Origin of the sequence: Pseudonocardia sp. EV170527-09 (genome assembly GCF_008369905.1) — a bacterium.
Lineage (GTDB): Bacteria > Actinomycetota > Actinomycetes > Mycobacteriales > Pseudonocardiaceae > Pseudonocardia.
The window spans coordinates 1-114,498 of the sequence record NZ_VRMC01000003.1 but is presented as its reverse complement, the minus strand read 5'-3'; the positions used below and the strand labels follow the sequence as shown (position 1 = coordinate 114,498).

Genomic DNA, 114,498 nt, shown 5'->3' with positions numbered 1-114,498 from the left:
GAGCTATTTACACCGCGTCCACCGCCGATGCCGCTGCAGCCGCGCTGGATGATCTCGATGACGAGTGGGGGCGAGCCTATCCGGCGATGATACGTTTGTGGCGTAACGCCTGGACCGAGTTCGTGCCGTTCCTCGACTACGACATCGAGGTCCGGAGGGTGATCTGTACGACGAACGCGATCGAATCGTTGAACGCCCGCTACCGGCGAGCGGTCCGAGCGCGAGGGCATTTCCCCAGCGAGCAGGCCGCGATGAAATGTCTGTACCTTGTCACCCGCAGCCTCGACCCGACCGGACGAGGCCACACCCGATGGATGATGCGCTGGAAGCCAGTCCTCAACGCCTTCGCCATCACTTTCGGTGACCGCTGGCCGGGCGCCGAGCACTACTGACAACATCGCCGGAACCACCGTTCTCGTTACAGACCCTGAGGGCCCCCACGAGGGCTGAGGGCGCGGCGCTCATCGCGGGCAGGCCCCGTGGTGAGCGCCGCGTCGGCCGGGCGGTGCCGGCCCGGACCGAGACAGCCGGCCCGGACCGGTGCAGTCAGCCCGGACCGACCCAGCTGGTCGGAGCGACGAAGCCGGGCGGGCCGCCCCACGACACCGGCCGGGCCCGCGGCGCGGCGGTGGCGGGGGCGGGCCGCCGAGCGGCCAGGACGGCGGCGACCAGCGCCGCCAGCTCGGCGTCGTCCGGTCGCCCGCGCAGGACGTGGACCGCCACCGGCGCCGGCCCCGGGGAGCCGGTGCCCGCGGTCGCGCGGCCGCTCACGTGGGCGGGTTCCCGTGCTTGCGGAACGGCAGGTCGGCACGCTTGGCACGCAGCACGGCCAGCGCGTCGACCAGGGCGGCCCGGGTGTCGGCGGGATCGATGACGTCGTCGACCAGGCCGGCCTCGGCGGCGTAGTAGGGGTGCATGAGCTCCTGGCGGTACTGCTTGATCCGCTGCAGGCGGGTCGCCTCCGGGTCCGGCGAGCCGGCGATCTCCCGCCGGAAGACGACGTTCGCGGCGGCCTCGGCCCCCATCACCGCGATCTCGTTGGTCGGCCACGCGAGCGAGATGTCGGCGCCGATGGAGCGGGAGTCCATGACGATGTAGGCACCGCCGTAGGCCTTGCGCAGGATCAGCTGCACCCGGGGCACCGTGGCGTTGCAGTAGGCGTACAGGAGCTTCGCACCGTGCCGGATGATCCCGCGGTGCTCCTGGTCGCCGCCCGGGAGGAAGCCAGGCACGTCGACCAGCGTGACCAGTGGGATGCTGAACGAGTCGCAGGTGGACACGAAGCGGGCCGCCTTCTCCGAGGCCGCGATGTCCAGCACGCCCGCGAGCGACGCCGGCTGGTTCGCCACGATCCCGACGGTGTGCCCGTCGAGCCGGGCCAACCCGCAGACGATGTTCGGCGCCCAGTCCGCGTGCACCTCGAACAGGTCGCCGTCGTCCACGATCTCAGCGACGACCGCACGCATGTCGTAGGCGCGCGTCGTGTCGGCGGGGACGAGGTCCAGCAGGGACGAGGTGGGCCGGTCGGCGGGATCACCGCTCTCGACCCGTGGTGGGGCCTCCCGGTTGTTGGAGGGCAGCAGCGAGACCAGATGTCGGACGTCGGCGAAGCAGGAGGCCTCGTCGTCGTGGACGAAGCCGGCGGAACCCGACCGCGTCGCGTGTACGTGCGCGCCGCCGAGCCCCTCGTGGTCGATGTCCTCACCGGTGACCGCGGACACGACGTCCGGTCCGGTGATGTACATCTGCGCGACGTCGCGGACCATGAACACGTAGTCGGTGAGTGCGGGGGAGTAGGCGGCGCCACCGGCGCACGGCCCGAGCATCACGCTGATCTGCGGGATCACCCCGGACGACCGGACGTTGCGGCGGAAGATCCCGCCGTAGCCCGCGAGCGCCGTGACCCCCTCCTGGATGCGGGCCCCGGCCCCGTCGCTGAGCGCGATCAGCGGTGCCCCGGCCGCCTCGGCCATGTCCATGACCTTGTGGATCTTACTGGCGTGGGCCTCACCGAGCGAGCCGCCGAAGATGCGGAAGTCGTGGGCGTAGACGAAGACCGTCCGTCCGTCGATCCGCCCCCAGCCGGTGACGACGCCGTCGGAGTGCGGCCGGCGGTCCTCGAGCCCGAACCCGTGGGCGCGGTGCCGGCGGAAGCGTTCGATCTCCCGGAACGAACCGGGGTCGAGCAGCAGCTCGAGCCGTTCGTGCACGGTGAGCTTCCCGCGGGCGTGCTGGGCCGCGGTCGCCTGCGCCGACGGGCCGCTGCGGGCCTGCTCACGCAGCTCGGCGAGCTCACCGACCCGCGACCGCAGGTCGGGCTCGGTGGAGTCCCCGGTCGTGCCGACGCCGTCCCTGGTCGTGGTCATGTCCATCCCTCCGTCGGTCGGCTCCGCTCACTTCACGTGGTCGGCGACGACCTGCGGGGGGCCACGACCCCATCTCGAACATCCCGAGCGCATAGGCCTTCGAGATCAGCGCCGGACGGTTCTTGACCTTCATGCGGCGCAGCAGGGAGGTGACGTGGTACTCCACCCCGCCGCGGCTGAGGAACAGCGTCGAGGCGAGCTGGACGGTGGAGGCCCCCGATGCCACCCCTTCGAGGATCTTGGCGTCCATGTCGGACAGGATCCGGCGCGGTCGCGGGACCTGCGCGCCGCGCTCGGCGTGCGGCGCGAGGACGGCGATGACCCCCTCGATCCGGCCCGCCCCGCGGGCGAACGGGGTCGCGGTCAGCTCGCCCTGGAGCTGCCCCTCGGGGGACTGCAGCGTGACCGTGGTGTCCTTCAACCGGGACTGCTGACCGTCGAGCAGCCGCTGCAGCCGACCGTGCACCGCGGTCCGCACGCTCGGGTCGAGCAGGTCACAGAACGCCGAACCGCAGAGGTCCTCGTGCAGCTGCTGACGGAACCGCCGGAACATCTCCTGATTCGCCGCGACGATCCGCAGCGATCGGTCCAGGGACACCATGCAGGACTGGTGCGCCCCGGGGCCGCGTGACTGTGACGAGCGTGTCCCTGTCGTCGACTGGTTCATGTCGCTCCCCTGCGAATCGGGATCCCGGCGTGTTCGGGAGGATCAACTCTTTACGCCGAACGGCTTCCACCGACGTTATGAACCGTTGCGCGGAAGCGTCAACGCGCAGTGGCCGCAAGCGCTTAACACTGTGGCTGCGTGGTCACTCGGCCGGGTGGCGAGGTGGGGCGGTGTGTGAGCGGCATCACTACGGTGTGGAGGGTCGGATCCTGGGGGATTCCCCAGTGCGGTGTGCGGCATCATCGGGGCACGTGCGTGGCAGGTGCCGGCTCGGACCGTGCCGTGGTGAGGCCCAGGCAGTGCCGTGGTCATGCCATGGTCATCCCGTGGTCATGGCGAGCATCGTCGCAGCTCAGGGTCGGTCGAGGAGGCGGACGAAGCCGTTCGCGGCGAGTTCGGCCAGCCATCCCGTCATGCGGTCGCGGACGACCCAGGGATCGGCCTGCCAGGCACGGGCCAGCTCCAGGGCGGCATCGCCGAGGACCCACTGGGCTCGGCTGAGGCTGACCCACATCGCCGTCTGTGCGGCGGTGCAGAGGAGCGTGTCGGGACTTCCCGCGCGCCGGATTTCCATCCACCCGTTGCTCAGCACACTGACCGTCATTCCGGGGGCGGGCCCGATCCGTCGATTCCGTGTCTCACGCGACATGGCACGGCAATTCGTCACCGAGTTCGGGCGCGACGTACATCAGAATGTCATCCACGGCGCGACCGCTGTTCATGACGACCAGTGTCGGGGACATCATGTGCGGATATCACCAGTATCCGACTCCTGTCGGGTGACGACGGTGCGCCGGCGTTCAGCCCGGGCCGAGGTCGCCGCGGCCACCGATTCCGAGCTTGCGGTAGGCGCTGGTGAGGCGCTTCTCCACGGCGTGCCGGCTGACTCTGAGCTGCTGCGCGATCTGCTGGTTGGAGGCCCCGGCCCGGACCATGGCCACGGCCTCCTGCTCGCCCGCGGTGAGCCGGTCGGCCCCGGTCCCCATGGCCCGTGACGAGCCGGCACGAGCCGCGACGGCGGCGCCGAGCGGCGCCTCGGCAGACGCTGCCGGTGCGCCTGTCGCGGGACGCGGGGCGAGCACCGGGCGGGGGACGGGGCGGCGCGGGACCGGCCCCCCGCCGGCAGCCGTGGGCCGGGCGACGGTGTCGGGACAGTGTTCGAGCGCGACCGCGGCCCGGTCGGCCTCGGCGCCGTCCTCGGAGCCCGCGAGTACCGCTGACGCCGAGCGCAGGAGGCGCAGGCGCTCCGGCCCCTCGGCGAGCTCGGCACAGACCCGCAGCGCACGGCCGAGTGCGGCCGGTGCCCCCCAGCTCGTGGCGAGCGAGAGCTCGGTCTCGGCGAGGTCGCGGGCGGTGCCGACCTCGCCCAGCCGGGCGGCCAGCAGGGCGGCCCGGCCACGCCACGGGAACAACGCAGGATTGCGCCAGCCCAGGTGGTCCAGATGACGGCCGGCGTCGAGCAGGCACTCCAGCGCCAGTGGGAGGTCCCCGGCGGCCGACGCCGCACCGCTGCGGCACAGCCGGTGCATCGCGCGCTCGGGCAGTCGTGGACGTGCGAGGTCGGTGTCGGTGTCGGTGCCCCGGATCCGGACCTCCTTCACCACGGCGGTGGCCGTCAGGGCCACCGCGAGCGGGGTGACCGGCGCGTCCGGGTCTCGGGGGGCGAGACGGACCTCGCGGCCGCGCGCGAGTGCGAGCAGGGCGTGCAGATCCGCGGAACGGCCGGCGCCCGACGCCGCGCCCTGCTGCACGGCGAGCCGGTGCGCCAGCGACCCCGCCCGGTCCGCCGCCACCAGGGCGAGTCCCAGGAGCTCGGTCAGCGCGCCGGTCGGATCCAGCTCGTGGGCCGGGACGGTCCGCAGCAGCCGCGCCCCGAGCCCCGCCACGGAGGCGGCCGGCACCCGCCCGGAGAGTGCGGCGCCGTGCAACAGGACGGTGATCAGCTCCTGCCCCGCCGAGGTGGACAGCTCCGCGTCCGGATCGGCGAGCACCTCCTGCAGCCTGGCACAGCCGGCCTCCAGTCCCTCGGGCGTCTGCTCGTCGAGCCGGTGCCGACGGGTCCGGATGCGCAGGGCGAGCGGCCGGTCGCCGGCGGTGGCCGGGTCGGCGTCGGCCTGCCGGATCGCGTCGCGGACCTCGGCGGGCGCGGTGACGACGGCCCCCACCGGGAGGGCGGCGATGGCCCGGGCCCTGGTGCGCGGCCCGTCGAGGAGGGGAAGGGCCTGGGCGACGTGCCGGGTGGCGATCGTCGGGGCGTGCCCGGACTCGGCAGCGGCCAGGTCGGCCAGGACCGATCCCCGCTCGGCGGGGGACAGGTCCCCGTCGAGCAGTACCCGCCTCAGGTGGTCGGCGGCGCTCCGGCCCCCGCCGACCGGGTCCTCGGCGAGGCACAGTGACGCGGCCGTCCGCAGGGTGTGCACCGCCCACCGCTCCAACGGCGTCGTGCAGGCCAGCAGATGTCCGGCCACCTCCGCCGGGGGTCGTCCGACCTCGTGCAGGAGGCGGGCTGCCTCGGCGTGCACGGTGCACCGGTCGGTGGGGCCGAGGGCGACGTCGGCGACCGCCGGATGGCTCGGGCCGGGTGGGTCGCGGTCGAGCAGCAGCCCGACGTCGACCAGGCGCGCCCGCGCCGTCCGGGCCGCCGCCGCATCGAGACCGGACAGCCGGCGGATCGTCCCCGCGTCGCCGTCCTCGTCGAGCACGACCACGGAGCGCAGGTAGCGGAGGGCCTCGTCGTCCAGGTCGCGCACGGCCCGGGCGAACCGCTCCAGCAGGGCCGGGGGGCGGAGTTCGCCGACCGGCGTCCGCGCTGCGGTGTCGTCCCCGGACGAAGCGGCCTCGGACAGCAGCTGGGTGAGCACCATCGGGTTGCCGAGGCTGGCCGCGTGGAACATGCCCGCTGTCCCCGGCGCCGACCCGGCCCCGATCCGCTCCTCGACCAGGGCGGTGGTGGCCCGCTCCGACAGGGGGTGGAGCCGGACGTCACGAGCGGTCGCCAGCAGCCTGCGGACCGATCGGCGGTCGGCCCCCCGGTCCCCGGCGAGCACCGAGCACACGAGGGCGACGGGGCGCTCGTGGGAGGACAGGGCGAGCTCGACGAGCCAGTCCAGGGACGGGTCGTCGGCCCACTGGAGATCGTCGACCAGCACCACCAGGGGACTGCCGGGGGCCGTCGTACGGTCCAGGAACCCGACGGGGTCGGCCAGGGCGTCGTCGTCGACACCGACCGGGAGGTCGTCGTGGACACGGCCCCCCGGCAGCAACGGATCGACCAGCTGGTGCACCACCCCGCAGGCGAACTCGCGCTCGGCCGGGGCGGCACACGCCCGCAGCACCTGCATCCCGGTGCTCCCGGCGGTCGCCGCGACGGCCCCGAGCGTGGCCGTCCGGCCGGAGCCGATCCCTCCGCTCACCACGGCGGTCCCGCCGAGCCCGTCCCGTGCTCCGGCCAGGAGTGACCCGAGCCGCTCGAGCTCGCGCTCACGACCGTGCACGCGACACCTCCGGTGTCGATCCCACGGGGGGCAGCTCGCGCAGTGTCGCGGTGACCAGTGCGATCGGCGCGGGAGCCCCCCACCGGAGTGCCAGCCGGTGCTCGTCGAGTGCCAGCCTGCGGGCCGTGGTGTGGGAGCCGAGCCCGGCCAGCAGGCGAGCGGCCGTCGAGCGCCACGGTGCGATCGCGGGGTTGACCCGGCCCCGGTCGAGGAGCAGGCGACCGCACGCCATCAGCTCGTCGACCGCGTCCTGGGGGGAGCCGGAGAGCATGTGCACGATCCCCCGGACGTAGGTGAGCAACGCGACCCCCGCACGGTCGGTGTCCGAGGTGCTCCCGGCGAGGGCGACCGAGGTCGCCGTGGCCAGGTCTCCGTCGACGACGTGCAGCAGCGCCTCGACCGCGTCGAGCAGCGGATCGCAGCCCGGCTTCCGGACGGCGGCGGGGCCGCGCCGGGCGGCACGCAGGTCGCGGCGCGCACCCTCCCAGGCCCCGGCGCGCAGCTCGATCAGGGCCGAGACACCCAGCACCAGCGTGGGCACGCGCCCGGCCCCGGCCAGATCCAGGACGAGGCGGCGCATGCCGGCGCGCGCCTCGTCGTGGTGGCCGGAGGCCTGCAGGGTCATCGCGGCCGTCACCCGGGGGACGATCGGACGGTCCGCGTCCGGGCCCCCGACGACGGCCGCGGCCTCCCGGGCGAGCGCGAGCGCCCGTCGGCGGTCCCGTCCCCGCAGCAGCAGCGAGTACGCCCCGGCGCCGCCGGTGCCCTCGGGTGGCGGGCCGTGGTCGTCTCCCGCTCCGTCGAAGCCGAGCTGCCGGACCTGGGCGGCGGACGGTCGGCAGTGCGCGGCCGCGCCGGCGAGTGCTCGGCGCGCGGCCCCGGTGTCGCCCTCGGCCAGCAGCAGGTCGATCGCGGAACGTGTGGTGCGGGGACGGGGGGCGTCCCCGTGGTCCGGCGCCGGGTCGTCGTGCGGCTCCGGGTCCGGGCCCGAGGCGGCGAGCCGGGAGAGCAGCCGGCGCGCGGCAGCCGGGTCGTGGTGTGCGCGCGCCGCGGCGAGCGTCGTCGTCAGCGGGCCGCGCAGAGCCGCCGGCACGGTCTCGTCGAACGCGCGTTCGGCAACGGCTGCCGCCTCGGCGTGTCTGCCGGCGGCGAGCAGCTCGCGGGCGCCCCGGTGCAGCAGACCGGCGACCCAGGGCTCACCCTGGACCGGCGCCGCCAGCAGCACCCGGGCGATGTCGGACTCGGGCAGCGCGGCCCGGCGGGCCGCACGTGCCGCCCGCGTGAAGAGGGCACGTCGCTCGGCGAGGGGCACGCGGCTCAGCACGACGTCCGCGGCGACCTCGTCCAGGACCGGCGGGTGGGTCCCGGCCAGGAGCCCGGTCGCGGCGAGCCGGGGACCGAGGTCTCCGCCGTGTCCGGTGGCCGGGCCGATGCGTCCGGCCAGCGCCGCGAGCGGACGACCGCACACCGCGATGCCGGTCAGCGTGTCGCGCAGGTCGTCGGGGAGGCCGTCGACGACCGCGTTCGCGTGGTCCTGCCGGGCCCTGTCGACGACGCGGGCCAGCCGGGCCGGGTTCCCGTCGCCGTCCCAGCGGTCGAGAACCCTCGACAGGACGGCCGGCACGCCGCCGGTCGCGCGCCGCAGCCGCACGGCGGTGGCGCGGTCCGGGACGTGGCCCAGCCGGTCGGCGACCGTGTCACGGACCTCGGCGAGGGTCAGTCGTGCGGTCCGGACGACCGTGTCCTCCGGCCGCCCCGGCGCCATGGCCCACGACGAGCCCCCGTGGGTGCCGGTGTCGGACACGAGGACCCCGAACGAGGCGTGGTGCCGTCGTCGGAGCAGCATCTGCAGCCACTCCTGGCTCAGGGGGTCGGCCCACTGCAGGTCGTCGACCACGAGGAGCAGCGGCCGTCGACGCGCGGACTCCAGGACCGTGCGGCAGTACCGGTGCAGCGCCGCATGGTCGATCCGGCCCGACGCGGTGGGCGGGAGCGGCTCGCCGGGGCGGGGCCCGCACGCCGCGATCAGGCGGGACGTCGTCGACAGCGGACGGTCGTGGCGGCCCTCGACGGCGCGCGCGGCCAGTACGCGCACACCTCGTTCCCCGGCCCTGTCCGCTGCCCACCGCAGCAACGTGGACCGCCCCGTACCGGGCTCGCCCAGGACGACGGCGAAGGTCGGAGTACCGCCCGCGACCCGGCGCACCGTCTCCAGGAGCGCGGCGTGCGGCCTGCGCCGGTCCGGACCCGCGGTCACGCCGCGCCGCCACGGTCGGCGGCGACCAACGGGGCGAGCCCGGTGCGGTCGGTGACGTCGAGCTTCCGGAACGCGCTCGTCAGGTGCACCTCGACGGTGCGGACCGTGACGAACAGCGCCCGGGCGATCTCCCGGTTGCGGGCACCCCCGGCGGCCAGGCGCACCACCCGCCGCTCGGCGGAGGTGAGGGGGTCCAGCGGAGAACCCGTCGGCCGCCGCATCCGGCCGCCCGCGCGGTGCAGGGCCGCTCGCGCCCGGGAGGCCTCCCGCGTCGCCCCGCAGCGGGCGGCCAGGGTCGCGGCCTCGCGCAGCTGACGGCGTGCCTCGATCACGTGACCCGAGGCGAGCAGGCCGGTACCCCATCGGAGACGGGCCTCCACCAGCTCCAACCGGGCGGGTGAGTCGTCGAGCACCGCCACCGCCTCGGCCAGCAGATCCAGACCGTCCGGACCGGGGGTCGTCGCGCCGCGGGCGGTGAGTGCGAGCCCGCGGGCCCTGGGGGTGCCCCACCGCGCGGCCAGCGCCGCGCCGTGCTCGACGACCGGGGCCGCGTCGTCGGGTCTCCCGAGATCGGCGAGGAGCAGGGCGGCACGCGCCCACCAGGGCGCGAACACGGCGTTGGCGATGCCGTCCTCGTCGAGGGCGGCGCCGCACCGCCGGTACAGCGCCAGTGCCCTGGTGTGCCGGCCGCGGGCCGCCGCGACGTCGCCCCGGGCGAGCAGCAGGTCGTGGTGCTCCCAGGTGAGGTCCTCGTCCCACCGGTGCTGCCGTGCGTCCAGGACCTCCGTCGCCCGGTCGACCGCGCCCCGACGCAGGTGCACCCCGGCCAGGACGATCGCCGGGGTTCCGGTGCCGCAGTCCCGACCCGCCCGGCGGGCGGTCTCCACCGCCTCGCACGCAGCGGCCTCCGCCGCGGCCAGCTCCCCCGTGGCGAGGCGGGCCTCGGCCAGCCCGCTCGTGGCCAGGGTCCGCGTCCAGGGCGAGACCTCGTGCCCGGGGCGCCGCAGCACGCCCTCCAGCAGGACGACGGACTCCTCGCAGCGGTCGGCCAGGCGCAGGACCCGCGCACAGGCCAGCCCCGTCCAGCCGGCGAGCTCGGTGTGCTCGCGGGGTGCCGCCCGACGAGCCAGCTCGACGGTCCGCGCGGGATCGCGTCCGGCGAGGAGCAGGGCGGTGGCGAGCATCGCGAGCTTGTGCCGGCCGGCTTCGGTGTCGCCCTCGGGGACGTCGGTCCGGTACGCCCGCTCGATCGTGCGGGCGACCGTCCGCCGCCGGTCCAGGCCGACGACGAGCAGCACTGCCTCGGCCGAGGTGCGCAGGTCCGCTGGTCGTGGTCGGACCTGCGGCTCGTCGTCCACGGCGTCGCGGTGGTCGAGCTCCTCCAGCGCCGACCGGAGGACCGCGGCCGCGTCCCCGGGGCGCCGGGCCGGCAGCGAGGCCATCGCGAGCTGCACGGCGACCTGCATCCGACGGGCCGGGTCCACCGCCGCCGCGTGCGCGACGCGCAGGTGCTCGACCGCGCCGGTCGGGTCGGACACGGCGAGCGCGGAGGCCAGGCGCGACCGCAGGGCGACGTCGGCCGGCCGCGCGTCCACCACCGGGGCGAGATACCGCGCGAGGTCGGCGAACGCGGACCGGTCGGCCGCGCGGTCGGCGGCCTCCCGGAGCACGGTCAGCATCCACGGCTCGGCGGGGTCGGGCAGCTGCAGCAGCAGCTCCGCGATGCGCTCGGCCGGTGCGCCCGCGTCGTTCAGCACGCGTGCGGCGCGCCGCCGGAGCCGTCCCAGCTCGTGGTCGGGGATCCGGTCCAGGACCGCTGTACGCAGGCGGTCGTCGCAGAGGTCCGTGCCGTCGGGGGTGAGCACCCCGATCCGGGCGAGGGCACGCACGGCGCCGGCGGTCGGGCCGGGGCCGACCCCCGCGACGGCGGCGAGCGTCCCGATGGTGGACGGCCCCGCTACCGCGAGCGCCGCCGTGAGACGTCCGACGCACGGACCTCCGGAGCGCAGGTGCCAGTCGACCGTCTCGTCGGTCCGGCGGCGGGAGCTCCTCGGCGGCTCCGCCACCGGAGGCAGGGGGAGCGGTGTCGCGGTCCCGGCCCGCTCCGCGGGGCGCAGGACCAGCGTCTCGGTCGACGGGGCACGCAGGGGCCAGAGCCGTTCGGGGAGGACACCGTCGACGTCGGTGCGCGCGGCGAGGACGAGTCCGATCGGGAGGCTGTGCATCCGGCGCAGGAGGAACCCCAGGAAGGCCAGCGACCCGGCATCGCAGCAGTGGACGTCGTCGACGACCAGCAGGAGGGGACTGCGCGCGACGAGGCTCGTGGTGAACCGGTGGAGAGCGCGCAGCCGGCGGTGGAGCTTGTCCGGTGTCGCGGTGGGTCGGAGCTCGTCGAGGACCGTCGCGACGTCGTCGGCGTGACGCGCGGCCGGACCCAGCAGGTGTCGTACCGTTCCGAACGGGGTGGTTTCGGGGTCCTGTCGGCCGGTGGCGTACAGCGGCCGGACGTCGTGGTCGTGGTGCCGGCGCAGGGTGTCGAGCAGAACCGTCTTGCCGGTCCCGGGTGCGCCGGTCAGCAGCCGGGCGCTCGGCCTGCCGGCGGCGGCGGTCGCGGGTGCCGCGGTGAGCCAGGCCCATTCCGTGGCCCGCCAGGACAGGTGGGCCGGCGGTCCTTCCCGCACCGTCACCGTCCTCCTCTCCCGGTACCGCCCGGTCGACTCCGTGCCGTCGGCGGCCTGCGCCGGGGCGTCCCGGGTGTGGTCGGTGGGGGCGCCTCGCCGGGCACCCCCATCGAGGTGGGAAGACTCGGCCGCGAGCTCACCGATGACGGTACGAAGATCGAATCGAGGGCGTCAACGACCTGGCCCCGTAAGCGCTTAACATTGTGGACCGCTCGGCAGCCCGTGAGGGAGGTGTGGTTCGGTGTGTGGTCTCGGTCACTTCGGTGTGTGTGTCACGAGGCCGGCGGCCAGGAGGCCGTCCAGCCAGTCGTTCATCCGGTCGCGCACGTTCCACGGCTGGCAGCCCCACGCGTCGGCGAGGCGGATCGCGGCGTCGCCGACGTGCCAGCCGTTCTCGGCCAGGCAGAGCCACATCGCGGTCTCCTCGAGGTTGCACAGCAGCGCACCACCACCGGGGTGGTGCAGCTCCATCCAGCCGTTGTCCAACACGCGGGCGTCGACACCGGGCACGGGTCGGACGGTCACGCCGCCCACCCTGACCGACGGCCGCCATGGATGTCACGCCGGTTCCGAGGACGAGGGCGCCACGGCTGCCCATCGGTCGCGTGCCGAGGACGACGGGATGGAGGAGGCTGGGCGTCGGCACGACCGACGAACGGGGGAGACGCGATGACCGACCTCGGGTCCGGGCCCGACGCGGTCTTCACACCCGCCGACCGGACGTTGCTCGCCCTGTTCGACACCGCGGTCGACCGGCTCCTCGCCCCCCGCACCGACGACGGCCGCGGCAGCCTGCTGGTGGTCGCCGGCCCGGTCGGGAGCGGGCGGACCGTCGCGTTGGGGGACTGCACCGTGCGTGCCGGTGGGCGTGGGGCGGTCACCCTGACCGCGCGGTGCCACCCCGTCGACCGGCAGGTCCCCGGCGCGGTCGTGCGGAACCTGCTCGGTCCCCGGGGTGCGGGAACCGGTGTCGCGGGCACGGCCGGGCGACCGAGGGCGGAGCTCGCGGACCTGCTGACCGGCCGGCCGGGAGTGCTCGTCGTCGACGACGCCGAGCACTGCGACGACCTGTCGGCTGGCTGGTTGGCCGATCTCGTCGACCCCGGCGCACGGCTTCCGGTCGTCGTGCTCCTCGGGGTCCTCGGGAACGGTGCGTCGGGCCTGCCCGACCCACTGGCGGCACGGGCGGAGGTGGTGCACGTCCTCGAGCCCCTGGAACCCGCCCGGGTGGACGCGGTCGTGCGCGCCCGCTGGGGCCGGGAGGTCGGCGACGGTGTGCTCGCCGCGGTCCGGGAGGTCACCGGGGGAACCCGCTGCTGCTGGCCGGGCTGCTGGACCTCCCGGACCCGCCCGACCCCGCGCAGGTGCGACGAGCCGGTTCGCCCCGTCTGCGGCTGCGGCTCGACGATGCGCTGCGCCGGTCGTCCCGGGGCGTCGGGGAGCTGCTGGCGACGGTGGCGGTCCTGGGGGAGTACGCCACCCCGCAACGGTGCGCCGCGCTGGTCCCCACGGCCGGGGCGGACCTCGCCGCTGCCCGCCGTGACGCGGTGGCCGCCGGACTGCTGGTGGACGACGCCGCCCCGCGGCTGCGGCACCCGCTGGTCGGCTCCGCGGCCCTGGCGGTCCTGGATCCGCAGGAGCGCCGCCGCCTGCGCCTCGACGCGGCCGCGCTGCTCGCCGAGGCGGACGAGCCGTCGGCGGCCGCCGACGTGCTGCACGACGTCGCGGGGACGCTGCCCGACGACATGGTCGGGGTCCTGTGCGACGCGGCCGAGCGGTCGCTCCGGCAGGACGCGCCGGACACCGCGGCCCGGCACCTGCAGCGCGCGCTCCTCGCCCATCCGACCGCTGCGCGCCGGGCGGAGGTGCTCGCGCGGCTCGCCGTCGTGGAGCGCGGCCTGCACCCCGGACGGGCCCGTCTCCGTGCGGTTCAGGCGGTCCCGTTGCTGCAGGGACTGCGCGAGCGCGCCGCGGCGCTGTGCGACGCCGGTGCGCTGGGACTGCATCTCGACCCCGCTCCGTCGGTCGCCCTGCTGCGCCGCACCGCGGCCGAGGTCGCAGGGGTCGAGGACCCCGACGACGAACTGCGCGACCTCGGGCTGCGACTGCAGGCCCGGGTCCACCAGCTCGACGGTCTCCAGGCGGCCGGGGTGGCCCGCAACGTCGCGCGTCTGCGCGAGCTCACCCGCGGCGGGGAGCCGCCCCTCGGCACGGCCGGTGAACGGGAGCGGATGGCGGTCCTGGTCCACTCCGCCGCGGTGGCCGGGGCACTCCCGGCGGCGCAGGTCGCCGAGCTCGCCCGGCGGATCCTCGACGCCGACCCCACCGCGACCGCGCACGTGCACACCCCGACCGCCGCCGTGATCCCCTGCCTGTGCATGTCCGATGCCACCTCCGGGCTCCCGGCCGTACTCACGACCGCGTCGGCGACCGCGGGCATCGCCCCGGTCACCGCCGCCGTGCTGCAGGCCGAGTACGCCGCGGTGCTGGTGTGCGGCAACCGGCCGGACGAGGGCGGGGAACTGAGCCGGACGGCCTACCGGGAGCTCGCGGCCCGTGCCCCCGGGACCGCACTCGCCGCGACCTTGCTCGTCCCGCTGTTCACCGCGGTGCACGACCCGGACCTGGCCCGTCGGGTCGTCGCGGACACCGATGCGCTGCCCGAGGTGCCCGACGACGTCGTTGCCGGGACGGCCATGCTGCGGGCCCAGGTCGCGGTGGCCGACGGTCTCCCGGCGGACGCACTGCGCCTGAGTCTGGAGGCCGGACGCGAGTTCGACCGGATCGGCTGGATCGACGCGCCCCAGCCCTGGCGGAGCTGGGCGATCGAGCTCCGACGCAGGGTCGGTGACGTCGGGGGCGCCCGTGAGCTCAGCGCGCGTGAGCTCGCGCTCGCCAGGGCGTGGGGGGCACCTGCTCGGCTGGGCCGCGCCCTGAGGACGGCCGGGGAGCTGGACTCCGGCACCGCCGCCGTCGCGTTGCTGCGGGAGGCCGTCGAGGTGCTTCGGCAGAGCTCGGACCGGGCGGAGGGCCGACGGGCCGCCCTGGCGTTGCGCCGCCGGACGGCCGGGCCGGTACCGGTCCCCCCCGAGGACGCCTGTGGTCCGTCACGGCTGGCCGGACGACCGGCGGACCGCCGGCACGGTCTCACCCCGAGGGAGTACCGGACGGCGGAGCTGGCCGCGGGCGGGCGTACGAACCCCGAGATCGCCACGGCGCTCGGAACCAGCGTCCGGGGCGTCGAGAAGCACCTCACACGGATCTACCGCAAGCTCGGTGTGGCCGGTCGGCCGGCACTGGGCCGGATGTGGGAGGAGGGGTCCGATCTCCACCGCTGACGGTCCGGACCCCGGACGACTGCTGGATCGTGACGCCGAGCTCGCCGCGGTCCGGGCCGCGGTCGACGCCGTCGCCGCCGGGCACCCACGGACGGTGGTCGTCGTCGGGCCGGCCGGGTCCGGTCGCACGACGCTGCTCGAGGTGACCGCCGGGCTCGCCGCGGCCCGCGGGCTGCCCGTACGGCGTCTCGGCGGGCCCGGCCCCCTCCCCGGCGGACCGCTCGTCGTCCTCGTCGACGACCTCGACGACGCCGGTGCGGAGGTCGGCCTGCGTGCGGCAGGACTGGCACGGGGGTCGGCGGGCCCGGCGCCGGTCCTGCTCGTCGCCGCGCTGCGCGGCACGGGCTCGGGCCGCAGCACGCCCGGGGCGGTGACCGCCGACGACGTGGCGGCCTGCCTCGGCCCGGCGCCCCCGGCGGCGCGGCCCGCGATCGACGCGCTCCTGACCGCTGCCGGTGCCCGGCTGCTGCCGCTGCTGCCACTGCGGTCGGCGTCGACGCGGGCGGTGCTGGACGCCGCGGACTGGCCGGTCGACGCGGTCGAGGCCGCGTGCGCGGCGACCGCGGGACTGCCCGGATGGCTGGCCGCGCTGGGCGCCGAGCTCGCCGCCGACGGCGCGGACCGGACCGGCAGCGCCGTGCAGCCCGCTCTCGTGCGCGCGGCGGACGAGCGGGTCACCGCGGACCGGCTGCCGGCCGTGTTGCGGCGCCTCGGCCCCGAGGCGACCGCGCTGGTGCGCGCCGTCGCCGTGCTCGGGACCGGAGCCGGGCGGGACACCGTCGCGGCGCTGGCCGAGCTGGACGACATCGCCGGGGAGGCGGCATCGGCCCGGTCGGCCGCGTTCGGGGTCCTGGGGGTCGACGGTGTCCGGTTCCTGCTCCCGCAGGCCGCCACCGTCGTCCTCGCCACCACCGACCCCGCGACCCTGCGGTCCACCCGCGCGCGGGCTGCGCGGATCCTCGACGCCGGCGGTGCCGCCCCGGAGACCGTCGCCGACCAGCTCCTCGGTGCGGGCCCGCCGACCGACGCCGCGGCGGTCGCGGTCCTCCGGACGTCCGGGACGGCGCTGCTCGCCGGCGGGCAGCCGGGCCGGGCGGCGCTGCATCTCGGGCACGCGCTGACCGGGCCGGTCCCCGCGAGCGACCGCGCCGCCCTGCTCACCGATCTCGCCGTCGCCGAGCGCAGCGCCGACCCCCGCCGTGCGCTGTCCCACCTGGACGCCGCGCTGGCGGTGCTGGCGGACCCGGTCGAGCGAGCACGGACCACGCTGCGGCTCGTCCCCCTGCTGGCCGGCGCCGGGACCGGTGCGCTGCTCCGCCGGATCGACGCGGCCCGGGACGGGTTGCCCGCCGCCGACCCGCCGTCCGACCTGCGGATGCGGCTGGCGGCCCTGGAAGCGCACGTCGCGGCGGGGGACCTGCGCCACCTCGGCCGCATCCACTCCTGGTCGGCGGGCACGGAGCGCGCCCGCAACGCATCCGGCCCGGGCGCCCGGGCGGTCCGGGGAGCCCACGCGCTCTGCTCCGCGTGGGCTGTGCGCGCGACCGCCGCCACCACGGAGCGGCGGCTCGCCGCCGCGCTCGGCGAGACCGACGAGTCCTTCCTGCGGCCCCTGCGGGTCGCTGCGCTGGGCGTGGTGGAGCGGACCGGTGGCGATGCGTCCCGGCACGCCGAGGACGAGCGTGTCCTGAGGAGCGCCCGGCGCCGGGACCGGCCCGTCGTGCGGGCGCTGCTCCGCGCGGAGCGCGCTCTGGAACGCCTGCGCTCCGGCCACGTGCTCGACGCCCTGGCCGACGCGTTGCAGGCGCTGGAGGACCGCGGTGACGACATGGACCACGTCGTCGGCCCCGTCCGGTACGTCGTGGGCATCGCGCTGATCGAGGCAGGCCGCCCGCAGGAGGCCGTCCGACGGCTGCGTCCCGGCCCCGACGAGCCGGACCGCTGGTCGTGGCGGCACAGCTGGGTCCTCACCGCGCGGGCCGCCGCGTCCGAGGCGTCGGGCCGGCCGGAGGAGGCGCTGCGGCTGCTCGACGACGTCGAGCGGCGGATGCGTGCGGCCGGGGCGCTGAACCCGGCACCGCTGGACTGGCGGGAGCGGCTGTCGCTGCTCGCCCTCGGCGCGGGCGACACCACGCGCGCCGCAGAGCTGGCCCGCGAGCAGCTGGGTCTGGCCCGCCGCTGGCGGGCCTCCGGTGCGCTGGGGTCCGCACTGCGTACGTCCGGGCTGGTGACCCCCGGCCGGGCCGGCACGACACTGCTCCGGCGGGCCCACGACGAGCTGGCGGGCTCCCCACGAACCCTGGAGCGGATCCGGTGCGGTCTCGATCTCGCCGAGCGTCTCGGGCCGGGCGACCCCGACGCGACCCGTCTCGCCACCGAGGCACTGGCGCTCGCCGAGGCACGTGGCGCCCGGCTGCAGGCCGACCGTGCCCACGTGCTGCTCCCGGCCGGCGAGGAGCATCGCGTGGGCGCGGGTCGCCGGAACGGAGGTCTCACCGCCGCCGAGCGCGAGATCGCCCGGCTGGCCGCCTCGGGGATGACGAACCCCGAGATCGCGGGCGCGCTGCACCTGACCCGACGGACCGTGGAGCTCCACCTCACCCGGGCCTACCGCAAGCTCGGCATCTGCGGGCGACACGAGCTGGGGGACGCCCTCGGTGGTGCGGTGACCGACGCGCGCCCGCCCCGGGCGCCGTGACGGCCGACCCCGCAGCCGACGGCTGCCGCGACGGAGATCGACTACCATTCCCGTGGTCACGCTGAGCGAGACAGGAGCACCTGGATGAGGGAACGCCCCGGTCCCACGCCGCTGGTCGGCCGTGACCGTGAGGCGTCCTGGCTCCGCAGTGCCTCCGGCGCCGCGGCGGACGGTTCCGGGGCGGCCCGGCTGCTGCTCGGCGCCCCGGGGCTGGGCAAGACCGCACTGCTCACCGAGCTGTGCGACGCGACCTCCGGCCCGGTGCGGGTACTGCGCGCCGCGGCGACGCGTGGCCGCGCCGAGTCCGGGTTCGGCGTGGTCCGGGAACTGCTCGGCCCCGACGCCGCCGCCAGGGCCGCCACCCTTCCCGGCGGGGCCCGTTGGGCGCAGGCCGCTCTCGCCGACCCCGGGACCGACCGCACCGACGGCGGCAGTGCGGTCGGGGCGGTTCCCGAGCTGCACGGGGCCCTGCACGCCCTGTACTGGCTGACCGTCGACCTCACCGGCGACGGTCCGCTGCTCCTGGTTGTCGACGACCTGCAGTGGTCCGACGACGAGTCGCTCGCGTTCCTGGGCTTCCTGCTCCGGCGTCTGTCCGGGCTGCCGCTGGGAGTGGTCCTGGCCGCACGGCCCGGCCCCGGCGGGGGCCCGGGCGAGCGGCTGACCGGAATCGCCGCGGCGGCCGGCGACGCGGTGCGCACGCTGGCCCCGCTGGACCGCGACGACGTCCGTCGGCTGGCCGCCCTGCGTGCCGGTGCGCCGCCCGACGAGTCCCGCCTGGACACCCTGGTCCGGGTCTCCGGCGGCAACCCGCTGCTCGTCGAGCAGCTCGTCCCGGACGGCGGCGGCGAGATCGTGCTCCCCGCCGAGGCCTCCGAGGAGGTCGTGGACGACCTGGTGGAGCATCAGGTCCGGCTCGGTGGCGCGGCGCCCACGGCGGTCGCGCTCGCCGTCGTCGGCGAGGCCGGGGAGGATCTCCTCGCCGCCGTCGCCCGGGTCCCGACCGCCACGGTCCGGGAGTCGCTCGCGGCGTTGGCCGCGTGCGGGCTGACCCTGCCGGGGCGGGCGGCGTTCCGGCACGACCGGCTCCGGGGCGCGGTCCTGCGTCGCTGCGCGGGCCCGGGGGAGCTCGACACGCTGCGTCGGCGCGCCGGACGGGTGCTCTCGGACGCCGGGAGCCCCGCCGAGCTCGTCGCCGGCATCCTCGAACCGCTCCCGGCGCCGCCCGAGCCCTGGATGGTCGACGTGTTCGCCGAGGCCGCCGACTCCGCCGCCCGGCGCGGCGCGCCCGGCACCGAGGCCCGCCTCCTCGACCTGGTGGTCCGGGCCCGGCCCGACGACGTCGAGGTCCGGCTGCGGTTGGCCGCCACGATCGGCCAGCGCGACCCGGACCGCGCGCTGGACCACCTGCAGCACGCACTGGACGTCGCGCACGACATGGCCGGACGGGCACGGGCGGCGGCCGCCTTCGCGATGACCGCCCTGGCCGTGCAGCGTGCCCCCGAGGGCGTGGAGCTCCTGGAACGGGTCCTCACCGAGCTCGACGGTGACACCACGCCGGCCGCGGCCGAGCTCCGCACGCACCTCGAGGCTGCGTTGCTCGTGGTGGGGCTCGACGAGAAGCGGACGGTCGCCCCGACCATGGCGCGGATGCGCGCCATGTCGGTCCCGGAGGGACGCACGCCCGCCGAACGCCAGAAGCTGGCCATGATGACCGTCGCCACGGCGATGCAGGGCGGTCCTGCCGTCGCCGCCGTCGACGGGGCCCGCCGGGTCCTGCTCGCCGACGACGGCGGGCTGGGTGGCTGGGCGGCGCTGGCGTCGTCGCTGGTCCTGCGCCTCGGCGACGAGACGGCGGAGTCCGACGCCGTGCTCGACCGGCTCGTGGTGGCTGCCCGCGACCGCGCGTCGGCGTGGACCTACGCCCTGGTGACCGGGACCCGGTCGACGAACCGGCTCGCGACCGGCGACCTGCTGGAAGCCGAGCTCGACGCGCTGGCCGCGCTGGAGATCACCAGCCGGGAGACCTGGTCGGACAACGCCGTCGTCCCCACGATCGCGCTGGCGAGCGTCCGGGTCCACCGGGGCGACCCGGCGGGTGCGGAGGAGCTGCTCGACGGCATCTCCCGCCCGCGCACCGAGGACTTCGCGTGGGAGTACCACGACCTGCTGATGGTCCGGGCCGGGGCGCGCGCCGTCGCCGGCGACACCGAGGGGGCGCTGCGGACCTACGAGCGCTGCGGCCGCAGCCTGGCCGAGGCGGGCATCGCCAACCCGGTGTTCGCGCCCTGGTGGGCGGAGGCCGCGATGCTGCTGGGTGACCTGGGCCGGCACCGGGAGGCCGCCGCTGCCGCCGAGCACGGCGCGGAGCTGGCGGACCGCTGGGGCACCCCACGCGGGGCGGGCCTCGCCCTGCTCGCGGCCGCCGCGGCCGACCCCGCTCGCGCCCACCCGTTGCTGGCGGAGGCCGTGGACGCCCTGGAACGCAGCCCCGCCCGGCTCGACCAGGCTCGTGCCCGTCGCCGCCTCGGGACGGAGCTGCTGCGCCAGGGCCGGGTACGGGCCGCCCGGAGCCAGCTGCGTACCGCCGCCCAGCTCGCTGCGCGCTGCGGCGCGGTCCACGAGGCCGGGACCGCCCGCGACCTGCTCGTCGCCGCCGGTGGGCGGATGCGCCGCCCCCGCGGGTCCCCGCTCGACTCGCTGACGGCCGCCGAGCACCGTGTGGTCCGCCTCGCCGCCGAGGGCCTGCGCAACCGGGAGATCGCCGAGGCACTGTTCGTGACCCTGCGCACGGTCGAGGTGCACCTCACCGGCGCCTACCGCAAGCTCGGCGTCGCGGACCGCTCCGCGCTCACCGCCCTGGTCGGTGCGGCCACCGCGGGCGAGGGCGTCGCACCGGCGTCGGGAAGCGCCACCGGATGACGGAACCGGTCGAGCGCTCCGCGGCGCTGGCCGCGCTGGACGGCTTCGTCGAACGAGCCGCCCGGGGCGAGGCTCCCCTCTGCATCGTGACCGGCCTCCCCGGCACCGGCCGTTCGCTGCTGGCGCGGCGCACGGCAGAGCGGGCCGTGGACCGCGGGGTTCGGGTGCTGCGCGCCCGTGCGCTGCCGCCCGCGGCGGGCCGGGAGCCGGGGGCTGCGGCCGATCTCGTGGCCGATCTCGTGGCCGATCTCGTGGCCGACCTCGTCGACGACCTGCCGGGGGCCGGGCCGGCCCGGTCGGGTGTCGCCCACCCGAGCGACGCGGTCCTGCACGACCGGTGCCGGGTCGTGCTCGCCGCCGCGGCGTCGCGTCCGGTGCTCGTCGTGGTGGACGACCTCCTGCGGGCGGACCCCCGGAGCCGGGCGTGGCTGCAGATGCTGCTGCGGCGCAGGCACTCCGCCCCGATCGCCGGGCTCGTCGTGCTCGACGGGGCACAGGACCCGTCCGGATGGGACGTGCATCCCGCCGGCCCCGGCGACCTGCTGGTGCGCACCGCGCCGCTCACCCTGGGCGGCGTCCGCGCGGTCCTGGCCGCGGCCGGCGTCGCGCCCGACCGGCGCACCACCGTGCTGGCCCGGCGCGCCACCGGCGGCAATCCCGCGGTGCTGGACGCCGCGCTGGCCAGGCTCGGCAGCGGAGCCGGGAACGCAGAGGCGCTGTGCCGCGCGGCGGCCGATGCCCGCCGGGAGCAGGTCGGCTCGGTGCTCGACGGGCTGCCCGGCGACCTGTCGGCACCGCTGCTGGCGCTCGCCGTCTGCGGGGGTGAGCTCGAACCGGTCTCGGCCCGCCTCGGCGGGCCGGGGCCGGGCACCGCCGGCCGGGTCCGGAACCGGCTGCGCGCCACCGGCCTGGTCACCGGGGCCCGGCTGGTGCCGGACGGCCGGGTCGTCGTCGAGGAGGTCCTCGCACGGGTCGGCGCACCGGAGCGGCGCGCGTTGTTCCGCGAGGCGATCGAGCTCGCCGTACGCTGCGGCCTGCCCGACGACGCCGTCGCCCGCATCGCCCGCTCCGCGCCGACACTGCAGCACCCCCCGCTGGGCGAGCTGCTGCTGGGGGTCGCGCGGCGGCGGCGGGCCGCCGGGCGTGCGGCGGAGGCGGTCGGGCTCGTCGAACGAGCCTTGGGCGAACCGGTCCCACCCCGGACCCGCACGGACCTGACCCAGGAGCTCGCCCGAGCCCGCGAGCGCACCGATCCCGCGACGGCCGCGCGGCTGCTGGCCCGCTGCGCGGTCGTGCCGGTCCTTCCCGGTGGGCCCGTGGACCTCGACCCGGTCGTGGTCGACACGCTGCTGTGCCGCGGTGAGGTGCGGGCGGTGCGCAACGTGGTCGCCGCCGTCCGCCGGTCGGCGGCCCCCGGCGGCGACCGGCCCGCCGTCCTCGTGCCGGCCCGGATGGCCGACGAGCTCGGCTACGACCTCACGCCCGCACTCGGCGAGGAGGCCCCGGCGTCCGGGGCGACGGCGGTCCCGGACGGGGTGGCCGCGTGGAGCCTCACCCTGCGCGCCCAGGCGCGGGACCGTGCCGTCGCGCTCGCCCGTGCGGCGCTCGCCGCGACCGGCGGGGACGCCGTCGCGGTGACCCCGCGTGTCCTGGCGGCGGCCACCCTCGCCGCGGCCGGGCACCGGTCGGAGGCCCTCGACGCGACCGCGCACCTGCTGCTCGGTCTGACCCGCCGCGGCCGGGTCCCCGCCGCGGTCTGGGCGGTGTCGAGCCTGATGCAGCTGTCCGCGGGCCGGCGCGACGCCGCTCGGCGCGACCTCGACAGCGCCTGGTCGTCACCCGAAGCGGACGGGACCCCCCTCGTCGCGGCGGCCGCCGTCCTGCTGCACCTCGCCGACGACAGCCCGGACGCCGCCCTGGCCGTGCTGGCCCGACCGGCCGAGCCCGACATCGACCGGCCCGGGTCCGCGTTGCTGCGGTACGCCGCCGGGCTCGCCCGGCACCGCTGCGGTGACCCGTCCGGCGCACTCGCCGAGTACCTCGCCTGCGGCCGGCTGCTGCTCGACCGCGGCCGGGTCAACCCGGTCCTGGCACCGTGGCGCTCCGGCGCGGCCCGGGTCCTGGCGGCGCGCGGTGACCACGACGGCGCCGACCGGCTCCTGACCGATGAGCTGCGGCTGGCACGCCGCTGGGGGACGCCCGCCCCGGTCGCCGCCGCATGCCGACACACCGACCGAGCTCCCGTGCCCCATCCCGCCGGCACTCCCCGTTCCGATGCGTGACGCCGTGGACGCCGCGGTCGAGCGACTCCTGGCCGGTGCGATGCAGGGCCGAGGCGGCGCCGTCGTGGTCCGGGGCGGTGTCGGCTCCGGCCGCACCACCGTGCTCGACGACGCCGCCGCAGCGGCGGCCGCTCGGGGGATGCAGGTGCTGCGTGCCACGGCAGCACCGGCCGAGACCGGTTTCGACCACGGGGTGACCCACCAGCTCGTCGACCCGCTGTTGCTCGGCGCCCGGGGCTGGCACCTCGCCGCGCCGCCGGCCGGGCTGCTCCCGGGCCGCGACCCGGCCGTGGAGTACGGAGCCGGGGCCCGTGACCGGACGCTGTGGCGGTTCGTCGAGGCGCTGGCCGGCCGGGTGCCGCTGGCCGTGCTGGTCGACGACCTGCAGTGGTCGGATCCGGCATCGCTGCGCTGGTTGACCCGGCTCGCGGACCGGTCCGCCGGGCAGCCGATCGCCGTCGTCGGGACGGTACTGGCCGGGCAGGCCACGACCGGTGGTCCTGCCGACGACGGGGCCGTGCTGCGTGGTCTCCTCGCCGTCTGCGGATCGGTCCACCTGCACCCGCTGGACGTGGCGGCGACGACCGCCCTGGTGCGCGAGCGGTGTGGCCCCGGCGCCACCTCGGCCTTCCTCGACGCGGTCGGCGACGTCTGCCACGGGGTCCCGTCGGTCCTACACGCCGTGCTCGACGAGGTCCGCGGCCTCCGCCCGGACGACGAGGCCGTCGCGGCGGTCCGTGCCGCCCGGCCCTCCGCACTGCGCGAGCGGCTGCGTCGGGCGGCTCGCCTGCTCCCCGGCCCGGCCCGGACGTACCTGCAGGCCGTCGCGGTCCTCGACGGTGCCGGACCGGGCTCGCCGGCCGACCGGCTGTCCGGGCTCGACCCGGTGGACCGGGCTGCCGCCGTCGCCCGGCTCGTGGGGGACGGGCTCCTGGTGGGGGATCCGCCGCGCGTCCTGCATCCGCTGCTCGGGGAGGTCGCCGCCGACCCGGACGGGTGGGAGGACCTGCACCTGCGCGCCGCCCGGCTCCGTCTGGAGCTGGGCCACGGCTCGGAGGAGATCGCCGCCCACCTGCTCGCCGTCGCCGCGCCCCTGCAGCGGTGGGGGATCGAGATCCTGCGCGCCGCCGCCCGCAGGGCGGCCACCCTCGACCCCGGCTCGTCGCGCGCGGTCCGCTACCTCCGCCGTGCCCTGCTCGACGACGACTCGACCGGCCGGGACCGGGGTGCGCTGCTCGTCGAGCTCGCCGCCGCCGAGTACACCGAGGAGTCGTCGACCGCGGTCCGTCACGTGGGCCAGGCGGTACGGTTGCTCGACTCCCCGCGCGACCGGGCACGCGCCCTCGCCGTGCTCGACCCGGCGCTGCTGCGTGACGCCCCCGAGCCGCTGCGTGCCGCCGTGCGGGACCTCGCTTCCGCGTCCCCGCCCGGTTTGCCCACGGCGCACGGCGCGCAGGCACTCGACGACGACGCCTGCGAGCTGCGGCTGCGCATCCTGACCCGCACGCTGCGCCTCGACGAGGACGAACCCGGTGGGATCGCCGCCGTCGCGGGGATGCTGGACGAGGCTCTCGACGCCACCGATCCGCTCCTGAGCACCGCCGCCGGCCGGGAGCTGCTCGCGGTGGTGCTGCACGGTGCGGCGGTGGCCGGCACCGGGTCCGCCGCGGCGGTCGGCGACGTCGCCTCCCGGGTCCTGAAGGTCGCCTCACCACAGGAGCTGCGCTCCCCGGCCGGGGTGGCCGCGGGGGACGGACACCGCGGGCTGCTGATCACCGCACTGGTCGCGGCCGGTGGGGCCGGAGCACTGACCGTCTGGCTCGCCGAGCGCCCCGGTGCCGATCCCCGCGACCGGGCCGAGGCCGAGCTGGTACGACTCGCCTGCGGTGCGCCGTCCGAGCAGCCGGCCGCGGCGCGTCCGTACCCGGACGGGCGCCCGGTCGCGTTCACCGTCGCCCTGGCCTGCGCCGCCGCGTCCGCCGAGGCCCGGCTCGACGACCGGGACCCGGACCGGGCCGGACTCGCCGCCCACATCCGGCGCCGACTCGTCCGGGCCACGGCCGCTCTCGCCGAGGACGCCCCCGCGCTCGCCCTCGAATGCGTGCTGGACGCCGGACGGCACCTGGACCATCTCGGATGGTGCAACCCCGCCCTGTTCCAGTGGCGCGGCTGGGCCGCGGAGCTGCTCGCCGGTCGCGGTGACCGGGCCGCGGCTCTCCGCCAGGTGGACGAGGAGCTGGACCGGGCGCTGGCCTGGGGCGCTCCCGGGCCCGTGCAGCGGGCACGACGGGTCCGCGACCGGGTCCTCGGGACCGTCACCGACGATCCCGTCGTGCACGACCGACCGGGTACGGGGCTCTCGCCGGTCGAGCCGGTGCCGCCCCTGCCGGTGCCCCCCGCCGAGCAGCCCCGCCCGGATCCGGCTGCGTCCACCCGCGCGCGGACCGCGGATCCGGCGGGCACGACCGGGTCCGGCGTGGCAGGGGCCGACCGGCTCACCGCCGCCGAGCTGCGCGTCGTCGAGCTCGCCGCGGCAGGCGACGGGAACCAGCAGATCGCCGCGCGCCTCGGCCTCAGCCGCCGCGCCGTGGAGAAGCGGCTGACCAGCGCCTACCGCCGGCTGGGCATCAGCGGCCGGGCGGAGCTGCGGTCCCGCCGGTGAAGCCGGCGGCCGCCTGCCCCGGCCGCCCTCACCTCGTCGCGGTCACTGCTCCAGCGCGGCCAGGTCCTTGCGTGCCCGCTCCAGCTCGGCCTCCAGCTCCGCGACCCGCGCGGCCTTCGCCGCCCGGGCCCCCTCGATGAGCTCGTCGACCGGACCGGACAGGTCGGCGTGCAGCGCCGCGGCGGCCGCGGACACCGCCGACGCGGTCACCGGCAGCCCCCGCGCCACCCAGGTGCTGCCCTGCTTCAGCTCCGCCTGCCAGTCGCCGTCGGCGGAACCGCTGACGGTCAGGGTCATGGTCACGACCCGGGTGGTGCGGGCCGTCGAGCCCGGTGGCCGCCCCCGCCTCCGCTTCGGCGGCTCGGGCGTCGCGGCCCCCGCGGCCCCCGTGGTGTCCGCGGTGTCTGCGATGTCCGCGGACGGGGTCTCCCCGCCGGTCGTCAGCTCGTCGTCCACGTGCGTCCTCGTCCCTCTCCACTCGGCTGCACGGCCAGCTACAAGGGTGATTCACGAACGCCCGTTCGCCGGTAGCGACCCGCCGGATTGGTCCGTGTGGGTGTCGACGTCCGGCGTTCGGTGACGGTCCGGTGCGGCGGAGGTCACCCACAGAGGTTCCGCGTGCGTGCGGTCCGGCTGCCAGCATCGTGAGCATGCGCATCGACCATCTCGACCACCTCGTGCTGACCGTCGCCGACGTCGACGCCACCGTCGCCTTCTACACCCGCGTGCTCGGCATGGAGGCCGTCGAGTTCGGCGGTGGGCGCCGCGCACTCGCCTTCGGCCCCAGCAAGATCAACCTGCACCGGGCGGGGCACGAGTTCGAGCCGAAGGCCGACCGGCCCACCCCGGGCAGCGCCGACCTGTGCCTGATCACCCTCGACCCGATCGAGCAGGTCCGGCGTGAGCTGGCCGAGGCCGGCGTCGCCGTCGAGGAGGGGCCGGTCGAGCGGACCGGGGCACGGGGCCCGCTGCTCAGTGTCTACCTGCGGGACCCCGACGGGAACCTGGTCGAGATCAGCAACGAGCTCTGAGCTGCTGCACGCCTCCGCCCGGCCCTAACCTGGACCGCTGTGACATCCCGGCTCGTGCGCACCGTCCGCTTCCACGCCACGGGTGGCCCGGAGGTGCTGCGGATCGAGCACCTGCCGCTGCGCGACCCGGGCCCGGGGGAGGTGCGGATCCGGGTGCACGCGGTCGGGCTCAACCGCTCCGAGGTGAACTTCCGCCGCGGCACCTACCTCGACGCCCCGGTGCTGCCCGCGGGGCTGGGGAGCGAGTGCTCGGGGACCGTGCTCGACACCGGCCCGGGGGTGACGGGCTGGGCACCCGGCGACGAGGTGTGCGTCATCCCGGCGTCGTCGCAGAACGCGCACCCGGTCTACGCCGACGAGGCCGTCGTGCCGGTCCGGTCGCTGCTGGCCCGCCCACCCGGTCTCGACGACGACGGCGCCGCCGCCCTGTGGATGCCGCTGCTGACCGTGTGGGGCATGACCCGCCACGCCACCCGGCTGCGGGAGGGCGACCGGCTCGTCGTCACGGCCGCGGCGAACAGCGTCGGGGCCGCGGCGCTGCAGGTCGCGCGGCACCTCGGGGTGCACGCCGTCGCCGTCGTGCCCGACGACCGGCACGCCGACGTCCTGTGCGCCGCCGGTGCTGCGGAGGTGCTGACCGGCACGCCCGGCCCCGACGACCTGCGGGCGGCGCTGGGCGGCGGCGCCGACCTGGTCCTCGACGCCGAGGGCGGTCCCGGCGTCGCGCGGCTGGTGCGGGCATGTGCGCCGGGCGGCGCGGTGATCGTGCACGGCGGGCTGTCCGGGGAGCCGACACCGCTGCCCGCGGCCGGGTACGCGCCGGTCTGGCTGCGCCGCTTCCACGTCCGCGAGGTCACCGGTGACGCGGCGACGCTGGCCCGCGCCGAGGCGTTCGCCCGCGCCGGGCTGGCCGCGGGCACGCTCGTGCCGCTGGTCGAGCGGGTCTTCGACCTCGACGACGGCGTCGCGGCCGTCGCCGCGGCGCACGAGCACCTGGAGTCGCCGGACCGTGCCCCCGGCAAGCCGGTCCTGCGGACCGGTCAGCGGAACAGGTAGGCGCCCAGCAGGGCGTTCCCGAGGCCGGCGACCAGGCCGAGCGCGCCGAGCGCGATCGCGACGACGGCGGTGCGCCCCGCTCCGCGCCGGCGGGCCGCGACGCCCATCCACGTCGCGACCGCCCCACCGGCCCAGCCGAGCACGGCCAGCAGCAGGGCGCCGATCGCGGCGAGCGCGCCCAGGAACGCGGCCTGCCGGGCGAGGCGGTCGGCCTCGGCGGCGATGTGCGGCACGGGGCGGCCTCCTCGACGTCGGGGTCCCGACCGTAGCGGGACATGGGCACGGTCACGGTCGTTCGCATTGCTCACGAGATGGGTTGCGTGATGCAATGTTCAACAGGTCCGAAACGTCCATGATCTCTCCGGGGTCCGTTCCCGGGGAAAGGCGATGACATGTCCCGAACATCCGGTGCGGCGCACGCCCCCAGCCCGTTCCGTCAGCCCAAGGCCGTCTGGGCGGTGGCCTTCGCCTGTGTCATCTCGTTCATGGGGATCGGGCTGGTCGACCCGGATCCTGCCGTCGCTGTCCGGGCAGCTGCACGCCTCGCACGCCGAGGTCGAGCTGCTGTTCACCAGCTACCTCGTCGTCACGGCGATCGCGATGCTGGTGACCGGCTGGGTGTCGTCCCGGATCGGCGCGAAGAAGACCCTGATCACCGGCCTGGCGCTGATCGTGGTGTTCGCCGCGCTGGCCGGGGCGTCGTCGGGGATCTGGGGCATCGTCGGCTTCCGCGCCGGCTGGGGCCTGGGCAACGCGCTGTTCATCGCGACCTCGCTCGCGGTGATCGTCGGCTCGGCCTCGGGCGGGTTCGCCGGCGCGATCGTGCTCTACGAGACCGCGCTCGGCGTCGGCATCGCCACCGGGCCGCTGCTCGGCGGGCTGCTCGGCACCGTGTCCTGGCGGGGCCCGTTCTTCGGTGTCTCGGTGCTGATGCTGATCGCGCTCGTCGCGACCGTCGTGCTGCTGGAGCCGACGCCGGTCCCGACCCGCAAGGCGACGCTCTCCGAGCCGCTGACCGCGCTGCGCCACCGCGCGCTCGCCACGACCAGCGGGGTCGGGCTGCTCTACAACTGGGGCTTCTTCACCCTGCTCGGCTACGCGCCGTTCCTGATGGGTGGGCTCGACCCGATCTCGCTCGGCGCGGTGTTCTTCGGCTGGGGCCTGTTCGTCGCGGTCTTCGCGGTGTTCGGTGCGCCCTGGCTCAAGGACCGCTTCGGCACCGCGCGCACCCTCTACGGCGCGCTCGTCGGCATCGCGGTCCTGCTCGCGGCGATCGGGCTGTTCGACACCGTGCCCGCCGTGGTGATCGTCGCGGTGGTCCTGTCCGGCATCGTGGTCGGTGTCAACAACACCCTGGTCACGACGGCGGTCATGTCGATCTCGCCGGTGCCCCGCCCGACCGCGTCGGCCACCTACGGGTTCGTCCGGTTCATCGGTGGCGGCCTCGCCCCGTTCGCCGCGGGTCTGATGGCCGCGGCCGTCGGTGCCTCGGTGCCGTTCCTGATCGCCGCCGTGGTCGTGCTGGTGGGCGTGGCGCTGCTGGCGACGATCCGCCGCGATCTCGACGCCGCCGACGCCGAGGCCGAGCAGCCCGGCCCGTTGCACGAGCGGGCCGATGCCGAGGCCGCCGTCCGCGAGGTCCCCGGACTGCCGACCGAGGCCGTGATCGCCGAGGACGCGCTGCAGCACGACCGGCGCTGAGCAGGCTCCGCCCCGAGCGGCCCCCGCCCGGACCGTCCGGACGGGGCCGCCGCGACGGGTGCGCCTCGGCGGGTGCGCCCGGCCGGTGGCTCAGCCGGTGACGAGGGCGGCGAAGCGGTCCAGGTCGACGTTGCCGCCGGAGATCGTGACGCCGATCCGCGCCCCCGCCCACCGCTGCGGGTCCGCGGCGACGGCGGCCCGGACCCCCGCGAACGCCAGCGCCCCGGTCGGCTCGACGAGCACCTTGTAGCGCGACGCGAACAGCGCCATCGACTCGACCAGCGCGGCGTCGGGCACCGTCACGATGTCGGTGACGAGCCGCGAGATCACCGGGAACGTGTGGTCGCCGAGGTGGGTGGTGGCGGCGCCGTCGGCGAGGGTGCGGGGCTGCGGGATGCGCACGACGTGTCCGGCGCGCAGGGACTGCAGGCCGTCGTCGCCGGCCTCGGGCTCGACGCCGTACACCCGGGCGTCGGGGGACAGGGCCTGGGCCGCGAGCAGCGACCCGGACAGCAGCCCGCCCCCGCCGAGGCAGACGAACAGCGCGTCGAGCGGACCGTGGTCGGTCAGCAGCTCGAGCACCGCGGTGCCCTGACCGGCGATGACGTGCGGGTGGTCGTAGGGCGGGACGAGGGTGAGCCCGCGCTCGGCGGACAGCGCGGTCGCGATGGCGTCGCGGTCCTCGGTCCAGCGGTCATAGCCGATCACCTCGGCGCCGTAGCCGCGGGTGGCGGCGAGCTTCGTGGCGGGGGCGTCGTGCGGCATCACGATGGTCGCGGGCACCTCCAGCAGCTGTGCGGCCAGCGCGACGGCCTGGGCGTGGTTGCCCGAGGAGAACGCGACCACCCCCGCCCGCCGCTCGGCCGCCGTCAGCCGGGACAGCGTGTGGAACGCCCCGCGGAACTTGAAGCTCCCGGTGCGCTGCAGGTTCTCCGCCTTCACGAACAGCTGCGCGCCGAGCTCGGCGTCGGTGAGCCGGGAGGTCAGAACGGGGGTGCGGTGGGCGTGCCCGCGCAGGATCGCCGCGGCGGCACCGACGTCGTCGGGGGTGGGGAGAGCAATCACCGGACCACCTTCCGCCGCCCGGCGGAGCAGGTTCAAGCCCGTTCGGGTTCATTCACGTTCGGGTGTAACGACCGACACGTCCGGATCGCTGCTACCTGCGTGGCTCCCCCCACGTCCCCCGGAAGGACACCCCCGATGCGCCTCCGTTCCCTGTCCGCCGCCGCGCTCCTCGCGACCGTGGCCGCCCTCCCGCTCGCCGGCACGGCCTTCGCCCAGGACCGCGACTGCAAGGACTTCGCGAGCCAGGCCGACGCCCAGGCGGCCCTGACCCCGGGCGACCCCGAGAACCTCGACGCGAACGACAACGGCGTGGCCTGCGAGGACCACGACTACGGCGCCGCGTCCCCGGCCACGGCCGCGTCCGACGACTCCACCCAGGTCACCGCGACGCCGGTCGGTGGCGTCGAGGCCGGTGGCGGCCCGGCCGACGTGCTGCCGCTGGCGCTCGGTGCCGTCGCCGCCGGTGGTATCGGCGCGGTCGCGGTGCGCCGCGTCGCCGTCGGTCGCCGCGGCTGATCCCGGCACGTGCCCGGCCCCGCCCTCCCGGTGCCCGGCCCCGCCGCACCGTCCGGTGCGCGGGCCGGGCTCGGCGCCGTGGCCGGGGACCGGTCCGGGACGGTGCGGCGCGGGAGCCCGGACCGGGAGCGACGGGCGCGCCGCCGGGCCGGAGCACTGCGCCGGGCGACACGGGTGCTGGCGCCGCTCGGTGTCCTGACCGCCACGCTGCTGCTCGCCGACCCCGCGGGCGCACCCGAGCCCGGGGCGACGGCCGTCGCGTCGGTCCCGGTGACCGCTCCGGGGCCCGCGCCGGGCGCGTTGCTGCCGCCGGGGCCCGCGCCGCTGGTGCGCTCGGAGCCGGTCCGGCTCCGGGTCGACCGGCTCGGGCTCGACACCGTGCCACGGCCGATGGGGCTGACCGCGGACCGGTCGATGGAGGTCCCCGCGGACGCGGGCACCGTCGGCTGGTACACCGGAGCGCCGACCCCCGGCGAGGTCGGACCCGCCGTGCTCACCGCGCACGTCGACTGGAAGGGGCTCCCCGGAGCCTTCGCCGACCTGGACACCCTGGAGCCCGGCGACGAGATCCGCGTCGACCGCGCCGACGGGACGTCGGTGGTGTTCGCGGTGCGCCGGGTCGGGCGCTTCCCCAAGGCGGAGTTCCCGACCGCCGAGGTCTACGGCGACCTGGGCCACGCGGGCCTGCGGCTCATCACCTGCGGCGGGGTGTTCGACCGGTCGGCCCGCAGCTACCTCGACAACGTCGTGGTGTTCGCCGACCAGGTCCGCTGAGCGGCCCGACCGTCCACGCCCTGCGGAGCGCGGTCCGTCGCCCCGCGCTCGTCGAGATGCAGCTCAGCGGGCTGTGGAGATCGACAACTCCCGCTGAGCTGCGTCTCGGCGACCGGGCCGTCCGGAACCGGGGCGCCGCGCTCACCTGCGGCGTCCGGTGCCCCGTCCCGGTGTCGCGGTGCGCGGGTCCTCCGGCCAGGCGTGCTTCGGGTAGCGCCCGCGGAGCTCGGCCCGGACCTGCGGGTAGGCGTTGTCCCAGAACGAGTCCAGGTCGGCGGTGACCGCGGTCGGCCGCCCGGCGGGGGAGAGCAGGTGCAGCACCACCGGCACCCGCCCGTCGGCGACGGCGGGGGAGCCGGTCCACCCGAACACCTCCTGCACCTTCACCGGCAGCGCCGGGGCCGCGCCGGAGTAGTCCAGCGCGATCCGGGACCCGGTGGGGACGGTGAGCCGCTCCGGGGCCAGCTCGTCGATCCGCCCGGCGAGCCCGCCCACGGACGCGGCGACGTGCCGGCGCAGCGCGGGCCCGGCGTCGACCCGTGCCAGGTCCGAGCGTCGCCGGGCGGTGGCGAGCGGGCCCGCCAGCCACCCGGCGGGATCGGCGGCGGAGTCGAGGAGCGCCTCCTCGGACACGTCCGGCCACGGTGCGCCCAGCACCCGGTGCAGGAAGCCCAGCCGCTCGCGCAGCGACACCGCGCCCGCCGTCCAGCGCAGCAGCCCGGTGCCCTCGGCCCGCAGTCCGGCGACGAGCGCCTCGCGGACGGCACCGGGGTCGGGGGAGCGGTCGGGCTTCTCCGACAGCACGATCGCGCCGAGCCGGTCGACGGTGCGGGCACGGACGTCGCCGTCGCTCCAGACGACCTCCGAGCCGGTGACCCGCAGCGGTGCTGCGGCCCGCAGCGCGGTCGCGGCATCGGTCGCCGCGGCGAGGCGGACCCGGCCGTGGGTCTGCCCGGGACGCCGGTCGGCGACGGCGACGGCGAGCCACTCGGCGTCGCGCAGGGGACCGGGTGGGACCTCGACGGCGGTGCCACCGGCCATCAGGAACACCCCGGCCGCGGTGTCGCGGCGCCGGGCGAGCCGTTCCGGATGGGCGAGCCCGGTGACCAGCGCGACGAGCTCGGTGCCCGCAGCGCCCTCGGCGCGATCGGTCCGTCCCCGGGCACGCGCCGACGCGTCGCCGGCAGCGCCGGAGTGGGCCCCGGTGCCCGGCGACCCCGCGCCCGGCGACCCCGCGCCCGGCGACGCGGCGGCTGCGGGTGACGAGGTGGCCGCGGGTGTGGCGGCGCGGGCGCGGCGCAGTGCGCCGGTCAGGCGGTCCCGGTCCCCGCGCCACCGCCCGGCGCCGGGGGCGTCGCCGGAGCGCAGCCGGGCCAGTGCGGCGGTCAGGTCGTCCGCGGGGCCCGCGAGGGTGTCGTCGTCGAGGACCGCGACGATCCCGGCGACCTCCCGCGGGTCCCCTCCGGCGGCGACGCCGTCGAGCAGCGCTCTGGCGAGGCGTGGGTGCAGGCCCAGTGCGGAGATCCGCCGTCCCCGGTCGGTGACCGCGCCGTCGGGGCCGATCGCGCCGAGCGCGGTCAGCACCCCGCGTCCGGCGGCCAGCGGACCGGGCGGCGGGACGTCCCACCAGCGCAGACCGCTGCCGTCGGGGGTGCCCCAGACGGCGAGGTCCAGCGCGAGCGCGGTGAGGTCGGCGGTGCGGATCTCGGGGTCCGGGGCGTCGGCGAGCACTTCGCCCTCGGGCCAGCAGCGGTAGGCGAAGCCGGGTGCCTCCCGCCCGGCGCGGCCCGCGCGCTGGGTCGCGACCGCGCGCGAGACCCGGCGGGTCACGAGGCCGGACAACCCGCGCCGGTGGTCGGTGTGCGGGACCCGGACCAGCCCGGAGTCGACGACGGCCCGCACCCCGGGCACGGTCAGGCTGGACTCGGCGACGGCGGTGGCGAGCACGATCCGCCGCCGTGGCCCGTCGCGCAGCGCCGCGTCCTGCTCGGCGGCGGACAGCCTGCCGTGCAACGCGAGGACGTCGGCGTCGGGTCCGAGCTCGCGCAGCGCGGACGCGGTCCGCCCGATCTCCGCGACGCCCGGCAGGAACGCCAGCACGCTGCCGTGCTCGAGCGCCCGCACACACGTCCGGGCCACGGTGTTCTCGATCCGCTCGGTCCCGCCACGGCCGGCCCGGGCGGGCGGGACGTGGGTGACCGCGACGTCGTGGCTGCGGGCGGCGACCTCCAGCACCGGCGCGGGCCGGTCGTCGTCGCCCAGCAGGACGGCCGGGCGGGCCGCGTCGAGGGTCGCGGAGGTGGCCAGCAGCCGCAGGTCGGGACGGAGCCCGTCGCGGGCGTCGAGCAGCAGGGTGAGCAGCAGGTCCGCGTCGAGGTGGCGTTCGTGCACCTCGTCGAGGACCACGGTGGACACCCCGGCCAGCTCCGGGTCCCCGGCCAGCCGGCGCAGCAGCAACCCGGAGGTGACGACCTCGACCCGGGCGCCGGGCCCGATGCGGGCGTCGCCGCGGACGCGGTAGCCGACCGGCCCGCCGACCTCGGTCCCGAGCAGCGACGACATCCGGGCCGCGGCGGCGCGGGCGGCGACCCGGCGCGGCTCGGCGACCAGCACCGTGCCCTCCGGCGCCGGGGCGGCCCCGTCGAGCCCGGCCAGCGCGAGCGGCACGAGGGTGGTCTTGCCGGTGCCGGGCGGGGCGACGAGCACGACGCCGCCGCGGTCGTCCAGCGCCGCGCGCAGGTCGTCGAGGACGGCGCGGACCGGCAGGTCGGGGAGTGGGGACATCACCCCCGAGTATGGGTCAGGCCAGCCCGCTGTAGGACAGCACCATGATCACGACGACCGCGGCGGCGAGCCCGGTGGTGATCAGCAGCAGCGCCCAGCCCGGCAGCACGGTCCGGTCGAGCACCGGGGCCGCGGGACGGTGGGTGGCGGCGGTGGCGGGCATCGTTGCTCCTGGGGCTCGGCTGCGTCATACGGACGAACCTGATGTCGCACCCGGACCACGAATCGTTAACCGTGGTCCCCGAAACCGATGACGGCTACGGTCGGGAGCGACATCGACGACGATGTCAGGCCCAGCTCCCGGAGGTGCGATGAGCTCGCCCACCACGACCCGACCGGCATCTGACGCGGCCCGCGTGGCACAGGCCGCCCGGGAGGTGGTCGAGGCCCACGACCCGCGGTCGGTGCCACGCGAGGAGCTGTTCGGCGCCCTCTACGACGCCGGCCTCGCCTGGGTGCACCACCCCGAGGGGCTCGGCGGGCTCGGTCTGTCCCGCGGGCTGCAGCCGGTGGTCGACCAGATCGTCACCGACGCCGGTGGCGAGCGGATGTTCGCGGTCAACCCGATCGGCTACGGCATGGGCGCGCCGACCGTCGTCGAGTACGGCGCGGACCGCGAGCAGGTCGCGGCGTGGCTCCGGCCGATGGCCACCGGCGAGGAGATCTGGTGCCAGCTGTTCAGCGAGCCCGGCGCCGGCTCCGACGTCGCGGGTCTGGCCACCTCCGCGGTCCGCGACGGCGACGAGTGGGTCGTCAACGGGCAGAAGGTCTGGACGACCCTGGCCCACGTCGCGCGGTGGGGGATGCTCGTCGCCCGCACCGATCCCGAGCAGCCCAAGCACCGCGGACTGACCTACTTCGTGATCGACATGGCGCAGCCGGGTGTCGACGTGCGCCCGCTGCGCCAGATGACCGGGCAGGCCGAGTTCAACGAGGTCCACCTGTCCGACGTGCGGGTCCTCGACGCGCACCGGCTCGGTGAGGTCGGCGCCGGCTGGAAGGTCGCGATCACCACCCTGATGAACGAGCGCACCGCCATCGGCGGGGTCACCGGGCGGCGCGGCAGCGGCGTCATCGGTGAGGCGCTCGGCCTGTGGCGGGCCCACCCCGACCGGCACACCCCGGTGCTGCGCGACCGGCTCGCGGCCCTGTGGACCCGCGCCGAGACCCACCGCCTCACCCTCGCCCGCGCGCGGCGCACCGCGAGCGCCGGACAGCCCGGCCCGGAGGGCTCGGTGTCCAAGCTGGTCGGCGCCGAGCTGAACCAGGACGTCTACGAGTTCTGCATGGACCTGCTCGGTCCGGACGCGCTGCTCTACGACGACTGGTCGATGGACCGCACCCGGGTGCACACCGACCCGAACTCCACGGTGCAGCAGCGCTTCCTGCGCTCGCGCGCGAACACCATCGAGGGCGGCACCTCGGAGGTCATGCGCAACATCCTCGGCGAACGCGTCCTCGGCCTGCCCGGCGAGCCCCGGTCGGACTCCGACCGCCCCTGGAAGGAGGTCCCCCGTGGCTGAGCAGGAACTCCGGGAGTTCGACGTCACCGACGAGCAGCGCGAGCTGCGCACGGCGCTGCACCGCTTCGCCGAGCGCCAGCACGACGAGGCCACCCTGCGCCGGCTCGTCGACACCGCCGACGGGTTCGACCGGGCACTCTGGAGCCGCCTGGGCACCGAGCTCGGCGCGCTGTCGCTGGCCGTCCCCGAGGACCTCGGCGGTGCCGGCGGGACCTGCGTGGACCAGGCCGTCGCGGCCGAGGAGCTCGGTGCGGCCCTGGTGACCGGACCACTGCTGGGCACCGTGGCACTCGCGGTCCCGGCGCTGGTCGCTGCCCCGGCGGGCGCCGAGCGTGACGCGCTGCTCGCCGCACTGGCCGACGGCTCGCGCACCGCGGCGCTGGTCGCCCGGCTCACCACCCCCTACGACGGCGCGTCCGCGGCCGGCGTCACCGCCGACGGTGACCGGTTCTCCGGCACGGTCTCCCACGTCCCGGACGCGGGCGCCGCGGACGTGCTGGTCGTTGCGGCAGCGGGGGTCGACGGCCCGGTGCTGGCCGTGGTCGACGCGAGCGCCGACGGGGTGCGAGTGCAACGGCGCGGCTCGTTCGACGTGACCCGCCCGGTCGCCCGGGTCGTCCTCGACGGCGCGACCGGCTCCGTGCTCGCCACCGGCGCGGACGCCGACGGCGCCCTGCGGCACGCCTTCCGCACCGCGGGGGCGCTGCTCGCCGCCGAACAGGCGGGCATCGCCCGCCGGCTGCTCGACCTGACCGTCGCCTACGCGAGGGAACGGCTGCAGTTCGGCAGGCCCATCGGGTCGTTCCAGGCGGTCAAGCACCGGTGCGCGGACATGCTCGTCGCCGTCGAGCAGGCCCGGACCGCGGCGCTGCACGCGGCCTGGGCGGTCGACGACCCGCGCATCGACGACGCCGACCTCGCGGTGTCGATCGCGCAGGCCACCTGTTCGGAGACGGCGTACCGGGTCGCCGCGGACGCGGTGCAGCTGCACGGCGGGATCGGGTTCACCTGGGAGCACGTCGCGCACCTGTACTACAAGCGCGCCGTCGCCGACGCGGCCCTGCTCGGGTCCGCCGAGGCCCACCGCGAGCGCATCGCCGCGCTGGTGCTCGACACCCTCGGCGACGACGTCCGCGAGCCCCGGGTGGCGACCGGCTGAGCGCCGGGGCCGGGTCAGACCTTGTTCAGACCCGGCTCCCGGTCCGGCACCACGAACGACGCCGCGGTGCGCACCGTGGCGCTCGGCTCGCTGACCCGGGACACGGTGCGGAAGTCCGCGCGCATCTGTGCGGGGGTGAAGGTCGCCAGCACGTAGCCGCGCCGGTCGAGCGACCACACCGAGCTGCCGCCACCGGACTTCGCGTCGCCGTCACCGTCGCCGCCGGAGGTCACCGAGGTGGTGACGAGCTCGGTGCCGGCGACCGTGTCGTCGTCGCCGGGGATCTCGTTGGCGTGGTGCACGTGCTCGTCCCCGGTGAGGACGACGGCGTTGCGCACGCCCGCCTCGGTCCAGCCGCGGACCACCCGTTCCCGGGAGCCGGTGAACTCCCCCCAGGTGCCGGACTTGCCGCCCCGACGCGGGGCGAAGAACACCTGTTGGGCCAGCACGTCCCAGCCGGCCGCGGAGTCCCGCAGGCCCCGCAGCAGCCAGCGTTCCTGGTCGGCGCCGAGCATCGAGCCACGCATCCGGTACTGGCGGGTGTCCAGGACGTGGAAGGTGGCGAGCGAGCCCCAGGACAGCCGCCGGTAGAGCTGGATGTCCGGGCCGTCGGGCACCGAGGCCCGGCGCAGCGGCATGTGCTCGTAGTAGGCCTGGGCCGCGGCCCGGCGCCGGTCGGTCGTCGCGCCGTCCCAGTCGTTGACGACCTCGTGGTCGTCCCACACGACCACCCACGGGGCGACGGCGTGCGCGGCGCGCAGGTCCTCGTCGGAGCGCTGGTGGGCGTGGGTACGCCGGTACCCGGCGAGGGTCGTCGGCTCCGGCGGTCCCGGGTCGCGGACCTCGCCCCGGTCGGTCTCGTAGAAGTAGTCGCCCAGGTGCAGGACGAGGTCGGGGGCGTCGGCGGCCAGCCCGCGGTAGGCGGTGAAGTGGCCCGCCCCGAACTTCGCGCACGACGCCGTCGCGATGGTCAGCGACGCCGCCGCGGCACCTGCGGCGGGCGCGGTACGGGTGCGGGCGGCGGGGGAGAGGTGTCCGCCGGTGCGGAACCGGTAGAAGTACTCGCGTCCCGGGGCGAGCCCCGCGGGCTCGGCGTGCACGCTGTGCGCGAGCTCGGGGGTGGCGGTCTCGGTGCCGCGCGACACGACCCGGGCGAAGCGCTCGTCCTCGGCGACCTCCCACTCGACCTCGACGGCCCGGTCGGGCATGCCGCCGCGGCCGTCCTCGGCGTCGGGCTCGGGGGCGAGGCGGGTCCACAGCACCATGCCGTCGGGCGACGGGTCGCCCGAGGCCACGCCGAGGGTGAACGGATCGGGCGTCGTCGCCTGTCGCAGCGCGCCGGCGAACCAGCGGGGCACGGCGGCGGGCTCGCCGCCGGTGGTGGCGGGCGCCAGTCCTGCGACCGCGGCGCCGAGGGTGCCGAGCAGCACGCTGCGGCGTGGCAGTGCGGTCACACGTCCTCCTGTGCGTGGTGGTCGGGAAGAACCGTCCATGTTCCGCCCCGGCGACCCCGACGACGGTGTGCACGCGCCGGGGCCGGTCTCACCGGACGAGTGAATCACCGCGCGCGCCCGGGCGCGGGCGTTCGGCCGGAACCGGCCGGGTGTGCCCCGCCCCACGGCACACGCGCACCGACGACCGAGTCTCAGTGCGCTGGATCACATCCGGTCTCACGTCGAACCTCCGCCCGGTGGATCACGAAGACAGTTCATCGGGATCGCGCGGTATCGAGGCTCGCGACCGCGGCGCCGTCGACGTCGCGGTGGGGATCGTGCCGCGTTTCCGGGGAGCAGTGTGCACCGCGGGTTCGCACGATCATGAGAAGTGACGATGTACGCGTCGGAATCGGTCAGCGACTCTGTGGTACGGCGATGAGACGGGGGACGTCGCATGCACGCTCGAACGGAACCGGGACGATGGTCGCCGACGGAACGTCCATCGTCATGTCCATCGTGACTGTCGACGAGTGCGACACCGCATTCGTCGTGGACCGGACCCGGATCGGGTCGAACTCGTTCCTGGACGACAGGATCCTCTGCACCGCGGACTCCCGGGTCGGCGACGTGCCCCTGATCGGCCGCGACGCCTTCCCGACCACGGGCGAGGACGTCCCGCCCGGCGCCCTCTGCCGAACGGAGAGTTCGCACGATGACCGGCACTCTCGCCGACCCCACCACCTCGACCACCCGTGAGCACTGGAGCCGGGTGCTGCTGACCGGCGGTGCCACCCCGAACCCGGCCTGGACGACCACGCCCCGGCCCGGGACCGCCGTGCACACCGAGCCGGTCCCGCGGGACGCGGTCGCCGCCGTCGCCGCGGGGTGCGGCGTCGAGCCCGGCGCCGTGCTGCTCGCTGCGCACGCCGCCGTCCTCGCGGCCCTGTCCGGCGACGCGGAGGTGGTCGCCGGGGTCCCGCCCCGTCCCGGTACGACGCCGCTGCCGGTGTGCCTGGACACGGCTCGCAGCTGGTCCGCTCTCGTCCTCGCGGCCGCCGAGGCACTGGCCGGGCTGCGCGCCCACTCCGACTCGGACCTGGGACGCCTCGCCGCCGAGCTCGGGACGGCGATGCCCTCGTTCGGCACCGTGCTCGATCCCGGCACGGACCTGCGCGGCACCGAGATCGCCCCCGGTGCGCTCGGCCGCACCGGCGACCGCGGTCCCGACACGGGCACCACCCTCGGCGACGGCCGGGCCGCGGGGCTGCACGTCTCGCTGTCCGGGTCGACGCTGCGCCTGACCTACCGTCTCGACCTGCTCGACGAGGGTGCGGCCGCCCGGATCGCCGGCTACCACGCCACGGCCGTGGCGCTCGCCGCCGCCGACCCCGGCGCGCCGGTGCGCCCGTCGGTGCTGGTCGAGCCGGCCGAACGCGAGGCCTGGCCTCGGTGACCTCGCCGGCCGGCCCCGTGACCTGCCCGTCGGTCGAGCCCGGTGCCCGGCGTGAAGGTCCACGTCCCCGACACCGTCACCCATGTCCTCGACCTGCCCGCTGGTTCGGTGGCCCCGGCCGCGCCCACGCACCCCACCGGTGCGGTGAGGGCCCGGACGGAGGTGCGAGTCACGCTCCGTCCCTCTGGCGCCGGGAAGAATGCCATGAACGGGCGTGTTGATCTCCACTGTGCGGGGGACGGGTGTGCGGCTGGTGAGCCGGCGGGTGATCGACCTGTGTCGTCGTCCCACCACGGGGTGTCGGCGCTGACCGCCGCCCACGCCCGTTCCGCATCTCCTGGGGGATCCCCGTGTCGTTCGTCGTCCGTGCCGCGCGCGCCTGGCAGCGCCCGCGTGTGTTCGCTCTGCTCACCGTCGCCGGGCTCGTGCTCGGCGCCCTGCTCGGGCTGACCGCCCGGGGCACCGGCTCGGAGGGGCTGGCGTCCACGCTGGACACCGTCGGCGGCCTGTTCACCGGGCTGCTCCAGTTCACCGTCGCGCCTCTGGTGTTCCTCGCGATCGTCGTCGGCATCGTCAGCCTGCGCGACCTCGGCGGCGGCCGCACCGCCGCCCGGCTCGGCGGCCGCACCGTCGCGTGGTTCGCCGGGACCTCCCTGGTCGCGGTGCTGATCGGCATTGCGATCGGCCTCGTCGGGCGGCCCGGGCAGGGCGTCACGATCGCCGCCGACCCGGCCGACGTCGAGGCGGTGGGCCGGAAGACGGCGGGATCGTGGGAGGCGCTGCTGTCGAACCTCGTCCCGGCCAACCCGGTCGCCGCGTTCGCCGCGGACGACGTGCTGCAGATCGTCGTCGCGGCGCTGCTGGTCGGCGCCGCCGCCTACGCACTGGGGGAGAAGGCCGAGCCGTTCGTCGCGTTCTCCCGCTCCGCCCTCGACATCGTCCTGACGATCATCCGCTGGATCGTCGTGCTCGCCCCGATCGGCGTGCTCGGCCTGATCGGCACCGCGTTCGCCACCTACGGCAGCGGTGTCGTCGCGTCACTGGCCGGTCTGATCGGCACCGTCTACCTCGGCTGCGCGATCGTCCTGTTCGGCGTCTACCCGCTGCTGCTGAAGGTCGTGGCCGGCATCGGCCCGCGCCGCTTCTTCGGCATCACCTGGCCGGTGCTGCAGTTCGCCTTCGTGTCCCGCTCGTCCGGGGCCGCGCTGCCGATGTCCCGGCAGGCCGCGATCGACCTGGGCGTGGACCGCAACTACGCCGGGTTCGCTGTCCCGCTGGCCACCACCACCAAGATGGACGGCTGTGCCGCCGTGTACCCGGCGCTCGCGACGATCTTCATCGCGCACGTCTCCGGGGTGCAGCTCGCGGCCTGGCAGTACCTGGTGATCGTCGCCGTCGCCGTGTTCGGGGCGCTGGCCACCGCCGGGACGACCGGCTGGTTCACCATGCTGACCCTGACCCTCGCCGCAGTCGGCATGCCACCCGCGGTGATCGCCGCCGGGATCGCGGTCGTGATCGGCATCGACCCGATCCTGGACATGATGCGCACCGCGACCAACGTCGCCGGGCAGATCACCGTGCCGACGCTCGTCGCAGCGCAGGAGGGCATCCTCGACCGCGGGGACACGACCGGCCCGGTCGACGCCGAGCCCGCCGAGCAGGACACGGCGAGCGCGCCACAGGAGGACGCGTCCGGCGCCGGACGCCCCACCTCGGTCTGACCGCCACCCCGGGGCCGGACCGCGTCCGTCGCACGGGCGGCGGGCCGTGGCGCGTCCCGGCCCTGGTCAGCGGGCTGCGTCGACGATGAAGGCGTGCGCGACCATCGTGCCGACCGGCCCCGTGAGCTGCCGGCCGACGTCCGCGCCCAGCTCGCCGAGGGTCCGCTCCCGCACGTCCCACCCCGCCGCGCGCAGCACCGACGCCGGCGCGGGGCGGCGCCGGGTGTCCCACAGCTGCGCGAGGTCGCTGCCCATCGACGGGGCCATCGCCCGGACCTCGTCGGTCTGCAGGTACTCGTCGGCGATGGCCAGGTCCACCGCCTCCAGTGCGACCCGGCTGCCCGGCGCGGACAGCTCGTCGACCCGGGCGAGCAGGTCCGCCTCCGCCTCCGGCGGCAGGTAGGGCAGCAGGCCCTCCACCAGCCACGCGGTGGGCCGGCCGGGGTCGAAACCGGACCCGCGCAGTGCGTCCGGCCAGTCGTCGCGCAGGTCGCAGGGCACGGCGACCTGTCGCGCCCGGGGAGCGGTGGCGCCGAGGACCCGCTGCTTGTGGGCCAGCACCTCGGGCTGGTCGATCTCGTACACCGTCGTGCCGTCCGGCCAGGCCAGCCGGTAGGAGCGCGCGTCGAGCCCGGCCGCCGGGACGACGACCTGCCGCACCCCGTCCGAGGCCGCCGCCAGCAGCGCCGCGTCGAGCACCCGGGTGCGGATCGCCATCATGTCGACCAGCGCCCGCCAGCCGACGCCGCCGTCGTCGGCACCGCGGGGGAGCGGGACCCCCGGCCCGGCGGCGTCGACGAGGGCGCGCGCGTACGGGTCGACCACCAGCGGGTCGGGGCGCTCGGCCTCGGCGGCGCGGGCCGCGGCGACGGCCAGCGCGGTCGCGCCGACGCTGCGGGTGACGTCCCACCCACCGGCGACGCTGTTGCCACCGGACGGGACGTTGCCGTGCGGTACTCCGGACATCGATCCTCCCCAGGACATGAGCAATGCTCACGATAATGGTGCGCCATGCAGGGCAGCGGCACACCGGGGCATGACCGGGATCACCCGTCCGGATCACGGGAACCCGGTGGGCGGCGCCCGGCGTTGATCCCCCGTGCATCTCCCGGCGCCCCGCAAGGTCTCTGTCGCCGTCGTCGCCGTCGTCCTGCGCGGGGCGGTCGTCGCCTGCGTGCTGGCGGCGCTGGTCGTGGTCGAACTGACCTCGCGCAGCGGCGTGGCCTGGCGTCTGACGACCTTCACCTGCCAGGTCAACCTGCTCGCCGCGGCCTTCTACCTCTGGACCCTGCTGGGCCGCCGGCACGACGCGCGGCCCGCGGTCCGTGGTGCGGTCGTGGTCTACCTGCTGGTCGCCGGCCTGGTCTGGCTGCTGTTCCTGTCCGGGCGCTCGACGGGCTTCACCCCGGCCAACGTGCTGTTGCACATCGTCGTGCCGGTGCTGGCGCTGGCCGACTGGGTCCTCGTCCGGCCCGCCCGCGGCGGGCTGCGCTGGTGGCACCCGCCGGTGTGGCTGCTGTTCCCGGCCGCGTACCTCGGGCTGGCGCTGGCCGTGCTCAACGGCGCCGGCCGGCGCGCGCCGTACTACTTCCTCGACCCGGACGCGGTCGGGGCGGGCGGGCTGGCCTGGAACGTCCTCAGGCTGGCGGCCGGATTCCTGGTCCTGGGCTACCTGGTCCTGCTGGCCGGGCGGACCGGGTCCCGCGTCCCCGGGCGGGCGGCCGGCGAGGTCGTCCCCGGGCGGGCGTGAGCGGCGTCGCACGGATCCGTGACAGTCAACACTGACTGTTTCCTGCTACCGTCGCAGTCGAGTCGACGGCCCCGACCCGGGTGCCGTCCACCGTCGCGAAGGAGCGAACACCGTGCGAGACGCAGTCATCGTCGAGGCCGTACGCAGCCCGGTCGGCAAGCGCAAGGGCGGTCTGGCGGACGTCCACCCCACGGACCTGTCCGCGCACGTCCTGCGCAGCCTGGTCGAGCGCTCGGGCGTGGACCCGGCGCAGATCGAGGACGTCCTGTGGGGCTGCGTCTCCCAGACGGGGGAGCAGACCTTCGACATCGCCCGCAACGCCGCGCTGGCCGCCGGGTTCCCCGAGACCGTCACCGGCGTGACCGTCGACCGCCAGTGCGGGTCCAGCCAGCAGTCGGTGCACTTCGCGGCCGCGGGCCTGATCGCCGGGCAGTACGACGTGGCCGTCGCCGGCGGTGTCGAGTCCATGACGCGGGTGCCGATGGGTTCCTCGCTGCAGGGTCAGGACCCGTTCGGCAGCGACTTCGCCGCCCGCTACGGGGTCGCCCCGAACCAGGGCGTCGGCGCGGAGATGATCGCCGAGAAGTGGGGCTTCTCCCGCACCCAGCTCGACGAGTTCGCGCTGCTGTCGCACGAGCGCGCCGCCGCCGCGCAGGACGACGGCCGGTTCGACGGTCAGCTCGCCCCGCTGGCCGGCGTCACCGCCGACGAGAGGGTCCGCCGCGGCGGGACCGTCGAGGGCCTCGCCCAGCTCAAGACGGTGTTCAAGGACGCCGACCAGGGCGGCGTCATCCACGCGGGCAACTCCTCGCAGATCTCCGACGGCTCCGCCGCGCTGCTCATGACCACCAGCGAGAAGGCCCGCGAGCTCGGCCTGACCCCGATCGCCCGCGTGCACACGGCGGTCCTCGCCGGCGCCGACCCGGTCATCATGCTGACCGCCCCGATCCCCGCGACGGAGAAGGCGCTGAAGCGCTCCGGTCTGTCGCTGGACGAGATCGGCGCGTTCGAGGTCAACGAGGCGTTCGCGCCGGTGCCGCTGGCCTGGCTGGCCGACATCGCGGGCACCACCGACACCGCGTCCGGTGTCGGCGAGCGGCTCAACCCCAACGGCGGCGCGATCGCGCTGGGCCACCCCCTCGGCGGCTCCGGCGCGCGGATCATGACCACCCTGGTCCACCACATGCGCGACAACGGCATCCGCTACGGCCTGCAGACCATGTGCGAGGGCGGCGGCCAGGCCAACGCCACCATCCTCGAACTCCTCTGACACCCGCTCCCCACCCGGAAGGAAACAGACAGAACATGGACATCAACGGTTCCGTCGCCGTCGTCACCGGCGGTGCGTCCGGCCTGGGCCTGGCCACCACGGAGAAGTTCGTGGAGCTCGGCGCCAAGGTCCTGATCATCGACCTGCCGTCGTCACAGGGCGAGGCCGTCGCCGACAAGCTGGGGGACAACGTCCGCTTCGTCGCCGCCGACGTCACGAACGAGGAGCAGGTCTCGGCCGCCCTCGACGCCGCCGAGGAGCTCGGCACCGTCCGCGTCGCGGTCAACTGCGCCGGCATCGGCAACGGCATCAAGACCTTCGGCAAGACCGGCCCGTTCCCGCTGGCCGACTTCACCAAGGTCATCAACGTCAACCTGATCGGCACGTTCAACGTGATCCGGCTGGCGGCCGAGCGCATCGCCAAGTCCGACCACGTCGACGGCGACCGCGGCGTCATCATCAACACCGCCTCGGTGGCGGCGTTCGAGGGCCAGATCGGCCAGGCCGCCTACTCGGCGTCCAAGGGCGGCATCGTCGGCATGACCCTGCCGATCGCCCGTGACCTGGCGAGCATCGGCATCCGGGTCAACACCATCGCCCCCGGCCTGTTCGAGACGCCGCTGCTCGCCGGCCTGCCCGAGGACGTCAAGACCTCGCTGGGCAAGCAGGTGCCGCACCCGTCGCGGCTGGGGCAGCCCGCGGAGTACGGCAAGCTCGCCGCCCACATCGTGGAGAACCCGATGCTCAACGGCGAGACGATCCGTCTCGACGGCGCGATCCGCATGCAGCCCCGCTAGTCCCCCTGCCGGTACCCCCCAGAGAGGAGGCGGCGCCGTGAAGCGCACGCTCTACGAGTCCGACCACGAGGACTTCCGCGAGGCCTTCCGGGCCTTCGTCGAGAAGGAGATCGCCCCGCACGAGGCGCAGTGGGAGCGCGACGGCGTCGTCTCCCGGGAGCTGTTCACCACCGCCGGCGCCAACGGGTTCCTGGGCATGGACGCGCCCGAGGAGTTCGGCGGCGGCGGTGTGCGGGACTTCCGGTTCAACGCGATCGTCTCCGAGGAGGTGCTGCGCGTCGGTGCGGCCGGTTCCGGGCTGGGCCTGACCCTGCACAACGACATCGTGCTGCCCTACCTGCTCGCCTACACCACCGACGAGCAGAAGCAGCGGTGGCTGCCGGGCGTCGTGGCGGGGGAGAAGATCCTCGCCATCGCGATGACCGAGCCGGGCATCGGCTCGGACCTGGCGTCGATGTCGACGACCGCCATCCGCGACGGCGACCACTACGTCGTCAACGGCGCGAAGACCTTCATCACCAACGGGATCAACGCCGACCTCGTCGTCGTCGCGGTGAAGACCGACCCGTCGCAGAAGCACAAGGGCATGAGCCTGCTGGTGCTCGAGCGCGGGATGGAGGGCTTCGAGCGCGGCCGCAACCTCGACAAGCTGGGCATGCACGCCCAGGACACCGCCGAGCTGTCCTTCACCGACGTGAAGGTGCCGGTGGAGAACCTGCTCGGGCCCGAGGAGGGCAAGGGCTTCGTCCAGCTGGTCGAGAAGCTGCCCCAGGAACGTCTGTCGATCGCCGTCGCCGGGGTGGCCGCGGCCCGGACGGTGCTGACGAACACCCTGGAGTACGTCAAGGAGCGCAAGGCGTTCGGGTCCCCGGTCGGCTCGTTCCAGAACTCGAAGTTCGCGCTGGCCGAGATGGACACCGAGATCGACCTCGCCGAGCACTACGTCGACGACTGCGTGCGGGCGCTGAACGCGGGCGAGCTGACCGCCGTCGACGCGTCGAAGGCGAAGTACTGGTGCACCGAGCTGCAGGGTCGGGTCGCCGACCGCTGCCTGCAGCTGCACGGCGGCTACGGCTACATGAGCGAGTACCCGGTCTCCAAGGCCTACGCCGACGCCCGCATCACCCGGATCTACGGCGGCACCACCGAGATCATGAAGGAGGTGATCGGCCGGGGTCTGGGACTCTGAGCCGATGACCGACAGGCGATCATGAGCACATCATGAACACCGAACACCCTCCGGCGGTCAGGAGCCGGGCGCAGCGGTCGGAGGACAGCCGCGCCCGGATCCTGGACGCCGCCGTGGCCTGCCTCATCGACGGCGGCTACTCGGGCTCCACGACCCTGACCATCCAGTCGGCCGCCGACGTGTCGCGCGGCCGGCTGCTGCACCACTTCCCCAGCCGGGACCGGTTGCTGGTCGCGGCCGCGCAGCATCTGGCGGTGAAGCGCGTCGCCGACACCGAGGAACGCGTGCGACGGGTGGTCGAGGCCGACCCGGTCGGCTCGTTCGAGCGGGCCGACCGGGTCATCGAGCTGTTGTGGGAGAGCTTCTCCGAGCCGCACTTCTGGGCGGCGGTGGAGCTCTGGACCGCGGCCCGGTCCAACGCGGAGATCGCCGAGGCGCTGCGCCCCGAGGAGAAGCGCCTCGGTGCGGCGATCCGGGCGTCGATGGCCCGCATGTTCGGCGACGAGCTCGCCGGCCGCCCGCGGTTCAAGCAGCTGCGCGACCTGCTGCTCACCTCGATGCGCGGCACGTCGCTGACCTACACCTTCGACCCGCGCGACCCGGGCAGCGACCCGATGCTGCCCCAGTGGAAGGACCTGGCGCGGGTGCTGCTCGGGCCGTGACCCGGCCCCTCCGGTGCCGGAGTTCTCAGGTGCCGTAGCTCAGCCCGAACGGCGGCGTCGCACCCTCGGGAACGACGGGCGGCGCCGGCGGCCGCACCGCGACCCGGTCGCGGCCCGCGTGCTTCGCCTCGTAGAGCGCGGCGTCCGCGGCGGCCAGCAGCCCGTCGAGGTCCGTGCCGTGGTCCGGCGTCGTCGCGACGCCGACCGACACCGACAGCCCGGTGACCCGGCCCGCGGTGGCCGTGTCGACCTCCAGCGCGCGCACGCCCCGACGGATCCGCTCGGCGACCTCACGGGCCCGGTCGTCCAGGGTGTCGTCGGCGCGCATCCCGCCGAGCGTGACCACGAACTCCTCGCCGCCGAACCGGCCGGCCAGGTCCTCGTCGCGCACCTCGGTGGTGAGGACGTCGGCCACGGCCTGGAGCACGTCGTCGCCCGCCAGGTGGCCGTACCGGTCGTTGACCGCCTTGAAGTGGTCGAGGTCGAGGATCAGCACCGCGCCGGCGCGGTCGGTGCGCGTGTCGCGCTCCAGCATCTGGCGGCTGCGCCAGCGCCATGCCGCCGGGTTGAGGAGCCCGGTCTTGGCGTCGGTGTCGACCTGTGCCTCGAGCTGACGCACCAGGGTCGTCTGTTCGACGACGAGCAGCGGCAGCACCGCGAGCAGCGCGAACCAGGGGGAGGTGTTGGCGAGCACGACGGCGACCAGCCCGCCGATCGACAGCGTCGCCAGCTCCAACCCGATGTCACCGCCCCACAGGATCGCGAGGAACCGCGACCCCGGTGCGGTCAGCCGCAGCACCGACACGACCAGCAGCGTGTTCACCGTCGTGTAGGCGATCAGCGCGCCCAGCACCAGCGCCGCGTTCTGCGGGGTCGCCGGCGCCCCGCCCCAGCCGCCGACCAGCACGAGCAGTCCCGCGACGGTGTGCACGGCGAGCAGGACGGTGGCGGCGCTGTAGACCTGGCGGTGCGGCGGCGTGCCGCTCGGGCGCACCACCCGCAGGTACAGGTGGACGTAGATGACGGCGACGACGGCCGTCGCGAGCACCGGCGGCAGCAGCAGCGCGGCCGCGAAGGTCCAGACCGAGGTCATGTTGATGTAGCGGGTCTCGGCGATCCGTCGCCGCAGGCGTTCGGCGTTGACCGACAGCTCGGTGTGCACCGCGGCCACCAGCATCAGCAGCCCGCAGAGCAGCGCGTCGGTCCGCGTCGGCGCGGCGCCGGTCAGCACGCCTGCGACGACGGCGGCCACCGCCGCGGACTCGACGGCCAGGACCAGCAGCAGCGGGCGCACCGGCAGGCCGAGCAGCGACCGGGCGTCCGGCACACGACGGCGACGCCGTGCCGGGCGCGGTGCCACCGGGCCAGAGGTCACGTCGCCTGCCTGTTCGTCGGGTGCGTTCAGGGGTATCGGGTCGAGGCTACGCGGGAGTAAGGCAAGCGGTTGCCGTACGTGTCGCAGCGGCCCGAGTCCGCGCCGAGCGGCCCGGAACCGACGACGAACGCCTCAGGATTGCGTTAAACCGTGACGGAGCGTTGTCCATCGCTTACTCTGGACCTGTCATCACTCGATCGTGGAGCGTGCCGTGCGTCCTGACGTGCGGAACGTAACGGCGTCCGTTCCGGGGCGGTGAGAAGTACTCCGGTCGAGGGGAGAGTGCTCGTGCGCAACTGGGACTGGTGAACCGTCATCGGCGCCGCGCGGGACGCTCGGTCGTCCCGCGCGGCGCCGCCGTTCGTGGTCGCCGGCCGTGTCGGGCCGGAGTGCCTGTCCCTGTCTCTGTCGTCAGAACCGGTGACGCACGGGCGGGGCATGCGACACCCTCGTCCGGCGGTGTGTGCGTGCCGGCGCCCCATAGTCTGAACGGGTGACACGTTCGTCACTCCACTGCCCCGACCAGCGCAGACGAGCCGTTGCGGCCGGGTTCCGACGATCACCCCCTAGGCGGGACGTCCACCTTCGTGTTGCAGTTAGCCTCGCCTTATCTGAGGCGTGCCGAAGCAACGAAAGGACCGTGATGGCGAACCCCGCGAACGCGAACCCCCACTCCGCCCCGGAGGTACTCGACGTAGTGGGGGTCGGGTTCGGGCCGTCGAACCTCGGCATCGCGATCGCCCTGCTGGAGCACAACGGGGCGGCCCCGGCCGACGCGCGGGTGACCGCCCGGTTCGTCGAGCGCCAGGAGCGGTTCGGCTGGCACCGCGGGATGCTGCTCGAGGACGCGACCATGCAGGTGTCCTACCTCAAGGACCTCGTGACGTTGCGGAACCCGAACAGCGGCTTCTCCTTCCTGTCCTACCTGCACGACCGCGGCCGGCTCGCCGACTTCATCAACTACGGCTCGTCGTTCCCCACCCGCCGAGAGTTCCACGACTACCTGGAGTGGGCCGCCGCACGGGTCGGCGAGGTCAGCGACGCCGCGGGCTCCCCGGTGACCGTCGACTACGGCAGCGAGGTCGTCGAGATCGAGCCCGTGCCCGGCGACGGGGTGGTCGACCTCCTCGACGTCGTGGTGCGCACCGGCGAACGGGTGGAGCGGCTGCGGACCCGCAACGTCGTGCTCGCCTGCGGGCTCACCCCGGTCCTCCCGCGCGGGATCACCGCCGGCGGACGCATCTGGCACAACCGCGACCTGCTCTTCCGCACCCGCGAGCTCGCCGGCGCCTCGCCCGCGCGGTTCGCCGTCGTCGGGGCCGGGCAGAGCGCGGCGGAGACCGTGGAGCACCTGCACCGCACCTTCCCGACCGCCGAGGTGCACGCGGTGTTCGCCCGCTACGGCTACAGCCCCGCCGACGACACGTCCTTCGCCAACCGGATCTTCGACCCGGCCGCCGTCGACGACTTCTACACCGCCCCGGACGAGGTCAAGGACCGCATCCTCGGCTACCACGCCAACACCAACTACTCCGTGGTCGACCCCGAGCTGATCGAGGGCCTGTACCGCACGCACTACCACGAGCGGGTCGCCGGCCGGGAGCGGCTGCGCTTCCGCAACGTCTCCCGGGTGGCCGACGTCGTCGACGTCGGGGACCGGGTGGAGCTGGCGATCGAGTCGCTCATCGACGGCGAGCGCGAGGTCATCACCGCCGACGCCGTGGTCTACGCGACCGGGTACCGGTCGGCCGACCCGCTGTGGCTGCTCGACGCCGGCCTGCAGCAGGCCTGCGGGCGCGACGGACAGGGCCGGCTCGACGTGCAGCGCGACTACCGCGTCCGCACCGGTGCGCTCCCCGGCGGCGGAGCGGTCCGGGCCGGCGTCTACCTGCAGGGTCCGACCGAGCACACGCACGGCATCACCTCGACCCTGCTGTCCAACATCGCCGTGCGGTCCGGAGAGATCGTCGCCTCGCTCGTCCGGGGAACGGCGGTCGCCTCCCCGGAGGCGAGCGGGCGCGACACCGCCACCGTCTGAGCGCCCCACCACGTCCCCGCACCGGAGGAGAACCATGTCCACCAACCCCTTCGACGACGAGAACGGCACCTTCCGGGTCCTCGTGAACGACGAGGGTCAGCACTCGCTGTGGCCGGACTTCGCCGAGGTCCCGGCGGGCTGGACCTCGGTCCACGGGCCGGCCGACCGGACCTCGTGCCTGGACTACGTCGAACGGAACTGGACCGACCTGCGACCGCGCAGCCTGCGCGAACGCACCGACGCCTGATCCGGTGCGCCGCCTGATCCGGGGCGCCGCGCCACTCAGCCGAGATCGGGTGCCTGGTCGGGCCGTAGGCCCGACCAGGCACCCCACAGCCGGGCGTAGGTGCCCCCGGCGGCCACCAGCTCGTCGTGGCGGCCCTGCTCGATGACCCGGCCGTCCTCGAGGACGACGACCCGGTCGGCGGTGGCCGCCTGGGTCAGGCGGTGCGCGACGACCACCGTCGTGCGCCCGCGAGCCGCGGCGAGCGCCGCGTCCTCCAGTGCCCGGGCCCCGGAGCTGCCCGCCTCCGCGGTGGCCTCGTCGAGGATCACGACCGGCCGGTCGGCGAGCACGAGCCGGGCCAGCGCGAGCTGCTGGGACTGCACGACGTCCAGCTCGTGCGCGCCGTTCCCGACCGGGGTCGCCAGGCCCTCGGGCAGCGCCTCGGTCCAGGCCAGCGCCCCGACGGTGTCGAGCGCGGCGCGCAGCTGCGCGTCGTCGGCGTCCGGGGCGGCCAGGCGCAGGTCCTCGGCCAGCGTCCCGGCGAACACGTGCACCTCCTGGGTCACCAGCGCGACGGTGTCCCGGCGGACGGTCGGGCCCTGCTCGTCGAGCCCGGCGCCGCCGATCTCGATCCGGCCGGACGACGGCCGGTGCAGCCCCACCACCAGCTTCGCCAGGGTGGACTTGCCCGCTCCGCTCGCGCCCACCAGGGCGACCCGCGTGCCCGGCTCGACGTCGAGGTCCACCCCGCGCAGCGACGGGTGTCCGTCGACGTAGGCGTGGGTCAGGCCGCGGGCGCGGACGCGGGAGCCGTCCGGCCGGGCGGGCTCGGCGGGATCGGGCTCGGGGGTGAGGTCGGCGACCCCGACGATCCGGCGCAGCCCGGCGATCGCGGACTGGGCGACGTCGAGCTGGAACAGCACCACGTTGACCGGGCCGAACAGGTTGATGAAGTAGAGCGCCGCCGCGCTGGCCGTGCCGATCGTGGCCTCGCCGGAGGTCACCAGCCAGAAGCCGGCGACCAGGACACCGGTCACACCCAGGTACTCCGCCGCGTTGAGCCGGCCGAAGAACCGGGTCTGCAGCCGGATCACCCGCATCGCGAGGCCGACGACGGCGTCGGCGCGTTCGGCGACCCGGTCCCGGTGCTGGTCGTGCAGGCGGAACGCCCGCACGGTCGACACCCCCGCGGCGGTGTCGAGCAGCTGCTGCTGCTGGTCGCCGTAGGCGATCCGCTGTGCCGCGTAGATCGGGCCGGACCGGGTGAGGAACCAGCGTGCGGTCCAGGCCTGGATCGGGACGGCGAGCAGCGCGCCGAGGAGCAGCCGCCAGTCCAGCGCGAGCAGCGCGACGAGGGTCAGGCCGATCAGCAGCGCGGAGCGGGCGAACTCGGGCAGCGCCTCGCGCACGGCCTCGGCGACGACGCTGACGTCGTCGGTGACCCGCGAGGTCAGGTCCCCGGACCCGGCCTGTTCCAGCTGCTCCAGGTCCAGGTGCAGTGCCCGGTCGACGAACCGTTCGCGCAGCCCGGCCAGCGCCGTCTCCCCGGCGCGGGCGACCAGCGCGACGCCGAGCATCGCGAGCACGCCCTGCCCGACCGCGACCCCGACCAGGCCGAGCACCGGGGCGGTGACGGCGTCGGCGCCGCGGCCGTCGGCGACCAGGTCGACGATCCGGCCGAGCAGTGGTGCCGTGAGCAGGCTGACCGCGGCGGCCCCGACGAGCGTCACGAGCCCGAGCAGCGCGGTGCCGCGCTGGGGCCGCAGCAGCTCGCCGAGGACGGCCCGCATCCGTGCCCCGTCGGCGACGGGCAGGCGGGTGGTCATCCGGTCACCAGCTTCCGGTAGTCGGGGTCGGCCATGAGCTCGCTGTGCGTCCCGTCCGCGGCGATCCGGCCGCCGCGCAGGACGACGGTCCGGTCGGCGACGGCCAGCAGCGCCGGGCTGGTGGTGACGACGACCGTGGTCCGGCCGCGGCGCAACGCGCGCAGCCCGTCGGCGATCGTGGCCTCGGTGACGGCGTCGACCGCGGTGGTCGGGTCGTGCAGCACGAGCACCGGGGGGTCGGCGGCGAGGGCCCGGGCGAGGGCGATCCGCTGCCGCTGACCCCCGGACAGCGAGCTGCCCCGGGCGGCGACCGCGGTGTCCGCCCCGTCGGGGAGGACCTCCGCGGCCTGGTCGGCGCGGGCCGCGGCCATCGCCGGCGCCGGGTCGGTCCCGGGCGCACACCCGGCGAGGACGTTGTCGCGCACGGTGCCGGCGAACAGGTGTGCGTCGTGCGCGGCGACGAGCACACCGGCGCGGGCGTCGGTGCACTCCAGCGTGGTGAGGTCGGTCCCGCCGACCTCGACCCGGCCGTCGGCGGGGTCGGTCTCGCGGCCCAGCAGCCGGACCAGCCCGAGTGCGGTCGCCGCGTCGTCGGTGACCACGCCCAGCATGGTTCCCGGTGCGACGTCGAGATCCACGCCGGACAGGCCCACGGTGCGGACCCCGCGCAGGGTCAGCCCGCCGTCCCCGGCCGCAGCGGCGCTCCCGGAGCCGGACCCGGGCCGGGCGGTGACGGCGTGCTCGCTGCCGAGCAGCGTCGCGATCCGGCCGGCGGACGCGCGGCCCTGGGCGAGCTGGCGGCTCACCGCGCCGAACACCTCGAGCGGGCCCACCAGGAACTGGGCGAGGCCGACGGCGGCGACGAGGCCGCCGATGCTGAGCTGGCCGTCGGCGGCGAGCCGCCCGCCGACCAGCGCGATGAGGGCGAGGAACAGCCCGTTGACCAGCTGGACCGAACCGAGGAAGCCGGCCTCGGCCCGGGTGGCGAACAGGGTCGCGCCCAGCGCCTCCCGGCTGACCCGGCGGTAGCGACGCTGGGCGGCCGGCTCGACCCCGAGCCCCTTCAGCACACGGACGCCGTCGATCAGGTCGGCCGCGACCCCGGAGGCCGCGGCCGCCCGCTCCTGTTCGGCGTGGCTGCGCCGCTCCAGCGGGGTGCCGATCCGCTGGATCGCCCACAGCAGCGGCGGGGAGCCCAGCAGGATGAGCAGCCCCAGCGGCAGCGAGATGGTGAGCAGCGAGATCGCCGCGACGACGACCGCCGTCACCGCGGCCAGCCCGAGCGGGAGCATGAAGCTGACCACGGCCACACGTTTCGCGTCGGACACCGCGATCGAGGCCAGCTCACCGGGCAGCCGTCCGGCCTCGGCGCCGCCGCGGGGGTCGAGCAGCCGCCCGGCCACCTGCAGCCGCAGCCGGGCGTCGCCGCGCACGTCGGCCGACCAGGCGTGCCGAGCGCCGAAGCGGTAGCAGGTGGACAGGAACAGGAAGTCCAGTCCGAGGGCCAGCAACCAGCCGGTGAGGGCGACGGGGTCGCCGGCCGCGATCCCGCGGTCGATCACCACCCCGACGAGGACGGGGACGAGTGCCTCACCCGCCTGGTGGCCGCAGAACAGCGCCGACGCCGCGGCGAGCCGTCCACGGAAGGCCCCCAGCGACCCCCGCAACACGGACCGGCCGGACTCCGCCTGGCGGGTGGGAACGTCCATTGTGTCAGGATAGCCTTGCCAACATCGACGCCCGACGCGGTCGGCGGCGGCCTCAGTTCCCCGGTGCCTGCCCCTTCAGCGCCGCGTCGAGCTGCGGCACCACGGTGTCGAGCGCGTAGGGCAGCGACAGCGGGCTGGAGTAGCCCAGTGCGGCGGCGAACTCGGTCTCGAACGGCCCGAGGTAGGCCACCCGGCCCTGCTGCACCGCCGGGATCGCCCGGAACACGGGGTCGGCCTCGGACTCGGCGCGCGAGCGGCCCAGCACCACGAGCAGATCGCTGTCGAGGTCGCCCTGGCGCTCCAGCGAGAGGGTCTGCGAGTCCGGCCGGACGGCGAAACCGAGGCCGGCGAAGATCTGGGCGCGCAGGTCGTCGGTGCCCATGTCGTAGGGGACACCCTCGATGAAGAAGTCCATCTTCAGGTTCTTGCCCGCGAAGTCGGGGTGGGCCGCCTTGGCCTCGTCGAACTTCGCGCGGGTCGCGGCGATGACCTGCTCGGCCTGCTCGGTGTGGCCGGTGGCCTGCCCGGTGATGCGGGTCTGCTCCTCCCAGCCTGCGGGGTTCGTGCCGTCGGGGGTGCCCTGGGCGACGGTCGGCGCGATCTGTGACAACGCGGTGTAGGTCGCCTGGTTCATGAAGGAGTAGACGCCGAGGATCAGGTCGGGCTTCAGCGCGGCGACCTGCTCGATCGGGATCTCGGCTCCGGTCAGCAGCTGTGGCTGCGTCCCGCCGAGGGCCTCCTGCGCCCAGGGACGCTGCGCGTAGTCGTAGTCGCCGATGTTCTCGCGGACCCCGACCGGCTTCACCCCGACGGCCAGTGCGAAGTCGGCGTCGTTGAAGCCGACGGTGACCACCCGCTGCGGTGCGTCCGGGATCGTCGTCTCGCCGAAGGCGTGCTTCAGCGTGACCGGGAAGGCTCCGGCGGCCTCGCCGGTGGGGGCGGGCTGCGCGGTGTCGCCGGTGCCCCCGGACGCACAGCCGGCCAGTGCCAGCAGCAGGACCACGCACGCGGCGAGCGCACGGAGCAGGGATCGGGGCATGGGGGCGGTCCTTTCGACGGGACCCGTGCGGGCGGGTGCACCGGGCGCCGGGAGATCAGGTCAGTACACCCTTCCGGGTGGACAGGTGAACCTTACCCGCGGCGGTCACGATCGGACGGACAGGACATCCCAGACGACGTCGAGGTGCGCGCGACCGGTGGTGACCCCGCCGAAGGCGACCCGCACCACCGGGTGCCCGTCGACCTCGGTGCCGGTGAGCAGCACCCGCCCGTCGGCGTTGGCCCGCTCCAGCAGCGCGGTGGTCGCCGCGTCGCCGGAGCGCGAGCGCAGGCAGACCAGCGACAGCACCGGTGCGCACGCCAGCTCCAGGTCGTCGTGACCGCGGACCCGCTCGGCCAGCTCGGCGGCGAGGTCCACGTGCCCGCGCAGGTGCGACCGCAGCCCGGACAGTCCCTGCCCGTGGAGCACCGCCCACAGCTTCAGTGCCCGGAACCGCCGCCCGAGCGGGACCTGCCAGTCCCGGAAGTCCACGACGGCGCCGGAGTCGGAGTGCGCGTCGCGCAGGTAGGCCGGAGTGATCGACAGCGCGGCCGGCAGCGCGAGGGCGTCGCGCACCCACAGCAGCGAGGCGTCGAACGCGGTGAGCAGCCACTTGTGGGCGTCGGTGCAGAAGGAGTCGACGCCGGGCCCCGGGCCCGGGTTCACGCCGTCGAGCACCCAGCGGTGCTCCGGGCAGAGCGCCGCGACGCCGGCCCACGCGGCGTCGACGTGCACCCACACCCCGTGCGGCCGCGCCGCCGTGACCAGCGCCGCGACCGGGTCGCTCGACCCGGTCGAGGTCGTCCCGACCGTCGCGCACACCAGCACCGGGACCAGCCCGGCGGCGACGTCGGTGGCCAGGGTGTCGGCCAGCGCGGCCGGGTCCATCGCCCGGGAGCCCGGGGTGCACGGGACCGTCCGCAGCCCGTCGGAGCCGAGCCCGGCCACCCGCACCGCCTTGGCCAGCGACGAGTGCGTCTCGGCGGTGACGTAGACGCGCTCCCGCCCGGTCACCCCGCGCGCCCGCCAGCCGGAACCCGGGTCCGGCGAGGCCCGGTGCAGTGCGGCGGTGAGCGCGACCAGCGCCGCCGAGGACGCCGAGTCCTGGATCGAGCCGCCCCCGCCGCCGTCGTGGGTGAACGACTCGTCCAGCCCGAGCGCCCTGGCCAGCTGGTCGGTGACCGCCTGCTCCACCTCGGTGCAGGCCGGCGAGGTGGACCAGAGCATCCCCTGGGTCCCGGCGCCGCCGGAGAGCAGCTCGCCGAGCAGCGAGGTCAGCGAGGCGTTCGCCGGGAAGTAGGCGTGGAAGCCGGGGTGCTGCCAGCGGGTGTCGGCGTCGCCGGTGACGGCCTCGACCAGCGACGGGAACGCGGCGAGCGGCTCGGGGTCCTCGTTCGCCTCGCGGGGGAAGCGGGCCCGCACGGTGCCGGGCTCCACGACGTCGCGGACCGGGTGACGCTCGATCCCGGCGCGGGCGTCGGCGACGGCATCGACGAACAGGTGGCCGAGGGCGCGGAACTCGTCCGGGGTGAGGTCGGGCACGCGGCCCGACGCTACCCGGCCACCGAGGCGTGCTCGTGGTCGTGCAGGTCGTCGAGGTCCCAGGCGGGCAGCGGGTCGTCCAGGTCGCGCCAGGAGTCGGGCCCGGCGAGCAGCTCGTCGTCGGTGAGCAGGGCCGGGTCGAGGCGGGCGGTGACGGCGTCGCGGGTCAGGCCGAGCCCGATGAAGACGATCTCCTGCCCGCGTGGCCCGTCGAACGACGACCACGGCGCGGCCGGGTCCAGCGCCATGTTCGGCCCGGCCTGCGACCACAGGCCCGCGACGTCGGGCCGGGTCGCCAGCCAGCAGAAGCCCTTGCTGCGCAGCAGGCCGGGCCACTCGCCGAGCGCGTCGAGCAGCTGTGCCGGGTGGAACGGGCGCGCCGCCCGCCAGGTGACGCTCGCGATCCCGTACTCCTCGGTCTCGGGGGTGTGCGAGCCGCTGAGCTCCTGGGCCCAGCCCGGTGTCGCCGAGGCCGCCGCCGGGTCGTAGCGACGGGTGTCGAGCAGGTCGGTGACCGGGAGGTCCCCGCGCACGGCGCGCACGATGCGGGCGCCCGGGTTCATCCGCGACAGCAGTGCCTCGATCCGGCCCAGCGCGTGCGGCGCGACGAGGTCGGTCTTGTTCAGCACCAGCAGGTCGGCGAACTCGACCTGGTCGGCGAGCAGGTCCGACAGCGTCCGCTCGTCGCCCTCGGCGGCCTGCAGCTCCCGGTCGGCGAGCGAGTCCTCGCTGGTCAGCAGGTGCTCGAAGGTGGCGGCGTCGACGACGGTGACCATGGTGTCGAGCCGCGCCACGTCCGAGAGCGCGGTGCCGTCGTCGAAGGTCCACTCGAACGTCGCCGCCACCGGCATCGGCTCGGAGATCCCGGTCGACTCGACGACGATGTGCTCGTAGCGCCCCTCGGCCGCCAGCTCGCCGACCGTGGTCAGCAGGTCCTCGCGCAGCGTGCAGCAGATGCAGCCGTTGGTGAGCTCGACCAGCTTCTCCTGGCTGCGGTGCAGGTCGACGAGCGCGCCGTCGATGTTCACCTCGCTCATGTCGTTGACGACGACGGCGATCCGCCTGCCCTCCCGGTTCGCGAGCAGGTGCTCCAGCAGCGTCGTCTTCCCCGCGCCGAGGAAGCCGGACAGGATCGTGACGGAACGCGACGGTCGGCCATAACGATGATGATAACGATAGTCGATTAGGCAGGTGTAGGCTGCCTCCGTGCGTTCCTCCCGTCTCGGCTGGTGGTGGCTGCTCCCCGCAGCCGCGTAGACGCACATCACCGTCACCCCGGGCTGCCCGAGCAGCCCGGCGGAACCCGGTGTGTCTCGTGCAGCTCCCCGTTCCCAGGAGCTGATCATGGATTCCCTCGCTGCCACCGTCGCCCGGATGCCCGCGCTGCGTGCCGCCGTCGCCGCCGACCCGTCGTCGCACCGGGTGCTGACCGGGGAGCGGCCGACCGGCCCGCTGCACCTGGGCACCTGGTGGGCACGATCTCCGAACGCGTCCGGCTGCAACGGTCCGGTGTGGACGTGCTGGTGATCCTGGCCGACTACCAGGTGATCACCGACCGCGACGTCGCCGACCGGCTGGCCGACCACGTGCGCGGCGCGGTGCTCGACCAGCTCGCCGCCGGGCTCGACCCGGACCGCACCACGGTGTTCACCCACTCCGCGGTGCCTGCGCTGAACCAGCTGATGCTGCCGTTCCTGTCGCTGGTCACCGAGGCCGAGCTGCACCGCAACCCGACGGTGAAGGCCGAGCACGCGGCGTCCGGGCGCGCGTTGTCGGGGCTGCTGCTGACCTACCCCGTGCACCAGGCCGCGGACATCCTGTCCTGCCGTGCCGACCTCGTACCGGTGGGGAAGGACCAGCTCCCGCACATCGAGCTGACCCGGGTGCTGGCGCGGCGCTTCGACGAGCGCTACGGCCCGGTGTTCACCCCGCCCGAGCCGATGCTGACCGACACCCCGGAGCTGCCCGGCCTCGACGGGCACAAGATGTCCAAGTCCCGCGGCAACGCCGTCCCGCTCGGCGCGACCGCCGACGAGACGGCGGCGATCGTGCGCCGCGCCCGCACGGATTCCGAGCGGCGGATCACCGTGGACCCCGAGGGGCGACCCGGGGTGTACGGGCTGCTCACGACCGCGGCGCTGTGTCTGGGGCGCGACCCGCACGAGCTGGCCGCGACCCTCGACGGGGCCGCCGCGCTCAAGCGCCTCACCGCCGACGCGGTCAACGACCATCTCGCCGGGCACCGCACGCGGCGCGCCGAGCTGGCCCGCGACCCCGGGCTGGTCGACGACGTGCTGGCCCGCGGCAACGCGCGTGCGAACGAGCTGGCCGAGGAGACCCTCGACGCGGTCCGCGCGGCCATGGGGATGCGCTACGACCGGGTCAGGACGCGGTCCGCCGGGTGACGGTGTCCCGGATCTGCGGCAGCAGGTGCTCGCCCGCGGCCAGCAGGTCCGGGAGCCGGTCGGGCTCGCCGAGCAGCGCCCGGAAGGCGTCGGCGACGGTGACGCCGTGCCCGGGCCGGTGCTCGACGGTCACGGTGTCCCCGGCGCTGATCTCGCCGGGGGACAGGACCCGCAGATAGGCGCCGGGGCGGGCGGCCGCGGTGAACCGCTTCACCCAGCCCGCCCGCTCCAGGTGCGCGGCGAAGGTGCGGCACGGGATGCGCGGTGCGGTCACGGCCAGCAGCACCCCGCCGACCCGCCACTGCTCGCCCAGCTCGGCGCCGCACACGTCGACACCGCGGGTGGTCAGGTTCTCCCCGAACATCCCCGCCCGCAGCGGCCCGAGCTCGGCGGCGAAGAACTCCAGGTCCTCCCGGGCGTAGGCGTAGACGGCCTGGTCCGGGCCGCCGTGGTGGTCGGCGTCGCAGATCGTGTCGCCGGCCAGCCCGCTCGCCGCCGCCGCCGGGACCGCCACCCGGACCGGTCCGGCCACCGGCCGCTTGTCGATCCCCGAGGCTCCCGCCTTCGCGAGGATCGGGCGGGACACCCCGGTGTTCACCGATTCCACGACGCTCACGGGGCCGACGGTAGGCGAGCCCCCGCCGCCGTCGCGACCGGGTTGGCGACCTGGGTCGGCGACCGGGCTACTGCGCGGGCGCGGAGACCGAGTCCAGCGCGCCGTGGTCGCGGCGCAGCTCGGTCTTGAGCACCTTGCCCGTCGGGTTGCGCGGCAGCGCGTCGACGACGGCGATCCGCGTCGGGCGCTTGTAGCGGGCCAGCCGGTCGGCGCACCACGCGACGACGGCGTCGAGGTCCGGCGGTGCGGTGGGGTCGGCGGGCACGACCACCGCCAGCGGTGTCTCGCCCCAGCGTGGGTCGGGCACCCCGATGACCGCGACGTCGGCGATGCCCGGGTGCGCCGCCAGCACGTCCTCCACCTCGGCGCTGTAGACGTTCTCACCACCCGAGATGATCATGTCCTTGGCGCGGTCCACGACGTACAGGTAGCCGTCGGGGTCCTCACGGACCAGATCGCCGGAGTGGAACCAGCCGCCGCGGAACGCCTCGGCCGTCGCGTCCGGACGCCCCCAGTACTCCCGCATCACCGTCGGTCCGCGGTAGACGATCTCGCCGACCTCGCCGCGCGGCACGTCGTTCATCTCCGGGTCGACCACGCGCACCTCGACGCCGACCATCGGTGTCCCCACCGAGCCGATCTTGCGGACCGAGTCCTCGCCGCGTAGCACGCACGTGATCGGGCTGCACTCGGTCTGGCCGAACGCGGTCACCACGGTGGCCTGCGGGAAGGCGTCGATCATCGTGCGGATCAGCGTCGTCGACGCCGGTGCCGCACCCCAGCTGATCCGGCGCAGCGCCGACAGGTCCCGCTCGGCGAGGCCGGGCACTGCGCAGATCGCCTGCCACTGTGCCGGGACGAAGAAGCACGACGACACCTTCTCCCGTTCCAGGGTGTCGACCGTCGCGACCGGGTCGAAGCCGCCCGACGGCGGGATTGATCACCCGGCCGCCCGCGATCAGGGTGGGCAGCATCCCGGACAGCCCGGCGATGTGGAACAGCGGCGCCCCGGACAGCGAGACCCGGTCGTCGCCGGCGGTGCCCATGTGCGTGATCGACAGGAACGCGTGCAGCAGCAGGTTGCGGTGGGTCAGCACGGCTCCCTTGGGACGGCCGGTCGTCCCCGAGGTGTACATGACGTAGGCCGGCTCGTCGTCGGCGACGTCGTCGCCCCAGGACCCGGGACCGGCCTCGGCGAGCAGCGCGTCGAGGCCCTCGCCGAGCCCCAGCACCGTCCGCACCGACGGCGCGTCGGCCCGGGCGGTCTCCACTGTCGCGGCGAACCGGTCGTCGCAGACCACCGCGGTGGGGCCGCAGTCGGCGAGCTGGAAGGCGATCTCGCCGGCGGTCAGCCGGAAGTTCAGCGGGACGCAGATCGCGCCGATCCGCAGGACCGCCAGGTAGCTCTCGACGAGCTCGACGGAGTTGAGCCCGAGCACCGCGACCCGGTCCCCGCGGTCGACCCCGCGCGCGGCGAGGACGGTCGCCAGCCGGGACACCCGGTCGTCGAGCTGCGCCCAGGTCCGCGACGTCCGTGGGTCGGCCAGCGCCGGAGCGTCCGGTGTGGTCCGTGCGTGCCGCGCGACGATGTCCGCCGCCGTCATCCCGTGTCCCGTGATCGTGCCCACCGGTGGCCTCCCGAGCCTCGACTGCCCTGCCACTGTGGTCCCGGCCACCCCGGTGGGGCAACACCTCGTCCCGCCGTGCAGGGTGACGCCGGTGAGCACGACCCCCGACGGCAGCGGTCCCGACGGCAGCGGCCCCGAGGGCGGTGGCCCCGACCGCAGCGGTCCCGGCGGGGCCGACTCCGAGGGCGCCGTCGCCGACGGCACCCGGCGGCTCCGGTTGCTGCAGCTGGCGTCGCTGACGAGCACCGTCGACCGGTTCGCGATCGCGCCGCTGCTCGTGCCGATCGCCGCGTCGTTCGACGCGCCGCTGGCGGCGGCGGCCGGCGCGGCCGGGGGCTACTTCCTCGCCTACGGCCTCATGCAGGTCGTGTGGGGCGTGCTGTCCGACCGGATCGGCCGGGTCCGGGTGATGCGCCTGGCCCTGGTCGGCGCGGTGCTGGGCGGGGTCGCCTCGGTGCTGGCCCCGACGCTGGCCGTGCTGGTCGTCGCGCGGGTCCTCACCGGCGCGTGCACGGCGGCACTGATCCCGGCGGCGCTGGTCTACGTCGGCGACACCTGGCCCGCCGCGGTCCGGCAGCGGCCGCTGTCGGACCTGCTCGCCGCGATCGCGCTCGGCACCGCCGTCGCCACGGCCGGGGCGGGTCTGCTCGCCGACCTGGTCGGGTGGCGCGTCGTCCTCGGGGCGACGGCGGCGGGCTGCGCGGTGCTGTTCGTCGCGCTGCGGGCGCTGCCCGAACCCGACGGTGCCCGCACGCCGTCGCGCGGGATCACCGCCGCGGTGCTCCGCCCGCTGGCCGCCGTCGCCGGGAACGGCTGGGCCCGGCTGGTGCTGGCGCTCGCCTTCGTCGAGGGTGCGGTCGTGCTCGGGGTGCTGACCTACCTCGCGCCGTCGCTGCAGGCCGGGGGCAGCTCCGCCGCGCTCGCCGGGCTCGCCGCCGGCGGCTACGGCGTCGGTGCGGTGCTGTTCTCCCGGGTCGTGCGACGCCTGGTCGGCCGACTCGGCCCGGCCGCGCTGGCCGGCGTCGGCGGCGGGTTCCTCGTGGTCGCCTGGATGTTCCCGCTGGTGACGGTGCACCCGGTGACGGTCGCCGCGGCCGGGCTCTGCCTGGGCGGGGCGTGGGCGTTCCTGCACTCGACCCTGCAGACCTGGGCGACCGAGGTCGTCCCGCAGGCCCGCGCGACCGCCGTCGCACTGTTCGCGACGCTGCTGTTCCTGGGCAGCTCGGCCGGGACCGCGCTGGGCGCCCCGTTCGCCGACGCCGGGCGCTTCGCCCCGCTGTTCGCCGCCGCCCTGGTCGCCTCGGTGCCGTTGGCGCTGGTCGCAGCGCTGGCCCGTGCCCGCTACGCCCGCCGCGCCGCCTGACCTCCCCCGCGCCGGTCACTCCCCGGGCTCGCGGCGAGGTCACACGTAGCGGTCGCGCAGCTCCCGCTTGACCAGCTTGCCCGTGGGGGTGCGCGGCAGGAAGTCGGTGAAGTCCACCGACGACGGCGCCTTGTAGTGCGCGATCCGCTCCCGCACGAACTCGATCAGCTCGCGTTCCAGCTCCGGGCCGGCGTCGACGCCCTCCGGGGGCTGGACGACGGCCTTGACCTTCTCGCCCATCTCGTCGTCGGGCACACCGATGACGGCGACGTCGAGCACCTTGGGGTGCAGCGCGAGGGCGTCCTCGACCTCCTGCGGGTAGATGTTCACCCCGCCAGAGATGATCATGAACGCCTTGCGGTCGGTGAGGAAGAGGTAGCCGTCCTCGTCGAGGTAGCCCAGGTCCCCGGTGGTGGTCCAGTTCTCGTGCTCGGGGTGGGTCGCGGCGAGGGTCTTGCCCGGGTCGTTGTGGTACTCGAACGGGCGCTCGTCGCGTTCGAAGTAGACGGTCCCGATCTCGCCCGGTCCGAGCACGGTGCCGTCGTCGGCGGCGATCCGGATGGTGCCCAGCCCGGCCCTGCCGACCGACCCGGGACGCTCGCTCCACTGCGCCGAGTCGATGAAGGTGACCCCGTTGGACTCGGTCGCGGCGTAGTACTCGTGCAGGACCGGGCCCCACCAGTCGATCATGGCCTGCTTGACGTCCACCGGACACGGGGCGGCCGCGTGGATCGCGACCCGCATCGAGGACACGTCGTAGGCGGAGCGGACGGACTCTGGGAGCTTGAGCATGCGCACGAACATCGTCGGCACCCACTGCGAGTGGGTGACCGAGTACCGCTGGATGAGCTCCAGCGCCTTCTCCGGGTCGAAGCGCTCCATCACCACGACGGTGCCGCCGAGCGCCTGCACCGTGGCGGTGAACCGCAGCGGCGCGGCGTGGTAGAGCGGGGCCGGGTTCAGGTAGACGGTGTCGGTGCCGAAGCCGTACATCGGCCCGAACAGGGCCTGGTAGGTGTCGCCCGGCTCGTCGATCTGCCGGTCGGGCAGCGTCGGCTTGATGCCCTTGGGGCGCCCGGTGGTGCCCGAGGAGTAGAGCATGTCCGCCCCGCGGGGCTGGTCGGCCGGCGGCTCGGCGGAGACCGACGCGAGGGTCTTGTCGTAGTCGGCGTAGCGGGACGCGCCGGGGATCCCGCCGCCGAAGGCCAGCCGCACCGGGGTGTCGACGTGGTCCTCGATCGCCGCGGCCAGACCGGCGACACCGGCTGAGACCACGAGTGCCTTCGCGCCGCAGTCGCGGACGATGTAGGCGGTCTCGGGCGCGGAGAGGTGGTGGTTCACCGCGGTGATGTAGAGCCCCGAGCGCTGGGCCGCCCAGTAGACCTCGTAGACCCGCGCGCAGTTCTCCGCGACGAGCGCCACGACGTCGCCCCGCCGGAGTCCGGCGGCGCGCAGGTGGTTCGCGAGCCGCGCGGACCCCTCCTCCAGCTCACGGAAGGACAGGGTCGCGCCCGAGCCCCCCATGATCACGGCCGGCTTGTCGGGGGTCGTCGCGGCATGCGTGCCTGGGTACATCGGGCCCTCTCCGTCGGTGTGCGCCGCGGATCGCCCGGCGCACGTCTCTCGTCGGCCCTGATCCTGCCATCCGGGGCGGCCCCGGCGGCGGCAGCGGTCAGGAGTGCGCGTTCCGATAGGCCTCGAGAACCGAGGACGGGATACGCCCGCGCTCGGAGATCTTCATGCCCTGGGCCGTCGCCCATTCCCGTACGGCGCGGTTCGCGGCGCGTTCCGAAGTACTGGAACCGTTCGACGAGGTGCCGGAAGCGGTGCTGCGCCGGCCGGACCCACGACGGGCGGCCGCGACGTAGGGCGCCAACGATTCGCGCAGCTTCTCGGCATTCTTCGTGGACAGGTCGATCTCGTAGGCGCGGCCGTCGACGGAGAACTCCACCTGCTCGTCGGCCTCGGTGCCGTCCAGGTCGTCGACCAGGGTGATGGTCGTCTGCTGCGCCACGTCGTCATTCCTTCCGCGGGGAATCGCCGGACCCGGCCGGAGACGGGAATCGCCCGGTCGGTGCCGGAACCGATTCTTCGAGCAGAACGATAAGGGATGCCGAACCGACCTGTCGAACCCCTCCCCGGAAATGGTCCGGCGCCGGCGTTTCCGGGGAGGGGATACGGCGTCCGGGTGACGGGAATGGGCGGAAAGGGTCAGCGGTGAAGGTGACGCGAATCAGCGTGCGGTCGGCCACCACGGTTCGGTGGGAACCGCGGCGCGGGCGTCGTCGACGGTGGTGACGCCGGTCAGGTCGATGCGCTGGCCCGGACGCGGCAGGGCCAGGACCACGTCCTGGTCGGCGGCGGCCTTGCGGGCCCGCTCGGCGGGCTCGTCCCAGGGGTGGAAGCCGAGCGTGAACGTCGCCCAGTGGATCGGGAGCAGGACCCGGCCGCCGAGCTCGCGGTGCGCGGCGACCGCCTGCTCCGGGTCGGCGTGGATGTCGGGCCACAGGTCGGAGTAGGCGCCGATCGGCAGCACCGTGAGGTCGAACGGGCCGTGCGCGGCCCCGGTGCGCGCGTGCGCCCGGGTGGCGCCGGTGTCCCCGCCCAGGTAGGTGGTGTGCCGCGGTCCGGCGACCTTCCAGGCCGCCCACAGCGTGGTGTTGCGGCGCAGCCCGCGCCCGGAGAAGTGCCGGGTCTCCAGGCAGGTCAGCTCCAGCCCGGCCACGGTCACCACGCCCTCCCAGTCGCGCTCGACGACCCGGTGCCCGGGGATGCCCCAGGAACGCAGGTGCGCGCCCACCCCGAGCGGCCCGACGAACACCGCGGAGGTGTCGCGGGCCAGCGCGGTGACCGTCGGGCGGTCGAGGTGGTCGTAGTGGTCGTGGCTGAGCACGACGAGGTCCGGGGAGCCGAGCTCGGACAGCGGCGCGACCGGCGGGTGCAGGCGGCGCGGCCCGAAGCGCGGCACGGGGGAGGCGTACTCCGACCAGACCGGGTCGACCAGCACCCGCCGGCCGTCGATCTCCAGCAGCACCCCGGCGTGGCCCAGCCAGGTGACCGCCAGCCCGGCGGGCTCGGCGGGGGTTCGCAGCGGCGCGAGCGGCACCGTCGCCGGCGCGCCGCCCCCGGAGCGGCGGCCGACCAGCATGTTCAGGATCATCCGGGCCGAGGCCTTGGCCCGCGGCAGCCCGGGCTCGGTGTTGGCGAACAGCCCGTCGACGGCGTTCGGGGAGGCGGAGGCGATCCGGCGCAGCTCGCTCGGGCGGGCCCCCATGTTCCGGCGCACGTGCAGCCCGAGCGCGGCCAGGGCGCCGGTCACGGCGAGCGGGACGGACAGGACGGCCGCGGTGGGGAGGCGCTTGCTGCGGGACACGATCACCAGACTACGAACGCCCCGGGCGCGGTTCCCACCTACAGTCACGATCGTGACCGACGGCATGGCGGGGACCAGGGTGAGCACCGAGCGGCACGGGCACGTGCTCCTGATCCGGATGACGCGGCCCGACAAGCGCAACGCCGTCGACGCGGCGATGACGGCCGGCCTCGACGAGGCGCTCAACACCCTCGACGACGACCCGGACCTGTGGTGCGGCGTGCTCGCCGGGGACGCGACGGCGTTCAGCGCGGGCACCGACCTGGCCGCCGGGGCCGGCGGCCCCACCCCGCGCGGCGGCAACTACGGCGTCGTCCGGCGGGACCGGCGGCGCCCCCTGATCGCCGCGGTCGAGGGCGTCGCCTACGGCGGCGGGTTCGAGATCGTGCTGGCCTGCGACATGGTCGTCGCGTCGACGACGGCGCGGTTCGGCCTGCCGGAGGTCGCCCGCGGCCTGGTCGCGAACTGCGGTGCGCTGTTCCGCGCGCCGCGGCCGCTGCCGCTCAACGTCGCCAAGCAGCTGCTGGTGACCGGGCGCCCGCTGGACGCCGACCGTGCGTACGCCCTGGGCCTGGTCAACGAGCTCGTCGAACCGGGGCGGGCCGAGGCCGCGGCGCTGGAGCTCGCCGCGACGGTCTGCGAGAACTCGCCGCTCGCGGTGTCGGTGTCGCTGCGTGCCCTGGAACGCGTGGTGGCCGAGCCGGACGAGCGCGGCTGGAGCGCCACCGAGGTCGCCACCGCGGCGATCCTGCGCTCGGCCGACAGGACCGAGGGGATCGCGGCGTTCCTGGAGAAGCGCCCGCCGCGGTGGACGGGGCGCTGACCCTGCGCCCGGCACGGGCCCGCTGACGGCGACTAGGCTCGGCGGCATGCCTGCCCGGACGCGACGCGAGGACCTGGTCGCGCTGCTGCAGGACTACGCGGGCGAGTCCGAGCTGCTCGGTCAGGAGTTCGCGGGGCGGCACGGGTTGCACCCCACGGACCTCCACGCTCTGCTCGCGGTCATGCGCGCGGACTCCGCGGGCGAACCGCTCACCCCGGGTGTCCTCGGTGCCCGGCTCGGCCTGTCCACCGGTGCGACGACCGCGCTCGTCGACCGCCTGGAACGCGCGGGCCACGTGCGCCGCAGCCGCGAGTCCGCCGACCGGCGGCGGGTGACCCTGCGCCAGGCCGAGAACGCCGCGGAGGTCGGCGGGGCGTTCTTCGGCCCGCTCGGCGCCCGGATGGACGCCCTGCTCGCCGGCTTCGACGACGACGAGCTCGACGCGGCGGCCCGCTTCCTCAGCGCGATGAACGCGCTGGTCGCGGACTACCGTGCCGACCTCGCCGCCTCGCCGGAGCCGAGGTCCGCACCGGCCTGACGCGGTCAGGCGTTCGCCGTCGCCGTGTCCAGGTACTCGGCGAACTTGCGTCGCGCGGCCTCGGTGCGGGTCGGGACGTGCTCGGTGGGGACCTCGACCGGGGTGTAGCCGCGCAGGATGCGCCGCGCGACGGACTCCTTGTGCACCTCGTCGGGACCGTCGTAGATCCGCGCGGCGCGGGCCGCGCGGTACATCTGCTCCAGCGGCAGGTCCCCGGAGAACCCGAGCGAACCGTGCACCTGGATCGCACGGTCGATCACGTCGTGCAGCACCTTCGCGCCCCAGTACTTGATCATCCCGATCTCGATCCGGGCGTTCGAGGCCCCGACCTGGTCCATCGTCCAGGCCGCGTGCAGGGTCAGCAGCCGTGCCGCGGCCATGTCCGCCGCGGACTGCGCGACCATGTCCTGCACCATCTGCTTGTCCGCCAGCCGCGTGCCGCTCGCCGTCCGTGACACCGCGCGCTCGCACATCATGTCGAACGCCCGCCGGGACTGGCCGAGCCAGCGCATGGCGTGGTGGATGCGGCCCGGGCCGAGCCGCTGCTGGGCGAGCCTGAACCCGTCGCCGGGGTTGCCGACGAGGTTCGTCACCGGTACCCGGACGTCGCGGTAGAAGACCTCGGCGTGGCCGCCGTAGATCTCGCCGCCGACCTCGGGGTGGTCCATCACCGGGATGTCGCGGGCCACGTCGAGCCCGGGGGCGTCGGTCGGGACGATGATCATCGAGGCCCGCTGGTACGGCGGTGCGTCCGGGTCGGTCACCACCATCGCGATCAGGAAGTCCGTGCCGGTGGCGTTCGAGGAGAACCACTTGTGGCCGTTGATGACGTAGTCGTCGCCGTCGCGCACGGCCCGGGTGGACAGCATCGTCGGGTCCGCGCCGGCGCCGGGCTCGGTCATCGAGAAGCAGGACCGCAGCTCACCACGCAGCAGCGGGTGCATCCAGCGTTCCTTCTGCTCCGGCGATCCGCCGATCGCGAGCAGCTCGGCGTTGCCCGAGTCGGGGGCCTGGTTGCCGAACACCCCCGGTGCGTAGCGGCACCGGCCGAGGATCTCGTGCATCAGCCCGAGGGAGACCTGACCGAACCCGCCGCCGCCGAGCTCCGGGGGCAGGTGCGCCGCCCACAGACCCTGCTCGCGGACCTGCTCCTTGAGCGGCGCGGTGATCCGGGCGAAGGTCTCCCGGCCCAGGTCGAGGGTCTCCAACGGGATGATCTCGTCGCGGGCGAAGCCGCGCATCCACTTCAGCTTCTCCTCGAACTCCGGGTCGGTACTGAAGTCCCACGCCATCGCGTCCGCCTCCCGACGAGCCTCGTTGCCACCGCGAACGTAATACAGCCCGCGACGAGGGGGGAGTCCCGGCGACACAGGACGACGGGGCCGGGGAGTCCCGGCGGCACCCCGGTGATCGACAGTCGGCGCGGTGATCCGCTCCGTGCGTGTGTTCGGACGCGCGCGGACGGCGGATCTCCGCGCGTCCGGCGGATCTCCATGCGCCCGGTAGATCGGGCACGCCCCGGCGGATCGCCGTCCGCCCGGTGGAGCGGCGCGCGTCCGGCGGATCATCGCGCGTCCGGCGGATCGCCGTGCCCTCGTGGAGCGGCGCGTGGACTCCGGCACGACGGGTCGACGGATACAGGCGTCAGTGACGCGTCGGTGATCGACAGTCCGCGCGCTGATCCGCTCCGCGCGTGCGTTTGGACGCGCGCGCCCGACGGATCACCGCGCGGCCGGTGGATCACCGCGCGCCGGACGGATCACCGCGCGCCCGGCGGACCATCGCGCACGCGGCGGATCACCGCGGGGTCGGTGGAGCAGCGCGCGCCCGGTGGGCACCGCGGGCGGCGGGCCAGCCGGGCGGACGGTGACCGTGCAGGTGGGGCTGCCGGGCGGCGGGGGATCGGGCGGCCGATCACCGACGCGGCGGCGGAGGGAGCTCGTGCGGCGGAGGGTCGCGGGGCGGCGACATTGCGCGCGTCCCCGTCGCCGGGGGAGGCTCGGGGGATGACCGACGAGGCTCCCGTCCCCACGCACCCGGCGGGTGTCCCGGCCGATCTGGTGGACCTGTCGTTCGAGCCGCTGACGCCCACGGCGTTCCTCGACCGGGCCGCGGCGGCGCACGGCGACCGGGTCGCGGTCGTCGACGGCGACCAGCGGTTCACCTACACCGAGTTCCGCGACCGCTGCCGGCGCCTGGCGGGCTCGCTCGCCGCGCTGCACGACGGGCGCCCGGTCGCGGTCCTCGTGCCGAACACCCACGTCGGGCTGGAGGCCGCGCACGCGGTCCCGTGGTCGGGGACGGCCCTGGTCGCGGTCAACACCCGGCTGTCGGCGGGCGAGGTCGCCTACATCCTGGAGCACTCGCGCGCCTCGGTGCTGGTGGCCGACCCGGTGTTCGACGAGCTCGTCGCCGAGGTGCTCGCCCGCCTCGACACCCCGCCGCGCACCGTGCGGGTCGGCCCGGACTACGAGCGCCTCGTCGCCGACGGCGAGCCCACCGCGGTGCGTCCCGCCGACGAGCGCGGCCTGCTGTCGATCAACTACACGTCCGGGACGACCGGGAACCCGAAGGGCGTGATGTACCACCACCGGGGCGCCTACCTGCAGGCGCTGGCCATGGTCGGGCACACCGGGCTGACCGCGTCGTCGGTGCACCTGTGGACGCTCCCGATGTTCCACTGCAACGGCTGGTGCTTCCCGTGGGCGGTCACCGCGGCCGCCGCCACCCACGTCTGCCTGCCGAAGGTCGAGCCGTCCCGGATCTGGGAGCTCGTGCGCGAGCAGGGCGTCACCCACCTCAACGGCGCCCCCACCGTGCTGTCGATGATCGCCTACGCACCGGAGGCCGGGCCGGTGGAGACGCCGGTGGCCGTCGCGACCGGGGGAGCGCCGCCGAGTCCGGCGATCCTGCGCCGGATGGCCGAGCTCGGGTTCGAGGTGACCCACCTCTACGGGCTCACCGAGACCTTCGGCCCCGCGATGATCTGCGACTGGCGTCCGGAGTGGAGCGACCTCGACGCCGACGCGCAGGCCCGGATGAAGGCCCGCCAGGGCGTCGGGAACATGATCGCCTGTGCCGTCCGGGTGCTCGACGACGACGGTTCCGACGTCCCGCGCGACGGGGCGACGACCGGCCAGATCGCGTTGCGCGGCAACAACGTCATGCTCGGCTACCTCGATGACGACCAGGCCACCCGCGACGCCGCACCGGACGGCTGGTTCCGGACCGGCGACATCGGCGTCATGCACCTCGACGGCTACGTCGAGCTCCGGGACCGCTCCAAGGACGTGATCATCTCCGGTGGGGAGAACATCGCCAGCGTCGAGGTGGAGCAGGCCATCGCCGACCACCCGGCCGTGCTGGAGGTCGCGGTGATCGCCGTCCCCGACGAGCGGTGGGGCGAGGTCCCGGCCGCCTGGGTGACGCTGCGCGAGGGCGAGAGCGCCACCGAGGGCGAGATCGTCGAGCACGTGCGGGGGCGGCTGGCGCGGTTCAAGGCGCCGAAGCGGATCACCTTCGGCGAGCTGCCGAAGACCTCGACCGGGAAGATCCAGAAGTTCGTGCTGCGCGACGAGGCCTGGGCCGGGCAGGAACGCCGGATCCGGTAGCGGCCGGGGACAACAGCAGGTCAGGACAGTGCGCTGAGCGAGCGCCACTCGTCCCAGGGGATCGTCCAGTCGTACAGGTCGCCGTCGCGGGCGGTCAGCGGCTGCGAGCTGCCGGTCACCTCGACCGGGTCGCCGAAGGTCGCGCTCGCGAAGAACTCCTCGGCGTCGCGTGTGGACAGGTTGATGCAGCCGTGGCTGACGTTGCGGCTGCCCTGTGCCCACGACGAGGCGGGGTTGGCGTGGATGAACTCGCCGTTGTTGGAGATCCGGACCGCCCAGAACTGGGGCTCGTCGACGTAGCCGTAGTCGGGGTTGCTCATCAGCACCTTCTCCGACTTGGCCATGACGACGTGGATCCCGGAGCGCGTCACCCGGCGCGGGTCGGACTCCAGGCCGTAGGAGGCGTCGTAGTGGGCGACCTCCTTCCCGTCGCGGACGACGACGATCGCGTGGCTGCGGGTGTCGGCCTTCACGACCTGGCTGCGCCCGACGGTGAAGGTCCGGTCGAGGTCCTCGGTCATGAAGGTGCCGTCGCCGAGGTCGAGGCCGCGCAGCGCGCCCCGCACCTGGACCCGGGTGTGCGCGGGCCAGTAGGACTTCGGCCGGTAGTGCACCCGTGAGCCCTCAGCGGTGTCGGGCAGCCATGCCCAGGCGCCCTCGACCGGCCGCGACGTGGTGACGCTCAGCGCCCGCTCGATGGTGGCCTTCGCGGCGTCGGGGAGCTTCTCGCCGAAGGTGAGCACGACCGGGGCGCCGATGCCGACCTCGCCCCCGTCGCGGATGTTCATGGTGGCGTCGACGGTGTCGTCCGGGTCGACGGTGGTGAACGGGGCCGCGGGCACCGGGCGCCGGTCCTGCGGGCCCAGTACCCAGCTGCCCGACCAGTGGTAGGTGGTCGCGAAGTCCAGCGGCTCCCTGGCGGTCCAGCTGCGGCCGTCGGGGGACAGGGTGCCCGCGACGGTGATCGGTCCGTCGTCGGAGTCGGCGGTGAGCGTGACGCCCTCGAGGGTCCCGGTGCTGACCTCGGTGCGGACCGGGCCGCGCGGGGCGACCGGCGCGCCGCCGGCAGGGACGCTGGTGAGGACCTCGGGGACCGGGGGCACGGGCGGCACGGCCGGGGCCGGACGGAGGCGGTCGACGGCGCCGGCGAGGTTGCGGGCCAGCGAGTCGACGCCGCCGCCGACGGCGTCACCGATCCGCCCGCCCGCCATCGCGGCGGTCCCGCCCGCGACGAGGACCACCAGCGCGACCAGCGAGGTCGCGAGCACCGCCCAGACGCGACGGTGCACCGAGCGTCGCCGTCGACGTGGGGCGTGGCGCCCGCGCGAGTGCTCCCAGGACCTCGACATGGGAGAAATCATGGCCCGCGTGTCACCCACACGGGCGGTACGACACCCCGATGACATGTGATCGTTGCCCGGGCGTGGGCCGGGGCGCCGGCGTGACAGGGTGCGGTCATGAGCTACGACGTCGCCGCTGTCCGCAGCCGTTTCCCCGCCCTGCGCGCCGGGATCGCCCACTTCGACGGGCCCGGCGGTTCCCAGGTCCCCGACTCCGTCGCCGGGGCCGTGGCGGCCGCCATGACCTCCCCGCTGGCCAACCGCGGCACGGTCACCAGCGGTGAGCGCGCCGCCGACGCGATCGTGCTCGGCGCCCGCGCCGCGATGGCCGACCTGCTCGGCGCCGACCCGCGCGGGATCGTGTTCGGGCGCAGCATGACCGCGCTGACCTTCGACCTCGCCCGCACGCTGGCCGCGACCTGGTCGCCGGGCGACGAGATCGTCGTGACCCGCCTCGACCACGACGCGAACATCCGCCCCTGGGTGATCGCCGCGCAGGCCGCCGGGGTGACGGTGCGGTGGCTGGACTTCGACCCCGCCACCACCGAGCTCGACGACGTGACGCCATTGCTGTCCGACCGCACCCGGCTCGTCGCGGTGACGGGTGCGTCGAACCTGGTCGGGACCCGCCCCGGCCTGCCCGCGATCGCCGCCGCCGTGCACGCCGCCGGGGCGCTGTTCATGGTCGACGGCGTGCACCTGACCGCGCACGCCCCGATCGACCTCGCCGCGATCGGCGCCGACCTCTACGCCTGCTCTCCCTACAAGTTCCTCGGCCCGCACTGCGGGGTGCTCGCCGCCGACCCGGCGCTGCTGGAGACGCTGCGCCCGGCGAAGCTGGCGCCGTCGAGCGACGCGGTGCCCGAGCGGTTCGAGCTCGGCACCCTGCCCTACGAGCTGCTCGCCGGCACCACCGCCGCCGTCGAGTTCCTCGCCGCACTGGACCCGTTGGCGACCGGGGACCGCCGGGCGCGCCTGCTGGCGTCGATGGCCGCGGTGGAGGAGCACGAGCGTCCGTTGCGTGAGCGCATCGAGACCCACCTGGCCGCGCTGCCCGGGGTCACGGTGCGGTCCCGGGCGGCCCGGCGGACCCCGACCCTGCTGGTGACCTTCGACGACCGCGATCCCGTCGACGCCTACCGGTACCTGGCGCAGCGGCGGATCGCGGCGCCAGCCTCGTCGTTCTACGCGCTGGAGTGCTCGCGGCGGCTCGGCCTGGGGGACACCGGCTCCCTGCGGATCGGGCTGGCCTGCTACACCGCCGACGACGACGTCGACCGGCTCCTGGACGGGCTCTCCACCTTCGTCGGGGCCTGATCCACATATGTGAGACTGTTCAGGTGACGCGTCATCGATGGGTCCTCGCGGCCCTGCTCGCACTGGCCGTCGTCGCAGGGTGCTCCGCGCCCGCCACGGCACCGCCCGCCCCCGGTGGGGCCGGTGCCGCGGCACAGGACTGTGTGCCGGGCGCCGCGTCCGCGCCGGACGACACGGTCGATTTCACCCATGCCACCAACGTCACGATCACCGGCGGCGACGGCTACCGGGTCCTGACCGTCCGCACGCCCTTCCCGGGTGGGCAGCCGCAGTCGGTGGTGCTCGTCGGCTGCGGCCAGGGCGACCCGGCGCTGCCCGCGGCGCTCGCCGGGGCCCCGGTCGTGCACACCCCGGTGAGCGGGATCTTTGCCGGCTCGACCACCCAACTGCCGATGATCACCGAGCTGGGCGGGCTCGACCGGATCACCGGCGTCGGCGGGGCCGCGCTGGTCACCGACCCGGCCGTGCGTGCCCGCGTCGCCTCCGGGGCCGCCGTCGACTTCGCGCCGAACTCGACGATCGACGCCGAGGCCGTCGTCGCCGCCGCGCCGCCGGTCGTGCTCTCGGCCGGCACCGACGACGCGGCGTTCCCGGCACTGTCCGCGGCCGGGATCCCGGTGGTCGGCTGGGCGGACTACCTGGAGACCGGCCCGCTCGGCCAGGCCGAGTGGATCAAGGTCGCGGGCGCGCTGACCGGGCAGGACGCCCGCGCCGCGGAGATCTTCGACGGCATCGCGGGCCGCTACGCCGACCTCGCCGGTCGCGTGCGCGGCCTGCCGCCGACCCCGATCGTCGCCGGTCAGCCCTACCAGGGCACCTGGAACGTCCCGGCCGCCGAGTCGACCGCCGGCATTCTCTTCCGCGACGCCGGCGCGACCTGGCTGGGCGCCGGGATGCCGGGCACCGGCACCCAGGCGCAGACGCTGGAGCGGGTTCTGGCCGAGGACGGCGACGCCCGCATCTGGCTCGCCGACGGCCCGTTCGCCACGACCGCCGACGTCGCCGCGCTCGACCCGCGGCTGACCTCGCTCGCCGCGGCCCGTCCCGGCGGCCAGCTGTGGACCCGCGACCGGGCCACCACCCCCGACGGCGGCAACCCGCTCTACGAGCGCGGCGCGCTCCACCAGGACGAGATCCTCGCCGACCTCGTCGCGATCCTGCACCCGCAGGCCCTGCCCGGCCACGCGTTCACCTACTACCGGCAGGTGCCCGCCGGATGAGGCAGGCCGCACCGGCGTCGCCCGCCGCGGCGAGCCGGGTCCCGGACCGGGCCGGGCAGCGCTCGGGGCGCCGCGCACCGCTGGTCCTGGTGCTGCTCGCGGCCGGGGTCGTCGTGCTGTTCGCCCTCGCCGTGTCGACCGGTTCGGTGGTGATCGGGCTCGACCGGACGCTGTCGGCGCTGTTCGGCACCGGCACCCCCGACGCCCGGCTCGACCTGCTCGTCACCGACCTGCGGGTACCGCGGGCGGTGACCGCGACGGCCGTCGGTGTCGGGCTGGGCACCGCGGGGCTGCTCACCCAGACCCTGTTCCGCAACCCGCTGGCCGAGCCCTACGTGCTCGGGGTCAGCGCCGGCGCCGGGCTCGGCGTCGCGCTGGTGACCACCCTCGGGACGGCCGCGGGGGCCGCCGCGTTCGCCACCGGCGGGCTCGGGGCCACACCGGTCGTCGGGGGACGGTTCACCACGGTCGCGGCCGCGGCGGTCGGTGCCGCCGCCGTGCTCGCGCTGGTGCTGGCGCTGTCGCGGTTCGCCCGGTCGGTGACCGCGCTGCTGGTGATCGGCGTGATGCTGGGGTCGGGGGTCACCTCGGTGGTCAGCCTGCTGCTGGTCTGGACCGACCCGCGCACCGCGCAGCAGTACCTGATGTGGGGCCTCGGCTCGGTGTCCGGCGTCGGCCGCGGCGAGCTGCCGATCCTCGGCGGGATCGTCGCGGCCGGGCTGGCAGGGGTCCTCGTGCTGGGGGTCGCCGCGGTCCTCGCCGGGACGGTCACCGCGTTCTGCGGGCCGATCGGGTTCCTCGGCATCGCCGTGCCGCACCTGGCCCGGTTGGCGGTCGGGACCTCGCGGCACCGGGTGCTCGTCCCGGCCACCGCGCTGACCGGTGCGCTGGTCGGGCTGGCGTGTGCGGTCGTCGCGAACCCGCCCGGGGTCGGCACGGTGATCCCGCTGAACGTGGTGACCTCGCTGGTCGGGGCGCCGGTGGTGATCGCGGTGCTGCTGCGCTCCCGACGCCTGGGCGCGGCCTGGTGAACGCCGGGCTGGTGCTGACCGGGCTCGTCGCCGGGTACGCGCAGGGCAGGGCGCTGCGCCGGGCCCGGGTGCGCCCGGTGCTGTCCGGGGTGGACGCCGTCGCCGCGCGGGGCGAGCTGACCGTGCTGCTCGGGGCGAACGGCACGGGCAAGTCGACGCTGCTGCGGACCCTCGCCGGGCTGGCGCCCGCACTGGGCGGCGCGGCGTCCCTCGACGGCACCGACCTGCTGGCGCTGCGGCCGCCCGAACGGGCCCGCCGGGTCGCTGTGGTGCTGACCGACCGGCCGGACCCCGGGCAGCTGACCGGCCGCGACGTCGTCGAGCTGGGGCGGTTGCCGCACACCGGCGCCGCCGGCGTGCTCACCGCGGGCGACGAGGCCGCCGTCGACGCCGCGATCGACGCGGTCCGCGCCGGCCCCCTGGTCGGACGTCCGTTGGCCCGGATGTCCGACGGCGAGCGGCAGCGGATGATGGTCGCCCGCGCACTGGCCCAGCAGCCGTCGCTGCTGCTGCTCGACGAGCCGAGCGCGTTCCTCGACGTCTCCTCCCGGGTCGCGCTGCTCGGGACGCTGCGCCGGCTCGCGGGGGAGCAGGACCTCGCGGTGCTGCTGTCCACCCACGACCTGGAACCGGCGCTGCGCCTGGCGGACCGGGCCTGGCTGCTCGACGGTGCCGGCGCGCTGTGCACGGGGACGCCCGGCGAGCTGGCCGCCTCCGGTGCGGTGGGGGCGGCGTTCGACACCGACGAGCTGGCCTTCGACGCGTCCACCGGCACCTTCCGCCTGCGCGTCTGAGGCGCTCGCCGCCGTGCCGCCGTGCCGCCGTGCCGCCGTGCCGCCGTGCCGCCGTGCCGCCGTGCCGCGGTGCCGCGGTGCTGGCGCGCTGCCCTGCACCCGTCCGGCCGTATCGCCCCCGTCCGCTCGTGCCCGGCGTCGGGATACGAGCGGCGGGGCCGGAACCCGTGCGACGCCGCGCGTGGCGGGGGTGTGTCGTGGGTGCGGGGGCGGAGCGCGGAGTGAGCCGGAGCTGCGGAGCGGGCTCCGGCCAGTGGCAGGGATCACCCGGACGGTGTCGCGACCAGCGGATGCGGGCCGGTCGTGCGCGACCGGCCGCGCCGACGGAACGCCGCCCGGGTCCGGTACCGCAGCCCGGCCGATGGCGCCCGTGGCGTCGGCGGCACCACGCGGCCCGGAGTCGCTAGGTTCGCCTCGACCGCGCGGCCCGTCCGGGTGCGCGCATCCGAACACGAGGAGATGCGATGACGCACGCCGCGAGCGCGGCCGAGCTCGAGTCGCTGCTGCTGACCCGGTCGCTCGATGACCCGGAGCTCGCCGCGGCCACCGAGCGGACGCCCGACACCCGGGTCCTGCCCGACGTGTCGGTGGTCAAGGTCGGTGGACAGAGCTTCATGGACCGCGGCCGTGAGGCGGTGTTCCCGCTGGTCGAGGAGCTGCTGGAGGCCCGGTCGACGCACCGGCTGCTGATCGGCACCGGCGGCGGCACCCGCGCCCGGCACGCGTACTCCCTGGCCGCCGAGCTCGGCCTGCCCACCGGTGTGCTCAGCTCGGTCGGCAGCGCCGTCGCCGGGCAGAACGCCACCATGCTCGGCTACCTGATGGCCCGGCACGGGGTGCCGGTCGTCGCCGGGGGCGGGTTCGACGCGCTGCCCCTGTCGTTGTCCGAGGTCCGGGCGGCGATCTTCGCGGGCATGCCGCCGTACGCGATGTGGCAGCCCCTGCCCGACGAGGGCGTGATCCCGCCCTACCGCACCGACGCGGGCTGCTACCTGGTCGCCGAGACCTACGGCTGCAAGAACATGATCTTCGTCAAGGACGAGGACGGCCTGTACACCGCGAACCCGAAGAACGACCCGTCGGCGACGCTGATCCCGGAGATCACCGTCGACGAGCTGATCGAGCGGGACCTGCCCGACCTGATCGTCGAGCGCCCGGTGCTGGAGCTCATGCGGCACGCGACGCACGTCCGCTCGATCCAGATCGTCAACGGTCTGAAGCCCGGCAACCTCCCCGCGCGCTCGCCGGCGAGCACGTGGGCACGATCATCACCGCGGGAGACGCCCGATGAGCACCACCCACCCCAAGGACGTCGAGTCCCCGCTGGCCCGCCAGACCCTGCTCGACCGCGAGCAGGTCCGCCCCGTCGACCAGCAGCAGCCGGTCATCCGGATGCTGCCCCGGCTGCGCGTCGTCGTGCTCGGCGGCCGCTCGATCGTCGACCGCGGCCGCGACGTGCTGCTGCCGATCGTCGAGGAGCTGCGCGCCGCGATCTCCGGGGACCCGCTGCTGATCGCCACCGGCGCCGGGATCCGCGCCCGGCACGCGCTCGGCGTCGGCCTCGACCTGGGCCTGCCGACCGGCGCGCTCGCCGAGATCGCCGGTCGCGAGGCCGAGCAGAACGGGCATCTCGTCGCCGCGCTGCTCGCCGAGCAGGGCGTCGCCTACCTCGGCCACGACACCGTCGCCCACCAGCTTCCGGTGCACCTCGCCGCGTCCAACGCCGCGGTCACCAACGGCTACCCGCCCTACGGCGTGCACGAGCTGCCCGCGGCGGCGGGGAAGATCCCGCCGCACCGCACCGACACCGGCGCGCTGCTGCTGGCCGACGCCTGGGGCGCGGCGTCGCTGACCTACGTCCGCGACGTCGACGGCGTGCTCGACGGGGGCACCGTGCTGCGCACGGCGACCGCGGCCGACCTGCTCGCCGACCCCGCCCGGCCCCTGCCGATCGACCGGGAGGCCCTGCGCACGCTGCAGCGCGCCCGGCACGTCCGGTCGGTCCAGATCGTCAACGGCACCGCCGCCGGGACCGTGACGAAGGCCCTCGCCGGGGAGCACGTCGGGACCGTCGTCTCGGCCTGACCGCGGCACGCGGACCGGAGGCGTCCGGGTTCGGTGCCACGGTCGAGGCCATGGCACCGACGGCACCGCTGGCACCGAACCCGTTCCCCGTCCCGCAGGCCGAGATCGACCGTCTGCACGCCCGCCTCGACGACACCCGCTGGCCGGACGTGCCGTCCGGCGCGGGGTGGTCCTACGGCGTCCCGCCCGGTCACCTGCGTGAGCTCGCCGACCACTGGCGGCACCGCTTCGACTGGCGGGCCGTGGAGGAGCGGCTGGCCGCGGACTCCGTCGTTGTCGACACCCCCGACCACGCCGGGGTGCACGCGCTGTACCGCCGTTCGACGCGGCCCGACGCCGTCCCGCTGCTGATGGTGCACGGCTGGCCGTCCACCCCGGCAGAGTTCCTCGGGCTGCTCGGTCCGCTCACCGAGCCCGGGGACGCGACGCTCCCGGCGTTCCACGTCGTGGCCCCGTCACTGCCCGGGTTCGGGTTCTCCGGCCCGACCCGCGACCTCGGCTGGGACGTCGACCGGCACGCCCGCTGCCTGACCGACCTCATGTCGGCCCTGGGCCACGACCGCTTCCTGGCCCAGGGCGGCGACTACGGCTCGATGATCGCGCCCGAGATCGCCCGCCGGGACCCCGGCCGGGTGCTCGGGGTGCACCTCAACGCGCTGGTCGGCGCGTCCCCCGACCCGTCAGCGGAGGACCCGCTCGCCGGCCTGACCGACGCCGAGCGGGCCCGTGTCGCCGAGCTCGGCGAGACCTGGCCCGGGCGGAGCGGGTACGCCGCGATCCAGAGCACCCGCCCGTCCACGCTGGGCTACGCGATGACCGACTCCCCGGTCGGGCTGCTGGCCTGGCACCTCGAGTGGTTCGTCGACTACGACCCGGGGACGACCCGGCAGACCCCCGTGGACCCGGACGCCTACCTCGCCGACGTCGCGAGCTTCTGGTTCACCCGCACCGCCGGGTCCGCGATGCGCCTGTACCGGGAGATCGCGCCCACGGCGTTCCGGGAGACCCGCCCGCCCTCGGGGGTGCCGACCGCGGTGCTGAACCTGCTCGGCGACCACGCCGTGCGGCCGTTCGCCGAGCGCTCGCACCGGGTGGCGCGCTGGACCGAGCACGACCGCGGCGGGCACTTCGCCGCGTTGCAGGCTCCGGACCTGCTGCTCGACGACGTCCGGACCTTCGCCGCGATCCTGTCCGGGGCGATCGGGACCTGAGCGCCGCCGGGGCGACGCAGGCGTCCCCCGAACCGGACGAAACAGCTGTAACGGCGCGTCACACGGGTGTCATCCGGACCGGGCACCGTCGTCGCATCCGACCGAGGAGGAGCGATGGCGACCACCGCACCCCGACCCGCGCCCACGCCGGACCGCAGTGACATCGCGACGATGCCGCCGCTGCGCGAGGCCGTCCCGCTCGGGCTGCAGCACGTGCTGGCCATGTTCGCCAGCAACCTGACCCCGGCGTTCCTGCTGGCCACCGCGGTGGAGGCGACACCGGCCCAGCGGACCCTGCTCATCCAGGGGGCGCTGCTGTGCGCCGGCCTCGCGACGCTGCTGCAGACCATCGGGTTCTCGATCGTCGGCGGCCGGCTGCCGATCATGATGGGCTCGGGTTTCGTGTTCATCTCGGTCGCGGTGCCGCTGGCCGCCGAGCGCGGGCTCGCCGCGGTGTGGGGCGCGGTGCTGGTCACCGCGGTCGTCCAGGTGGTGATCGCGCTGAACATCCACCGGATCGCCTGGCTGTTCCCGCCCCTGGTCACCGGCACGATCATCCTGGTGATCGGGCTCGGTCTGCTGCCGTCGGCCTTCACCCTCGCCGCGGGCGGGGCGGGCTCGCCGACCTTCGGCGCCGCGGCGAACCTGGGGCTGGCCGCGTTCGTGCTCGTGCTCGCCGTCGTGCTCAACCGGTGGGGGCGCGGGCTGCTCGGCACGGCGGCGGTGCTGATCTCGCTGGTCGTCGGCTACCTCGTCGCGCTGGCGCTGGGCATGGTGGACCTGGCCGGGGTCGGGCCCGCGGGCTGGGTGGCGTTCCCGACGCCGTTCGCGTTCGGGCTGAGCTTCGACGTGGTCGCGATCCTGACCGTGGCCGTCGTCGGCGTGGTCAACATGGTCGACTCCGTGGGGACCGTCAACGCCGTCACCCAGGCCGGGGCCCGGCGCCCCGCCACCACCCGCGAGCTGCGCGGCGGGATCCTCGCCGAGGGCGGCAGCGCGCTGCTCGGCGCGGTCTTCTCCGCGCTGCCCACCACCATGTTCAGCCAGAACATCGGGCTCATCGCGCTCACCCGCCAGATGAGCAGGCACGTGGTGACGATCGCGGCCGGGGTGCTCGTCGCGATGGCGCTGCTGCCCAAGGCCGCGGCGGTGATCGGGGCGACGCCGCCCGCGGTGCTCGGCGGCGGGGTCGTGCTGCTGTTCGGCATGGTGTGCGCGATCGGGATCCAGATGCTCACCGAGCGCGGCCTCGACCAGCGTGCCCTGGTGGTCGTCGCGCTGTCGGTCGGGCTCGGGCGCGGCCTGGCGTCGGTGCCGAACCTGCTGGCGCTGGTGCCCGGGCAGTGGCGCCCGCTGCTGGAGTCCGGCGTCGTCGTGACGGCGGTGGTGGCGGTGCTGCTGAACCTGGTGCTGCCGGGCCGCCCCGAGCGGGACGCCGCGACGGCGGGCACACCGCCCGCGTGAGGACCGGCGGCCGTCGCGGGTCAGGCCACCGGACCCGACGGCACCGGTGCCTCCGCCGTCCTCCCCGCCGTCCGCCCGGCCCGCCGCCGTGTCCGGGACGCCACCAGCGCCGCGACGGTCAGCACCACCAGCCCGGCGACCGCGACGAGGAACGGCACCGAGCCCGGGTCCCCGCCGTAGGCGCCGATGGTCACGAACGCCACGGCCGAGGGCAGCACGCCCAGCACGGACCCGGCGAGGTAGTCGCGCAGCCGGATCGCGGTCAGCCCGCAGGCGTAGCTGAGCACCGGGAACGGGATCACCGGAAGCAGCCTGCCCCCGGCGACGGCCCACAGCCCGCCCCGGCGCAGCCGTGCGTCGAGACGGCGGATGCGGGCGCTGCCGATCCCGGCGACGACCTCACGGCCCAGCGCCCGCGACAGCACGAAGCCGATCAGCGAGCCGGCGGCGACGGCGGTCATCGTCGTCGCCAGGCCGACGGGCAGGCCGAACAGGACGCCGGCGGCGATGCCCATCACAGTCGCGGGTGCCGGGACCAGGGTGAACCCGACGAACAGCAGCGTGAACAGGACCGGCGCCGCCCAGCCCGCGGCCGCCGTCGTCGCGCGGACGCCCTCGACCGTCGGCCAGCCGGTGACCAGCAGGACCGCGGAGCCCGCGATCACCAGCGTCACCAGCAGCACGGGTCGCCACCATCGGGCCACCGTCGACCACCTCCACCCGGATCTACGAGTGGGGGTACCCGCGGGGTTCGGGTGAGCATCGGCACGGACCGGTGAACGGCGACCGGTGTGCGGCGGCCGACGGGTGTCCGGTGTGCGGGTGTCCGGTATGACACAGTTGTCGGCCTGATGAGACGTCCTGCGCGCACCCGCACCCTGCTGGGGTGGATCGCCGTCGCGTTCGTCGGGGTGTGGATCGTCGGGACGGTCGTGTTGATCGCGGCGGCGGGCGAGCGTGGCGCCGACGACCCCGCTGTGCTCTTCGACCGTGCCGGCGCCGCGCTGCGGAGCCCCGACGGCGGTGCCCGGCTGCACGAGCTGCTGCTCGACGCCCCGGACCGGGGTTTCGCCGACGACTACGTCGAACGCCTGCAGGCGGCCGGGTCACCCGTCGTACTGCCCACCGGAGCGGACCGGGTCGAGATCCGGTCGGGTCCGGTGCTGGTGACGCTGTCGGTCGCCGAGGAGGCGGGCCGCTGGTACCTCAGCCTCCTGCCGCCCGGCGGGCGGGAACCCGGCTGACCCCGGGGCACCGCCACGGCGTCCTCGGCCGGAGTGCTGGCCCGGGGGCGGCCGCGACGACGACACCGGGGAACCCGGTCAGCAGCCGCAGCACCACCCGGCGCCGGGACGTACCCACTTCTCATGACGCCCGGACCTCGGACTGCTCCGTTCGCAGCAGCTCCGTGACGTCCGTCCGGAACTGCATCGCCCGGTACGGCCAGTGGGTGGTGGTGTTCCACTGGCTGACGACGAGGTGCAGGTCGTCGAGCGTGGAGCCGGGGACGACGTAGCCGCCGTAGAGCTGCGCGACGCGGCCGGTGGCGTGGTCCTCGTCGTCCCAGCCGCAGCCGGTGAGCACGGTGGTCCGCGGGGCACGGTGCAGGTCGGCGTTCGGCCGGTCGAGCAGCAGCGTGTCGATCCGGTAGTTCCCGGCGTCGAAGACGGTGAGCAGCAGGTGCTCGCGCCCGTCCGGGCCCGGGACCCGGCGCAGGTTGAGCTCGCCGAACGCACCCGGCAGCGTCAGCGTCGGCGGGTTGCCCCAGTCCCAGCGCTCCCCGGCGAAGCCCCACGGCTCCCACGCGTCGCGGTCGGTGATCCGGTCGATGGGCACCCGGTGCAGCAGCAGACCGTCGCGGCGCTGGAAGCCGGTGGTGTAGGCGTAGACGTACCCGTCGCCGCCGTCGCACCAGGTCAGCTGCTGGAAGAGGCCGTCGTGGTGGTCGCCGGGCCAGTCGCAGCCGGTGCGCTCCCAGGTGACGCCGTTGTCGCGGGAGGCGATGATCTCGCTCCACAGCACGTTGCCGAGGCCCTTGTTGGCCATGACGTGCAGGTACATCGTGTCGCCGACGGTGATGACGTCGGCGGGCAGGATCGTGGTGACGCGGCGGTGCAGCCGGAACCAGTTCGTCGCCGGCTTGCTGACGAGCCGGCAGGCGTAGTCCGCGGTGTCGCCACCGGAGCCGGTCCAGCGCAGGCCGGTCCGGAACCCGTCAGGGTCGGCGAACAGCACGACCGGGGAGCGCCAGCCGGGCCCGCCGACGCCGGCCCGCTCGAAGGTGTCGCCGAAGACGGCGACCAGGCGCCCGTCCGGCGCGGTGGCGAGGATGCCGAGGTCGGTGCCGCCGATCCCGAACCGGTCGGTGTGCCCGGGCCCGGTCAGGTCGGCGATCTTGGTCGTGACGGCCATGGCGGCGACCCTACGGCCGGTACCGCGCGATCGCGGCGCGGGTCGCGGGCAGCGCGAACACCTCCGCGAAGGTGCCGACGCTGGCCTCCACCGATCCGGTGATGCCCTGCTCGCGCCAGGTCTCGAGCAGCTCCTTCTGCGCCGCCAGGACCTCGCGGGTCGGGGCGAGCAGGGCCGTGACGAGCTCGTCGACGGCGGCGTCGAGCCCGGCGGGGGAGTCGACGAGCCGGTTCACCAGCGGGGCCGTCCCGGGTTCGTCGACCCGGTGCACGCTGCCGGTCAGGACCATCTCCTGGGCGAGCGCGGCGCCGACGTAGCGGGGCAGCAGTGCCGCGTCGACCACCGAGGGGATCCCGAGGCGCACCTCGGGCAGCCCCACCCGCACCCCGGTGTGGGCGACGCGCAGGTCGCAGGCCATGGCCAGCTCGAACGCGGCACCGAGGCAGGCGCCGTTCAGCCGGGCGATGGTCGGGACCGGCGCGGTGCGCACCGCACGCAGGCAGGCCGCGAGCCGGGTGATGATCGCGCGACCGTCGCCGGGGTCGGCGTCGCGGAAGACGTCGAGGTGCATCCCGGCGCCGAAGGCCCGGTCCCCGGCCCCGGTGACCACGACGACCCGTACCCGGTCCGGGAGGTCGGTGACGGCCGCGGCGACCGCGTCGACGTCGACGAGGTGCAGGGCGTTCGCGGCGTCGGGGCGGTCCAGGGTGACGGTCCGGACGGGGCCGTCGTCGCGCACCCGCGGGGTCCCCATCAGCGCACCGTCCGCGGCGGCGCGGCCGCCGCGGCCACCGCGTCGGTGAACACCTGAGGTGCCTCGACCGGGACGAAGTGCCCGACGCCGTCGACGGCGGTGACGGTCACCTCGGTGAAGAACTCCCGGAGCCGGTCGGACCAGTCGCGCGGGAACAGCGGGTCGTGCTCGGGCCACAGGAACGTCGTCGGGACGGTGACCCGGTCGGCCGGGTCGGGCGTGGTCTCGGCCAGCGAGCGGGCCACCGCGCCGCCGCCGGAGCGGTACCAGTTGATCGACGCGACGAAGGCGCCCGGCGCCCCGTAGACGGCGGCGAGGTGGTCGAGGCGCTCGTCGTCGGGGGTGAACCCGGGTCCGGACCAGTGCGACCAGAAGTGGCGCAGGTACGCGCGGGCGGCACGGGTGTCGCCGTCGACGAGCTCGCGGGCCAGGTCGAGCTGGTGGAAGGACTGGTACCAGAACTCGCGCACCGGGTCCTCGCCCAGGATCCGCCTGCCGACACCGGGCGCCGGCGGGGTGACGACGAGCGCGCGCAGCAGGTCGGGCCGGTCCGCGGCGATCTGCTGGCCGACGCGGCTGCCGACGTCGTAGCCCGCGACGACCACACCGGACAGGCCCAGCTCGTCCAGCAGCGCGGTCAGCGAGCGTGCCTGCGCGGCCGCCGAGTACTGCTCGGCCGGGTCGCGGTCGTGCTTCTCGGACGCGCCGAACCCGCGCAGGTCGGGGACGACCACGTCGTGCGCCGGGGCCAGCCGTGCGGCGACGGCGGCCATGTCCGTCCGGTCGCCCGGCCAGCCGTGCAGCAGCAGGACCGGCGGCGCACCGGGCTCGCCGTGGCGGTCGTAGGCCAGCCGGAAGCCGTCGGTGGCGGTGGACAGTGGCATCGCGGGGATCCTCCGGGGTCGTGGGGCGGCACCGGACCGCCCGGCCCGGTCCAGCGAGAAGTGATGATGGGGTGCCCGGCGGGCGGCGGCGATACTCGGTCCGGTCCTCTCCTGATCGGTCCGGTCGATTTGTCTGGCCGCAACGGATACGGTTCGCCGACCGTTCGGCCGACACGTCAGGGGGGACCGTGTCCCAGGCAGCCAGCCCCGCAACGACGGAGCGTCACCGTCTTCCGGTCCGGACGCTCGTCGCGGCGTCCATCGGCAACGCGGTCGAGTGGTACGACTGGACGATCTACGCGACGTTCTCGATCTACTTCGCGACGCAGATCTTCCCGGCCGACAGGGCCGCGCTCATCGCGACGCTGGCCACCTACGCGCTCGCCTTCTTCTTCCGGCCGCTGGGCGGTCTGCTGCTGGGCCGGTTCGCCGACCTCAAGGGTCGTCGGACCGCGATGCTGGTGACGATCCTGCTGATGGCGGGCGGCTCGTTCGTGATCGGCCTGCTGCCGACGTTCTCGATGATCGGCTGGTTCGCCCCGGTCCTGCTGTTGCTGGCCCGCATCGCGCAGGGCATGTCGCTGGGCGGGGAGGTCTCCAACGCCTCGGCCTACCTCGCCGAGATCGCCCCCCGTGAGCGGCGCGGGCGCTACTCGTCGTTCTTCTACATCTCCACCGGCACCGCGGTGCTGTTCGCCTCGCTCACCGGTTTCGTGCTGGCCGCGACGCTGACCGACGACCAGCTCGCCGCCTGGGGCTGGCGGATCCCGTTCCTGCTCGGCGGGGTGCTCGGCGTCATCGGGCTCTGGATGCGCCGTCAGATGAGCGAGACCGAGCAGTTCGAGGACAACAAGGAGTCGGCGGCCCGGATCCGCAACCCGCTCCTGCTGACCCTGCGCGAGCACCCGAAGGCGGTGGCGCAGCTCGTCGGCTTCACGATCCTGCACACCCTCTGCTACTACACGTTCTTCTCCGCGCTGACGCCGTTCGCCACCCGGTCCCGCGGCGCGGACGCGACCGAGGTGTTCCTCGCGCTCTCCATCGCCACGGCGATCTTCGTCCTCCTGCAGTACCCGATGGGTGCCGCCGCCGACCGCTGGGGCCGCCGACCCCAGATGCTCGTCTGGTCCGCGGCCACCGCGCTGCTCGTCGTCCCGCTGTCGTTCCTCATCGGGCCCGGCTTCTGGAACATGTTCGTCGTGTTCACCGTCGGGCTGGGGCTCTACACGGCGATGACCTCGGTCGCGCCGGCGATCATGAGCGAGCTGTTCCCGACGACGGTCCGCGCCCTGGGGATCGGTGCCTGGTACAATCTGACCGTCGCCGTGTTCGGCGGGACCGCGCCGCTGGTCATCGCCTCGCTGCAGGAGGCGGACCTGGCGATCCTGTTCTTCGTCTACGTCGCCGTCGGGGCGGTGCTCTCCTTCGTCGCGGTCCTGACCCTGCCGGAGACGAAGGGCTCCGCCCTGAGCTGACCCCCGTACCCGGTACCCCGCGAGCAGGTGCGGAGCGAGGTGCGGGTTGTACCGTTGATCGACACGCCGACGTTTCGATGGAGAGCTCGCGATGACCAGCACCGCACCGGCCGACACGCTCCGCCACCTCGCGCACGGCGCCACCCTGGAGGAGGGCCTCGGCTTCTTCGACGCGCTGCCCGCCGTCGGGGTCGAGGAGATGCTGGGCGACTGGTCGGGCGGCGAGATCCCCACCGGCAACCCGATGGACGGGCTGCTGGGCCGCTTCGGCTGGCACGGCAAGCGGTTCGACGGCGTCGACGACGTCCACCCGCTCGTCATGGACCACCCCCGCGGCGGCCGGTTCTCCCTCAACCCCGCCCTGGTCCCGCTGCCCGCGCTGCTGCGCTACCCGGCCGCGCTCCGCAACGCGACCCTCGCGCGGATCGCCCGCACCGCGGGCCCCGCGCTCGCCACCCGGGCCCCGAAGGCGCGGTTGCGCACCACCGAGTACCGCGGGGTCGCCAGCGCCACCATGTGCTACGACGACCTGCCGATCCACGACGTCTTCCGCCGCGTCGACGACGACACCGTGCTCGGTGCCATGGACATGCGGGGCCTGGCCCAGCCGTTCCTGTTCTTCCTGCGTCGCGAGTGACGGCCGTTTCCCGTCGAGCGCCGCCGCGCCGCGGTCTCAGGACCGGTAGGAACGGACGAGGGCACGCAGCCCCAGCACCGCCGCGACCATGAGCAACAGGTAGCCGAGCAGGCCGTTGAGCGCGAGCCCGGGTCCGACCTCGGGACCGGTCGGCGCGGTCAGCAGCAGTGCCGCCATCAGCCCGGTCGCGGCGGCGAGTGCGCTGGTCACGAGCTGTCCGACGACACCGGCCGCGGGACGTGCGAGGTGCCCCGCCCGAGGGTCCACGCGGACGGTGAGGGTGCCGGCCTCCAGCGCGCCGACGATCCGGTCGACGCGGTGCGGGAGCCGCCGCAGCATCGGCAGGAGCAGGACGGCTTCGGTGGTCAGCCGCCGCCTCAGGTCGTCGGGGTCGGTGCCGGCGGTCAGCCGGGTGGTGGCGTACCGGCGGGCTTCGGTGACCAGGTCGAAACCCGGGTCGAGTGCGGTCAGCGTGCCGTCGAGGGTGCCGATCGCGCGGAACACCGCGGCCAGCTCGGGCGGGGCGGTCACGCCGTGGTCGGCGAGGATCCGGACGAGGTCGACGAACACGGCCGGGTCGGTCCCGCCCCCGGAGGCGGTGAACCGGGCGACGAACCGGCCGAGGTCGCGGCCCAGGCGGCGTTCGTCGAGAGTGTCGGGGGCGTCCGCGATCTCCAGCAGGACGTCCCGGACGTCGGACGCGTCGCCGCCGTCGACGGCGACCAGCAGCCGGACCAGCGACGCCCGGAGACCGGCGTCGAGGACGCCGACCGAGCCGAGGTCGAGCCAGACCAGCTGCCCGGCTCCGTCGGGGGTGTCGGTGTAGAGGATGTTGCCCGGATGCGGGTCGGCGTGGAAGCGACCGCCGACCATGATCTGGGTGAGCAGCGCCTCCAGCAGCGCGTGCGCGAACCGGGGGCGCAGCCGCGGCGGGGCCTCGGTGACCGGTCGGCCGTGGATCCGCTCGAGGACCAGCAGCCGGGCCGTGCTGTGCTGTGCGTACACCGCAGGCGTGCGGACCACGGCGGCCGGCCCCGGGTCGATCGCGGCGAGGTTGCGCCGCTCCACCCGGAAGTCCAGCTCCTCGCGCAGCGACGCCGCGAAACCCTCGACCAGCGCGACGACGCCGAGCCGCGCCGCCCACGACGCGCGCCGCTCCAGGCGGCGGGCCAGCCGGGACAGGATCTCCATGTCGTCGGCGACGACGGGGGCGATCCCCGGCCGCTGCACCTTGAGGACGACGTCGCCGCCGTCGAGCAGCGTCGCGGTGTGCACCTGGGCGATGGACGCTGTCGCGAGCGGCTCGGGGTCGATCCGGGAGAACACCGTGGCGGGGTCGGCGCCCAGCTCGGTCCGGATCACGGTCTCCACCGCACTCCACGGCACCGGGCGTGCCCGTGACTGGAGGTGGGTGAGTTCGTCGACGAACTCGGGCGGGAGCAGGTCCGGCCGGGTGGCGAGGATCTGACCGAGCTTCACGAAGGACACGCCCGCGTCCTCCAGCGCCGCGCGGACCGACCGGGCCAGCCGGGTCCGGCCCTCCGGGGTGGCGAGATCGGGACGCTGGCGGGTGAACACGTACGCGGCCAGGCCGCGCCGGAGCAGGATCCGGGTGATCGCCGCGAAGCGCCGCGCACGGGAACGCCGGCCGGGGAGACTGCGGACCAGGGCGACCGGCCCGGGCAGCGACCCGCTGGGCACCAGCACCTCGGCCAGGACCAGCAGCACCATGGCGAGCAGCGTCGCCAGCATGCCGCCGAGCAGCACGTACCACAGGACCGGGAACGGCGCGAGGATCGCCGTGACCGCGGCCGGGGTGATCGCCTCCATGATCGGCACGGCGGCCCCGAACGCGACGGCACCGGCCGCGAGACGGCGTGACACCGAGAAGTCGAGCTGCAGCGGGCGGCTGGCCACCCCGCTGAGCAGCAGCGTCCCGAGTACGGCCGTGATCGCGCTCCCGAACCAGTCCACGCCCGAAGCGTCCACCGAGGACGGTCGGAGCGGGTCCGGGAGACCCCCGGGATCACCCGGACACGTGATCCCCGGCGGGTGACGGGGGTCGTCCCGGATGTCCGGTGTCCCGGCCGGTTCGACGATCGTCGGGAGCGGCGCCGGTCCGGTGCGCCCGAGGGAGGTGTCCGGTGCGACGATCCGGTGTCCGAGCAGCCCGCGTCGCGGCCGTCGTGGTGAGCACGATGGTCGCCCTGCTGTGCGGGGCGGCCGCCCCGGCGGTCGCGGCCACGACACGGCTCGGCGACGATGCCGTCGTCGACGACTACGTCGGAGCGTTCCATCCACCCGGCCTCGCCGCCGCCGTGCTCACTCCGGACGGCCGCACCCGGTTCCTGCTCCGCGGCACCGACGGTCGTGGCGAGCCGGTCACCGAGGACACCCGCTTCCGGATCGCCTCGATGAGCAAGGCGTTCACCTCCGTCGCGGTGATGCGGCTCGTCGACGCCGGACGGGTCCGGCTCGACCAGCCGGTCGGCGAGCTGCTGCCCGAGCTCGACCTCGGCGACCCCCGCTCGGCCCGGATGACCCTGCGGTACCTGCTCTCCCACACCTCGGGACTGTCGAACGAGCGCTACGACGAGTACGCGCTGCCGGTCGCCGGCTCGACGGCCGAGGTCGTCTCCGACCTCCGGGGTGTGGGGCTGGTCGCCGAGCCGGGCACCCGGTTCGAGTACTACAACACCAACTACGTCCTGGCCGCCCGCGTCGTCGAGCGAGTGACCGGCCAGGACGTCGACACCCACCTCGCCGAGCAGGTCCTCGCCCCGCTGGGCATGACCTCGACGACCTCGACGGTGCGGTGCGACCAGCAGCGGTCCGACCTCGCACCCGGGCACATCGGGGCGTTCGCGGTGCGGGTGGCGGTGCCAGAGCTCCCGGGCCTGTGCGCCGGGAACGGCGGCGTCGTCTCCACCGTGGCCGACATGGCGACCTGGGCACGGTTCCAGACCGGTGACGGCACCACGGCCTCGGGACGGCGGCTGCTCACCCCGGAGTCGCTGCGGGAGACCCACATCGCACAGCCCGGGGCCCAGGGCTACGGCCTGGGCTGGCGAGAGGTCCCGCTTCCCGGCACGTCGCCCGCGGTCGGCCACGGCGGCACGCTGTCCACCTTTACCGGTGACATCACCCTGCACGGCGCCGGCGTCGCCGCGGTCGTGCTGACGAACTCCGGCGGCGCCCCGTCCGAGCTCACCGCCGCCCTCGTCGCCGTCGCCGAGGGACGTGTCCCCGCGGCTGCGACGAACCCGCTCACCGCGGTCGACCTCGTCCTGGCCGGTCTGGCCACGACGGTCCTGCTGCTCGGTGCGACGGGGGTGTGGCGGGCGCGCCGGTGGGCCGTCCGGCACGGCCGGGCCCGGTGGCGGCTGGTGACCCCCGTTCTCACGGTCGTCGTGGGGACGGCTCTCCCGTTCGTCGTGGGTGCCTCGACCGGCCTGACGGGGTGGGGCGCGGCCCTGTACGTGACGTGGCTGCTGCCGATGACCACCGTGCTCGCGGCGGCCCTGGTGGTGGCCGGGACGGCCGTGCTGCTGGCCCGTGTCTCCCACCTCCGGTGGTGCCGGTCCGACCGGCCCGCCGATGCGTGACGACGGCGCGGGACCGGTCGTCGAACACCATGACGGCATGCCCGCCGGTGTCGTAGGCGGTCCGCCCCTGCAGCGGCTGAACGGAGGGTTCCCCTGCTTAGCGCCCTCCCCGGGCCCGTCGACCGGCTGCTGCGCAGGCGGGTGCCCGCCGGTCTGGTCCGCAGCGAGGAGTGGATCCGGCGGCCCGACGGGTCGCGGCTGCGCATCCTGGTCTACCGGGCGCGGGACGCCCGGCCCGATGCTCCCGGACTGCTCTGGCTCCACGGGGGCGGGTACGCCACGGGAGCCCCCGAGTTCGAGGCGTCCTCCTTCCGGCCCCTGATCGCGGGGAGTGGCGCCGTCGTCGTCTCACCGGACTACCGCCTCAGCCCGGTGGCGCCGTACCCGGCTGCGCTCGACGACTCCTACGCGGCGCTGGTCTGGCTGACGGACAACGCCGTCCGACTCGGAGTGCGGCCCGACCGGATCGCGGTCGCGGGCGGCAGCGCGGGCGGTGGGCTGACCGCGGCGACGACCCTCTACGCACGCGACAAGGGCGAGGTCGCCGTCGCCTTCCAGATGCCGATGTACCCCATGATCGACGACCGCGGAGAGACCGAGTCCGGGCGGGACAACGACGCGCCGGTCTGGGACTCCGTGACCAACCGGTCGGCGTGGCGGTTGTACCTCGGCGACCTGTTCGGGTCCGCCGATGTTCCGGCGTACGCCGCTCCGGCACGGGCGACGGACCACGCCGGGCTCCCTCCGACGATGACCTTCGTGGGCAGCCTCGACCCGTTCCGGGACGAGACCGTCCACTACGTGGAGAACCTGCGTGCGGCCGGCGTTCCGGTGGAGTTCCGTGAGTTCGCCGGCGCCTACCACGGCTTCGACGTGCTCGTTCCGAAGGCGTCGGCGAGCCGGGCTGCCGCCGCGTTCCGCGACCAGTGGTTCGGGCACGCGGTGCGGACCCACTTCGCCCCGCAGCCCTGATCACGAGCGGGCGAGCGGCACCGACAGGCCGTCGATGATCGAGACGAGAGCGGGTTCCGCTCGTGCCGTCGGGCGCTCGTCGCGTCGGGCTACGAGGCAGGCCCGTCGACCACCTGGACGACGCCGTCGGCGGTGCCGGTGACGAACAGTCGTCCGGTGTCCGGGTCGACCGCGACCGTGTTCGGCTGGCGCACGGTGGGGATCCGGGCGACCTCCCGCGGCGTCGGCTCGGTCATGTCGTAGCCGACGAGCAGGTTCGCACCGGTGGCGGTGACCCACACGCGGTCGCGGACCGGGTCGTAGGCGATGCCGTAGGGCTCCCCGGGCAGGTCCACCCGTCCGACCTCGGCCGGGGTGCCCGCCGGGTCGACGACGATCAGGTGCCCGCCCCGGGTGTCGGTCGCGATCAGGCGGCCGTGCCGGTCGGCGACCAGGTGGGTCGGGCCGTCCCCGGCCGGGAGCTCGCGGATCCCGTCGCCGGTCGCGGCGTCGTAGACGGTGAGGGTGTTCTCGCGGACGTCGACCAGTCCCACTCGGTCCCCGGCCGGGGCGAGCCCGGCGGGCTGGGTGACGTCGGTCAGCTGTCGCTCCACCCGGTCCCCGCGGACCACGGACACGCTGCCGCCCGCCTCGTTGGCGACGAACACGGTCCCGGCCGCGGTCTCGGTCGCGTCGTGCGCCATCGGGCCGGTCATGACCTCGGAGGACACCCGGCCGTCCGGGAGCGAGACACGCAGCAGGCCGTTCGCGCTCTCGCTCGGGACCAGCACCGGCCCGCCCGGCCCGGCGAGCTGCAGGTGACGCAGCACGCCCGGCAGCGGCACCCGCCCGGTGACGGCGGCGGTGTCGGTGTCGAGCAGCACGAGCCGGTCGGGCCGGCGCACCCCGACCGCGACGCGCCGCGTCGGCCCGTCGGCGACGATGCCCTCCGGCACCGCCCCGACCGCGACGATCCGCCCGGGCGGGGTGCCGGTGACCGGTGGCGCGACGCCCGGCTCGGCCGGCGGCGGCAGCGGCTCGGCGAAGCGCACCGGGGTGCCCGCCCGGCCCGGCGCCGCCGGTGCGTCTCCGGGCGGGGTGTCGGGCGGGGCGGCCGGCGGGGCGGCGCAGCCCACGGCCAGGAGCGCTGTGGTCATCAGTGCCACGGCCAGGAGCGCCGGGGTCGCCGGGGCGACCGGTGCCCCACGGGTCGTGCGTCCGACTGTCGCCATCTCCCCAGCATCGTCGCGCCGGCCGGTGGCCGCGCGTCGGCCGGAGATCGTCTTGCACGGTGAAACGATAGTCGGCTACCGTTACGTGCTCGCAGACCGTGCGCACGAGGGAGTGTCACCGTGACGACCACCGAGGCCCCGCAGCTGCCGTTCGACCGTCCGAACATCATCGACGTCGCCCCGCTCTACGCCGTGCTGCGCCGCGAGGGACCGGTCGTCCCGGTGCGCACCCCGGTCGGCGACCCGGCCTGGCTGGTCACCCGGCACGCCGAGGCCCGTGCCCTGTTCGCCGACCCGCGGCTCGGGCGCTCGCACCCCGAGCCGGAGAACGCCGCCCGGGTCTCGGAGGCCGCGATCCTGGGCGGGCCCAGCGGCACCTTCGAGCGGGAGAAGGCCGAGCACGAGCGGATGCGCAGGCTGCTGGTGCCCGCGTTCTCCGCCAAGCGGATGCGGCTGCTCGGCGACCACGTCGGCGAGCTCGTCGACGGGTGTCTCGACGACCTCGTCGCGGCGAAGGAGGGCGCGACCGACGGCGTCGCCGACCTGCACGCCCACCTCGCGTTCCCGCTGCCGGTGCTGGTCATCTGCGAGCTGCTCGGGGTGCCGTTCGCCGACCGCGGCTACTTCCACGGGCTGTCCGAGCGGGTCGCCACGATCCGGTCCGGTGGCGACGCCGACGTCGCGATGGGGGAGTTCCGCGCCTACCTGGGCCGCCTGGCCGACGCCAAGCGTGCGCAGCCGGGGGAGGACGTCGTCACCGACCTCGTCCGCGCCCGCGAGCAGGACCCGGACTTCGGCGAGGAGGAGATGACCCGGCTCGCCGCCGCGTTGCTGTTCGCCGGGCACGAGACGACCGTCGGGCGGATCGACCTCGGCGTCCTCCTGCTCCTGACCGACCCCGCCCGCCGCGACGCCTTCGTCGCCGACATCGACGGGCGGCTGCACGGCACCGTCGAGGAGGTCCTGCGGCTGTCCTCGCCGGGTGGGCTCGCCCTGCTGCGCTACGCCCACACCGACATCGAGGTCGGCGACGTCACGATCCGCCGCGGCGACGCCGTCATGATCGCGACCGCCTCGGCCAACCGGGACGCCGAGGTCTTCGCCGACGCCGACGCCTTCGACCCGACCCGCCGGCCCAACCCGCACGTGTCCTTCGGCTACGGCGGCCACTTCTGCATCGGCGCGAGCCTGGCGCGCACCGAGCTCGCGACGGTGTTCGCGCGACTGTTCCGGCGGCTGCCCGGGCTGCGCCTCGCCGTCGCCCCGGAGGAGCTGGAGGTGCGGGCCGAGCAGGTCACCGGCGGGGTGCGGTCGCTGCCGGTGACCTGGTGACCGGTGATCTGGTGACCGGGGACCGCGGCACCCGCTGACCTCGCGTGGCGCCCCGTGCGCGGGGTGCCACGAACGGCGGCGGGTCGCCACGGGCGCGGCGGTCAGAGGCCGTCGCGCAGGATCCCGTCCATCGCCCGCTCCACGATCGCGGCGATCGTCCAGGACGGGTTGGTGCTGCCGGTCGACCCCGGCACCAGCGCCCCGTCGACGACGTGCAGCCCCGGGTGCCCGGTGACGCGCCCGCGGTCGTCGGTGACCCGGCCCAGGACCGCGCCGCCCAGCGGGTGCCACGTCACCGGGTCCAGGGTGCCCAGGTCGAGCACTCCGGTCGGGGCGTCCGCGGCGCGGGCGACCAGCCCGGACAGGCCCGACGGCAGCTGCGCGGCCAGGCCGGACACGGTTCGGCCCAGCCCGGCCCCGAGCGGGGCGTCGGGCGCGATCAACCGCTGGGTGAGGTCGCGGACGGTGCGCTGGGCGTCGGCGTCGCCGTCGGTGGGCCAGTGCAGGACGGCCTCGCCGGTGGCGGTGTCGAAGCGGAACTCGCCCACCGGGTCGCAGGCCCCGAACCCGGGCAGCGACATCGCCCGGATGTCGAACGGCAGTGGCGCGGGACCGTAGGTGAGCGTGACGGCCTCGGCGCGGTCGTCGGTGGGCGGGCGGATGCCGGCCGCCATCGGTCCGGCCTGCGGTCCGCCCGCGGGCTCGGGGACGCCGACGCGCAGCTGGATGCGGTCGCCGTTGTTACCCCAGAACCGGCCGGCATCGGCGGTGAGGTCGGGCAGCGTCCCGGTCTCGCGGGCCCGTACGAGCAACCGGGAGGTGCCGGTCGACCCGGCGGCGAGGAACACCGCGCCGGTGGTGAGCGCGATCCGCTCCTGCACGCCGCCGTCGGTGTCGATCCGCTCGACGTCGAGCCGGTAGCGGCCGCCGCCGAGCGCGTGCAGGTCGGTGACCCGGTGCAGCGGGGCGACGGTGACCAGACCGGAGGCCTCGGCGTCGCGCAGGTAGTTCTTGTCCGAGGACAGCCGCGCCCCGGAGTTGACCCCGGAGAAGTACTCGCCGACCGACATCGACGGGGTCGCGCGCCCGGCGAACTCGGCGCGCACGACGTCCCAGTCGGTGGCGTTGGGCAGCAGCTGCGCCGTCAGACCAGCGCGGCGGGCCTGCTCCAGAAACAGCCGGGTGCCGACGTGCGTGGGGTGGGCCAGGACGTCGTCGGGGATCGGCGAGACCCCGACCCGGGCGGCCGCGCGCGGGTAGTGGACGGCGGCGAGCTCGTCGTGGTCGACGCCGGGGATCGCCGCGGCGAACACCGCCGCGTCCGGCCGGATCCAGACTCCGGCGTAGACCAGGGTCGATCCGCCCACCCCGGCCCCGCAGAGCACGCTCATCCCGCGCCCGGACACCTTCTCGAACAGTCCGGTGTAGGGCTTGTACAGCGTCGGTGGCTGGCCGGGGAACACCGGCGCGGGCGTCAGCCACGACGAGCGACGGTCCGGGCGCAGGAACGGTGGGAACGTGTCGGCGGCCGGGGTGGTCCAGCGGCGGCCGCGTTCGAGGACCAGGGTGCGCACGCCCGCCTCGGCGAGCCGGGCCGCGGCGATCGACCCGCCGAGCCCGCTCCCGACGACGACGGCCGGAGCGGACATCGCGGTCACGTCCCGGCGCAGCAGGGCGGGCGCGGCGTTCGCGGTCCCGGCGGCGCCCAGCGCGGCGGCGCCGAGCGCGGCACCGGTCAGGAAGCCTCGGCGGCTGGTCACCCGCATGCCGGTCAGCCTCCGATCCGGATGTCGGCGACGATCTCGCGGATCAGACCGCTCTCGTAGCGGAAGGTCTCGTGCACCCGTGCGGTCGTGAGGCCGACCGGGCCCACCCCGACGGACAGGGTGAAGTCCGCGACCACGACGCCGTCCGCGCGCACGCGGAAGGTCTCGTCGGAGACGCCGCGGATGATCCGGTACTGCGGGCCGTACCGCAGGTCGGCGCGCAGCTGGTCGCCGGAGAACCCGGTCGGCAGCCCCGCCTCGACCCGGGTCGCGTCCGGGTGGAACGGCACCGCCGAGGGGTCGTGGTCGACGAGCGCGGCCACGTAGGCGCGGGCCCCGTCGACCCGGCAGGCGTCGTCACAGGTGGACGCGGACGCGACCCCCGCACCCGCCCCGGCTGCGACCATTCCGACGACCACGCCGACGAGCACGGGCAGCACTGGGCCGAGCAATCTCACGGGAACCTCCGGGACCTGGGGGAGCGGTCGGGGACGAGGTGGCGGGACCCGTGCCCGCGGGCGGGCCATGATCCACAGCGGGTCACGACGGAAGTCTGGCACGGGTGAGCGAGCGCTCACCCACCGGGTTCTCCATCGGATGTCGGACACTTGTCGGCGGTCCCGGAGGCACCCGCCCGGACGGGGGCGGGCCCGACCCCCACCCGGCGGTGGCGCCCGCGACACCGTTCGCGACGATGGGGCGGTGACAGGCACGGCACCCCCGGACATCCAGCAGCACCGCTCGATCAACCAGCGCATCGCCGACGAACTCGGCGCCCGGCCGGACCAGGTCGGGGCCGCGGTGGCCCTGCTGGACGAGGGCTCGACGGTCCCGTTCGTCGCGCGGTACCGCAAGGAGGCGACCGGCGGACTCGACGACGCCCAGCTCCGCACCCTGGAGGAGCGGCTGCGCTACCTGCGGGAGCTGGAGGAGCGGCGCACCGTCGTCCTCGACTCCATCCGCTCGCAGGGCAAGCTCGACGAGGCCCTCGAGGCCACCATCCTCGCCGCCGAGTCCAAGGCCCGGCTCGAGGACATCTACCTGCCCTACAAGCCCAAGCGCCGCACCAAGGCGATGATCGCCCGCGAGCAGGGCCTGGAGCCGCTGGCCGACGCGCTGCTCGCCGACCCGACGCTCGACCCGCACGAGACCGCCTCGGGCTACGTGACCGACGAGGTCGCCGGCGCCGGCGCCGCGCTGGAGGGCGCCCGGTCGATCCTGGTCGAGCGGATCGGGGAGAACGCCGACCTCGTCGGTGGCCTGCGCGAGCGGATGTGGACCCACGGCAGGCTGGTCACCACGGTCCGTGAGGGCAAGGAGAACGACCCGGCCGCGGCCAAGTTCTCGGACTACTTCGCCTTCGCCGAGAAGTTCACGACGCTGCCGTCGCACCGGATCCTCGCGGCCTTCCGCGGCGAGTCCGAGGAGGCGCTCGACGTCACCCTCGACGCCGGTGTCGCCGACGACGAGCCGAACCCCTACGAGGCGCTGATCGCCGCCGAGTACGGCATCGCCGACCGTGGCCGTCCCGGCGACGCCTGGCTGCTCGGCGTCGTCCGGTGGGCGTGGCGGACCCGGCTGCTCACCGCGCTCGGCATCGACATCCGGGTCCGGCTGCGCACCGCCGCCGAGGAGGGTGCGATCGGGGTGTTCGCGGCGAACCTGCGCGACCTCCTGCTCGCCGCCCCCGCGGGCACCCGCGCGACCCTGGGCCTCGACCCGGGCCTGCGCACCGGGGTCAAGGTCGCCGTCGTCGACGCGACCGGCAAGGTCGTCGACACCGCGGTGATCTACCCGCACGAGCCCCGCAAGGACCGCGCCGGGTCGCTGAAGACCCTGGCGGCGCTGTGCGCGAAGCACGCGGTCGAGCTCATCGCGATCGGCAACGGCACCGCCTCGCGCGAGACCGACGCGCTGGCCGGTGAGCTGATCGCGGCCAACCCGGGCCTGAAGCTCACCAAGGTGATGGTGTCCGAGGCCGGCGCGTCGGTGTACTCGGCGTCGGCCTACGCCTCGGCCGAGCTGCCCGACATGGACGTCTCGCTGCGCGGCGCGGTCTCCATCGCGCGGCGCCTGCAGGACCCGCTCGCCGAGCTGGTCAAGATCGACCCGAAGTCGATCGGGGTCGGCCAGTACCAGCACGACCTGCCCGAGTCGTCGCTGTCGCGGTCGCTCGACGCGGTCGTCGAGGACTGTGTGAACGCCGTCGGGGTGGACGTGAACTCCGCGTCCGCGCCGCTGCTGCGCCGGGTCTCGGGCATCTCCGAGTCCCTCGCCGCCGCGATCGTCGCCCACCGCGACGAGAACGGCCCGTTCCGGAACCGGACCGCGCTGACCGGCGTCGCAAGGCTCGGGCCCAAGGCGTTCGAGCAGTGCGCGGGCTTCCTCCGGATCCGCGGCGGCGACGAGCCGCTCGACGTCACCGGCGTGCACCCCGAGTCCTACCCGGTGGTGCGCAAGATGGTGGAGCGCACCTCGCTGGAGGTCTCCGCGCTGATGGGCAACGCCGCGCGGCTGCACCAGATCAAGCCCAAGGACTACGTCGACGACACTGTCGGGCTCCCGACCGTCACCGACATCTTGGCCGAGCTGGAGAAGCCCGGCCGGGACCCGCGCCCGGCGTTCCGCACCGCGACCTTCGCCGAGGGCGTCCACAAGATCTCCGACCTGCGGCCCGGGATGCTGCTGGAGGGCGTCGTCACCAACGTCGCCGCGTTCGGCGCGTTCGTCGACGTCGGTGTGCACCAGGACGGTCTCGTGCACGTGAGCGCGATGAGCAAGGACTTCGTGTCCGACCCGCGCGACGTCGCCAAGTCCGGTGACGTGGTCAAGGTGAAGGTCCTGGAGGTCGACGAGGCCCGCAAGCGGATCTCGCTGACCCTGCGGCTGGACGACGAGCCCGGCGCGGGCGAGCGCGGCGGCCGGTCCCGCGGGCCCGGTCAGGGCCAGGGCGGTGGGCAGGGGCCCGGCCAGGGCGGCCGTGGTCGCGACGGCGGCGGGCGCGGTCCGGGCGGTGGCCAGGGCGGCGGACGCGGCCAGGGTGCCGGACGTGGTCAGGGCGGCGGTGACCGTGGCCGGGGCGGACGCGACGGCGGGCGTGGTGGCTCCGGAGGGCAGGGCGGTCGCGGGGGCTCCGGCGGTCGCCAGGACCGCGGTCCCGCCAACGACGCGATGGCCGAGGCCCTGCGCAAGGCGGGCTTCGGGAAGTCCTGACCCCGCGCCCTCGCACGAACGGGCCCCTCGTACGCACCGTGCGTACGAGGGGCCCGTTCGTGCGAGAGGGGTGTGGGCGGGGTCAGCGGGGGAGGTCCGGCTCCAGCAGCCGCTCGGCGAGGCGGCGCAGGTCGTCGTCGGTCACGCCCCAGCTGCGCAGCCGGCCCGCCGGTCCGCCGGGGTGGGCGTCGAGGTCGTCGAGCACGGCCTCCAGGGCGGCGGCGTCCACCCCGAGCAGCGCCTCGTGGTCGGGCTCGGGCTGTCCCCAGGCGCGCAGCCGGTCCCACAGGGTCGGCAGGACCTCGTTGGTGCGCAGGTAGTCCGCGACGATCGTCGCGCGCGGCACGTCCAGCACGGCCAGCAGCACCCCGACCACGATCCCGGTGCGGTCCTTGCCCGCGGCGCAGTGCACGAGGACGGGGGCGGGCGCGTCGGCGACGGTCCGCACGATCCCGGCCAGCTCGGCGCCGGCCTCCGAGGTCAGCAGCCGGTAGGCCCACTCGAGCCCGTCCTGGCCGGCGGCGGCCGTCGCGACCCGCTCCGGGGTCAGCGACGAGCCGAGCGGGACCGGCCGGACGTCGGCGACGTCGGCGAGCGGGTGCGGCTCGCGCGTCTCCGCCGCCGAGCGCAGGTCGACGACGGTCCGCGGCGGCCACGGGGAGCCGTCGGGCAGGTCGAGGGCCCGGGCGTCGTGGGGGTCGCCGGGGCGGGGGGCGTCGGACCGGTAGAGCACCCCGCGCCGTACCCGGTAGCCGTCCGTCGTGCGGAGACCGCCGAGATCACGCAGGTTCGCCGGGCGCCGGGTCGCCGCGCCGGAGAGGAATGCCGTCACCCGACCAGGGTGGGTGATCTCGCCGTGGCCGCGCCGGGGGGCGTGACCAGGGGCATCGGTGGCGTCGGTCACGCGGACCCGGCGCACGCGTCGCGCCGGGACATGGCACACTGGTCGATCGACGGCCGTAGGCGATGACGCACGGCCGCGAGCCCCGGAGGTCTGGGTTCACCGGCACATCATCTGGATCGAGATGCCGCACGCGGGCCTGGCGGGCTGGGAGCGGGCGAGAGCCGCCCGACGACACAGCGCACCCCCTGCGCACGCCATTTGAGGACCGAGTGACCATTCTGCTGGACCAGCACCCCGACCTGAACGACTCCGGAGACGAGATCACCACTTCCGCCGCCATGACGGACACCGACACCGCCGAGCTCGACACCGAGGTCGCCGCCACCCCCGATGCGACCGCCGTCGAGGAGCACATCTCCTCGGACGAGGTGGCCGAGGACGCCGGCGCCGAGCACGCGGACACCGCCGACGAGCCCGTCGACGACACCCCGGCCGGCCCGACCTTCGCCGACCTGGGCCTCGCGCCGCAGCTGCTCGACACCCTGGAGAAGCTGGGCTACGCCTCGCCGAGCCCGATCCAGGCCGCCGCGATCGGCCCGCTGATCGCCGGGCGCGACCTGCTGGGCCAGGCCGCCACCGGTACCGGCAAGACCGCCGCGTTCTCGCTGCCGATGCTGCAGCGCCTGGCCGACGGCCGCACCTCCCGCTCCCGCGGTGCCAAGCCCTTCGGCCTGGTGCTCGCCCCGACCCGTGAGCTGGCCATGCAGGTCGGCGACGCGGTCTCCAAGTACGGCGCCGCGCTCGGTGCCTCGGTCGCCTGCGTCTACGGCGGCGCGCCCATCGGCCCGCAGCTGGGCCAGCTCCGTCGCGGCGTCGACATCGTCGTCGCCACCCCGGGCCGGGCGATCGACCTGGTCAACCGCGGTGCACTCGCGCTGGACGCGATCGAGGTCGCCGTCCTGGACGAGGCCGACGAGATGCTCGACATGGGCTTCGTCGAGGACATCGAGACGATCCTCGGCGCCACGCCGCGGGGCCGTCAGACCGTGCTGTTCTCCGCGACCATGCCGGGCCGCATCCAGAGCCTGGCGCGGACCCACCTGAGCGACCCGGCCGACATCCGGATCAAGAAGGAGGCCACGCCCGAGGGCGAGGCCCCGCGGGTCCGCCAGACCGCTTACCACGTGCCGCGCAGCCACGTCACCGTCGCGCTGGGCCGGGTGCTCGAGATGGAGCAGCCGACCGCGGCGATCGTGTTCTGCCGCACCCGTGCCGACGTCGACGCCGTCACCGAGACGCTGACCGCGCGCGGGCTGCGCGCCGAGGCACTGCACGGCGGGATGGACCAGGAGCACCGCACCCGGGTCGTCGAGCGCCTGCGCGCCGGCCGCACCGAGCTGCTGGTCGCCACCGACGTCGCGGCCCGTGGTCTCGACATCGACTCGCTGACCCACGTGGTCAACCACGACGTCCCGTCGTCGCCGGAGTCCTACGTGCACCGCATCGGCCGGGTCGGCCGCGCGGGGCGCGAGGGCGTCGCGATCACCCTGGTCACCCCGGGGTCGGTGCGTCACCTGCGCAACATCGAGCGCCTCATCGGCGCGTCGGTGCCCAGCGCGCCGGTGCCCTCGCCGGAGGACCTGCGCACCGTGCGGCTCGCCCGCACTGCGCTGGCCCTGCGCGAGCAGGCCGGTCAGGACGCCGACACTCCGCCGCAGGACGGCGTGGAGCAGCTCGTCGTCGAGCTGGCCCGCGACCACGACCTCGCCTCGATCGCCGCCGCGGCGATCCGGATCGCCCGCGCCGGCAACTCGGTGCCGGACGACGAGATCGAGATCCCGCAGGTCCGCTCGCGCGGCGGCCGCGACAGCGGCTCCGGTGACCGTGGCCCGCGCCGCGACCGCGACGGTCGTCCGGGCGGTGCCCGCGGTCAGGGTGCCCGTCCGCCGAAGGCCGGTGCGACCCGCCTGTTCGTCTCGGCGGGCCGTGCCTCCGGCGTGCGCCCGCAGGACATCGTGGGTGCGCTGGCGAACGAGTCCCGGCTGTCCGGCCGCGACATCGGCGCCATCCAGATCCACGAGCGCCACTCGCTGGTCGAGGTGCCCGAGCACGCCGCGGACGACGTGCTGCGCTCGCTGCGCGGTGCGACGACGCTCAAGGGCCGCAAGGCCAACGTGCGTCGCGACCGGGACAACGCCGGCGCCCGCTAGACCCGGTACACGACAGGGGCCCCGCGCGATCCGCGCGGGGCCTCTGTCGTCGTCGGTGGGGAAGGGTCGGTGGGGACGGTCGGTGCACCTCGACCCGGTCACCGTGGCGCAGCGTGCCGAAGCACACCGGCGCGTCCTTGGTTCCGCATCGTCAGGCAGCCCGCGGACCCGGGAGTCGCGGTCGCCCCCGTGGAAGGCGATGCCGCCGGGCCTGCACCGGCGATCTGCGGGAGGATCGGCCCGTCCCGACCACCGGAGTCCGGCCGAGGAGCGCGCATGACCACCACCAGTTCCCGCAAGCCCCGCAGTCACCAGGTCACCGACGGCATCGGTGCCACCGCCGCCCGCAGCATGCTGCGGGCGGTCGGCATGCGCGACGACGACTTCGCCAAGCCCCAGATCGGCATCGCCTCGTCCTGGAACGAGATCACCCCGTGCAACCTGTCGCTGCAACGGCTCGCGACCGCGGCGAAGGAGGGCGTGCACACCGCGGGTGGCTACCCGCTGGAGTTCGGCACCATCTCGGTCTCCGACGCCATCTCCATGGGGCACCGGGGCATGCACTACTCGCTGGTGAGCCGGGAGATCATCGCCGACTCGGTGGAGACCGTCGTCGAGGCCGAGCGGCTCGACGGGACGGTGCTGCTGGCGGGCTGCGACAAGTCGCTGCCCGGGATGCTGATGGCCGCGGCCCGGCTCGACCTCGCCGGGGTGTTCGTCTACGCCGGATCGATCATGCCGGGCCGGGTCGGCGAGCGCGAGGTCAACATCGGTGACGCCTTCGAGGGCATCGGCGCCTGTGCCCGCGGCCTGATCACCCCCGACGAGCTCGACACCCTGGAACGCGCCATGTGCCCGGGGGAGGGGGCGTGCGGCGGCTTCTACACCGCGAACACGATGGCCGCGGCGGCCGAGGCGCTCGGGATGGCGCTGCCCGGCTCGGCCAGCCCGCCCGCGGTGGACCGGCGTCGCGACGGCGTCGCCCGGGCCTCCGGCGAGGCCGCGGTCGGGATGATCGCGAAGGGGCTGACCGCGCGGTCGATCCTGACCCGCGAGGCCTTCGAGAACGCGATCGCCGTCGTCATGGCCTTCGGCGGGTCCACCAACGCGGTGCTGCACCTGCTCGCCATCGCCCGCGAGGCCGAGGTGCCGCTGACCCTGGACGACTTCAACACCGTCGGCGACCGGATCCCGCACCTGGCCGACGTCAAGCCGTTCGGGCGGCACCTGATGTACGCCGTCGACCAGGTCGGGGGCGTGCCGGTGGTGATGAAGGCCCTGCTCGACGCCGGCCTGATCCACGGCGACGCCCGCACCGTCACCGGCGCCACGGTCGCGGAGAACCTCGCCGAGCTCGACCCGCCCGGCCTCGACGGCTCGGTCATCCACGACCTCGCGAACCCGATCCACCCCACCGGCGGGCTCACGATCCTGCGCGGCTCGCTCGCCCCCGACGGCGCGGTGGTCAAGTCCGCCGGGTTCGACGCCACCACCTTCACCGGCACCGCCCGCGTCTTCGACGGCGAGCAGGGCGCGCTCGACGCCGTCGACGCCGGTGAGATCGGGCCCGGCACGATCGTCCTGATCCGCTACGAGGGCCCCCGCGGCGGGCCCGGGATGCGGGAGATGCTGGCCGTCACCGGGCGGATCAAGGGCGCGGGCCTCGGCAAGGAGGTCCTGCTGGTCACCGACGGACGCTTCTCCGGGGCGACGACCGGGCTGTGCGTCGGGCACGTCGCGCCCGAGGCCGCCGACGGCGGACCGATCGCGCTCGTCCACGACGGGGACACGATCACCCTGGACATGAAGGCCCGCACGATCGACATCGGCGTCGAGCCCGCCGAGCTGGAGCGGCGTCGCGCGGGGTGGACGTGCCCCGAGCCGACGAACCGGCGCGGGGTGCTCGGCAAGTACGCGAAGCTCGTCTCCTCGGCGGCCGACGGGGCGGTCTGCGGCTGACCCGCGGGAGCACCGTCGCGACCCGGCCGACATCGCGCCGACACGGATTCGCAACATCGGTGACGGACGCTGGTCGGGATGAGCACCGATGCCGGGACCGTGAACGGCCTCTACCGGGTACGGGTGCGGCTGCCCGACGAACCGGGCGCCCTGGCCCGCCTCACCGCGGCCCTGGCCGCGGTGGACTGCAACATCCTCGCCCTGTCGGTGCACGGCCAGGACGCCCACTCCGTCGTCGACGAGCTGCTGGTGTCGGGGCCGTGCAGTGTCGGGGAGCTGTCGGTCGCGATCTGCGACGCGGTCACCGGCGGCGGGGTCATGGTGCTGCCGGCCGACCCGCACGACCTGGTCGACCCGCCGACCCGGGCGCTCGACCTGGTCGCGGCGGGCCGGACGGCGGCCGACGGCGTCGCGGCGCTGCGCGGCGCCGCATCGGTCCGCACCCCGGGCCCGGACGACCCCGGGGCCCGCGACGAGCACGACATCGAGCTGTGCGCCGCCGACGGCACCCGGATCGTCGCCCGCCGGGCAGCGCCGTTCACCGTGACCGAGGTCGCCAGGGCCGAGGCGTTCCTGCGGGCGGTCGCCACGCGCCCCGAGTCCGACCCGCGCGGCCGGCCGACCGCCTGACGGTACGACAGCCCGGCGGCACCGCCCACGCTCCCGGTCGGTCACCGCGCTCGGCGACGTGCCGACACCGGTCGGCGCCGACGGTCGCCGCGCGCGCTTGTGACCGTGTCCGCGGCGCTGCCATCCTGCGCGCAGGACATCCGAGAACTGGGCACGACCTCCACACCGCCCGCGGCGGGACGGAACGCACGGCCTCCGGCGGCGTCCTCATCATCGTGAAACACAGGTGACCCGCCGCCGCAACCCACGACGGCGATCGTCATCGGCGTGGAGGCCGGCATGGACGAGCAGCAGCAGGGGGCGCCGCGGTGCGGCGTCGGGGTGGTCGTGCCCTACGACTTCGCGCTGGACCACGAGATGTGGCGCTGGGTCCCCGAGGGGGCGACGCTGCACCTCACGCGCACCCCGTTCGTCGAGACCCCGGCCGACGACGGACAGGCCCGGCTGATCTCGGACCCGGCCATGGTGCGGACCGCGGTGCGCGAGGTCCTGACACCCGGGCCCGGCGTCGTCGCGTACTCGTGCACCTCGGGCAGCTTCGTCGACGGCGCCGCGGGGGAGCGGGCACTGCGTGCCGCGGTCCTCGACGCAGGCGCCCCGGCGGCGGTCACCACGGCCGGAGCGCTCGTCACGGCCTGCGCCGAGCTGGGCGTGACCCGGCTCGCCGTCGCCACGCCCTACGTCGACGACCTCACCGACCTGCTCGCCGGCTTCCTCGCCGAGCACGGCGTCGCCACCGTCGCCCGGCACGGCCTGGGCCTGCTCGGCGGGATCTGGCAGGTGCGCGCCGACGACGTCGCCGACGCCGTGCGCGCCGCCGACCACCCCGACGCGCAGGCGGTGTTCGTCTCCTGCACCAACCTCGCCACCTACGACGCCGTCGCCGGCCTCGAACGCGAGCTCGGCAAGCCCGTCCTCACCGCGAACCAGGTGACGGTGTGGGCCGCGCTGCGCGCGGTCGGTCGTGACGCCGTCGGACCGGGTCAGACGCTCGTCGAGGGGCGCCCCGCCGTCGCGGCGCCGTCGGAGACCCCGGTGCCGTCGGAGACCCCGGTGCCGTCGGAGACCCCGGTGCCGTCGGAGGCCCCGGCGCTGCCGGAGCCGACGGTGCTGCGGGTGGTCGGGGCACCGGAGCTGCACAAGGTCCGGGTCCGGCTGCCCGACGAGTCCGGGGCGCTGGCGCGGCTCACCGCGGCCGTCGCCGAGGTCGGCGGCAACATCCTGTCCCTGTCGGTGCACGCCCAGGACGCGGGGTCGGTGGTCGACGAGATGCTGGTCGGCGGCCCGGTCACCGCCGAGCGGCTCTCCCAGGTGATCCGGCGACGGCTGCGCGGCTCCGCCCCGGACACCGTGCGGGTCACCCCGGCCGACCCGCACGAGCTCGTCGACACCCCCACCCGGGCGCTCGACCTCGTCGCGGCGTCCCGCACCCCGGACGGGCTGCGCGAGGCCCTCGCCGCCCTGCTGCACGCCGACGACGTCGTCGCCGGCCCGGCGACCGGAACCCACGTGCTGGAGCTGACCGGCCCGGACGGCACCCCACTCGTCGCGCGCCGGGGCTGGGCGCCGTTCACCGTCACCGAGCGGGCCCGGGCCGAGGCGTTCCTGCGCGCGGGCGCTGCCGGCCCGGTCGGTGAGCTGCTCCTCGACGACGGCGACGCGCTCACCGCGACCCCGGCGACCGGCGCCGAGACCGCCGAGCTCGCGACGCTGCTGCGCACCTGCGTCGCGGGGTCGCCGGAGGCCACGACCACCTGGACCGACGCCGACCTGCGCTCGGTGCTGCTCCCACCCGGCGGGCGCTGCCTGCTGCTGCGCTCGCGGGCGGGGGACCTCGTCGCCGTCGCCGCGCGGCTCACCGCGCCGGACACCGGTGCGGAGACCGTCGTGGTGGTGCACCCGCTGCACCGCCGCCGCGGGCTGGGCCGGTGGCTGCGGCGGCGGCTCACCGCCGGCGCCCCCGTCTAGCCTGTCGGGGTGTCCGACGACCGTACGCTCGACCCCGGGAACCTGCCCGACGACTGGGACTCCTGGAAGGACCGCGTCGACCTCACCGACTACGACCGGAAGTGGGCGGCGATGGCCGCGGCGGGGGAGAACCCGCACGGCGAGGCCGACCTGGTCACCGCGCTGTGCGGCGACGGCCCCGTCCTCGACGGCGGCTGCGGCACCGGCCGCGTCGCGATCGAGCTGGACCGGCGCGGGATCGCCGTCACCGGCGTCGACCCCGACCCGGACATGATCGCCGCGGCCCGGGCGAAGGCGCCCGCGCTGCGCTGGGTCGCCACCGGCCTGGAGCACCTCGACCTTCCGGACCGGTTCGCGCTGGTGGTGCTCGCGGGCAACGTGATCCCGTACGCGACCGACCGTGCCGGGGTGGTCGCCGGGTGCGCGGCACACCTGCGCAGCGGCGGGCTGCTGCTCGCCGGGTTCGCGACGCAGCCGGGCTGGCCGACCCCCGACGACCACGACGCGTGGTGCGCCGCCGCCGGACTCGTGCCGGTCGCGCGCTGGGCCACCTGGGACCGCGTGCCGTGGTCGGGGGGCGACTACGTCGTCGCGCTGCACCGCCGCGCCTGACCCGCGGCCGCCCGGCCGGCCCCGCTCAGCCGGGGACCCGGGCGAGGATCTCGCCGTGCGGGATCACCAGCCAGCCGTCCGGGTGCGCGGCCCACTCCCGCCACGCCGCCGAGATGTCCGCCAGCTCGGACTCCTCGGCCAGCCCGCGGTCGACGGCCATCCGGCCGATCCCGGTGTGGATGCGGTCGGCCCACATCCCGCCCCAGGCGGTGCGGGCCTGCGGGGTCGCGTGGCACCAGACCGACGCCGACGGTGTCACCTCGGTGAACCCGGCCGCGTGCGCCCAGCCGAGCAGCCGCCGTCCGGCGTCGGGCTCGGCGTCGTTGCCGCGGGCGACGGCCCGGTACAGCTCCAACCAGCGGTCCAGACGCGGGTCGTGCGGCCACCAGTGGAACCCGGCGTAGTCGGCGTCGCGGGCGGCGACCAGTCCGCCGGGGCGGGCGACCCGGCCCATCTCCCGCAGCACCGCGACCGGGTCGGACACGTGCTGGAGCACCTGGTGGGCGTGCACGACGTCCCAGGTGTCGTCCGGGTCGGACAGGGCGTAGCCGTCGTCGACGGCGAACTCCACGTCCAGGCCGCGGGCGGCGGCACCGGCGCGGGCCTGCTCCAGGGGGCCGGGCACCACCTCGACGCCGCGCACCCGGCCGGGCGCGACCCGCTCGGCGAGGTCGGCGGTGATGCTGCCGGGGCCGCAGCCGACATCCAGCAGGCTGGTGCCGGGCGCGAGCCGGTCCAGCAGGTAGGCACACGAGTCCTGCGCGGTACGGGCCGCGTGCGACCGGACGACGACGCCCGGATGACCGTGGGTGTAGGTGTCGCGGGGCACGGGGGTCAGCCCTGGCACGCCGTCAGCCGGCCCGGCGCTCGGCCGGCGTCCTGTTCGGCCGGGCCGGCCGCTCGGTCCGGCACCCGGCGGATCCGGATCGGCCCCTTCGCCGTCGACGGGTCCACGACCCGGCCGGACTGGAGGATCTCCACCCGCCCGGCGTCGACGAGACGGCGCGCGGCCGCCCGCGCCGGTTCCATGAGGTCGCGCCAGTCGCCGGGGTCGACGGCGCGGGCCGCCTCGGACGGGCAGATCGTCGCCCCGCTCCTGCGCCGGTCGAGGAGCCCGGTGATCGCCGACTCCAGCTCGGTGTCGACCGGACGGCCCTTCCGCCGGTGCCAGCCCCGGGGGCGGTCGCGGACCTGGTCCCCGTCGTCGGCCCCCGTCGTCTTCTCCACGACCGCCATGGTCGTCGCGCTCGCGGCGCTCCGCTCGCCGAGCGTCGTCGGGCGTCGGGTTCGCGGAGCGGGGCGCGGGTGGGCCGTCGGACCGGGGCCTCAGCTGCGGGCGAGCACGGCCGCGTCGAGGGCCTCGCGCATGGCGGCCTCCGGACCGGGGCACCCGGTCATGAGCTCGACCTGCGCGACAGCCTGCTGCAGCAGCATCTCCAGCCCCGAGACGATCCGCGCGCCGGCCGCCGCCGCGCCGCCCGCGACGACCGTCGGCCACGGCGCGTAGACCGCGTCGAGCAGCACGGTCCCCGGCCGCCAGCGGGCGCCGGCCAGGGCGTCGGCCGCCCCCGCCGGGAGCGTGGAGACGACCGCGTCGGCGCCCTCGAGCAGCCGCGCCGCGGCGGGCGGGTCGGTCAGCACCGCGTGCACCGTCACCTCGGTGCCGAGCCGCTCGGCGGTCCCGCGCAGCGCGGAGGCCCGCCCGGCGTCGCGGACCAGCACGTCGACGGCGTCGACCTCCATGTCGTGCAGCGCGGCGACGGCGGCCTGCGCGGTCCCGCCCGCCCCGAGCACGACGGCGCGTCCGCCGCCGGCACCCGCGGCGCGCAGCGAGCGCGCGATCCCGGTGACGTCGGTGTTGTGCGCCGTCGCGCCGGTGCCCTCGAAGACCAGGGTGTTGCCGGCACCGATCGCGGCCGCCCCCGGCGCGACGTGGTCGGCGACGTCGAGCAGTACCCGCTTGAGCGGCATCGTCAGCGACAGCCCCGCCCACTCCGGGCCGAGCCCGGCGACGAACCCGGCCAGGCCCGCCTCGTCGACCTCGTACCGGTCGTAGTGCCAGCCGGTCAGCCCGAGTGCGGTGTAGGCGGCGTTGTGCAGCGCGGGGGACAGCGAATGGGCGATCGGGGAACCCAGGACGGCGGCGCGGCGGACGGGGGACGTGCTCATCCGGGCAGTATCCCGCGGTGGCTCAGACCGCCCGCGACGGCTCCCGCTGCGCGGCCGCCACGGTCCGCCGGGTCCGCGCCCAACTCCACCAGCCGTGCACGACCAGCCCGGCGAACACGACGTAGACCGCGGCGGAGAACCACAGCCCCGAGGCCAGCTGCAACGGCACGCCGACGGCGTCGACCAGCAGCCAGATCACCCAGAACTCGACGAACCGCAGAGCCTGGGCGAGGAACGCGACCGCGGTGCCGACGAAGATCGCGGCGTCCGGCCAGGGCGCCCAGCTGGCGTCGAGCGCGTCGAGGACCAGCGCCATGGCGACGGTGCCGCCGACGAGCAGCCCGGCCAGCCCGAGCCGCTGGGCGGTGCTCGCCTGGCGCACGGCGAGGCCGTAGACCGGGTCGCGCCTGCGCAGCCACGCGACGAGCCCGAACACCGAGATGGCCAGCACGATGACCTGCCGGAACGCGAGCCCGCCCAGGTGCGCCGAGGCGTAGACGGTGAACAGCAGCACGCAGGCCGCCATCTGCACCGGCCAGGTCGCGAGGCTGCGCCGGCGCGCCAGGAAGACCACGGCGATGGCGCCGATCTGTCCGACGAGCTCGGCCCACGACACGAACTGCCCGAACGCGGTCAGCCCGTGGTGCAGCAGGAGGTCCACGACGGTCCCCTTCCCGGAGCGCGGCGGGCACGCCCCGTGACAGCACACAACGACGGCGCCGTCCCCGCCCATCCCCACCCGGGCCGGTGTGAGCGGACCCACACCTCCCTCGGTCGAGCGGGTCTCCCCGTCCGACCCCACGGCGACGACGCTCCGCCACCGGGTGGGAGGCTGCACCGTGTGGGTGGTTCGGAACGCACGGTCCTGGTCCTGGGTGGTCGCAGCGAGATCGGGCTGGAGGTCGCCGAACGGCTCGCCGCCGGGGACACCGACACGGTCGTGCTGGCCGCGCGCCGCCCCGACGAGCTGACCACCGAGGCGGCCCGGGTGCGGGGCGCGGGCGCCGCGGTGGACACCGTCGCCTTCGACGCCGACGACCTCGCCTGCCACCGCCCGCTGCTCGACGAGGTGACCGCCCGGCACGGGCGGATCGACGTCGCCGTCGTCGCGTTCGGGATCCTCGGCGACCAGGCCCGCGCCGAGACCGACGCCGCGCACGCCGCCGCGATCGTGCACACCGACTACCTCGCCCAGGTCCACCTGCTCACCGAGCTGGCCCAGGTGCTGCGCGCGCAGGGGAGCGGGACGCTGGTCGTCTACTCCTCGGTCGCCGGGGTCCGGGTGCGGCGCGCCAACTACGTCTACGGCAGCGCCAAGGCCGGGCTCGACGGGTTCGCCTCCGGCCTGGCCGACGCGTTGCACGGCACCGGGGTGCGGCTGGTGCTGATCCGCCCGGGGTTCGTCGTCGGCCGGATGACCGAGGGCATGAGCCCGGCGCCGCTGTCGTCGACGCCCGCGCAGGTCGCCGACGCCACGGTGCGCGCGGTCCGGCGCGGGCGGGGCAACGCCGACGTCTGGGTGCCCGGCACGCTGCGGCTGCTGTTCCTCGGGCTGCGGCTGCTGCCCCGCGCCGTCTGGCGGCGGATGCCCCGTTAGCGACACGATCTACAGGTGAATGGTGTCCCGCGATCTGCGTGTGGCACTTCCCCTGGAGTGGCCTGGCTCATATCGTCGCGTGCGCATCCCGTTGGACGACGACGTCTGAGGAGAACCACCGTGGGACACACCCGTGGAGCAATCGTCCGGAGTGCTCCGGGCAAGTACGAGGTCGTCGACCTCGAACTCGACGAGCCGCGCGCCGGTGAGATCGAGGTGAAGATGGTCGCGTCGGGCCTGTGCCACTCCGACGACCACATCGCCACCGGTGACATCCCGGTCGGCACCTACCCGTTCGCCGGCGGCCACGAGGGCTCCGGCATCGTCACCCGCGCCGGGGCGAACAAGAAGGGCCTCAAGGAGGGCGACCACGTCGTCTTCTCGTTCCTGCCGTCCTGCGGGCACTGTCGCTGGTGCGCCAGCGGCATGCAGAACCTGTGCGACCTCGGCGCGGGGCTGCTCGCCGGCACCCGCTGGGAGGAGAACACCACCCGCCTGCGGCTCGCCGACGACGGCACCCCGGTCGGCCAGATGTGCGGCATCTCGACCTTCTGCGAGACCACGCAGGTCTCGGAGGACTCGTGCGTGAAGGTCCCCGACGACATCCCGCTGGAGGTCGCCTGCCTGGTCGGCTGCGGCGTCGGCACCGGCTGGGGCTCCGCGGTCAACGCCGGCGGCGTGCAGCCGGGCCACACCACGATCGTCATGGGCATCGGCGGCATCGGCATCAACGCGGTCCAGGGGGCCTCGCACGCCGGCGCGGCGAACATCATCGCCGTCGACCCGGTCGCGCTGAAGCGGGAGAAGGCCCAGGAGCTCGGCGCCACGCACGCGGTGGAGACGATGGAGGAGGCCACCGAGATCGCGAAGCAGTTCACCAACGGTCAGGGCGCCGACCAGACCGTCGTGACCGTCGGCGTCGTGAAGCCCGACCACATCGGGCAGGCGATGGCCTCGATCCGCAAGGCGGGCACCGTCGTCGTCACCGCGCTGGGGGACATCAACTCGACCGAGCCGCTGCCGGTGTCGCTGGCCGACGTCACCCTGTTCCAGAAGCGCATCCAGGGTGCGATGTTCGGGATGTCCAACCCGAACTGGGACATCCTGCGGCAGCTGGAGCTCTACCGGGCCGGCGCGCTGAAGCTCGACGAGCTGGTCACCACCACCTACACCCTGGACCAGGTCGCCACCGCCTACGAGGACATGCACGCCGGTAAGAACATCCGCGGCGTCATCCGCTACTGATGGGGGCATGACGTTCGTCCTCGACGGCCACAACGACCTCCCCTGGGCCCTGCGCGAGCTGTCCGGGGGTGACCCGGCCGCCGAGCCGGACATCGCCGCCGGCGACCGACGGCTGCACACCGACCTGCCCCGGCTGCGTGCCGGGCGGGTCGGTGCGCAGTTCTGGTCGGTGTACGTGCCGGGGGAGCTGGGCCACGACGAGGCGGTGACCGCCGTCCTCGACCAGGTCGACCGGGTGCGACGGCTGCTCGCCGCCCACCCGGACGCCCTGGCGTTCGCCGACACCGCCGACGACGTCGACGCCGTCGTCGGATCCGGGCGGGTCGCGTCCCTGATGGGGGCCGAGGGCGGGCACTGCATCGCCGACTCGCTCGCCGTGCTGCGGGTCCTGCGCGGGCTCGGGGTCCGCTACCTCACCCTGACCCACAACCTGAACAACAACTGGGCCGACTCGGCCACCGACACGCCCCGCCACGACGGGCTCTCACCGTTCGGCCGCGAGGTCGTCGCCGAGATGAACCGCATCGGCATGATCGTCGACCTGTCGCACGTCGCGCCGTCGACGATGCACCAGGCCCTCGCCGTCACCACCCGGCCGGTGCTGTTCACCCACTCCGGCGCCCGCGCGGTCACCGACCACCCGCGCAACGTGCCCGCGGACGTGCTGGAGGCGCTGCCCGGCAACGGTGGCGTGGTCATGGCGACGTTCGTGCCCCGCTTCGTCTCCGCCGCGGTCACCGGCTGGGACACCCAGCTGCGCGAGGCCATGGCCGCGGCAGGTGTCGACCACCGCGACCTCGGCGCCCGCGACCGGTTCGTCGCGACCTGGGACGGGCCGCCCGCGCCGCGCGCGACCCTCGCCGACGTCGTCGCCCACGTCGAGCACCTCCGCGAGGCCGTCGGGATCGACCACGTCGGCATCGGCGGCGACTTCGACGGGACCTCCGAGCTCCCCGACGAGCTCTCCGACGTCTCCACCTACCCGCGGCTGCTCGACGCGCTCGCCGAGCGCGGATGGAGCGCCGACGACCTGGCCAAGCTCGCGCACCGCAACGCCCTGCGGGGGCCTGTGCAACGAACGGTGGTTCCGGCCCGACACGCCGGACCTCAGCGTCCGGCGGGATGGGCACTGTGAGTGATGACATCAGACCCTATGGGCTCTGCTGAGAACGAGA

The 114,498-nt window shown here is 75.3% G+C and carries 90 protein-coding genes and 3 pseudogenes; 51 read left to right on the top strand and 42 right to left on the bottom strand.

All coding sequences use genetic code 11. The annotated features are described in order from the left end of the window. Positions 1–392: transposase (locus FVA95_RS01755; protein WP_193564271.1), on the top strand; the 392-nt coding region annotated here is incomplete at its 5' end. Positions 393–546: 154 nt separating this feature from the next. Here the strand turns inward: FVA95_RS01755 and FVA95_RS01750 are convergent. The 8 genes from FVA95_RS01750 to FVA95_RS01715 form a co-directional block, all read right to left on the bottom strand. Next, on the bottom strand, positions 547–771 hold the full coding sequence (locus tag FVA95_RS01750; protein ID WP_149662633.1) for an acyl-CoA carboxylase epsilon subunit: 225 nt from the start codon (positions 769–771) through the stop codon (positions 547–549). Beyond that, positions 768–2,372 (bottom strand): acyl-CoA carboxylase subunit beta, encoded by a 1,605-nt coding sequence (locus tag FVA95_RS01745; RefSeq protein WP_149662632.1) that lies wholly within the window; start codon positions 2,370–2,372, stop codon positions 768–770. The genes FVA95_RS01750 and FVA95_RS01745 overlap by 4 nt, the downstream gene beginning before the upstream one ends. Continuing rightward, positions 2,293–2,967, bottom strand: a complete 675-nt coding sequence (locus FVA95_RS01740) for a LuxR C-terminal-related transcriptional regulator (protein ID WP_161992161.1) — start codon at positions 2,965–2,967, stop codon at positions 2,293–2,295. Before FVA95_RS01740 ends, FVA95_RS01745 begins: the two co-directional genes overlap by 80 nt. Positions 2,968–3,385: 418 nt before the next feature. Beyond that, a complete protein-coding gene (locus FVA95_RS01735) occupies positions 3,386–3,625 on the bottom strand; it encodes a hypothetical protein (protein WP_149662630.1) in 240 nt (79 codons plus the stop codon). Between the two features lie 208 nt (positions 3,626–3,833). After that, a complete protein-coding gene (locus FVA95_RS01730) occupies positions 3,834–6,527 on the bottom strand; it encodes an AAA family ATPase (RefSeq protein ID WP_149662629.1) in 2,694 nt (897 codons plus the stop codon). After that, positions 6,514–8,784: an ATP-binding protein gene (locus FVA95_RS01725; protein WP_149662628.1), complete on the bottom strand. Its 2,271-nt coding sequence runs from the start codon at positions 8,782–8,784 to the stop codon at positions 6,514–6,516. Before FVA95_RS01725 ends, FVA95_RS01730 begins: the two co-directional genes overlap by 14 nt. Next, positions 8,781–11,471, bottom strand: coding sequence for a LuxR family transcriptional regulator (locus tag FVA95_RS01720; protein ID WP_149662627.1), 2,691 nt, complete (start codon positions 11,469–11,471; stop codon positions 8,781–8,783). The genes FVA95_RS01725 and FVA95_RS01720 overlap by 4 nt, the downstream gene beginning before the upstream one ends. A gap of 249 nt (positions 11,472–11,720) precedes the next feature. Beyond that, on the bottom strand, positions 11,721–11,990 hold the full coding sequence (locus FVA95_RS01715; RefSeq protein ID WP_139320211.1) for a hypothetical protein: 270 nt from the start codon (positions 11,988–11,990) through the stop codon (positions 11,721–11,723). 839 nt (positions 11,991–12,829) lie between these two features. Here FVA95_RS01715 and FVA95_RS01710 point away from each other — a divergent pair. From FVA95_RS01710 to FVA95_RS01690, 5 genes are all read left to right on the top strand, one after another. After that, a complete protein-coding gene (locus FVA95_RS01710; RefSeq protein ID WP_149662626.1) occupies positions 12,830–14,803 on the top strand; it encodes a helix-turn-helix transcriptional regulator in 1,974 nt (657 codons plus the stop codon). Further along, complete coding sequence (locus FVA95_RS01705; protein WP_149662625.1) at positions 14,742–17,501, top strand: helix-turn-helix transcriptional regulator; 2,760 nt, start codon at positions 14,742–14,744, stop codon at positions 17,499–17,501. The genes FVA95_RS01710 and FVA95_RS01705 overlap by 62 nt, the downstream gene beginning before the upstream one ends. Positions 17,502–17,585: 84 nt before the next feature. Next, positions 17,586–20,423: a LuxR family transcriptional regulator gene (locus FVA95_RS01700; protein ID WP_149662624.1), complete on the top strand. Its 2,838-nt coding sequence runs from the start codon at positions 17,586–17,588 to the stop codon at positions 20,421–20,423. Continuing rightward, positions 20,420–22,705, top strand: coding sequence for an ATP-binding protein (locus FVA95_RS01695; protein ID WP_149662623.1), 2,286 nt, complete (start codon positions 20,420–20,422; stop codon positions 22,703–22,705). Before FVA95_RS01700 ends, FVA95_RS01695 begins: the two co-directional genes overlap by 4 nt. Continuing rightward, a complete protein-coding gene (locus tag FVA95_RS01690; RefSeq protein WP_161992160.1) occupies positions 22,698–25,367 on the top strand; it encodes an AAA family ATPase in 2,670 nt (889 codons plus the stop codon). The genes FVA95_RS01695 and FVA95_RS01690 overlap by 8 nt, the downstream gene beginning before the upstream one ends. Before the next feature lie 42 nt (positions 25,368–25,409). Here the strand turns inward: FVA95_RS01690 and FVA95_RS01685 are convergent, their stop codons facing one another. Continuing rightward, positions 25,410–25,823 (bottom strand): DUF6319 family protein, encoded by a 414-nt coding sequence (locus FVA95_RS01685; RefSeq protein WP_149662621.1) that lies wholly within the window; start codon positions 25,821–25,823, stop codon positions 25,410–25,412. A gap of 194 nt (positions 25,824–26,017) precedes the next feature. Between FVA95_RS01685 and FVA95_RS01680 the strand changes: the two genes are divergently transcribed. Both FVA95_RS01680 and FVA95_RS01675 read left to right on the top strand, forming a co-directional pair. Further along, positions 26,018–26,398, top strand: coding sequence for a VOC family protein (locus FVA95_RS01680; protein WP_043280256.1), 381 nt, complete (start codon positions 26,018–26,020; stop codon positions 26,396–26,398). 39 nt (positions 26,399–26,437) lie between these two features. Beyond that, a complete protein-coding gene (locus FVA95_RS01675) occupies positions 26,438–27,454 on the top strand; it encodes a zinc-binding dehydrogenase (protein ID WP_149662620.1) in 1,017 nt (338 codons plus the stop codon). On the opposite strand, the gene FVA95_RS01670 is transcribed toward FVA95_RS01675, so the two are convergent. Further along, positions 27,439–27,687: a hypothetical protein gene (locus FVA95_RS01670; RefSeq protein ID WP_149662619.1), complete on the bottom strand. Its 249-nt coding sequence runs from the start codon at positions 27,685–27,687 to the stop codon at positions 27,439–27,441. The two genes, FVA95_RS01675 and FVA95_RS01670, sit on opposite strands and share 16 nt — an antisense overlap. 238 nt (positions 27,688–27,925) lie before the next feature. Here FVA95_RS01670 and FVA95_RS01665 point away from each other — a divergent pair, with 238 nt between their 5' ends. After that, on the top strand, positions 27,926–29,155 hold the full coding sequence (locus FVA95_RS01665) for an MFS transporter (protein ID WP_240051203.1): 1,230 nt from the start codon (positions 27,926–27,928) through the stop codon (positions 29,153–29,155). A 90-nt stretch (positions 29,156–29,245) separates the two neighbouring features. On the opposite strand, the gene FVA95_RS01660 is transcribed toward FVA95_RS01665, so the two are convergent. Then, positions 29,246–30,220, bottom strand: coding sequence for a threo-3-hydroxy-L-aspartate ammonia-lyase (locus tag FVA95_RS01660; protein ID WP_193564270.1), 975 nt, complete (start codon positions 30,218–30,220; stop codon positions 29,246–29,248). 135 nt (positions 30,221–30,355) lie between these two features. On the opposite strand from FVA95_RS01660, the gene FVA95_RS01655 reads away from it, so the two are divergent. Both FVA95_RS01655 and FVA95_RS01650 read left to right on the top strand, forming a co-directional pair. Continuing rightward, the gene (locus FVA95_RS01655; RefSeq protein ID WP_149662618.1) at positions 30,356–30,736 is read left to right on the top strand and encodes a hypothetical protein; all 381 of its coding nucleotides are present in this window, start codon (positions 30,356–30,358) and stop codon (positions 30,734–30,736) included. A gap of 9 nt (positions 30,737–30,745) precedes the next feature. After that, on the top strand, positions 30,746–31,510 hold the full coding sequence (locus tag FVA95_RS01650) for a class F sortase (protein WP_240051202.1): 765 nt from the start codon (positions 30,746–30,748) through the stop codon (positions 31,508–31,510). Positions 31,511–31,651: 141 nt separating this feature from the next. On the opposite strand, the gene FVA95_RS01645 is transcribed toward FVA95_RS01650, so the two are convergent. Then, positions 31,652–34,294 (bottom strand): ATP-dependent RNA helicase, encoded by a 2,643-nt coding sequence (locus tag FVA95_RS01645; protein ID WP_149662617.1) that lies wholly within the window; start codon positions 34,292–34,294, stop codon positions 31,652–31,654. A gap of 16 nt (positions 34,295–34,310) precedes the next feature. Next, positions 34,311–34,457, bottom strand: a complete 147-nt coding sequence (locus FVA95_RS30655; RefSeq protein WP_020622758.1) for a hypothetical protein — start codon at positions 34,455–34,457, stop codon at positions 34,311–34,313. Positions 34,458–34,605: 148 nt separating this feature from the next. Between FVA95_RS30655 and FVA95_RS01640 the strand changes: the two genes are divergently transcribed. Together FVA95_RS01640 and FVA95_RS01635 are read left to right on the top strand one after the other, a co-directional pair. Beyond that, positions 34,606–35,817 carry an acyl-CoA dehydrogenase family protein gene (locus FVA95_RS01640; RefSeq protein ID WP_161992159.1) on the top strand — a complete coding sequence of 404 codons (1,212 nt, stop codon included), beginning with the start codon at positions 34,606–34,608 and terminating at the stop codon, positions 35,815–35,817. Continuing rightward, on the top strand, positions 35,810–36,976 hold the full coding sequence (locus FVA95_RS01635; protein ID WP_149662615.1) for an acyl-CoA dehydrogenase family protein: 1,167 nt from the start codon (positions 35,810–35,812) through the stop codon (positions 36,974–36,976). Before FVA95_RS01640 ends, FVA95_RS01635 begins: the two co-directional genes overlap by 8 nt. Positions 36,977–36,990: 14 nt before the next feature. Here FVA95_RS01635 and FVA95_RS01630 read toward each other — a convergent pair whose 3' ends face one another. After that, the gene (locus FVA95_RS01630) at positions 36,991–38,469 is read right to left on the bottom strand and encodes an alkaline phosphatase (protein WP_149662614.1); all 1,479 of its coding nucleotides are present in this window, start codon (positions 38,467–38,469) and stop codon (positions 36,991–36,993) included. Positions 38,470–38,919: 450 nt separating this feature from the next. Between FVA95_RS01630 and FVA95_RS01625 the strand changes: the two genes are divergently transcribed. The 3 genes from FVA95_RS01625 (at position 38,920) to FVA95_RS01615 (ending at position 41,586) form a co-directional block, all read left to right on the top strand. Continuing rightward, positions 38,920–39,168, top strand: a complete 249-nt coding sequence (locus tag FVA95_RS01625; protein WP_149662613.1) for a hypothetical protein — start codon at positions 38,920–38,922, stop codon at positions 39,166–39,168. Beyond that, positions 39,125–39,865 carry a hypothetical protein gene (locus FVA95_RS01620; protein ID WP_149662612.1) on the top strand — a complete coding sequence of 247 codons (741 nt, stop codon included), beginning with the start codon at positions 39,125–39,127 and terminating at the stop codon, positions 39,863–39,865. The genes FVA95_RS01625 and FVA95_RS01620 overlap by 44 nt, the downstream gene beginning before the upstream one ends. 350 nt (positions 39,866–40,215) lie before the next feature. Further along, positions 40,216–41,586, top strand: coding sequence for a dicarboxylate/amino acid:cation symporter (locus FVA95_RS01615; RefSeq protein ID WP_149662611.1), 1,371 nt, complete (start codon positions 40,216–40,218; stop codon positions 41,584–41,586). A gap of 66 nt (positions 41,587–41,652) precedes the next feature. On the opposite strand, the gene FVA95_RS01610 is transcribed toward FVA95_RS01615, so the two are convergent. Continuing rightward, positions 41,653–42,552 carry an SAM-dependent methyltransferase gene (locus tag FVA95_RS01610; protein ID WP_161992158.1) on the bottom strand — a complete coding sequence of 300 codons (900 nt, stop codon included), beginning with the start codon at positions 42,550–42,552 and terminating at the stop codon, positions 41,653–41,655. 133 nt (positions 42,553–42,685) lie between these two features. Between FVA95_RS01610 and FVA95_RS01605 the strand changes: the two genes are divergently transcribed. From FVA95_RS01605 to FVA95_RS01585, 5 genes are all read left to right on the top strand, one after another. Beyond that, positions 42,686–43,336 (top strand): Pr6Pr family membrane protein, encoded by a 651-nt coding sequence (locus FVA95_RS01605; protein WP_167306408.1) that lies wholly within the window; start codon positions 42,686–42,688, stop codon positions 43,334–43,336. Positions 43,337–43,448: 112 nt separating this feature from the next. Further along, positions 43,449–44,606: an acetyl-CoA C-acyltransferase gene (locus tag FVA95_RS01600; RefSeq protein ID WP_149662609.1), complete on the top strand. Its 1,158-nt coding sequence runs from the start codon at positions 43,449–43,451 to the stop codon at positions 44,604–44,606. Between the two features lie 35 nt (positions 44,607–44,641). Further along, positions 44,642–45,403, top strand: a complete 762-nt coding sequence (locus FVA95_RS01595; RefSeq protein ID WP_020625371.1) for a 3-hydroxyacyl-CoA dehydrogenase — start codon at positions 44,642–44,644, stop codon at positions 45,401–45,403. Between the two features lie 37 nt (positions 45,404–45,440). Then, a complete protein-coding gene (locus FVA95_RS01590; protein WP_020625370.1) occupies positions 45,441–46,592 on the top strand; it encodes an acyl-CoA dehydrogenase family protein in 1,152 nt (383 codons plus the stop codon). A 32-nt stretch (positions 46,593–46,624) separates the two neighbouring features. Further along, positions 46,625–47,254, top strand: a complete 630-nt coding sequence (locus tag FVA95_RS01585) for a TetR/AcrR family transcriptional regulator (RefSeq protein WP_149662608.1) — start codon at positions 46,625–46,627, stop codon at positions 47,252–47,254. A gap of 25 nt (positions 47,255–47,279) precedes the next feature. On the opposite strand, the gene FVA95_RS01580 is transcribed toward FVA95_RS01585, so the two are convergent. After that, the gene (locus FVA95_RS01580; RefSeq protein WP_240051200.1) at positions 47,280–48,629 is read right to left on the bottom strand and encodes a GGDEF domain-containing protein; all 1,350 of its coding nucleotides are present in this window, start codon (positions 48,627–48,629) and stop codon (positions 47,280–47,282) included. 643 nt (positions 48,630–49,272) lie between these two features. Between FVA95_RS01580 and FVA95_RS01575 the strand changes: the two genes are divergently transcribed. Together FVA95_RS01575 and FVA95_RS01570 are read left to right on the top strand one after the other, a co-directional pair. Continuing rightward, the gene (locus FVA95_RS01575) at positions 49,273–50,667 is read left to right on the top strand and encodes a lysine N(6)-hydroxylase/L-ornithine N(5)-oxygenase family protein (protein ID WP_149662607.1); all 1,395 of its coding nucleotides are present in this window, start codon (positions 49,273–49,275) and stop codon (positions 50,665–50,667) included. A 34-nt stretch (positions 50,668–50,701) separates the two neighbouring features. Continuing rightward, the gene (locus tag FVA95_RS01570; protein ID WP_020625570.1) at positions 50,702–50,914 is read left to right on the top strand and encodes an MbtH family protein; all 213 of its coding nucleotides are present in this window, start codon (positions 50,702–50,704) and stop codon (positions 50,912–50,914) included. 35 nt (positions 50,915–50,949) lie between these two features. Here FVA95_RS01570 and FVA95_RS01565 read toward each other — a convergent pair whose 3' ends face one another. The 5 genes from FVA95_RS01565 to FVA95_RS01545 all read right to left on the bottom strand — a co-directional run bounded on the left by FVA95_RS01565 (position 50,950) and on the right by FVA95_RS01545 (position 58,355). Continuing rightward, the gene (locus FVA95_RS01565; protein ID WP_149662606.1) at positions 50,950–52,719 is read right to left on the bottom strand and encodes an ABC transporter ATP-binding protein; all 1,770 of its coding nucleotides are present in this window, start codon (positions 52,717–52,719) and stop codon (positions 50,950–50,952) included. Further along, entirely contained in the window at positions 52,716–54,428 is a 1,713-nt protein-coding gene (locus FVA95_RS01560) for an ABC transporter ATP-binding protein (RefSeq protein WP_149662605.1), read from the bottom strand. The genes FVA95_RS01565 and FVA95_RS01560 overlap by 4 nt, the downstream gene beginning before the upstream one ends. 52 nt (positions 54,429–54,480) lie before the next feature. After that, positions 54,481–55,467, bottom strand: a complete 987-nt coding sequence (locus tag FVA95_RS01555) for an ABC transporter substrate-binding protein (RefSeq protein WP_149662604.1) — start codon at positions 55,465–55,467, stop codon at positions 54,481–54,483. 105 nt (positions 55,468–55,572) lie between these two features. After that, positions 55,573–57,009: a pyridoxal-dependent decarboxylase gene (locus FVA95_RS01550; protein WP_149662603.1), complete on the bottom strand. Its 1,437-nt coding sequence runs from the start codon at positions 57,007–57,009 to the stop codon at positions 55,573–55,575. Positions 57,010–57,020: 11 nt separating this feature from the next. Next, positions 57,021–58,355 carry a GTP-binding protein gene (locus tag FVA95_RS01545; RefSeq protein WP_240051199.1) on the bottom strand — a complete coding sequence of 445 codons (1,335 nt, stop codon included), beginning with the start codon at positions 58,353–58,355 and terminating at the stop codon, positions 57,021–57,023. Here FVA95_RS01545 and trpS point away from each other — a divergent pair. Beyond that, positions 58,354–59,414 (top strand): annotated as a pseudogene (gene trpS, locus FVA95_RS01540) (tryptophan--tRNA ligase). The gene FVA95_RS01545 and the pseudogene trpS sit on opposite strands and share 2 nt — an antisense overlap. Here the strand turns inward: trpS and FVA95_RS01535 are convergent. The 3 genes and pseudogenes from FVA95_RS01535 to FVA95_RS33780 all read right to left on the bottom strand — a co-directional run. Next, positions 59,392–60,030 carry an MOSC domain-containing protein gene (locus FVA95_RS01535; protein ID WP_205015738.1) on the bottom strand — a complete coding sequence of 213 codons (639 nt, stop codon included), beginning with the start codon at positions 60,028–60,030 and terminating at the stop codon, positions 59,392–59,394. The pseudogene trpS and the gene FVA95_RS01535 overlap by 23 nt on opposite strands. A gap of 67 nt (positions 60,031–60,097) precedes the next feature. After that, positions 60,098–60,907 (bottom strand): AMP-binding protein, encoded by an 810-nt coding sequence (locus tag FVA95_RS33785; protein WP_368667284.1) that lies wholly within the window; start codon positions 60,905–60,907, stop codon positions 60,098–60,100. Between the two features lie 115 nt (positions 60,908–61,022). Next, positions 61,023–61,634: pseudogene (locus FVA95_RS33780) on the bottom strand (AMP-binding protein); the annotation flags it as partial. A 115-nt stretch (positions 61,635–61,749) separates the two neighbouring features. Between FVA95_RS33780 and FVA95_RS01525 the strand changes: the two are divergent. Beyond that, entirely contained in the window at positions 61,750–63,021 is a 1,272-nt protein-coding gene (locus FVA95_RS01525; protein ID WP_149662602.1) for an MFS transporter, read from the top strand. A gap of 39 nt (positions 63,022–63,060) precedes the next feature. On the opposite strand, the gene FVA95_RS01520 is transcribed toward FVA95_RS01525, so the two are convergent. From FVA95_RS01520 to FVA95_RS01510, 3 genes are all read right to left on the bottom strand, one after another. Next, entirely contained in the window at positions 63,061–64,596 is a 1,536-nt protein-coding gene (locus FVA95_RS01520; protein ID WP_149662601.1) for an acyl-CoA synthetase, read from the bottom strand. Between the two features lie 97 nt (positions 64,597–64,693). After that, positions 64,694–65,035: an Lsr2 family protein gene (locus FVA95_RS01515; RefSeq protein ID WP_149662600.1), complete on the bottom strand. Its 342-nt coding sequence runs from the start codon at positions 65,033–65,035 to the stop codon at positions 64,694–64,696. Between the two features lie 219 nt (positions 65,036–65,254). Continuing rightward, positions 65,255–66,394: an MBL fold metallo-hydrolase gene (locus FVA95_RS01510; RefSeq protein ID WP_240051196.1), complete on the bottom strand. Its 1,140-nt coding sequence runs from the start codon at positions 66,392–66,394 to the stop codon at positions 65,255–65,257. Between the two features lie 52 nt (positions 66,395–66,446). Between FVA95_RS01510 and FVA95_RS01505 the strand changes: the two genes are divergently transcribed. Together FVA95_RS01505 and FVA95_RS01500 are read left to right on the top strand one after the other, a co-directional pair. Further along, positions 66,447–67,217, top strand: coding sequence for an enoyl-CoA hydratase-related protein (locus tag FVA95_RS01505; protein WP_240051195.1), 771 nt, complete (start codon positions 66,447–66,449; stop codon positions 67,215–67,217). A 46-nt stretch (positions 67,218–67,263) separates the two neighbouring features. After that, the gene (locus FVA95_RS01500; RefSeq protein WP_020626843.1) at positions 67,264–67,755 is read left to right on the top strand and encodes a MarR family winged helix-turn-helix transcriptional regulator; all 492 of its coding nucleotides are present in this window, start codon (positions 67,264–67,266) and stop codon (positions 67,753–67,755) included. A 5-nt stretch (positions 67,756–67,760) separates the two neighbouring features. Here FVA95_RS01500 and FVA95_RS01495 read toward each other — a convergent pair whose 3' ends face one another. Then, positions 67,761–69,047, bottom strand: coding sequence for an acyl-CoA dehydrogenase family protein (locus FVA95_RS01495; RefSeq protein WP_149662598.1), 1,287 nt, complete (start codon positions 69,045–69,047; stop codon positions 67,761–67,763). A 714-nt stretch (positions 69,048–69,761) separates the two neighbouring features. Here FVA95_RS01495 and FVA95_RS01490 point away from each other — a divergent pair. Beyond that, positions 69,762–71,366 carry an AMP-binding protein gene (locus tag FVA95_RS01490; protein WP_164514828.1) on the top strand — a complete coding sequence of 535 codons (1,605 nt, stop codon included), beginning with the start codon at positions 69,762–69,764 and terminating at the stop codon, positions 71,364–71,366. 20 nt (positions 71,367–71,386) lie between these two features. Here the strand turns inward: FVA95_RS01490 and FVA95_RS01485 are convergent, their stop codons facing one another. Beyond that, positions 71,387–72,715 (bottom strand): Ig-like domain-containing protein, encoded by a 1,329-nt coding sequence (locus tag FVA95_RS01485; RefSeq protein WP_149662597.1) that lies wholly within the window; start codon positions 72,713–72,715, stop codon positions 71,387–71,389. A 108-nt stretch (positions 72,716–72,823) separates the two neighbouring features. Here FVA95_RS01485 and FVA95_RS01480 point away from each other — a divergent pair, with 108 nt between their 5' ends. The 8 genes and pseudogenes from FVA95_RS01480 (at position 72,824) to FVA95_RS01445 (ending at position 81,828) form a co-directional block, all read left to right on the top strand. After that, complete coding sequence (locus tag FVA95_RS01480) at positions 72,824–74,023, top strand: cysteine desulfurase-like protein (protein ID WP_149662596.1); 1,200 nt, start codon at positions 72,824–72,826, stop codon at positions 74,021–74,023. 23 nt (positions 74,024–74,046) lie between these two features. After that, positions 74,047–75,243, top strand: a complete 1,197-nt coding sequence (locus tag FVA95_RS01475; protein ID WP_149662595.1) for an ABC transporter substrate-binding protein — start codon at positions 74,047–74,049, stop codon at positions 75,241–75,243. After that, positions 75,240–76,274, top strand: coding sequence for an iron ABC transporter permease (locus FVA95_RS01470; protein ID WP_149662594.1), 1,035 nt, complete (start codon positions 75,240–75,242; stop codon positions 76,272–76,274). The genes FVA95_RS01475 and FVA95_RS01470 overlap by 4 nt, the downstream gene beginning before the upstream one ends. Beyond that, on the top strand, positions 76,271–77,068 hold the full coding sequence (locus tag FVA95_RS01465) for an ABC transporter ATP-binding protein (RefSeq protein WP_205015737.1): 798 nt from the start codon (positions 76,271–76,273) through the stop codon (positions 77,066–77,068). The genes FVA95_RS01470 and FVA95_RS01465 overlap by 4 nt, the downstream gene beginning before the upstream one ends. A gap of 464 nt (positions 77,069–77,532) precedes the next feature. After that, a pseudogene (locus FVA95_RS32530) lies at positions 77,533–78,132 on the top strand (uridine kinase); the annotation flags it as partial. Between the two features lie 223 nt (positions 78,133–78,355). After that, on the top strand, positions 78,356–79,153 hold the full coding sequence (locus FVA95_RS01455) for a molybdenum storage protein subunit alpha (protein WP_149662593.1): 798 nt from the start codon (positions 78,356–78,358) through the stop codon (positions 79,151–79,153). A 50-nt stretch (positions 79,154–79,203) separates the two neighbouring features. Then, positions 79,204–80,364: an epoxide hydrolase family protein gene (locus FVA95_RS01450; protein ID WP_149662592.1), complete on the top strand. Its 1,161-nt coding sequence runs from the start codon at positions 79,204–79,206 to the stop codon at positions 80,362–80,364. Positions 80,365–80,478: 114 nt separating this feature from the next. After that, entirely contained in the window at positions 80,479–81,828 is a 1,350-nt protein-coding gene (locus FVA95_RS01445) for a uracil-xanthine permease family protein (RefSeq protein WP_149662591.1), read from the top strand. 20 nt (positions 81,829–81,848) lie between these two features. Here FVA95_RS01445 and FVA95_RS01440 read toward each other — a convergent pair whose 3' ends face one another. Further along, the gene (locus FVA95_RS01440) at positions 81,849–82,532 is read right to left on the bottom strand and encodes a TVP38/TMEM64 family protein (protein WP_149662590.1); all 684 of its coding nucleotides are present in this window, start codon (positions 82,530–82,532) and stop codon (positions 81,849–81,851) included. A gap of 147 nt (positions 82,533–82,679) precedes the next feature. Between FVA95_RS01440 and FVA95_RS01435 the strand changes: the two genes are divergently transcribed. Then, a complete protein-coding gene (locus tag FVA95_RS01435; RefSeq protein ID WP_149662589.1) occupies positions 82,680–83,072 on the top strand; it encodes a hypothetical protein in 393 nt (130 codons plus the stop codon). Positions 83,073–83,193: 121 nt separating this feature from the next. On the opposite strand, the gene FVA95_RS01430 is transcribed toward FVA95_RS01435, so the two are convergent. The 3 genes from FVA95_RS01430 to FVA95_RS01420 are packed head-to-tail and all read right to left on the bottom strand — an operon-like array spanning position 83,194 to position 85,878. Continuing rightward, positions 83,194–84,240, bottom strand: coding sequence for a DUF4185 domain-containing protein (locus tag FVA95_RS01430; protein WP_149662588.1), 1,047 nt, complete (start codon positions 84,238–84,240; stop codon positions 83,194–83,196). Between the two features lie 10 nt (positions 84,241–84,250). Beyond that, on the bottom strand, positions 84,251–84,994 hold the full coding sequence (locus FVA95_RS01425; RefSeq protein ID WP_149662587.1) for an enoyl-CoA hydratase-related protein: 744 nt from the start codon (positions 84,992–84,994) through the stop codon (positions 84,251–84,253). Then, a complete protein-coding gene (locus tag FVA95_RS01420) occupies positions 84,994–85,878 on the bottom strand; it encodes an alpha/beta fold hydrolase (protein WP_149662586.1) in 885 nt (294 codons plus the stop codon). The genes FVA95_RS01425 and FVA95_RS01420 overlap by 1 nt, the downstream gene beginning before the upstream one ends. A 188-nt stretch (positions 85,879–86,066) precedes the next feature. Here FVA95_RS01420 and FVA95_RS01415 point away from each other — a divergent pair, with 188 nt between their 5' ends. Continuing rightward, positions 86,067–87,353: an MFS transporter gene (locus FVA95_RS01415; RefSeq protein WP_149662585.1), complete on the top strand. Its 1,287-nt coding sequence runs from the start codon at positions 86,067–86,069 to the stop codon at positions 87,351–87,353. 91 nt (positions 87,354–87,444) lie between these two features. Continuing rightward, positions 87,445–87,990, top strand: coding sequence for a DUF4334 domain-containing protein (locus tag FVA95_RS01410; protein ID WP_020622239.1), 546 nt, complete (start codon positions 87,445–87,447; stop codon positions 87,988–87,990). Positions 87,991–88,026: 36 nt separating this feature from the next. Here the strand turns inward: FVA95_RS01410 and FVA95_RS01405 are convergent, their stop codons facing one another. After that, the gene (locus FVA95_RS01405) at positions 88,027–89,964 is read right to left on the bottom strand and encodes an AarF/ABC1/UbiB kinase family protein (protein WP_149662584.1); all 1,938 of its coding nucleotides are present in this window, start codon (positions 89,962–89,964) and stop codon (positions 88,027–88,029) included. A gap of 170 nt (positions 89,965–90,134) precedes the next feature. Between FVA95_RS01405 and FVA95_RS01400 the strand changes: the two genes are divergently transcribed. Together FVA95_RS01400 and FVA95_RS01395 are read left to right on the top strand one after the other, a co-directional pair. Further along, positions 90,135–91,595 (top strand): serine hydrolase, encoded by a 1,461-nt coding sequence (locus tag FVA95_RS01400; protein WP_149662583.1) that lies wholly within the window; start codon positions 90,135–90,137, stop codon positions 91,593–91,595. 141 nt (positions 91,596–91,736) lie between these two features. Beyond that, positions 91,737–92,567, top strand: a complete 831-nt coding sequence (locus tag FVA95_RS01395) for an alpha/beta hydrolase (RefSeq protein WP_240051194.1) — start codon at positions 91,737–91,739, stop codon at positions 92,565–92,567. 89 nt (positions 92,568–92,656) lie between these two features. Here FVA95_RS01395 and FVA95_RS01390 read toward each other — a convergent pair whose 3' ends face one another. Then, on the bottom strand, positions 92,657–93,778 hold the full coding sequence (locus FVA95_RS01390; protein ID WP_205015736.1) for a YncE family protein: 1,122 nt from the start codon (positions 93,776–93,778) through the stop codon (positions 92,657–92,659). Between the two features lie 120 nt (positions 93,779–93,898). On the opposite strand from FVA95_RS01390, the gene FVA95_RS01385 reads away from it, so the two are divergent. Next, on the top strand, positions 93,899–95,110 hold the full coding sequence (locus FVA95_RS01385; protein ID WP_149662581.1) for a cytochrome P450: 1,212 nt from the start codon (positions 93,899–93,901) through the stop codon (positions 95,108–95,110). Positions 95,111–95,211: 101 nt separating this feature from the next. Here the strand turns inward: FVA95_RS01385 and FVA95_RS01380 are convergent, their stop codons facing one another. Continuing rightward, positions 95,212–96,876 carry a GMC oxidoreductase gene (locus FVA95_RS01380; RefSeq protein WP_149662580.1) on the bottom strand — a complete coding sequence of 555 codons (1,665 nt, stop codon included), beginning with the start codon at positions 96,874–96,876 and terminating at the stop codon, positions 95,212–95,214. Between the two features lie 5 nt (positions 96,877–96,881). Beyond that, positions 96,882–97,328 (bottom strand): hypothetical protein, encoded by a 447-nt coding sequence (locus FVA95_RS01375; protein WP_205015735.1) that lies wholly within the window; start codon positions 97,326–97,328, stop codon positions 96,882–96,884. A gap of 250 nt (positions 97,329–97,578) precedes the next feature. On the opposite strand from FVA95_RS01375, the gene FVA95_RS01370 reads away from it, so the two are divergent. After that, positions 97,579–100,089, top strand: a complete 2,511-nt coding sequence (locus FVA95_RS01370) for a Tex family protein (protein WP_240051193.1) — start codon at positions 97,579–97,581, stop codon at positions 100,087–100,089. Positions 100,090–100,171: 82 nt separating this feature from the next. Here the strand turns inward: FVA95_RS01370 and FVA95_RS01365 are convergent, their stop codons facing one another. Beyond that, positions 100,172–100,921: a tyrosine-protein phosphatase gene (locus tag FVA95_RS01365; protein WP_161992157.1), complete on the bottom strand. Its 750-nt coding sequence runs from the start codon at positions 100,919–100,921 to the stop codon at positions 100,172–100,174. A 350-nt stretch (positions 100,922–101,271) separates the two neighbouring features. On the opposite strand from FVA95_RS01365, the gene FVA95_RS01360 reads away from it, so the two are divergent. The 5 genes from FVA95_RS01360 (at position 101,272) to FVA95_RS01340 (ending at position 108,312) form a co-directional block, all read left to right on the top strand. Beyond that, entirely contained in the window at positions 101,272–103,143 is a 1,872-nt protein-coding gene (locus FVA95_RS01360) for a DEAD/DEAH box helicase (protein ID WP_149662635.1), read from the top strand. Between the two features lie 276 nt (positions 103,144–103,419). Continuing rightward, positions 103,420–105,102 (top strand): dihydroxy-acid dehydratase, encoded by a 1,683-nt coding sequence (ilvD, locus tag FVA95_RS01355; RefSeq protein ID WP_149662577.1) that lies wholly within the window; start codon positions 103,420–103,422, stop codon positions 105,100–105,102. 78 nt (positions 105,103–105,180) lie between these two features. Further along, positions 105,181–105,732: an ACT domain-containing protein gene (locus FVA95_RS01350; RefSeq protein ID WP_149662576.1), complete on the top strand. Its 552-nt coding sequence runs from the start codon at positions 105,181–105,183 to the stop codon at positions 105,730–105,732. A 267-nt stretch (positions 105,733–105,999) separates the two neighbouring features. Continuing rightward, entirely contained in the window at positions 106,000–107,700 is a 1,701-nt protein-coding gene (locus tag FVA95_RS33775) for an ACT domain-containing protein (protein ID WP_161992156.1), read from the top strand. A gap of 9 nt (positions 107,701–107,709) precedes the next feature. After that, positions 107,710–108,312, top strand: a complete 603-nt coding sequence (locus tag FVA95_RS01340) for a bifunctional 2-polyprenyl-6-hydroxyphenol methylase/3-demethylubiquinol 3-O-methyltransferase UbiG (RefSeq protein WP_240051191.1) — start codon at positions 107,710–107,712, stop codon at positions 108,310–108,312. Between the two features lie 25 nt (positions 108,313–108,337). On the opposite strand, the gene FVA95_RS01335 is transcribed toward FVA95_RS01340, so the two are convergent. The 4 genes from FVA95_RS01335 to FVA95_RS01320 all read right to left on the bottom strand — a co-directional run bounded on the left by FVA95_RS01335 (position 108,338) and on the right by FVA95_RS01320 (position 111,142). Next, the gene (locus FVA95_RS01335; RefSeq protein ID WP_149662574.1) at positions 108,338–109,141 is read right to left on the bottom strand and encodes a methyltransferase domain-containing protein; all 804 of its coding nucleotides are present in this window, start codon (positions 109,139–109,141) and stop codon (positions 108,338–108,340) included. A gap of 5 nt (positions 109,142–109,146) precedes the next feature. After that, a complete protein-coding gene (locus FVA95_RS01330; protein ID WP_240051190.1) occupies positions 109,147–109,539 on the bottom strand; it encodes a DUF3253 domain-containing protein in 393 nt (130 codons plus the stop codon). A gap of 99 nt (positions 109,540–109,638) precedes the next feature. Then, positions 109,639–110,481: a shikimate dehydrogenase gene (locus FVA95_RS01325; RefSeq protein ID WP_149662572.1), complete on the bottom strand. Its 843-nt coding sequence runs from the start codon at positions 110,479–110,481 to the stop codon at positions 109,639–109,641. A gap of 22 nt (positions 110,482–110,503) precedes the next feature. Beyond that, positions 110,504–111,142 (bottom strand): nicotinamide mononucleotide transporter family protein, encoded by a 639-nt coding sequence (locus tag FVA95_RS01320; RefSeq protein WP_149662571.1) that lies wholly within the window; start codon positions 111,140–111,142, stop codon positions 110,504–110,506. A 180-nt stretch (positions 111,143–111,322) separates the two neighbouring features. On the opposite strand from FVA95_RS01320, the gene FVA95_RS01315 reads away from it, so the two are divergent. The 3 genes from FVA95_RS01315 to FVA95_RS01305 all read left to right on the top strand — a co-directional run bounded on the left by FVA95_RS01315 (position 111,323) and on the right by FVA95_RS01305 (position 114,458). After that, complete coding sequence (locus FVA95_RS01315) at positions 111,323–112,078, top strand: SDR family NAD(P)-dependent oxidoreductase (RefSeq protein WP_149662570.1); 756 nt, start codon at positions 111,323–111,325, stop codon at positions 112,076–112,078. A 120-nt stretch (positions 112,079–112,198) separates the two neighbouring features. Further along, complete coding sequence (locus tag FVA95_RS01310; protein WP_149662569.1) at positions 112,199–113,323, top strand: NDMA-dependent alcohol dehydrogenase; 1,125 nt, start codon at positions 112,199–112,201, stop codon at positions 113,321–113,323. 7 nt (positions 113,324–113,330) lie between these two features. Further along, positions 113,331–114,458: a dipeptidase gene (locus FVA95_RS01305; protein ID WP_149662568.1), complete on the top strand. Its 1,128-nt coding sequence runs from the start codon at positions 113,331–113,333 to the stop codon at positions 114,456–114,458. Positions 114,459–114,498 lie beyond the last annotated feature (40 nt).

Excerpts from the sequence above, each read along its gene's own strand:
- FVA95_RS01745 (WP_149662632.1), bottom strand. The coding sequence starts at position 2,372 with ATGGACATGACCACGACCAGGGACGGCGTCGGCACGACCGGGGACTCC.
- FVA95_RS01740 (WP_161992161.1), bottom strand. The coding sequence starts at position 2,967 with ATGGTGTCCCTGGACCGATCGCTGCGGATCGTCGCGGCGAATCAGGAG.
- FVA95_RS01700 (WP_149662624.1), top strand. The coding sequence starts at position 17,586 with ATGAGGGAACGCCCCGGTCCCACGCCGCTGGTCGGCCGTGACCGTGAG.
- FVA95_RS01695 (WP_149662623.1), top strand. The coding sequence starts at position 20,420 with ATGACGGAACCGGTCGAGCGCTCCGCGGCGCTGGCCGCGCTGGACGGC.
- FVA95_RS01690 (WP_161992160.1), top strand. The coding sequence starts at position 22,698 with ATGCGTGACGCCGTGGACGCCGCGGTCGAGCGACTCCTGGCCGGTGCG.
- FVA95_RS01680 (WP_043280256.1), top strand. The coding sequence starts at position 26,018 with ATGCGCATCGACCATCTCGACCACCTCGTGCTGACCGTCGCCGACGTC.
- FVA95_RS01655 (WP_149662618.1), top strand. The coding sequence starts at position 30,356 with ATGCGCCTCCGTTCCCTGTCCGCCGCCGCGCTCCTCGCGACCGTGGCC.
- FVA95_RS01645 (WP_149662617.1), bottom strand. The coding sequence starts at position 34,294 with ATGTCCCCACTCCCCGACCTGCCGGTCCGCGCCGTCCTCGACGACCTG.
- FVA95_RS30655 (WP_020622758.1), bottom strand. The coding sequence starts at position 34,457 with ATGCCCGCCACCGCCGCCACCCACCGTCCCGCGGCCCCGGTGCTCGAC.
- FVA95_RS01640 (WP_161992159.1), top strand. The coding sequence starts at position 34,606 with ATGAGCTCGCCCACCACGACCCGACCGGCATCTGACGCGGCCCGCGTG.
- FVA95_RS01630 (WP_149662614.1), bottom strand. The coding sequence starts at position 38,469 with ATGGACGGTTCTTCCCGACCACCACGCACAGGAGGACGTGTGACCGCA.
- FVA95_RS01625 (WP_149662613.1), top strand. The coding sequence starts at position 38,920 with ATGTCCATCGTGACTGTCGACGAGTGCGACACCGCATTCGTCGTGGAC.
- FVA95_RS01620 (WP_149662612.1), top strand. The coding sequence starts at position 39,125 with ATGACCGGCACTCTCGCCGACCCCACCACCTCGACCACCCGTGAGCAC.
- FVA95_RS01610 (WP_161992158.1), bottom strand. The coding sequence starts at position 42,552 with ATGTCCGGAGTACCGCACGGCAACGTCCCGTCCGGTGGCAACAGCGTC.
- FVA95_RS01595 (WP_020625371.1), top strand. The coding sequence starts at position 44,642 with ATGGACATCAACGGTTCCGTCGCCGTCGTCACCGGCGGTGCGTCCGGC.
- FVA95_RS01585 (WP_149662608.1), top strand. The coding sequence starts at position 46,625 with ATGAACACCGAACACCCTCCGGCGGTCAGGAGCCGGGCGCAGCGGTCG.
- FVA95_RS01575 (WP_149662607.1), top strand. The coding sequence starts at position 49,273 with ATGGCGAACCCCGCGAACGCGAACCCCCACTCCGCCCCGGAGGTACTC.
- FVA95_RS01570 (WP_020625570.1), top strand. The coding sequence starts at position 50,702 with ATGTCCACCAACCCCTTCGACGACGAGAACGGCACCTTCCGGGTCCTC.
- FVA95_RS01565 (WP_149662606.1), bottom strand. The coding sequence starts at position 52,719 with ATGACCACCCGCCTGCCCGTCGCCGACGGGGCACGGATGCGGGCCGTC.
- FVA95_RS01560 (WP_149662605.1), bottom strand. The coding sequence starts at position 54,428 with ATGGACGTTCCCACCCGCCAGGCGGAGTCCGGCCGGTCCGTGTTGCGG.
- FVA95_RS01555 (WP_149662604.1), bottom strand. The coding sequence starts at position 55,467 with ATGCCCCGATCCCTGCTCCGTGCGCTCGCCGCGTGCGTGGTCCTGCTG.
- FVA95_RS01545 (WP_240051199.1), bottom strand. The coding sequence starts at position 58,355 with ATGATCAGCTCCTGGGAACGGGGAGCTGCACGAGACACACCGGGTTCC.
- FVA95_RS01520 (WP_149662601.1), bottom strand. The coding sequence starts at position 64,596 with ATGTACCCAGGCACGCATGCCGCGACGACCCCCGACAAGCCGGCCGTG.
- FVA95_RS01500 (WP_020626843.1), top strand. The coding sequence starts at position 67,264 with ATGCCTGCCCGGACGCGACGCGAGGACCTGGTCGCGCTGCTGCAGGAC.
- FVA95_RS01495 (WP_149662598.1), bottom strand. The coding sequence starts at position 69,047 with ATGGCGTGGGACTTCAGTACCGACCCGGAGTTCGAGGAGAAGCTGAAG.
- FVA95_RS01490 (WP_164514828.1), top strand. The coding sequence starts at position 69,762 with ATGACCGACGAGGCTCCCGTCCCCACGCACCCGGCGGGTGTCCCGGCC.
- FVA95_RS01485 (WP_149662597.1), bottom strand. The coding sequence starts at position 72,715 with ATGTCGAGGTCCTGGGAGCACTCGCGCGGGCGCCACGCCCCACGTCGA.
- FVA95_RS01480 (WP_149662596.1), top strand. The coding sequence starts at position 72,824 with ATGAGCTACGACGTCGCCGCTGTCCGCAGCCGTTTCCCCGCCCTGCGC.
- FVA95_RS01470 (WP_149662594.1), top strand. The coding sequence starts at position 75,240 with ATGAGGCAGGCCGCACCGGCGTCGCCCGCCGCGGCGAGCCGGGTCCCG.
- FVA95_RS01455 (WP_149662593.1), top strand. The coding sequence starts at position 78,356 with ATGAGCACCACCCACCCCAAGGACGTCGAGTCCCCGCTGGCCCGCCAG.
- FVA95_RS01450 (WP_149662592.1), top strand. The coding sequence starts at position 79,204 with ATGGCACCGACGGCACCGCTGGCACCGAACCCGTTCCCCGTCCCGCAG.
- FVA95_RS01445 (WP_149662591.1), top strand. The coding sequence starts at position 80,479 with ATGGCGACCACCGCACCCCGACCCGCGCCCACGCCGGACCGCAGTGAC.
- FVA95_RS01435 (WP_149662589.1), top strand. The coding sequence starts at position 82,680 with ATGAGACGTCCTGCGCGCACCCGCACCCTGCTGGGGTGGATCGCCGTC.
- FVA95_RS01430 (WP_149662588.1), bottom strand. The coding sequence starts at position 84,240 with ATGGCCGTCACGACCAAGATCGCCGACCTGACCGGGCCCGGGCACACC.
- FVA95_RS01425 (WP_149662587.1), bottom strand. The coding sequence starts at position 84,994 with ATGGGGACCCCGCGGGTGCGCGACGACGGCCCCGTCCGGACCGTCACC.
- FVA95_RS01420 (WP_149662586.1), bottom strand. The coding sequence starts at position 85,878 with ATGCCACTGTCCACCGCCACCGACGGCTTCCGGCTGGCCTACGACCGC.
- FVA95_RS01410 (WP_020622239.1), top strand. The coding sequence starts at position 87,445 with ATGACCAGCACCGCACCGGCCGACACGCTCCGCCACCTCGCGCACGGC.
- FVA95_RS01390 (WP_205015736.1), bottom strand. The coding sequence starts at position 93,778 with ATGGCGACAGTCGGACGCACGACCCGTGGGGCACCGGTCGCCCCGGCG.
- FVA95_RS01380 (WP_149662580.1), bottom strand. The coding sequence starts at position 96,876 with ATGCGGGTGACCAGCCGCCGAGGCTTCCTGACCGGTGCCGCGCTCGGC.
- FVA95_RS01360 (WP_149662635.1), top strand. The coding sequence starts at position 101,272 with ATGACGGACACCGACACCGCCGAGCTCGACACCGAGGTCGCCGCCACC.
- ilvD (WP_149662577.1), top strand. The coding sequence starts at position 103,420 with ATGACCACCACCAGTTCCCGCAAGCCCCGCAGTCACCAGGTCACCGAC.
- FVA95_RS01350 (WP_149662576.1), top strand. The coding sequence starts at position 105,181 with ATGAGCACCGATGCCGGGACCGTGAACGGCCTCTACCGGGTACGGGTG.
- FVA95_RS01325 (WP_149662572.1), bottom strand. The coding sequence starts at position 110,481 with ATGAGCACGTCCCCCGTCCGCCGCGCCGCCGTCCTGGGTTCCCCGATC.
- FVA95_RS01305 (WP_149662568.1), top strand. The coding sequence starts at position 113,331 with ATGACGTTCGTCCTCGACGGCCACAACGACCTCCCCTGGGCCCTGCGC.